Raw genomic sequence first — 115,343 nt, forward strand, 5'->3', positions numbered from 1 at the left:
CCCCTCCACCGTCATTGCGCTGAACGCTGCCCTCTTCAGAGGCATTCGCCTCCGGAGCGCCGAAGTCGGTGTCGAGCAGCCGACCGTGCTCAGCCCCTCCTTCGTCAGGGCCTCCGCGCGCTCGGCTGCTCGACACCGACGCGCTCCTGCGGCTCACGCCCCGGGCCAGCAGCCCGAGGAACTTCAGCTGGAAGGCCCGATTGCACGCCGCGCATTCCCACGCGCCGTGACCCTGCTCGTTCGGACGCAGGTCCTCGTCACCGCAGTAGGGGCAGAAGAAGGGGGCCGCACGCTCGCTCACGACAGCGACTCCTCGGACGCACGCGCGGTCCACGTGGCGAAGCGCTCGCCGTCCTCGCGCTCCGCCTGGAAGCGCTTGAGGACTCGCTCGACGTAGTCGGGGAGCTCGGCCGCGGTGACCTTCAGGCCACGGACCTTGCGGCCGAACCCGGCCTCCAGGCCGAGCGCGCCGCCCAGGTGGACCTGGTAGCCCTCGACCTGGTTGCCGTCCTTGTCCAGCATCAGCTGGCCCTTGAGACCGATGTCCGCGACCTGGATACGGGCGCAGGCGTTCGGGCAGCCGTTGATGTTGATGGTGAGCGGCTCGTCGAACTCCGGGACGCGGCGCTCCAGTTCGTCGATCAGCGAGGCGCCGCGCGCCTTGGTCTCGACGATGGCGAGCTTGCAGAACTCGATGCCCGTGCAGGCCATGGTGCCGCGCCGGAACGGGGAGGCGTTGACCTTCAGGTCCAGGGACTCAAGACCGGCGACCAGCGACTCGATCTGGTCCTCGGTGACGTCGAGCACGATCATCTTCTGCTCGGCGGTGGTGCGCAGACGGCCCGAGCCGTGCTCGCCCGCGAGCTCGGCGATCTTGGTGAGGGTCGTGCCGTCGACCCGGCCGACGCGGGGCGCGAAGCCCACGTAGAAGCGGCCGTCCTTCTGGCGGTGCACGCCGAGGTGGTCGCGCCAGGTGCCGGCGGGCTGCTCGGGCGCGGGGCCGTCGACCAGCTTCCGCTGGAGGTACTCGTCCTCAAGGATCTGCCGGAACTTCTCGGTGCCCCAGTCGGCGAGCAGGAACTTCAGACGGGCACGGGTGCGCAGGCGGCGGTAGCCGTAGTCGCGGAAGATGCCGATGACGCCGCCGTACACGTCCGGCACCTCGTCGAGCGGCACCCAGGCGCCGAGGCGCTGGCCGAGCTTGGGGTTGGTGGACAGGCCGCCGCCGACCCACAGGTCGAAGCCGGGGCCGTGCTCGGGGTGGTTCACGCCGACGAACGCGATGTCGTTGATCTCGTGCGCCACGTCGAGCTGCGGTGAACCGGAGATGGCGGTCTTGAACTTGCGGGGCAGGTTTGAGAACTCGGGGTTGCCGATGAAGCGGCGCTGGATCTCGTCGATGGCGGGCGTGCCGTCGATGATCTCGTCGGCCGCGACCCCGGCGACGGGCGAACCGAGGATGACGCGGGGCGTGTCACCGCAGGCCTCGGTCGTGGAGAGCCCGACCGCTTCGAGGCGCCGCCAGATCTCGGGCACGTCCTCGATACGGATCCAGTGGTACTGGATGTTCTGCCGGTCGGTGATGTCGGCGGTCCCGCGCGCGAACTCCTGCGAGATCTCGCCGATGACGCGCAGCTGCTCGGTGGTCAGCCGGCCGCCGTCGATGCGGACGCGGAGCATGAAGAACTCGTCGTCCAGCTCCTCCGGCTCCAGGATCGCGGTCTTGCCGCCGTCGATCCCGGGCTTGCGCTGGGTGTAGAGCCCCCACCAGCGCATCCGGCCACGGAGGTCATTGGGGTCGATGGAGTCGAAACCGCGCTTGGAGTAGATCGTCTCAATGCGTGTCCGCACATTGAGACCGTCGTCGTCCTTCTTGAACTGCTCGTTGCCGTTGAGCGGCGTGAAGTGACCCGCGGCCCACTGGCCCTCGCCGCGGTGACGGCTCACCTTGCGGCGCGGCGCGGCGGTCGTGGGCTTTTCAGGGGTGGCAGCCATGGGTTTACGTCCTTCAAAACGGGCTGAGGGCGGCTCTGACCTGCACACTCGCGCAGGGGCGCGGCGGTGCGCAGGGGGAGTTAAAGGAAAAGCGTGCGGCGGTGCTGGGTCCTTGAAGGACGCTTCAGCGCGCCGGACACATGGCGCTGGACATGCGGCCGAGGTCGACGTGCCGCCGACTCACCAAGGCAATTCCAGCTCGAGACATGACGGAAGCGTGGCACGCGCCTTTAGACTCAGTCCAGCACTGTCCACAAAGTGGACAAGAACGTCTCGCATCGTGGACGGATGTGTCGCGCGTCACTGGAGAGTACGGGAAAGGGGCGCCCCGGTGCCCGGGACGCCCCTCGTGATCTTGCCCGTCCTGCCCTGCCTACGCCCCCGGCCACGGCCCCGGAGTCGCCACCTCGGGCTCCTCCTCGACCTTGGTGTCGAAGAGGCGGAAACCGCGCCGCTCGTAGTTCGCCATCGCGTGCTCGCCGTCCTTGCTGCACGTGTGCAGCCACACCCGCTTCGTCGGCTCGCGGTCCGGCCACCGATCGGCCAGATCCCACGCGCGCGCCACACCGTACGACAGGAGGTGACCGCCGATGCGGCGCCCTCGGAAGGCGGGGATCAGGCCGAAGTAGACGACCTCGACGACACCGTCGTCCTGCGCCTCCAGCTCGACGTACCCGGCGGGCGTCCCCTTCTCGTACGCCACCCAGGTCTCCGTGCCCGGCCGTGCGAGGACGTCCTGCCACTGCGCGTACGTCCAGGCGAGGCGGTCCGTCCAGAGGATGTCGCCCCCGACGGACGCGTACAGGAAGCGGCTGAACTCCGGCGAGGGCACCTCGGCGCGGACGATCTCGACGTCCTTGCCCTCGGGCGCGGCGGCCGGCAGGAGGTCGGTCGGAGCGGTCTGCTCCAGGGACCAGGTGGTCACGACGATGTTGCTCATACGCGTCAGGCAATCACGGGCCCCGCACCCTGGCCAAAGCGGTCCGGAATACGGGAAGATCCGCCCGCGCCATGCCACCCCCCTCGCGTACGACGCACTCGGAGGAAGTTCATGTCCCGCAGGACAGCTCGCCGCACACCCCGCGGTCTCCTCGCCACGGCCATCGCCACCGTGGCCCTCGCGACCCTCGCCGCCCCGGCCTCCGCCGGGGTGGGCACGACGGGTGCGCAGACCGCCGCCCCGCAGGGCCGGATCTTCATGGTCAACCCCGTCCAGTCGTCCGGCGACCAGAACCTCACCGACGGCAAGGACTCCGCGACCGCGGTGCCCGCCTCCGCCTACACCCTCGCCGGCCTGCGCAATCTCGACGCGAGCGGCGGCCTCTCGGGCAGGTGGGCCACCGTGAGATCGAACACCGGCGCCGCCGCCAAGGTCGCCGACGCCGCCGGGTACGACCGCCACGACGACCAGTTCGAGCAGGTCATGGCGTACTTCTGGGTCAACGAGGCGCAGGAGTACCTGCAGAGCCTCGGCTTCGGCAGCGAGCTGCCCGGCGCCAACGACCGGGCGCAGCCGGTCCGCATCGACCAGTGGGGCGCCGACAACTCCTTCTTCACCGACAAGAAGGCCGAGATCCGCTACGGCAAGGGCGGCGTCGACGACGCCGAGGACGCCGAGGTCATCGTCCACGAGTACGGACACGCCGTGCACAACGCGCAGGTCCCCGGCTTCGGCACCTCCGAGGAGGCCGGGTCGATCGGTGAGGCCTGGGGCGACTACCTGGCCGTGTCCGTCGGCGCCTACGCGGACGCCAAGTACGGCTGGCCCCGCAGGACCGACCTCGCCTGCGTCGCCGACTGGGACTCCGTCTCCTACACGGCCACCGTCCCGCACTGCCTGCGCCGCCTCGACACCGACAAGACGTACGCCGACAAGGTCGGGGAGGTGCACGCGGACGGCGAGATCTGGTCCCGGGCGCTCTTCGACATCAGGAACGCGCTCGGCGCCCGCACCGCCGACCGCGTCATCGTCGACGCGCAGTTCGGCTTCGCGCCCGACACCAGTTTCAAGGACGCGGCGCTCACGACCGTCGCGACGGCCCAGAAGCTGTACGGCAAGAGCGCGGCGGACACCGTGCGCAAGGCCTTCCAGGCCCGGGGCATCCCGGGCGTCTGAGCCACCCCCTCGGGCCCGAGCGGCCCAGGGAAGTCCAGCAATCCCCCTCCGTAAGTCCATGGAGTCGGGGCCGGAGTCCATGGAACGGGGCCCGGCGAGGGCGGCACGCTCTGTGCCACCCCGCCGGACCCGTTCCTCACCGGCACCCGCCACCACTTACGGAGGTAGTCATGAGACGCAGCGCAAGCACGGCGCTCGCCGTCCTGTGCGCCGCGGCCACGGCCGCCGTCACGGCCCTCGCGGCCGCCCCCGCCGCCACCGCGGCCGCCCCGCTCCGGGCCCGCGCCCACTACGTCGACTGCCAGGCGAAACCGGGCCCGGAGAGGGGCACCCTCAAGGCGCCGTGGCGCACCCTCGCCGCCGTGAACGCCCAACACCTGGGCCCCGGCGACCAGATACTCATCGAGCGCGGCACCCACTGCACGGGCACCCTGGCCCCGAACGGCGCGGGCGCCCCCGGCAGCCCGGTTCGCATAGCCCCGTACGGCACCGGGGCGAAGCCGGTGATCGACGGCGCGGGCGCCCCCGACGCCGTGCTCCTGCGCAACACGCAGTGGATAGAGGTCTCCGACCTGGAGATCACGAACGCGGCGAACCCGGGCACCAAGCGCCGCGGTGTGCGCGTCGTCCTCGACGACTACGGAACCGGCACCCACTACCGCCTCACCGGCCTCGACATCCACGACGTCCGAGGCGACGACACCAAGGACAACAACGGCTCCGCGGGCATCCTCTTCTCCGTCACCGGGTCGGCGAAGGAGACGCACTACGACGACGTGCTCGTCGAGAACAACACCCTCAAGACCATCGACCGCGAGGGCATCTTCTTCGCGTCCAGCTGGAACCAGCGGCCCGTCATCAGCGGCTACGACCCGAACGGCCCGCACTGGGTCCCGTCCACCGGCGTCGTCGTGCGCGGCAACGACCTCGGTGACCTCGGCGGCGACGGCATCGTCATGACGGCCACCAAGGGCGCCCTCGTCGAGCACAACAGGCTGAACGGGTTCCAGCGGCGCTCCGCCGGCTACAACGCGGGCATGTGGCCGTGGAACGCGGACGGCACCGTCTTCCAGTACAACGAGACCTCGGGCGGCGAGACGACCCGCGACGGCATGGCGTACGACGTCGACGAGGGCTCCTTCGGCACCGTCTTCCAGTACAACTACAGCCACGACAACGCGGGCGGTTTCTTCCTCGTCTGCACCGCCGACGGCAGCCTCGGCGACGCGGTGATCCGCTTCAACATCAGCCAGAACGACCACTTCCGTGGCATCGAGACCTGCCGCGGCTCGTTCTCCGGGGTCCGCTTCCTGCACAACACGGTCTATGTGGGCGACGGCGTCAGCCAGACCGTCGTCAACGAGAACACCACGAACCGGCACGAGATCGCCTTCGACAACAACATCGTCGTGAAGGAGGGCGCGGGCACGGCCGCCTTCAACCTGCGCTCCGGCGGCGTGACATCGAGCCACAACGACCTGTACGGCGTCGGTTCCGTGCCCGTGAACCCGGGCGGCACGACCGCCGACCCGCTCCTGGCCGGCGCGGGCACGGCCACCGGTCGCGCGGACGCCGGGGCCGCCTACGCCCTGCGTTCCGGTTCACCCGCCCTCGGTGCGGGCGCGCCCCTGGCCGACGCGGGCGACCGCGACTTCGCGGGCAACCCGGTGACACCCGGGACGGCGCCCGACATGGGCGCGTGGAACGGGGTTCCGGCGGGTCGGTAGGGCTCTGGGCGCTGCGGTGACCGTGCTCGCAGTCTGCACGTTCCGTGCGCGAAGCTGCAAGAACTAAATAATTACCGATCAAGTCTTGTCATCGATTGGCGGGCTGGCGCAAGATTCCGGTACCTCGCGCGCCGGGCCCGGCCCCCGCGAGGTCACCGCAGAAACCCAACCCCGCTCGCCACTCCACGCAGGAGGTGAATGTGTCGGCCGCTGCGTCCGCATCGCCCATGTCCGCATCGCACAACCCGCCCGACCCACAGCACGAGGACCCCGGGACGTCGGGCAGGAAGGGACGAAAGCGCGCCGGCAAGCGGCCCCTGCGGGAGCGCCTTCGGCAGGACCGCACCCTGCTCCTGCTGTGCGTGCCGGGCATCCTCTACTTCGCGGTCTTCTTCTACCTGCCGCTCGCGGGCAACAGCGTCGCCTTCCAGGACTACCAGCCCTACCTCGGCTTCAAGGGAAGCCCCCTGGTCGGCTGGGACAACTTCAAGGCCCTGTTCGAACAGCCCGAGTTCTGGACCGCCGTCTGGAACACACTGAAGATCAGCGCCGTCCAGCTGATCCTCTACTTCCCCGCGCCGATCGCCCTCGCGCTGTTCCTCAACTCGCTGATCAGCAACAAGACCCGCCGCCTCATGCAGACCGTGGTCTACCTGCCGCACTTCCTGTCCTGGGTCGTGGTCGTCGGCATGTTCCAGCAGGTCTTCGGCGGCGCGGGCACGGTCAGCAGCTACCTGAACGACCACGGCGTGCACGTCGGCAACATCATGAACAACCCCGACACGTTCATGTACCTCGTCACCTCGCAGAGCGTCTGGAAGGACGCCGGCTGGGGCGCGATCATCTTCCTCGCCGCGATGGCCTCCATCGACACCTCGCTCTACGAGTCGGCGGCGATGGACGGGGCGGGCTGGCTGCGCCGCATCTGGCACATCACGCTGCCCGGCATCCGGCCCGTCGTGATCATGCTGCTCATCCTGCGCCTCGGCGACATCCTCTCCGTCGGCTTCGAGCAGATCCTCCTCCAGCGAGACAACGTCGGCCGGGGCGCCTCCGAAGTCCTCGACACCTACGTCTACTTCCACGGCGTCGTCGACGGCGACTGGGGCATGTCCACCGCCGCAGGCCTCATGAAGGGCGTCATCGGCTTCGTCATGATCGTCCTCGCCAACAAGTTCGCGCACCGCCTCGGCGAGCAGGGGGTCTACCAGTGAGCACCGCGCCCATCTCCACCACCCTGCGCCGCGAGACCCGCGCCCGTACGGGAGCCAGGAAACGCCGCGGCTCCGCCGAGCGCCCGGCCTGGATGGAACAGCCCAACCCGGCGGCCCAGACACTGAAGTTCCTCGTCATCGTCGCGATGATCGTGGCGGTCGGCTATCCGTTCCTGCTGGCCATCGGCACCAGCCTCTCCTCCAAGGCCGAACTCGCCGCGAACGGCGGCTACGTGCTGTTCCCGTCGCACCCCACGCTCGAGTCGTACCGCGTGGTCATGTCCGGCGGCGTCATCACGCGCGCCGCGATAGTGAGCGTCGGCGTCACCGTCGTCGGCACGGCCCTGAGCCTGCTCTGCACGATCGCGCTCGCCTACGGCCTCTCCCGGCCGCGCACCTTCGCGGGCAAGCCGCTGCTCCTGATCGTCGTCGGCACGTTCCTGTTCACCCCGGGCATCATCCCGAACTACCTGGTGGTGCAGCAGCTCGGCCTGATCGACTCCTACGGGGCGATGATCGCGCCGATCCTGCTCAACGCGTTCAACATCATCGTGGTGCGCTCGTTCTTCCAGGGCATCCCCGACGAACTGCACGAGGCCGCCCGCCTCGACGGCGCCGGTGAACTCACCATCCTGTGCCGGATCGTGCTGCCTCTGTCCAAGGCCGTCGTCGCCGTGGTCGGCATGTTCTACGCGGTGACGTACTGGAACAGCTTCTTCAACGCGATGCTCTACATCAACGACCCGGACAAGCTGCCCCTCCAGGTGATCCTGCGCAGCTACGTCCTCCAGGGCGACACGTTCAACGCGAAGGCTCTGGGCGTGAGTGTGGTGCCCGCCACCACTTCCTTGTCGATGGCCGTGCTCATCCTCGCGGTCCTGCCGATCATCGCGGTCTACCCCTTCCTGCAGAAGTACTTCGTCAAGGGCGTCCTCACCGGCGCCATCAAGGCCTGAGCCACCTCCCCTCTGAGCCACCACCCTCAACCGCTCCTCGCCCCTTAGGAGAGTCATGTCCTCCAGAGACTTCAACCGCCGCGGATTCCTCGGTGCCGCGACCGTCGCCGGCCTCACCCTCGCCGGCGCGGGCTCGCTCACCGCCTGCGGCGGCGGCGCGGCCACGGGCGGTGGTGGCGCCAAGGCGTCGGCCAAGCTGAAGCTGCCGACGTACGTCCCCGCGAACGTCCCCGCGCCCGACCTGCCGGGCAACGCGGCGGGCCTGGACCCGGCGTACCTGCGCTACCCCAAGAACCTGACCCGCAGCGTCGCCAAGAAGCCGGGCGACGGCAAGCCGGTCACCGCGCTGACGGAGACGTTCACCACCGCGGCACCGGCCATGAACCGGAACGCGTACTGGCAGGAGCTCAACAAGCGTCTGGGCTCCGACCTGAAGATGACGATCGTCAACGGCCTCGGCGCCGACGACGTCTACCGCGCGAAGTTCAACGCCACCGTCGCGGGCGGCGACATGCCCGACCTCATGTGGTTCCCGCCGAACCAGGGCCTCAAGAACGTCCCGGCCCTCCTGGAGGCCAAGTTCCACGACCTCACCGAGTATCTGTCGGGCGACGCGGTCAAGAAGTACCCGAACCTCGCCAACATCCCCGAGTTCGCTTGGAAGACGGCCGTCATCAACGGCAAGATCTGGGGCCTCGCCGTCCCGTACGGCCGCATGGGCCAGGTCTATGTCGCCAACGAGGACTTCTGGAAGCCGGTCGGCGGCGTCCAGTTCGACAGCGCCCAGGACTTCTTCGACAAGGCGAAAGAACTCCTCGACGTCAAGCGCAAGAAGTACGTCCTGGAACCGCAGTACGTGAACCACATCCTGCAGTTCGCGTACTGGCACGGCGCGCCCAACAAGTGGCGCATGGACGGCGGCAAGCTCACCCACTACTTCGAGACCGACGAGTTCCACGCCGGTCTCGAGTTCGCCCTCAAGTGCCAGAAGGCGCAGCTGTTCTGGCCGGACCCGAACCTGCCGACGACGCTGGAGAAGATGGAGGGCGGGTTCCTCGGACTGCACGTCCAGTCGTTCCCCGGCTTCCTCAACGACAGCAACATGTACGACTGGCCGGAGAAGGTCCTCGTTCCGTTCGCCGCGGAGAAGGGCGTGACCCCCACCTGGGGCTTCGGCTACGGCTCGGTCGGCTTCACCGCGATCAACAACAAGGTGAGCAAGGACCGTATCGAGACCCTGCTCCAGGTCATGAACTACCTCAGCGCCCCCATGGGCAGCGAGGAGCGGCTGTTCCTGGACAACGGCATCGAGGGCACGCACCACACCCGTTCCAAGGACGGCGACGTGCTCCTGAACAAGAAGGGCAACGCCGAGGTCCTCACCACCCGGCAGGCCATCAACTTCTTCGGCAACGCCCCGGAGACCCTGTACCTCCCCGGCAAGCCCGACATCACCCGCGGTATCCACGAGGCACAGGTCGAGCTGATGAAGATCGGCAAGACCGACCCGACCGCGGGCTTCTTCTCGGACACCTACGCCAACAAGGGCGCGTCCTCGTCCGACACCGTGTACCAGGCGATCAAGGACATCGTCGCGGGCCGCGCCCCGCTCTCCTCCTTCAAGAAGGACGTCCTGCCCGCGTGGCAGAGCGAGGCGGGCGACGCGATGCGCAAGGAGTACGAGCAGGCCATCGCCGACAGCAAGTAGTACCTCTCCTACACGCTCAGTACACGCAGAACAGGACACCGCACGTGGAAGACCTGCGCATCGGAGTCATCGGGCTCGGACTGCGACGCAACCTGGCGACCGCCGCGCACCGCCCCGGCAAGGGGTCGGTCGTGGCGGCGGTCGCCGACGTCGATCCTCAAGTCCGGGCTCAGGTCCCGGAGTTGTACGAGGGCGCCGTCGCCGTCGACGACTACAAGCGGCTCCTCGACGACCCGTCGATCGACGCCGTCATCGTCGCCACCCCCGACGACACCCACGAAGCCATCGCCTGCGAGGTACTCGAAGCGGGCAAGCCGGCCTACGTCGAGAAGCCGCTCGGCATCACGGTCGAGCAGTGCGACACGATCCTGCGCACCGCCTACAAGACCGGCACCCGTCTCTACGTCGGCCACAACATGCGCCACATGGGCGTCGTGCGCCTGATGCGCGACATCATCGCGCGCGGCGACATCGGCGAGGTGAAGACCGTGTGGGTACGGCACTTCGTCTCGTACGGCGGCGACTACTACTTCAAGGACTGGCACGCCGACCGCACCCGTACCACCGGCCTCCTCCTCCAGAAGGCCGCGCACGACCTCGACGTCGTGCACTGGCTGGCCGGCGGCTACACCCGGCGCGTCAACGCCCTCGGCGACCTCATGGTCTACGGGGACCTGCCGCGCCGCGAGCCGGAAACCCCGCGCCCCGACGGCTGGCTCAAGGAGTTCGACTGGCCGCCGACCGCGCGCCACGACCTGCACCACGTCGTGGACGTCGAGGACGTGTCGGTGATGAACATGCAGCTGGACAACGGCGTCATCGCCGCCTATCAGCAGTGCCACTTCAGCCCCGACTACTTCCGCAACTACACGGTCATCGGCACCGAGGGCCGCCTGGAGAACTTCGGGGACAGCCCCGGCGACGAGGTGCGGGTCTGGAACACCGGACCGAGCGGCTACCGCAAGGACGCCGACGTCGTGTACCGGGTGCCCGAGGCGCAGGGCTCGCACGGCGGCGCCGACCAGCGCATCATCGAGGAGTTCTGCCGCTTCGCGCGGGAGGGCGGCGTCACCGACACGTCCCCCGTCGCGGCCCGGATGAGCGTGGCCGCCGGCGCGCTCGCCACCCGCTCGCTGCGCGAGGGAGGCATGCCGTACGACGTCCCCGAGCTCGAGCCGGAGCTGCTCGCGTACTTCGACGGAGGACAACTGCCGCGCACGGCCGTCGAGTAGCCGGAGCGGCAGCCGCAGCCCAGGCGTGGGCGGGCCCGTCGGAGGGGGCGGGCCCGCCCACACCTGTGCGCGCACAAGACCATCAGGAGAGGGGGAAGCATGGGTGCACCCGCCCGATGGACCCGGCTGCTGGACATCCTCGGCGACGAGGGGCGCGTCGAGGTCACCGACGCCGCCGAGCGACTGGGCTGCTCCTCCGCCACGGTCCGGCGCGACATGGACGAACTGGCCCGCCAGAGGCTGCTGACCCGCACGCGGGGAGGGGCCGTGGCGGGTTCCGTCGCCTGCGATCTGCCGCTGCGCCACAGGACGGCCCGCAGGGCGGACGAGAAGCGGCGCATCGCGAAGGCGGTGGCCGAACTCGTCCCGCCGGGCTCCGTCGTCGGCATCAACGGCGGGACGACGACCTCCGAGGTGGCCAGGGAGCTGGCCGTGCGCAGCGACCCGGGCGGCACGTCCGGCGGGGTCGCGCTCACCGTCGTCACCAACGCGATCAACATCGCGGGCGAGCTGGCGATCCGCCCGCACGTGAAGATCGTCGTCACGGGTGGCGTGGCCCGGCCCAGCTCCTGCGAACTGGTCGGCCCGCTCGTCACGTCCGTCCTGCAGAACCTCGCCCTCGACTACGCGATCCTCGGGGTCGACGCGGTCCACCCGCGCCTCGGCGCGGCCACGCACGACGCGTCGGAGGCCCGCGCGAACCGCTCCCTCGCAGAACGCGCGGTCACCGTGATCCTGGTGGCCGACTCCTCGAAACTCGGCCGGCGGGCGTTCGCCCAGGTGTGCGCGCTGAACGCGGTGTCGGTCCTGGTGACGGACACGGACGCCCCCGAGACGCTGGTCGGGGAGATCGCGGCGCTCGGCGTCGAGGTCCTGTGCGTGTGAGCATATGAGCGCGCGGGCGGCCGGGCACCCGCCGGTGCCCGGCCGCCCTGCGCGGGATCAACTGGGCGTGGTCCAGCGCTGGTTGGTGCCACCGGTACAGGTGTAGGCGATCAGCCTGGTGCCGTCGGCGCTGCTGCCGCCCTCGGCGTCCAGGCACTTGCCCTGGTTGACGAGCGTGCTCCCGGAGTGCTGCCACTGCTGGGCGGCGGAGCCGTTGCAGGTCGACAGCTGGATCGAACTCCCGCTCACCGTCACGCACTTGTACAGGGCGCGTACGGTTCCGTCGTGCGAGAGGACCCAGTTCTGGTTGTTGCCGCCGGTGCAGGTCCACAGCTCCAGCGGGGTGCCGTCGGCGCTGCTTCCGCCCGTGATGTCGGCGCACTTGCCGCCGATGCCGGTGATGTCACCGGAGGCGGAGTTGCCGGTCGCGTCGTCGTGCACGCTGCCGCCGGGGACCTGCGTGACCTTGGCGTACTGGGTGCAGGTGCTGCTGGTGGACGTGGAGCCGACCGAGGCGGTGACGGTGGAGCCGGATGCCGTCGTGCCCGTCGGCAGGTCGAAGCGGGCCCGTGAGTAGGGCTCGTCCTCGCACGTCGCGGAGTTGCTGTTCCAGTCGAAGTACTCGACCCAGTCGACCATGCCGCCGGCGCTGATCCGCGCGCCCGTGCCGACCTGGAGGCTGCCGAGGACGAAGGACGTACCGGCCGTGGTGTCGGTGATGGTCGCCTTGTACCAGCCGGCCGTCGTGTCGGGGGCGATCCGGTACGTGTAGTGGTGCCCCGCCGTGAACCGCTGGTTGTAGCGGCAGGTGTAGCCCGTGCCGGACTCGTCGAAGGTCTGGCAGTACGTCCCGGACGAGCCCGCCTTCGCCGCCGTGGAACCCCACAGCGAGAAGAGGAACATGCCGGTGCCGGTGCGCCAGCGCTGCTGGCCGATGTATCCGCCGACGCTGTTGTCGAAGCCGAACTGGTGGGACCAGAAGACGTTCCCGCGGCCGGGGTCCGCCTCGACGGTCGTACCCCAGGTGGCGTCGGTGAGGGTCGAAGTGCCGGACGGGAAGCCGTAGTTGGTGTACGTGCCGGGGGTCTGTCCGGTGGCCTGGGCGGGCGCGGCCAGGCCCAGACAGGCGGCGACCGCGACGACGGCGGTCACGCACACGGATCTGAACGAGCGGAAGCGGTGCACGAGTTCCTCCTGAACGGTGGGGGAGGGAGGTGACTGCTGGCATGTGCTCGACAAGAGGGTGGAGCGTGGTGGGCTCGCTTGGGCATGGACTTCTGGTGCGTGCCCATGGACTCTCGGTGCGATGGGGCCGACCTGAGTGATCTCACATGCTCGAAAGCGCGCTATAACTTGCATAACCAAGCATGCGCTGGGATGTGAGGGTGCGCCATGAGTCATATCGAGAACGAGCTGCAGAGCCAGCCCGAGTGCTGGAGCCGCGCGGCAGAACTGGCCGCCGACCGGGCGTCGCTGCTCCCCGAACCGGGCGAGCGGGTCGCGATCGTCGGCTGCGGCACGTCCCTGTACATGGCCCAGGCCGCGGCCGCCCTCCGCGAGGACGCGGGCCACGGCGAGACGCACGCCCACGCGGCCTCCGAGTTCCCCGCCGGACGCCACTACGACCGGGTCGTCGCGCTCACCCGCTCCGGCGCCACCACCGAGGTGCTGCGCCTGCTCGCGGGCCTGCGCGGGCGGGTCAGGACCACGGTGATCACGACCGACGCGGCGACGCCCGTCGCCTCGGCGGCCGACGATGTCGTCGTACTCGACTTCGCCGACGAGAAGTCCGTCGTCCAGACCCGCTTCCCGACCTCCGCCCTCACCCTCCTGCGCGCCCACTTCGGCCTGCACTCCGAGGCCGTCGAGGAGGACGCGCGCGACGCGCTCGCCGAGCCGCTGCCCCACTGGCTCGTCGGCTGCCCGCAGTTCACCTTCCTCGGCCGGGGCTGGACGATCGGCCTCGCGGGCGAGGCCGCCCACAAGCTGCGCGAGAGCCAACTCCCCTGGGCGAGCGCCCACCCGGCCCTGGAGTACCGGCACGGCCCCATCAGCGTCTCGACCCGCGGCACGGTGACCTGGATGCTCGGCGACGCGCCCGCCGGCCTCGCCGACGAGGTGCACGCGACCGGCGGCATGTGGGTCGCCGGCGGCCTCGACCCGCTCGCGGAACTCGTCCGCACACAGCGGCTCGCGGTGGCGGTCGCCCTCGCCCACGGCCGCAACCCGGACCGCCCCCGGCACCTCACCCGCTCGGTGATACTCGCCCGCGTGTGAGCGTCAGTCCGGCGGCGCCAGTTCCCCCGACCCGCGCTCGATCACCCGTACCGGCACCATCACGGTCCGCGCCGCCGACCGGTCCCCGCCGAGCCGGGCGAGGACCCGTTCGGCGGCGGCGCGGCCGATCGCGGCCGGGTCCTGCGCGACGACGGTCAGGCCCGGTTCGAGGACCGCCGCGAGCGGCAGGTCGTCGAAGCAGACCAGGGCCACGTCCCGGCGCCCGGCCTCCGCGAGCGCGGGCACGACGCCCAGGGACGCGAAGTTGTTGCCGCAGAACACGGCCGTGGGCGGCGAGGGGGAGTCGAGCAGCCGCCGCACCGCGACGCCCGCCGTGTACGGGTCGTGCGCCGACGCCACGAGTGTCGGGTCGTACGGGATGCCCGCGGCGCTCAGAGCCGCGCGGTAGCCGCGCTGGCGCATCTTGCGGGTGTAGAGGGTGGCGGGCCGGTCGCCGACGAAGGCGACGCGCCGGTGGCCGTGCGCGATCAGATGGGCGACGCCCGCCCGCGCCCCCTCCTCGTTCTCGCTGACCACCGCGTCCGCCGCGAGCCCGGCGGCGGGCCGGTCGAGGAAGACCACCGGAAGGCCGCCGTCCCGCTCCCGGCGCAGATAGCGGTGGTGCGCGCCCGTGGCGGGGACGACGAGCAGGCCGCTGATGCGGCGCGCCAGGAACGCCGTGATCAGCGAGAGTTCGCTCTGCTCGTCCTCGGCGGACGAGCCCATGAGCAGGGTCAGGCCCCGGTCGCGTACGACGTCCTCGACGCCGCCCGCGACCGTGCCGAAGAACGGGTTGCCCATCTCGGGGACGACGAGCGCGACCGTCGAGTCCCGGGCGCCCACCCGCATGTTGCGGGCCATGAGGTTGGGCCGGAAGCCCAGCTCGTCGACGGCGGCGAGCACCTTCGCGCGGGTGGCGTCGGAGACCGGCCCGTCCTCGTTCAGGACGCGTGACACGGTCTTCGCGCTGACCCCGACGCGCGACGCGACGTCGGCCAGGGTCGGCCGTCTGCTCTGCGCCATCGTCCCCGCCCGCCTCCCCGTTCTCCGTGCAGGATCTACTCCTGCACGCCGACCGCCTTGGCCGCGGCCTCGTCCGCGACGACCGTACCCCCGTCCGCGTCCCGGACCTCAAGAGCCCCTGTCATGATCGCCACGACCTCCGGCATGGAGTGGTCGGACGGCTTGAGCTGCGCGACCCTGCGGCCGAGGCGCTGCACGTGGATGCGGTCGGCGATCTCGAAGACGTGCGGCATGTTGTGGCTGATCAGGACGACCGGCAGGCCCCGGTCGCGGACCCGCCGGATCATGTCGAGGACCTGGCCCGACTCCTTGACGCCGAGCGCCGCCGTCGGCTCGTCCATCACCACCACGTGCCGCGCCCAGGCCACCGCCCGCGCCACCGCGACCCCCTGCCGCTGCCCGCCCGACAAGGTCTCCACCGCCTGTGTCAGGGACCTGAGGCCGATCTTCAACTCGGCCATGTGGGCGGCCGACTCGTCCCGCATCCGCTTCTTGTCGAGCATCCTGAACACGGATCCGAGCGGGCCGCGGCGGCGCAGCTCACGGCCGAGGAACATGTTCGACGCGATGTCGAGGGAAGCGGCCACGGCGAGGTCCTGGTAGACCGTCTCGATGCCGAGGCGGCGCGCGTCGAGCGGCCCGCGGAAGCGGACCGGCGCGCCGTCGAGCTCGATGGTCCCCTCGTCCGGCTGCAGCGCGCCGGTGAGCGCCTTGACGAGCGAGGACTTGCCCGCGCCGTTGTCGCCGATCACGGCGAGGACCTCGCCCGGCAGCAGATCGAAGTCGGCGCCGTCCAGGGCGGTGACCTGCCCGTAGCGCTTCACGAGCCCGCGGGCCCTCAGGACAGGGGTACTCATCGGCGGGCCCTCCTGCGGGAGATCTGGTCGACGGTCACGGCGAGGATGACGAGCACGCCGGTGATCAGGGTCTGGTAGATGGAGCCGACGCCCATGAGCTGGAGCCCGTTGCGGAACACGCCGACGATCAGCGCGCCGACGAGCGTCCCGAGGACGGCACCCCGGCCGCCGAACAGCGACGTGCCGCCGAGGACGACCGCCGTGATGGCGTCGAGGTTGTCGGTCTGCCCGGCCTTCGGGTCACCGACTCCCGTACGGGACACGAGAAGCAGCGCCGCGATCCCGTAGACGACACCGGCGAGCGTGTAGACGCCCAGCTGGAGGCGGGTGGTGCGGATGCCGGTGAGCCGCGCGACATCGGGGCTGTTGCCGAGCGCGTACGTGTGCTTGCCCCAGGCCGTCTGGCTGAGCGCGTACGCGAAGAGGAGGAACAGGCCGATCGTCAGGACCGAGCCGTACGTGATGTCGGTGCGGCCCAGCGGAAACGTGCCGCCGAGCGCGGTCAGCGTGCCCGGCAGGTTCGTGATGGTCTGCTCGTCGGAGTAGATGTGGGTGAGCGCGAACGCGACGTTGAGCATGCCGAGCGTCACGATGAACGGCGGCAGCTTGACGTACGTGACGAGGGCGCCGTTGGCGAGACCGAACAGGGCACAGACGCCGATGCCCGTGACGACGGCGAGCAGCGGTGGCAGGCCGCCCTCCGTGGCCAGCTTGGCCATGACGATCGTGCCGAACGCCATCACCGCGCCGCAGGACAGGTCGATGCCGGCGGTGAGGATGATCAGGGTCTGACCGAGGGCCAGCGTGCCGACGACCATCACCTGCTGGACGACGAGGGAGAGGTTGCCGCCGGAGAGGAACTGCTCGCTCTGCGAGGAGAAGAAGACGCAGGCCACGAGCAGGGCCACAAGCGGGCCGGCGGTGGGATGGGTGGTGAGCCGGCGCCAGTCGAACGTGGCGGCACGTGGGGCGGTGGCGGTGGTCATGGATGCTCCTGGGTAGTGACCGCTGCGGACGGGCGGGGCTCAGCCCCAGCAGTGGTCGAGGCCGTACGCCGAGCCCTTCGCCGTGACCCCGGTGGCCGGCTTGTCGGTGATGAGCTGGACGCCCGTGTCGACATATCCCTTCGGCTTGTTCTTCGGGTCCTTGGCGAACGCCACCACGGCCTGCACGCCCTTCGACGCCATCAGGAGGGGGTACTGCTGTGAAGTCGCCGCGATCCGACCGGACTTGACGGCCTCCGTACCGGTGCAGCCGCCGTCCACCGAGACGATCAGGACGTCCTTCTCGCGACCCTTGGCCTTCAGCGCGGTGTACGCGCCGAGAGCTGCCGGCTCGTTGATCGTGTAGACGACGTTGATGCCGGGGGCCTTCTGGAGGCAGTTCTCCATCGCGGTCTGGCCCTTGGACTGGTCGCCGCCCGTGTCCTGGGAGCAGACGACGGACGGGTCGCCCTTCGCGAGGCCGTAGCCCTTGAGGAATCCGTCGTGACGCAACTGGCCCACGGCGACGCCCGGCGCCAGGTCCAGCGTGGCGATCTTCGCCTTCCTGCCCTTCATCGCTGCCTTCGCGTACTGGCCGATCAGCTCGCCCGCCCTGAGGTTGTCCGTGGCGAACAGCGCGTCGACCGCCGACTGCGGCTCGGTGGGGGAGTCGAGGGCGATAACGAGGACGCCCTTGGCGCGGGCCGCCTCGATGGCGGGGACGATCGCCTTGGAGTCGTTCGGAGTGATCAGGATGCCCTTGACGCCGGCGGCGACCATGTTCTCGATCGCGGTGACCTGGCCTTCGTTGTCGCCGTCGAACTTTCCTGCGGCCGTGGTGAGTCGGGCTCCGCTCTTCTTCGCGGCCTGCTCGGCGCCCTGCCGCATCTTGACGAAGAACGGGTTCGTGTCGGTCTTGGTGATGAGGCCGACCTTGGGCCTGCCGCCGCCGGAACTCCCGGCCCCGGACGAGCCCTTGGCGCCCTCACCGCATCCGGTGAGCGCCAGCGACGCAGCCAGGGTGCAGGCGGCGAGGGACAGGGTGGAGCGGCTCGTGCTGCGCTTCATCGCGCTTCTCCCTAAAACGTCGAAAGCCACAGAAGCGATGTCAGCGTTGACTTATGTCAACGTTGACATCGACAGGCCAGGATGATGGACTCCGCGGCGCACACCGTCAATGCCCCTTGTCCATCACGAGTTGGCAACGGAGGTCATCCAGATGAGCCGCTGGAGAACCTGGAACGCACCACTGCGCACGCCCTGCCTGATCACCGCCGCGGCCCTGTTCGCCGTGGTCACCGGCCCCGTCGGGGCCCACGCGGCGCCCCGCGAAAGCGGCCCCGTCAACCCCGGATTCGAGACCGGGGACCTGACGGGATGGACCGCCACCGGAGACGCGTTCGGCCCGGGAGCCGTCAGCGCCGCCGACACCTACTGGGACCAGAAGCTGCCCTTCCACCAGAAGGGCGACTACCACCTCTGGGGCTACGCCGCCGCCGGCGACGACGCGACCGGCACCCTCAAGTCGTCCTCGTTCGCGGCGACTTCACGCATCAGTTTCCTCGTCGGCGGAGGCTGGGACCCCGAGAAGCTGTACGTCGCCCTCGTACGGGACAGCGACGGCAAGGAACTGCTCAGGCAGACCGGACCCGACGACGAGGCGTACCTGCGCATCGTCTGGGACACGGCCCGCTGGCAGGGGCAGCGCGTCCACCTCGAGGTCGTCGACCGCAAGAGCGGCGGCTGGGGCCACATCGACGTCGATGACGTCCGCACCGGCGCCGCCGCCACCCGCGACGACAACGGCCTCACCTTCCGCACGCTCGGCCAGGCCGGCCGGCCCACCACGGTGGACCGTTCGGCCGACTCGCTGCGCCCGCAGTTCCACTACACGCCCTACCAGGGCTGGATCAACGACCCGAACGGCCTCGTCCAGTTCAAGGGCCGCCACCAGCTCTTCAGCCAGTTCTACCCCGAGGCGCCCAAGTGGGGTCCGATGCACTGGGCGCACGCCGACAGCGCCGACGCCGTGCACTGGCGGGACCTGCCGGTTGCCCTGACCCCGCCGCCCCGTGCGACCCCCACCGACAACTCTGGTATTTTCAGCGGCAGTTCGGTCGTCGACGACAACGGCAACCTCACCGTGGCCTACACCCGCTTCACCGACACCGCCGCGCACCCCGGCGCCACCCCGGAGACCGTCGAGACGGCGACCTCCACGGACGGCGTCCACTTCGGCGCGCCCACCGAGGTCATCTCGCAACCCCCCGCCGGATCGTCCGCGGGCTTCCGTGACCCCAAGATCTTCCGCGACCCGACGGACAACCGCTGGAAAATGGTGGTCGGTTCGGGCGACGGCGGCCGCGGCAAGGTCCACCTCTACGCCTCCGGCGATCTCAGGTCATGGACGTACGAGGGCGTCCTCGCGACCGGCGACGCCGGCGACGGTGCCATGTGGGAGTGCCCCAACTTCTTCCCGCTCGGCGACGACGGCAAGTGGGTCCTGCTCACCTCGGTCAACGCGGGCGGCGCCTCCGTGCAGCACTACGCCGTGGGGACGTACGACGGGAAGACGTTCACCGCCGAGAAGAAGGGCGTGCTCGACGGCGGCGGCGACACCTATGCCGCGCAGACCTACCGCGACGACCGGGACCGCGAGCTGCTCGTCGCCTGGATGAGCGACTGGAACGCCAAGGAACCCACCCGCGTCAACGGCTGGGCCGGCGCCCAGAGTGTGACCCGGGAGCTGTTCCTGCGCGCCGACGGCACCCTCGGCCAGCGCCCCGTCGCGGAAGCGGACTCGCTCACGACCGGCACCATCGCCTCCGTCGAGGACAAGACGGTGGCGGGGAGCCGGCGGATCGGGCGCGGGGACACGGCGCGCCTGAAGGCCGACGTCGACCTGGCCGCCACCACCGCCGACACGGTCACCGTCCGCCTCAGGTCGTCCTCGGCGGAGGGCGCGGAGCTGCGCTACGAGAAGTCGACCGGGACGCTGACGCTCGACACCAGGAACGCGGGCTACGGCACCGCGGGCACCTGGTCGGCGCACGTCGAACCGAAGGACGGAGTGCTGTCCCTGGACGTCCTGATCGACCGGTCGTCCATCGAGGCCTTCACCGCCGACGGCGCTTCGCTCACCGCCCGCGTCTACCCGCGCTACACCGAGTCGGACGGCATCGAGTTCACGGCAGGGGACGGCGGTCGACTGCGCCTGAAGAAGGCGGTGCTGACCAGGCTCGGATCCGCCTGGGAGTGACCCCGCGAAGGTGACCCCGCGAAGGTGACCCCGCGAGGGTGACCGTGCGTACGGGGTGCTCAGGGCGACGCCGAACGCGCCCCGAGCACCCCGGGCGCCACCGAGTGCGGCAGCAGGTCCGACGGGCTCTGCGGGAGCACCACCTCCACCTCCGCGTCCTCACGGAAGCGGTACGGGCGGTGCCCGAGCAGGCAGCCGAGATAGCGCCGCACCCGCGACATCTCCGCGCGGACCGTGACCGTGCGCGTCGGGTCGCCGAACATGTCCTGCGCGAGCGCCGACGCGCTGCGCCCGCCCCGGTGCAGGGCGAGCAGATACAGGAGTTCGGCGTGGCGCGGGCTCAGCTCGTGCGACCAGGACCGCGCGCCGTCCGTCACCGTGACCGACCAGCGCCGGGGTCTGCTCACGTCCAGGACGACCCGGGTGCCGCCGGCCGGCCCGGCCTCCCCGTCCGGACCGTCGGGCCGCAGCAGCCAGCCGCCCGGCAGCGGCGTCACCGCGCACATCCCGAGCGTCGGCAGCCACGCCCGCCCCTCCGCAGGCTCCGGCTGCTCCGCCAGCGACCTGGGCAGCGCGATCCGGTCCACCGGCGGCATCCCGGTCACCGCCGCCGTCCAGCCCCGCACGTCCACCGCGATCGCCCGGCCGCCGATCCGGGCGAGAACCGGCGCCGCGACCGCCCGCAGCCGTTCGAGAGCGCTCACATGACGCTCCCGCAGCCGCGCCTCCGCGAGCTGCGCCACCGCCCCGACGAGCGCGAGCGTCGCCGGGTGCATCGTCTCCAGCGGGCCGCTCACGTCGACGACGCCGAGCAGCCGCCCGTCCCGCGGATCCGTGATCGGCGCGCCCGTGCACGTCCACGTGTGCTGCGACGCCACGAAGTGCTCGGCCGAGAACACCTGCACCGGGCGCCGCGCCACCAGCGGCGTACCCACCCCGTTCGTGCCGACCGTCTCCTCGGCCCAGTCCGCGCCCAGTTCGAAGCCGAGCCGGTCGGCCTTGCGCAGCACCGCCGCGTTCCCCTCGCGCCACAGAATGCGCCCGTCCGCGTCGGACACGACCATGATGTGGTGCGCCGCGTCCGCGACGCCGACCAGCGCCTCGCGCAGCACCGGCAGGATCTCCAGGAGCGGGGACGCCTGCCGGCGCTCCTCTATCTCCTCGATGTTCAGGAGCCCCGAGCGCACGTCACGGTCCGGGTCGACGCCGCTGCGGAGCATGCGGCCCCAGGACTCGCCGATCACCGGGCGCGGCAGCATCCGGGGCCGCTGCCCCGACAGGGTCGCGGTGCGGACCCCTTGCAGGAGCCGCGCGGCATGGGAGCAGTCCATGACGGACAGCTTGCCGAGATCGACGGTCGAGTTCTTCTCCGTCACAGGTCCTCCTGGAAACAGACCGGTGCGTGGGGGCATGTGCACATCGTGCCGCCTCTCGGGCCTCCGTGGGGCCGAAAGGGGCGGCCCGCGAACGTTGCAACCCCTTGCAACTCTGGCGAACAGCCGTACGGCGGTCGAAGCTGAAGTCGTGCCGCTCCGGTGGCACGCGAGCTCCTCAACGGGGCATGAAGTGCGGGGGTGGTGCCGTGTCGGCGCAGCATCACCCCCGTGACCTCGGGTCCTGCGCTCCGCTCAGCTCACCGGCCGGGCCCGCTCCACGATCGCCCGCAGGTCCAGGGGGTGCGGCAGGGTGCCGAACGCCGAGCCCCAGTCCCCGCCGAGGCGCGACGCGCAGAACGCGTCCGCGACCTCCGGCGGCGCGTGCCGCACGAGCAGCGCACCCTGGAGCACGAGCGCGAGCCGCTCCACCACCCGCCGCGCCCGCGCCTCCGCGCCCTCCAGATCGGCCAGTTCGGTCAGCAGCCCCTTGATCGCCGCGTCCAGACGGTGATCGGCGCCGCGCGCCTTCCCGACCTCCTGAAGGAACGCGTTCAGCGCCATCGGCTCGCGCTGCAGCGCCCGCAGCGCGTCCAGGGCCTGCACATTGCCCGACCCCTCCCAGATCGAGTTGAGCGGCGACTCGCGCAGCAGCCGCGGCATCCCGGACTCCTCCACGTACCCGTTGCCGCCCAGGCATTCCAGGGCCTCCGCGGCCACCGGCGTACACCGCTTCGTCACCCAGTACTTGGCGGCCGGCACGGCCAGGCGCAGGAACGCGCGCTCCTGCTCGCCGCCGTCGTCGTACGCCGCCGCGAGCCGCAGCGCCAGCGTCGTCGCCGCCTCCGACTCGATCGCCAGATCGGCGAGCACGTTCCGCATCAGCGGCTTGTCGAGCAGCCGGCCGCCGAATGCCTCGCGGTACGTGCAGTGGTGGACCGCCTGCGCGACGGCCTGCCGCATGATCGCCGCCGAGCCGAGGACGCAGTCGAGGCGGGTCGCCGCCACCATCTCGATGATGGTGCGCACCCCGCGCCCCTCGTCCCCGACGCGGCGCGCCCACGTCCCGTCGAACTCGACCTCCGCCGACGCGTTCGACCGGTTGCCCAGCTTGTCCTTGAGCCGCTGGATCGCGAACGCGTTGCGCGTACCGTCCTCCAGGACGCGCGGCAGCAGAAAGCACGTGAGCCCCCCGGGCGCCTGCGCGAGGACGAGGAACCCGTCCGACATGGGCGCCGAACAGAACCACTTGTGCCCGGTCAGCTCGTACGTCCCGGCCTCGGCGAGCGGCGTCGCCCGCGTCGTGTTCGCGCGGACGTCGCTGCCGCCCTGCTTCTCCGTCATGCCCATCCCGAACACGACGCCCGCCTTCGCGGCGGCGGGCCGCAGCCCCGCGTCGTACACCGTCGACGTCAGCCGGGGCTCCCACTCGGCGGCGAGCGCCGGATCGGCCCGTAGCGCGGGCACCGCCGCGTGCGTCATCGACAGCGGACAGGTGTGCCCCGCCTCGACCTGGCTCCACACCAGGAACGCGGCCGCCCGCCGCAGATGGCCCGACGGCCGCGACCAGGCCGACGTGAGCCCGGCCCCCACCCCCTTGCCCATGAGCCGGTGCCACGCCGGATGGAAGTCGACCTCGTCGACACGGTTCCCGTACCGGTCGTGGGTGCGCAGCACCGGCGGGTTCTCGTTCGCGAGCCTTCCCCAATCCTGCGCGTGCGCGGAACCGGCGGCGCGGCCGAGGATGCCGAGCTCCTCACGGACCCCGGCGAGAAGCGCGGGCTCCAGATGCCGTTCGACCCCCTCGGAGAGGACCTTGTCCGCGGCAAAAACGTCATATCCCACCAGGGGCGGAGCCTGGTTGGTCACTGCGTGGGTGGTGGCTGCCATGACAGATACGGTAAGGAGGTGCACCAGGCAAAAGAAACACCCGACCGGCCACGCAGAGGCCGTCTCCACCGGGCCCGCGCCCTCTATCGCAACGTGTCGAAGCGCAGGACCGCCTGGCTGCTGCTCAAGGACACCGTCAACTCGTGCATGGAGTACCGCATCCTGGGGCTCGCGGCCGAGGCGGCGTTCTTCACCCTTCTGTCCGTGCCCCCGCTGCTCCTCTCCCTCATCGGGCTGCTCGCCTACGTCGACACCTGGACCGGCGCCCACACGATCGCCGGCGTGCGCGACCACATCCTGGAGGCCTCGCAGACCGTCCTGACCGACCAGGGCGTGAAGGAGATCGCCCGGCCGATCCTCGAGGACGCGATGAAGGGCCGCCCCGACGTCATCTCCATCGGCTTCCTGTTCTCCCTGTGGTCGGGCTCGCGCGCGGTGTCCACGTTCGTCGACACGGTGACCGTCATGTACGGGCTCGACGGCGTGCGCGGCATCGTCAAGACCCGGCTGCTCGCCTTCCTGCTCTTCCTCGTCGCGCTGGTCGTCGGCTCGGTGGCGCTGCCCCTGATGATCGCGGGCCCCGACGCGGTCATCGCCCTCGTCCCGTGGTCGGAGACCGTCGTCCAGGTCCTGTACTGGCCCGTGGTCCTCATGCTGTCCGTGGTCTTCCTGACGACGCTCTACCACGTGTCCGTACCGGTGCGTTCGCCGTGGATCGAGGACGTCCCCGGCGCCCTCGTGGCCCTCGCGATGTGGGTGCCGGGCAGCTTCCTGCTCCGCATCTACATCACCAGCACCATCGAGGGCCCGACCATCTACGGGTCCCTGGCCGCGCCCGTCGCCGTGCTCCTGTGGATCGGCGTCTCGGCGTTCGCGGTCCTCGTCGGCGCCGCCGTGAACGCGGCCATCGACCGGGTCTGGCCGTCGGTCCAGACCCAGGCCGCCCGCGCCGCCAACGAACGCTGGCGCACCGCGCAGGCCGCGGAGCTCGTCGCGCGCTCCGCGTACCGCGAGGCGCACCACGGGGCCGAAGACGCCGACGACGCCGAGGGCGCGGACATGCCGTCCGAGTTCCCCGAGCGCTGGTCGAAGTTCCTGCCCCCCGACGACGTCACGTCACGGCTGCGCGCGCACGTCCGCAAGAACGGCGACCACCCGCACGACGAGCACGGCCACGACAAGCACGGCCACCGCAACCACAACTGACGGCCCCGGCGTAGCCTCGAAGACGTGGCGGACGTGTACCGGGAGCGGGCGGCGCGGGGTGTGGCCGGCGCCGTCCTGTGGACCCGCACCGTGACGCCCGGCGGCGACGGATCCCGCGCCGTCCCGGACGCTGTCCCGGATGTCCTGCCGGACGGCTGCATGGACCTGCTGTGGACCGAGGGCCGCCTCTTCGTCGCCGGACCCGACACGCACGGCCACCGCCCCGACACCGCGGGCGCCACCCGGTTCGCCGGCATCCGCTTCTTCCCCGGCACCGCCCCCGCCGTCCTCGGCGTCCCCGCCCACGAGCTGCGCGACCGGCGCGTAGATCTCGCCGACCTGTGGCCGTCGGACCGGGTGCGGTGCCTGACCGAACGGGTCGACGCGGCACCCGACCCGGCGGCCGCCCTCGAAACCGTCGCCCTGGAACAGGGCGCCGCGCCGCCCGATCCCGTCGTGGCCCACATCGTGGCGTCGCTCGGCGCGGGACGCACCGTCGCCGAGACGGCCGAGAGCGCGGGGCTCGGCGCCCGCCGCCTGCACCGGCGCTCCCTCGCCGTGTTCGGCTACGGCCCCAAGACCCTGGCCCGCGTCCTGCGGCTGCAGCGCGCGCTCGCGCTGGCCCGCGCGGGAGTGCCCCTCGCCGAGACGGCCGCGCGGGCGGGCTACGCCGACCAGGCCCATCTGGCACGCGACGTACGGGAGCTCGCGGGCCTTCCGCTGACCCGACTCGTCTGATCGCTCGACCCGGCCCGTCCGATCGCCGCGCCCTGGCGTAGTCATCCGCCCATGGGCCGGTAGTGATTCCTCCCCGGCGCGGTCAAGTCGGCGTCCCTGTCTGCCAAGGGATGGGAAAGTCCGCCTTCCCTCCATTGACCGTGACACGTCAGCACTGCTTGGCTTCCGCCCAGCGATCGGCGCACCACCCGCATGACGCAGCATCAGGGTCACAAGCCGTGTCACACGTCACGGTCCGTCCCACCCTTCCCGCCGACGCGGGTTCGGGAGGACGCGCACACGCTCCACAGCCCGGTACGCCCCAACAGGTGTGCCCTGCCGTGGGGTTCACCGCCGCGCGTGCACCCCTCTCCTTCCCGCAGTGCGATCCCGGCACCCCGTACGAGCACTGAAGAACGGCTCCGCCGTTGCGCCTCGCTGCCCGAATTCAGGAGCGGATCGCCCGCCGACCGGCGCCACGCGATCCGCTGAAGAGAGGATCCCCCCAACACATGGGTACCCCCTACATACGCGGTACGGCACGAAGAGTCCTGACCGGACTCGCGTCGCTGTCACTCGTCACCGGCGCCATGGTCGCCGCCGCATCCCAGGCGGACGCCGCCCCTGCCCCGGTCTCGACGAAGAGCCACTCGGTCACCAACCCGTACAGCCCGGCCTACCAGCACGCCTACCGGCACGGTGTCCTGCCGACCAGGCAGCAGCAGGCCAAGATGAAGTCCTGGCAGTCCACCCACCCCTCCCCGAACGTGGCGACCGGCCCCGAGACGCTTTCCTACGGCGGCGGCATCGACGGCATCGGCGTCCAGAGCGGGCACTCGAAGGTCTACCTGGTCTTCTACGGAAACCAGTGGGGCACGCAGAGCACGGACGCCAACGGGAACGCCAAGTTCTCCGGCGACTCGGCAGGCGCCGCGGGCGCCGCCCAGCAGATGTTCAAGGGCATCGGCACGGGCAACGAACTGTGGTCCGCCGACCTGACCCAGTGGTGCGACGGCCCCAACGTGTCGGCGGGCGCGACCAGTTGCCCGTCGAACGCCGCCTTCATCCCGTACCAGAGCGGTGGCGTGCTGTCCGGCGTGTGGTACGACAACGCGGCCGCGTCACCCAGCGCCGCGTCCGGGCACCAGCTCGGCCAGGAAGCCGTCAACGCGGCCGCCCACTTCGGCAACACCACGGCCGCCTCGAACCGCGACGCCTACTACGTCGTCCTGTCGCCGCACGGCACCAACCCGGACAGCTACCAGAACCAGTACTGCGCCTGGCACGACTACAACGGTGACTCCACCCTGACCGGCGGCGCCGTGAACTCGCCCTACGGCGACATCGCGTTCAGCAACCAGCCGTACAACATCGACTCGGGCGCGGGCTGCGGCGTCGGCTTCGTCAACTCGCCCGGAACCCTCGACGGCTGGACCATGACGCTCGGCCACGAGTGGCACGAGATGATGTCGGACCAGAACCCGGCGGGCGGCTGGACCAACCAGACCGGCAGCTCCTACAACGGCCAGGAGAACTCCGACGAATGCGCCTGGCTGAACCCCGGTACCGCGGGGGGAGCGGCCAACATCACCATGGGCACCGGCACCTTCGCCGAACAGGCCAGCTGGTCCAACGACACCAACAACTGCGCCATCTCGCACCCGATCGTCGGCGGATCGACCGGCAACACCGTGACGGTCACCAACCCCGGCAGCCAGACCACCACGGTCAACACGGCCGTCTCGCTGAAGGTCAGCGCGTCCGACTCGGCGAGCGGACAGACCCTGACGTACTCGGCCACCGGCCTGCCGGCCGGCCTGTCGATCAACTCCTCCACCGGAGTGATCAGCGGAACGGTCACCACCGTCGGTAACTCGACGGTGAACGTGACAGCCACGGACTCCACCGGCGCCTCCGGCAGCACGTCGTTCGGCTGGACCGTCTCCGCCGCCGGCGGAGGGGGCGTCACCAACGGCGGCTTCGAAGCCGGCAGCCTGTCCGGCTGGACCGCCGCCGGCAGCGCCACGGCCGCTGCCGGCGCCGCCCACACCGGCAGCTACGGCGCGACGGTCGGCTCGGCCTCTCCGAGCAACACGTCCTCGGTCGCCCAGACCTTCACCGCACCGAGCGGCACCACCAAGGTGTCCTTCTCGTACGACGTCACCTGCCCCGACTCGGTGACGTACGACTGGGCGACGGCCACCCTCAAGGACAACACCACGGGCACGACCGCCACCGTCCTCGGCAAGACCTGCACCCTGGGCGCGGGCTGGAAGCAGGCCACCGGGTCCCTGACCGCAGGCCACAGCTACACGCTCACCCTCACCAACACGGACGACAACTACACCGGTGACGCCACCTACACGTACTACGACGACGTGACCGTCTCCTGACACACCACCACCGCGGGGGCGAGCCGGACGGCCCGCCCCCGCACTCCTTCGACCGCGTCGCCGCCGCGCCGCGCCGCGCACCTCGCGTCGCGGCGCTCGCGTTCCCCGCACCAGGCCCGCTCACCAGGGCGAGATCGGCCGGACGCCGATGCGGCGTCCCTCCTCGTCGAGCAGATGCCCCATGCGCTTGACCGTGTGCAGGCCCACGATGCGGTCCGTCACCGTCAGCGTGGGCAGCCGGGCGCACAGGGCGGTCTCCCGGCGCTGGATGTCACCCAGGTCGTGCACCCACAGCGTGGCGAAGACGTTCGCGGGACCCGTGACGGCCGCCACCACTCGGCACTCGGGGAGCGCGGCCAGCGTGCGGTGGACGGCGCCGATGTCGCGGGCCGGCACCCGGCCCAGCAGGGACACCGGGACGGGATGCCCGGCGAGCGCGTCGGCGATGTCGCAGCGGAACGTCAGGACCGCGGAGTCCGTGAGCCGGCGCAGCCTGCGGCGCACCGTCGCCGGGCTGGTGTCGGTCCGCTCGGCGAGTTCGGCGAGGCCGAGACGCCCGTCCCGCACCAGTTCGCCGAGCAGCGCCCGGTCCACCGGGTCGAGCCCGAGCCCGCTCACCGGCTCCTGCGCCGCCGTCTGACTGCCGAGCGCCGTGAGCTGCGAGGGGTCGAGGGAACGCAGCCGCCAGCGGCTCCCCTCCACGTACAGCGAGGTCGCGAGCAGGGCGCTCACCGACTCGATGCCCGGCAGCCGCTCCAGGCCCTGCGTGAGGAAGCGGCTGAGCGAGGGCAGGTCGGGGGCCAGCACGTCGAGCAGCAGGTCCGCGCTGCCGGGCGCCGTCACCTCGACCGTCACCGCCTCCGGGAGCAGCGTCAGCTCCGCGAGGAGCCGCTCCCGTTCCTGCGGACGGCAGCGCACCAGCACGAAGGCCGTGCAGCGGTTGCCGGAGAACTCACGGCCCGGCGCCGCGTACACCCACGCGAGCCCGGCGCCGGTCAGCCGCTCCCAGCGCCGCGCCAGGGTGCCCGCGGTCACGCCGAGCAGCGGCGAGAGCTCCGACCAGGACGCCCGGGGCCGCAGCTGGAGGGCGTTCACCAGGGCGAGGTCGAGCTCGCTGGCGGTGACCGTTTCTCGCATCACAAGCACTCCGTACGTACGAATCCATGAATATTCGGGGCCGTCCGCGCCTCGGCCCGCACAGTAGCGACCACATTCGGTTCCGGCCACCAGAACATCCAGAGGTGAAGCTGTGCCCACACGCATAACGGGAACGGGAACAGGAACGCGGCCAGGACGCGCGGGAGCGGTGAGCTCCGGCCCCGGCCTGCTCGCGACCATGGCCGTCGTCATCCTGTTCAGCGGCATCGTCCAGGGCTATCTGACCCCGCTCCTGCCCGAGGTCGGCAAGCGCCTGCACCTCGGTTCGGTCGGCCAGAACAACATCTACCTGCTGTTCCAGGTCGCCGCCACGGTGCTCACCCCGCTCCTGTCGCGCCTCGGCGACCAGCACGGACACCGCAGGCTCCTGCGGATCTCCCTCGCGATGGTGGCGGGCGGATCCCTCCTCATCGCCGTGTGGCCGTCCGCGACGGCCCTCGCCGTCGGCGTCTCGCTCCAGGGCGCCGTGGTCGGGTTCTTCCCGCTGCTCGTGGGCATCCTGCGGTCCCGCGCGCCCGAGCAGAACCGCAGGGGCATCTCCCTCCTCGTCGGCGTCCTGCTCATCGCGATCGGCGTGGGTGGCCTGGTGGCCGGCGCGCTCAGCGAGCGGCACGCGGTCGCCGGCCTGTGGACCGCCGTGCCCGTCGCGGCCCTCGCCGTCCTCGCGGGACTGCTCCTGCCCGACAGCGACACACCGCGCGGCGGCAGCTTCCACTACGGCGCCGCGGCCCTCCTCACCGCCGGTCTCGTCGCGCTCGTCCTCGTGCTCGCCCAGGGCGGCGCCTGGGGCTGGACGTCGCCCCTCACCCTTGGCCTGGCCGTCGTCGCCGTCGTCGTCCTCGTGGCCTGGGTCATGGTCGAACGCGCGGCGGCCGAACCCCTGGTCAGCGTGCGCATGCTCAGCAACCCGCGGCTCGCGGTCGTCAGCGCCCACACCTTCTGCGCCGCCTTCGGCACGATCGGCTTCCTCGGCGCCAACGCCTTCTTCCTCGGCTCCTCACGGGCCGAGACCGGCTACGGCATGGACCTGGGGCCGCAGGCCATCGCGACCGTCTCGCTGGCCATGGTCGTCGCCGGCTTCGCGGGCTCCACCCTGACCCCGCGCCTGGCCGCGCGCGCCGGGGACCGCGCCGTCCTCGCCCTCGGCGGAGCGCTGATCGCACTCGGCTTCCTCGGCATGATCCTCTTCCACGACACGCTCCCGCAGTACGTCACCTGCGCCCTCGTCGTCGGCCTCGCCACCGGCGTCTTCGAGTCGATCACCCGGTCCGTGTCGGCCGAGGTCGTCGCCGAGCACGAGACCGCCCTCGCCGTCGGCCTCAACGAACTGGCCCTCTCCCTCGGCGCGGCCATCGGCGCCGCCGTGATCGGCATGTTCTTCGCCGCCCACGTCCAGCGCGGCACCACGCACATCGCCGAGTCCGGCTACCTGTGGGGCTGGGGCGCGTGCGCCGCCGTGGCGCTCGCCGGCGCAGGCCTCGCGCTGCGCTACCGCACCCCGCGCGCCGAGGGCGCGACCCCCGTACGACAGCCCGAGACGAGCGGAGAACTCGCATGACGGACACCACCACGACCGCCCGCGAGACGGTCGCGGCAGCGGTACAGGCCGGGCGCCGGCAGCTCGTCGGGCTCAGCCACGGCCTGCACGCCGAACCCGAGACGGCCCTGGAGGAACACCGCGCCGCGGCACGGATCGCCGCCCTCATGGAGAGCGCCGGATTCACCGTCACCACCGGGGCGGGCGGCCTGCCCACCGCCCTGGTCGCCACCTACGGCACCGGCGACCTCGTCATCGCGTTCTGCGCCGAGTACGACGCCCTGCCGGGCATCGGCCACGCCTGCGGCCACAACGTCAACGGCGCGGCGGCCGTCGGCGCCGCGCTCGGACTCGCCGCCGTCGCCGGCGAACTCGGCGTCACCGTCAAACTGATCGGCACCCCCGCGGAGGAGGACTTCGGCGGCAAGGCGATTCTCCTCGACGCCGGTGTCTTCGACGACGTGGCCGCCGCGATGATGGTGCACGCCGACGCCCACGACAGCGTCGGCGCCTCCTCCCTGGCCATCGGCGCCTGGGACATCACGTACGACGGACAGCCCGCGCACGCCGCGATCGCCCCCTGGGAGGGAGTCAACGCGCTCGACGCGATGACCCTCGCCCACATGGCGATCGGCCTGCTGCGCCAGCAGCTCCCGCCCGGCGTCGTCGCGCACGGCATCGTCACGGACGGCGGCCAGGCCGTGAACGTCATCCCGGCCCGTACCGCCGCCCGTTACGAAGTGCGGGCCCGCACCCTCGAACAGCTCGAAGAGGCCTGGCGGCGGATCCGGGCCTGCTTCGAGGCCGGGGCCCTCGCGACCGGCGCGACGCTCGAAGTGCGCGCCCACGGACGGGACTTCGCCGACCTGCGGCAGGACCCGTTCATGTCGGACGCGTACGAGGCGGCGGCCCGCGGGCTCGGGCGTACCGTGCTGTCGCGACACGGCGAGAGCATGGCGTCGACGGACATGGGCAACGTGTCGCACCTGGTCCCCACCATCCACCCCACCGTCGGCTACGACACCGGGGGCGCGAAACAGCACACCCCGGAGTTCACGGCCTACGGCACCACCCCGGGCGCCGACCTCGCGGTCCTCGACGGCGCGACGGCCCTCGCCCTCGTCGGCGTCGACCTCGCCACGTCCGGGGCGCAGCGCGACCGCCTGCTCGACGGCGTACGCAAGCGCCGGGCGAACCGCGATTAAGGGGTGTCGCCCTGGTCGGCGGCCAGCGGTGCGAACAGGTCGACCCCGTTTCCGTCCGGGTCGAGCACGGTGGCGTACCGCTGGCCCCAGAACGCGTCCCACGGCTTGAGCTCCCCGTCGTACCCGGCGGCGAGCAGCTCCTCGTAGACGGCGTCCACCCCGGCCGCGTCGCCGCAGTCGAAGGCGAGGCCGTGCCGGGAGGCGCCGCGGGCGGGTGCCCGCCAGGACGGGTGGAAGGACCTGACGGTCTCCTCGGTGTCGAGCAGGACGCGCAGGCCCCCGGGCAGGACGGCCTCGGCGTGCGGCTGCTCCTCGGACCCCGCGGGGAACGCGAGGCCGAGGCGGCGGTAGAAGGTGACGGCGGCGGCCATGTCGGAGACGACGATGCCCACGGCGTCGAAGCGTGCGGTGATCTCGGTCATGGCCCCACCGTAGGGACGCGAACGCGCCCGGGTCTTGAACGAATCGGACACCGCCGCCGCGCCGTACCCGGAGGTCAGCGGCGGAGCGCCGCCGCGAGCGTCGCGATCCGGTCGGGGCCCACCCGGCAGCAGCCCCCGATCAGGCGCGCCCCGGCCCGCTGCCAGCCGCTCACGCGGTCGGCGGTGAACGTCGCCTCGCCCCGCCAGCCGCGCGCCCCCGCGTCCCAGGACTCGCCGCTGTTCGGATAGGCCACGGCCGGCTTCCCGGTCACGCGCGTGGCCAGCGCCACCGCGGGTTCCACGTCCTCGGGGGCGCAGCAGTTGACGCCCACCGCGACGACCTCGTCCGCGTCGGCGGCCAGTGCGAAGGCCTCCTCCAGCGGCTGCCCGGCCCGCGTCCGGCCCCCGGCGACGCTGTACGACAGCCACGCCGGGACGCCGAGCCCCCGCACGGCCCGCAGCAGGGCCCGCGCCTCGTCGGTGTCCGGCACGGTCTCCAGGGCGAGGATGTCGGGCCCGGCCGCGGCGAGGGCCTCCAGGCGCGGCCGGTGGAAGACTTCGAGCTCGTCCACCGTCAGGCCGTAGCGGCCCCGGTACTCCGAACCGTCGGCCAGCATCGCCCCGTACGGCCCCACCGACGCGGCCACCCACAGCGGCCCGTGAACCCCCTTCGCCGTCGCGAGCCGGGCCGCCTCACGGGCCAACTCGACGCTCTGCGCGAGGAGTTCGGCTGCCCGATCGCGTGGGACACCGCGCCGGGCGAACCCCTCGAACGTCGCCTGGTAGCTCGACGTGATCGCGACCTCCGCCCCCGCCTCGTAGTACGCGAGGTGCGCGGCCACGATCGCCTCGGGCCGCTCGGCGAGCAGCCGCGCCGACCACAGCTCGTCGCTCAGGTCGTACCCGGCGGACTCCAGCTGGTTGGAGAGCCCGCCGTCCAGGACGACCGGGCCGGCGGCGAGGGCTTCCGTGAGTGAGCGAGGCGTCATACGACGACGCTAGCCGACCCGTGGACTCCTGGACCCTCGTCCTCCGGTCAGCGCTTGAAGGCGACCGCCGCGTACACGTTGATGTCGTCGTCGGTGACGTCGTTGATGTCGCGGTACATGGTCTGCTCGATCGGGTCGAGGCTCTCCACGTACGCCGCGTCGTGGACCTTGTCCGCTTCGCGGTCGGACACGTGGTCGGGCCGCCAGTGGTGGGCGGGCACGATGCCCGGCTCGACGATCTCCAGGCCGTTCTCCGTGAAGAACCGGCGCACCTCGTCCGCCGAACGCAGCACGAACGTGAAACCGCGCTCGTGGTACGTCCGCGCCACCTTGGCGATGTTCTCCGCGTTCAGGTCGGAGGTCAGATGGCTCAGGAACAGCGCGCTGCCCACCGGCAGCGCGTCCACCAGGCTGCGCACGATGTCGTACGCCTCCGCGTCCTCGATGAAGTGCAGGATCGCCACGAGGCCGAGCGCGACGGGCACGTCCAGGTCGATGGTCCGGGCGGCCTCCTGGAGGATCTTCGCCGGGTCGCGCAGGTCCGCGTCGATGTACGCGGTCGCGCCCTGGGGGCCGCTGGCGAGAAGGGCGCGGGCGTGCGCGAGGACCACCGGGTCGTTGTCGACGTAGACGATCCGCGACTCGGGCGCGACGCGCTGGGCGACCTGGTGGACGTTCTCCTGCGTCGGCAGGCCCGTGCCGATGTCCAGGAACTGGCGCAGGCCCGCCTCGCGCGTCAGGTAGTTCACCGAGCGCCGCATGAAGTCGCGGTTGTGCCGCACGTCGAGGTAGCCGCGCGGGTTCGCCGCGAGGGCGGCGGCCGCCGCGTCCCGGTCGGCCGCGTAGTTGTCCTTGCCGCCGAGGAACACGTCGTACACCCGCGCCGGATGCGCCTTCGAGCTGTCGATCCGCTGGTGCAGCCGCTCGGCGGAGTCGTGCGTGGGAGCGTCGTCACCCATGAAGGCCATCCCCTTGTAGCTGGTTCGGTGGTGGGTCGTTGTTCGGGTTGTTGCAGGGACAACAACCTAGTCCCTACGGGCATGTATTCGTGATCAACTCCCGTGCGGTCGTGCTCACTCCACCGCCGAGAACGTGAAGGCGAACGTCGCCGGGGCCACGTCGAGCACGTGCCGCGGCAGCGGGCCCGGGCCGCAGGACTGGGAGCCGATGCCGTGCAGGGCGTGGTCGAGGTTCACCCAGAGCGTGTCCCCGGCCACCAGGTCCGTGCGGTGCCCGGCCGCGTCAAGGCGCTCCGTCGTCCAGCGGCGGGCCGTGAACCAGAACTCCGGTTCGCCGTCCACCCGCAGGCCGCCGATCTCCACCCGGCGCACATCCGCCCGCGCACCGTTCTCCTGCGGACGCACGTACGGCGTCTGGAGGTTGTCGACGGACGCCTCCCACCGGCCGAGCAGCGACGCCGCCCGCGTGTCCGGATAGGCCTCGCCTGGCCCGCCCCCGAACCAGCGCGCGTGCGTCGCCCCGGACGGGAGGCCGAGCCGCACGCCCAGGCGCGGCAGCGGCACCCGCCAGTCGCCCTCGGGCGTCACCGAGACCGTGAGCGTGAGGCGGCCCGCGTCGTCCGCCGTCCAGCGGTACTCCGCGCCGAGCCCGAACTGCCCGGCGGCGGGCGCCACCCGGGTTCGCACGGTCAACGCATCGGATTCCAGGGCGACTTGGTCCCGCCGGTGCCGCATCCGGTGCAGGCCTGCCGCGCGCCACTGCGGGCCGAACCGCCGGCCCGCCTGCCAGTCGGCGCCGTTGTCGTTGTCCGTCGGCGCCCGCCATATGTCCAGGCGCAACCCCGCGACGGGCACCGGGCCGACCGCCCGCAGGTCGCCCGTGCGCGCGTCGAAGACGGCCGGGCCGAGCGTGATCACGTCCGCGCCCCGCACCGGCGCGGCGCCGCTCGCGGAAACGACCGACTGCCGCCCGGACACGGGCAGTTGACCCCACGCGACCAGGTGGCCCCGGTCCGCCCACGCCGTGTCCTCGGCCAGCACCGCCCGCACCGTCCACCCCGTCTCGGCGCCCCGCGGCGCGTCCGGCGGCGCGGGCAGCTTGACGTCCGCGCTCCGGCCGGGCGCGAGCGGCGGCACGGCGAGCCGACCCGACTCCACCGGCTCGCCGTCCGCCTCGAACGACCAGGAGAACGAGAGATGCCCCAGGTCCGCGAAGTCGTGCCGGTTCGTGACGCGGACCGTGCCGGCCGGCCCGTCGCCCTCGATCAGGACCGGCTCGACGACCTTCTTGTACTCGGCGAGCCCGGGGGACGGCGTGCGGTCGGGGAAGAGGAGACCGTCGCAGACGAAGTTGCCGTCGTGCAGCTCCTCCCCGAAGTCGCCGCCGTACGCGTACCCGTACCGCGCGTCCCTGATCCCGTGGTCGATCCACTCCCAGACGAAGCCGCCCTGGAGGCGTTCGTACGTCTCGAAGAGGCGCTGGTACTCGGAGAGCCCGCCGGGTCCGTTACCCATGGCGTGGCCGTATTCGCAGAGGATGAACGGGAGTTGGCGGCGCGTCGCGGGGCCGTCGTCGTCCTCGTGCCTGCCGATGCGCTCGACCTCGGCGTGGTCCGCGTACATCCGTGAGTAGACGTCGGTGTCGGCGCACGACGGGTCGCCCTCGTAGTGCAGCGGGCGCGACGGGTCGCGGTCGCGGATCCACCTGGCCATCGCGCTAAGCCCCGCGCCGGTTCCGCACTCGTTGCCGAGCGACCACATGACCACCGAGGCGTGGTTCTTGTCGCGCTCCACCATGCGTGCCGCGCGGTCCAGGAGCGCCGGGGTCCAGCGCTCGTCGTCGACGGGGTTCCCGCGCCATCCGTCGTGTGTGAAGCCGTGGGTCTCCAGGTCGCACTCGTCGATCACCCAGAGCCCCAACTCGTCGCACAGGTCGAGGAAGGCGGGGTGCGGCGGGTAGTGCGAGGTCCGCACGGCGTTGATGTTGTGCCGCTTCATGAGGAGGACGTCGTGGCGCATCGTCGCCTCGTCCACGGCCCGGCCGCGCTCCGGGTGGAACTCGTGCCGGTTCACCCCGCGGAAAAGGATCCGCCGCCCGTTCACCTTGAGGACGCCGTCCTCCACGGCGACGGTGCGGAATCCGGCGCGGAAGGGGACGGTCTCGCCGCCCGGCGTGGCCAGTTCACCCGCGTACAGGCGTGGCGTCTCCGCCGTCCACGGCTCCACGGGCACCGTCACCGCTTCCCCGGCCGGCACGTCCACACCCAGCTCGGGCACGGTGACGCGCCCGCCCGCCCCCGCCTCGACCCGCAGCGTGCCCAGGCCGGTGCGGTGGTCGTACGCGGTGTGCACGAAGAAGTCGTACGCCGGGCCGTCCGGCCGGTGCCGCAGCGTGACCGCACGGAAGACACCGGGCAGCCACCACTGGTCCTGGTCCTCCAGGTACGAGCCGGACGACCACTGGTGGACGCGCACGGCGAGGACGTTGCCCGCCGGCCGCAGCAGCCCTTCCACCGCGAACTCGTGGGGGAGCCGGGAGCCCTTGAACTCCCCGAGCTCCTCGCCGTTCAGCCAGACCCGCGCGCACGACTCGACGCCCTCGAAGCGCAGCACGGACGCCCCCGACGCCGGCCAGTCGTCCGGCAGGCCGAAGACGCGCAGATGATCGCCGGTCGGGTTCTCCGTCGGGACGCGCGGCGGGTCGACGGGGAACGGATAGCCGGTGTTCGTGTACGCCGGTGCCCCGTACGCCCCCTCGCCCTGGAGCACCCAGTGCCCCGGCACCGTCAACTCCGGCCAGCCCGACGCGTCGTAGCCGGGGAGCGCGAAGGAGTCGTCGTGGGCGTCCGCCGTCGCCGAGAGCCGGAAACGCCACCGGCCGTCAAGGGACAGTGACGCGGCGTCGGAGGCGGCGTACCAGGAACGCGGCGCGACACCGCCGGTCCCGGGGGACACCTGCTCGTAGTAGGGGAGTGCCTCGTAGTAGGGGAGTGCGGAGTCCTCGGGGCGGGACGGCGCGGAGCGGTTCACCTGGGAGCGGGACACCTCGACGACGCTAGGGCCGCCCGCCCGCTTCCGACAAGGGTTCCGGCAAGGGGTGGGGGAAAGCGGCGCGCGGAGGCGTCCCCGCCCGCGAGGCGGTGATCGTCACGGAGTAGCGTCCGACCGCATGACCCAGACCGAGACCCCCGCGACGACGCTGTCGCGCACGCTCCCGCAGACCGACCGCACCCGGCACAGCCGGCTCCGCGAGCAGGGCAGCCTGGAGCGCTCCGACCTCGAGGCGATCCTCGACGCCGGATTCGTCTGCCACCTCGGCGTCCTCGTCGACGGCCGCCCCGTCGTCGTCCCCACCGTCTACGGCCGCGACGACACCAGGCTCTACCTGCACGGATCGGTCGCGAGCCGCAGCCTGGCCGCCGACCCCGACGCCCCCGTCTGCGTGACCGTCACCCACGTCGACGGCCTGGTCCTCGCCCGCTCCGTCTTCGAGCACGGCGTGAACTACCGCAGCGCCATGATCCACGGCGTACCCCGCGCGATCACCGACACGGACGAGAAACTGGCCGGCCTGCGCCGTCTCACGGAGCACGCGACCCCGGGCCAGTGGACGTACGCCCGGCAGCCCAGCCGCAAGGAGCTCGCCGCCACCACCCTCCTGGAGCTGTCTCTCGACGAGGCCTCCGTCAAGATCCGTACCGGCGCCCCCGACGACGGCGACGGGCCCGACGCCGCCCTCGGCCTCTGGGCCGGCACCCTGCCCCTGACCTCCCGCTGGGGCGCGCCGACCGCCGACCCGCTGCTGCCCCACGGCATCAAGGCGCCCGCACACATCGTGGCGCGCGCGGGGACCCGGCACGCCTGACCGGCCACCGGGGGCATACCGTGAGTTCTCGAGCAGTGAAGTTCCGGGAGCTGAGGAGAACGGGATGCAGAGCCGCACGGCGCTGGTCGAGGACCTGATGGAGCGCTTCCCGCACGTGCCGCGGGAAGCGGTGTTCAAGGAGGACCTGCTGCGCGGCGGCGTCGCGTTCGACAAGTCCGCGCTCAGCGACAACGAGTCGGGCGACGTCAAGCCGAAGTCGTACTTCATCTTCTCCTTCGACCACGGCACGCTCCCCGAGCTCGGCGAGGCCGCCCTGCGCCGCCCGCCGGAGGAGATCATCCTCACCGGCGGCCCCTACGACCTGCGCCGCACCGTCGTCTCGGTCCGCGTGAACCCGTCGTCGCCGTACCGCGTCGCGGCCGACGAGGACGGCATGCTCGGGCTCTACCTCGACGGGAAGCGGATCTCCGACGTCGGCGTCCCGCCGATGCCCGAGTACTACCGGCACAAGTTGTCCAACGGGAAGTCGGTCATGGAGGTGGCCCCCACCATCCAGTGGGGCTACCTGATCTATCTGACCGTCTTCCGGGTCTGCCAGTACTTCGGCGCCAAGGAGGAGTGCCAGTACTGCGACATCAACCACAACTGGCGCCAGCACAAGGCGGCCGGCCGCCCCTACACGGGGGTCAAGGACGTCGACGAGGTCCTGGAAGCCCTGGAGATCATCGACCGCTACGACACGGCGAAGACGTCCACCGCCTACACCCTCACCGGCGGCGCCATCACGTCCAAGCTCCAGGGCCGCGACGAGGCCGACTTCTACGGCCTGTACGCCAAGGCCATCGAGGAGCACTTCCCCGGCCGCTGGATCGGCAAGGTCGTCGCGCAGGCGCTGCCCAAGGACGACGTGCAGCGCTTCAAGGACTACGGCGTCCAGATCTACCACCCCAACTACGAGGTGTGGGACCGCCGCCTGTTCGAGCTCTACTGCCCCGGCAAGGAGCGCTACGTCGGCCGCGACGAGTGGCACAAGCGGATCCTCGACTCGGCGGAGATCTTCGGCGCGCGCAACGTCATCCCGAACTTCGTCGCGGGCGTCGAGATGGCCGCACCCTCCGGGTTCACCACGGTCGACGAGGCCATCGCCTCCACCACCGAGGGCCTGCGCTTCTTCATGTCGCACGGCATCACGCCCCGCTTCACCACCTGGTGCCCCGAGCCCACCACGCCGCTCGGCAAGGCCAACCCGCAGGGCGCGCCGCTGGAGTACCACATCAGGCTGCTCCAGGCGTACCGGCAGACGATGGAGGACTTCGGTCTCTCCTCGCCTCCCGGCTACGGTCCGGCGGGCGCGGGCCGCGCGGTGTTCTCCGTCAGCTCGTTCATGGACAGCCTGGCGCCGGAGCCGGCGCAGGCCGGCTGACCCCGGCGCACCGGACGGACGCTCAGGCCGTGCGCTCGCCAAGCACCGCGAGCGCACGGTCGGCGTGGGCGCTCATCCGGAACTCGCTCCGGACCACTTCGAGGACGGCGCGGTCCTGCCCGATGACGAACGTGGCCCGCTTCGTCGGCGCGAGCGAGAAGCCGCGCGTGACGCCGAACCGCCCGCGCACCTCGCCCTCCGGGTCCGAGAGCAGCGGATACCCGAGCGTGTGCTTCCCCGCGAACTCGGCCTGCCGCTCCACCGGATCCCCGCTGACGCCCACGAGCCGCGCGCCCACGGCCGCGAACTCGGCGGCGAGATCCCGGAAGTGGCAGGCCTCGGCGGTGCAGCCGGGCGTCATGGCGGCCGGGTAGAAGAACAGGACGACGGGCCCCTCGCTCAGCAGCCCGGACAGCGAGGTCGGGGTCCCGCTCTCGTCGGGCAGGGTGAAGTCCTCGACGGTGTCGCCCACTTCGACGCGCTTGCTCATGACCGGCCTCCGGAGTCTCGGCGACCCAGGAAGGGTCGGGGTTCCGAGGCGCGACCTTACTGGACGGTAAATATCTCCGGGAAGCGCCCCGGCCACGACAGTCTCCGGGGCTCCGCTATCCGTCGACCCGCTGCGGCACCCCCCCAAGGGTTGTCGTCGCGCAGCGGTGGCGGCAGGAGGTGCGGGGGCCACGACTGGTAGGCCACCGGGCGGAGGAACCGCTCGATCGCGGCCGTGCCGACGGAGGTCGTGGTGGGCGCGGTGGTGGCGGGGAAGGGGCCGCCGTGCTGCATCGCGTGGGTGACGGAGACCCCGGTGGGCCACTCGTTCCACAGCACCCGGCCGCTGCGCTCGGCCAGCGCCGCCGTCAGATCGGTGAGTTCGCCGCCCTCGTGGGGCTCGCCGTGCAGGGAGGTGGTGAGCTGCCCCGGCAGAGACGCGATCACGGCGGCGACGTCCTCGAGGCGGTCGTACGTCACGACCAGACCGAGCGGCCCGAAGCACTCCGTGGCCGCCGCCCCGATGTCACCGGCGAACGTGTCCAGGTCCATGGCGAGCAGCCTCGGGCCCGCCGCTGCCTCGTCATCGGGCCAGACCAGCTTGCGTGTCGACGGAAGCGACGCGAGCCGGCGCGCTCCGTCCACATAGGCGGCGCTGATCCAGTCGCCGAGCATCGGCGCGGCCGGGGCCGCCCGCAGTCGCCGTACGATCTCGTCCACCGGCCCGTCGGCGGGCGTGAACAGCAGGCCCGGGTTGGTGCAGAACTGTCCCGCGCCCAGGGTGAGCGAACCGACGTAGCCCTCGGCGATCTCCGCACCACGGGCGCGGGCCGCTTCCGGGGTCACCACGACAGGGTTGACGCTGCCCAACTCGCCGTAGAACGGGATGGGTTCGGGGCGATCGGCGGCGATCCGGGCGAGCGCCAGGCCGCCGCGCTCGGAGCCGGTGAACGCGGCGGCGCGCAGCAGCGGGTGGCGCAGCGCGTCCACCCCGGCCTGCTCGCCCTCGATCAGCCCGGACACGCCCTCCGGAGCGCCGGCCCGGGCCAGCGCCTTCTGGACGATGTCGGCGGTGCGGCGGGACAGTTCGAGGTGGCCCGGATGCGCCTTGACGATCACGGGGCAGCCCGCCGCCAGAGCCGACGCGGTGTCGCCGCCGGCCACGCTGAAGGCGAACGGGAAGTTGCTGGCCCCGAACACCAGGACCGGGCCGAGCGCGGTGCGGTAGCGGCGCAGCTCGGACCGTGGCCCGGTGGGCCACTGCGGGTCGGCGCGGTCGATACGGACGTCGAGGAACGTGCCGGCCCGCAACTCCTTGGCGAAGAAACGCAGTTGGAACGCGGTGCGCTTCAGTTCGCCCGTGAGGCGGGGCGTGCCGAGGTGCGTCTCGGCCCCGGCGAGCGCGACCAGCTCCGCCTGCTCCGCCTCCAGGGCGTCGGCCGCGGCGTCCAGGGCGTGGGCGCGGGCCGTCGGCGCCGCCCCGGCCCACTCCCTGGCAGCGGCGGCGGCCGCGGTCACGGCCAGGTCGGGGTCGCGCGCGACGGTGTTCATGGTGCTTCCTCTTCTCGTCGATTCCCTTGAAAACAGGGCGAGTTGCTATGCGTCGTCGGGGAGCTCGTCCCGCGCCGGGGCGTGGGGCTTGTTCTCCTCCGAGTGGCGGACGCCGAAGGAGAAGTAGACGATCAGCCCGAGCACCATCCAGACGGCGAAGCGCACCCAGGTCACCCAGTCGAGGTTGGCGATCAGCCAGAGGGAGAAGGCCACGCCGATCGCCGGGACCAGCGGCACCAGCGGGGTGCGGAAGGAGCGCGGCAGATCGGGGCGCGTGCGGCGCAGCACCACGATGGCGATGGCGACGACGGTGAAGGCAGCCAGGATGCCGATGTTGGTGAGGTCGGCGGCCTCCCGGATCGGCAGGAACCCGGCGATGACCGCCGAGCTGACGCCCACCGGCCAGATCACCCGGGTCGGTACGTGCCGCGTGGCGTGGTTCTTCGCGAAGTAGCGCGGCAGCAGCCCGTCGCGGCTCATGGAGAACCAGACCCGGGAGACCGCCAGCATGTTGGCGAACGCGGACGTGGTGATGCCGATGATCGCGCCGACCGCGACGACGATGCCGAGACCGCCGAGGCCGACGGAGCCCAGCGCACTGGAGAACGGGCTCTTGGTGTCGATGTCGCGGTAGTTCTGCATGCCGAGCAGCACGACACAGACCAGCAGATAGATGACGGCCGCGATGGCCAGGGAGATCACGATCGCCTTCGGCAGCACCTTCTTGGCCTCGGCGCTCTCCTCGGCGGCGGCGCTCATCGCGTCGTAGCCGTAGACGGCGAAGAACGCGGTCGCGGCGCCGGTGAACGCGCCGCCGATCCCGAAGGGCAGGAACGGCGAGTAGTTGCCCGCGGAGATGTGGAAGGCGCCGGCCACGACGACGAGGGCGACGATGCCGAGCTTGATGACCACGAGGATCGTCTCGAAGCGCGCCGACTCCTTGGTGCCGCGCGAGAGCACGAAGGCGAGCAGCAGGCAGAGCACGGCGGCGAACAGGTCGACCTTGTGGCCGGACCCGGTACCGGGCGCGCCGAGCATCCAGGACGGCAGATCGATCCCGATCCGCTCCAGGATGTACGAGAAGTAGCCGGACACCGCGATCGCCACCACGGCGACGATGGCCGTGTACTCCAGGAGCAGGTCCCAGCCGATGAGCCACCCGACGATCTCGCCGAGCGCGGCGTACGAGTACGTATAGGCGGATCCGGCCTTGGGGACGATGCCGGCGAATTCGGCGTAGCACAGTGCGGCGGCGGTGCTCGCGATGATGGCGACGAGGAACGAGATCAGTACGCCGGGACCGGCGTCCTCGTGGGCGACGACGCCGGCGAGCGAGAACACTCCCGCGCCGACGAGACCGCCGAGGCTCAGGGCGACGAGCTGCCACAGTCCCATGGTCCGGCGGAGCCCGCCCGTGCTCTCCTCCTCGGAGGAGGAGACGGGCTTGAGGCGGAAGATTCCTTGCCGGGAGAACAGTCCGCCACTGGAGGCCGTTCTTTCCGGGCGTATTACTGGAGTCGAGCGGGACAATTGGGGGTCCCTCCGTGAATACGTAGCGGGCGCGGGGACGGACGGGCGCGCCCCTGGAGACGGGGCACGCCCGTGGGGGCGCTTTTACGGGGTTCTCAGCGCACGAACACGGAGTTCTCAGAGCACGAAACCGTGCGGGAACGGGTCGCTCGGGTCGAGCAGATAGTTCGCGGTGGCGGTGATCCACGCCCGGCCGGAGAACTCGGGGACCACGGCCGGGAGTCCGCCGACCTCGGCGGTCTTCAGGAGCCGGCCGGTGAACCGCGTGCCGATGAACGACTCGTTGACGAACTCGGTGTCGAGCGGCAGTTCGCCGCGCGCGTGCAGCTGGGCCATGCGAGCGGAGGTACCGGTGCCGCACGGGGAACGGTCGAACCAGCCGGGATGGATCGCCATCGCGTTGCGGGAGTGCCGCGCGTCCGACCCCGGGGCGATGAACTGCACGTGCTTGCAGCCGCCGATGAGCGGGTCGGCCGGGTGCACCGGACGGTTCTGCTCGTTGATCGTCTTCATGATCGAAAGGCCGGCGGCGAGGATCTCGTCCTTGCGCGCCCGGTCGAACGGCAGCCCCAGCGGGTCGAGTTGGGTGATGGCGTAGAAGTTCCCGCCGTACGCCATGTCGTAGCGGATCTCGCCGAGGCCGGGGACCTTGACCGTCGCGTCGAGTTCGAGCGCGAACGACTCGACGTTGCGCAGGGTGACCTTCTCGGCGCGGCCGTCGGTGACCGTCACCCGTGCCTCGACGAGCCCGGCGGGCGTGTCCAGACGGACCACGGTCTCCGGCTCGGTGACCTCGACCATCCCCGTCTCCACGAGGACCGTGGCCACGCCGATGGTGCCGTGGCCGCACATCGGGAGGAAGCCGCTGACCTCGATGTAGAGCACGCCCCAGTCGGCGTCCGGGCGGGTGGGCGGCTGGAGGATCGCCCCGCTCATCGCCGAGTGCCCGCGCGGCTCGTCGACCAGGAACCGGCGCAGCCCGTCCAGGTGCTCCATGGCGTGACGGCGGCGCTCGGCCATCGTGTCGCCGGGGATGCGGCCCACCCCGCCGGTCACGACGCGGGTGGGCATGCCCTCCGTGTGCGAGTCGACCGCACTGATCGTACGGACCGACCTCATCGCGCGGACTGCGCTTCGAGCGCGGAGACGGCGCGGGCCATGTCGGCCTCGACCTGCTCGCGCATCCGCGCGGTGAGCGGGCCGCGCGGCGGGCGGCAGGGGCCGCCGAACCGGCCGACCTGCTCCATGCCGAGCTTGATGGCCTGCACGAACTCGGTGCGCGAGTCCCAGCGGAACGCGGCGACCAGCGGCTCGTACAGGGCGCGGGCCTCCTCCAGCTTGCCGGCGGTGGCCAGTTCGTACAGGCGGGCCGACTCGGCGGGGAAGACGTTCGGGAAGCCGGCGAACCAGCCGGTGGCGCCCATGAGCAGGCTCTCCAGGACGACGTCGTCGGCGCCGCTGATGATCTCCAGGCCGGGGGCCCGCTCCTTGATCTCCAGGACGCGGCGGACGTCGCCGGAGAACTCCTTGACGGCGACGACGTTCTCGATCTGCGCGATCTCGCCGACCAGGTCCGGGGTCAGGTCGACCTTGGTGTCGATCGGGTTGTTGTAGACCATGACCGGCAGGCCGACGGAGGCCACGGCCTCGAAGTGGGCGAGGACCTCGCCGCGGTTGGCGCGGTACATGGTCGGCGGCAGGCACAGCACCCCGTCGGCGCCGTCCTCGGCGGCGATCTCGGTCCAGTGCCTGGCCTGGTGCGAGCCGACGCCGTGCACGCCGACGACCACGACGCCCGAGTCACCGACCGCTTCCTTCGCGGTCTGCGCGACCTTGCGGCGCTCGTCGTCGGTCAGCGAGGAGTACTCGCCGAGCGAGCCGTTCGGGCCGACGCCGCGGCAGCCGTTCTCCACCAGCCAGCGGCAGTGGTCGGCGTACTTGTCGTAGTCCACGGCAAGGCCGGCCGGGGCGGACGCGTCCTCGTAGTAGGGGAGGGCGGTGGCCACGACCACGCCGCCGAGGGACGGCGACTGCTTCGTGTTCTTGTTGTCGCTCATGAACTCTGCTCCTGAGTCAGGGAATTGGCAGTTCAGAAGAGATCGAAAGGTCAGAAGAGATCGAAAGGTCAGAAGAGATCTAAAGGTCAGAGGTGACGAGGGGCCGAGCCGTCGGCGGCCGGTTCGGAAGGTGCGGCCAGTTCGCCGAGCCGGATGGGCTGGGCGATCGGACGCCGGTGCGGTACGGGCGCCGGCAGTCCCTCGGCCGGCGGCTCCACGGGCGCGCCGGAGAGCCGGGTGTTCAGCTCGGCGACCGTCGGGCCGCAGATCCGGGCCTGGCAGGGGCCGAGCCCGGCGCGGGTCTCCAGCTTGGCGACCCGCGCCGAGGCGCTCTCCGGGCGCGTGGCGGCCCGGCAGAGGGAGGCGTAATCGGCCTCCTCGCAGCGGCAGATGACGGTCTCGGGGCGCAGCCAGCCGGACCAGGCCGCGCCGATCGGGTGTGCGCGGGCCAGACGCGCGGCGAACGCGCGGCCCTGGTCCCGGCCGCGTCGCAGCGGCCGCAGCGCGGACGCCCGCGGGTCGCCACCGGCGGCGAGCCACCCGGCGAGCGCGCCCTCGGCCCGCGCGGCCGGGGCGCCCGCGATGCCGGTGATCTCACCGGCCGAATAGACGCCGGGGACACTCGTGGCCTGGTCGGCGTCGACCTCCACGAACTCGCCGCCGGGACTGGTGCGCAGCGCGCATCCGGCGGCCACGGGCAGCTCCAGTTGCGGGCTGAAGCCGTGCGTCACGCACACCGCGTCGACCGCGACCGTGCGCTCGCTGCCCGGTACGGCCGACCAGTCCGCGCGCAGCCGTGCGGTCACGACCTCCTCGACCCGGCCGTCGCCGCGCGCCTCGATCACGGTGCGGCCGGTGCGGCAGGGCACCCGGTGACGGATCAACAGGGCGGCGTACTCGGCGAGTTCGCCGCTCTTGCCGGCCTGGGCGGCGAGCTGCCAGGGGCGCCGCGACCAGCCGCGGGCGACGGTGCCCCGCGTGTTGGCCTCCAGGACTTCCAGGACCCGGGAGCCCGCTTCGAGGAGCGAGGCGGCCACGGGCAGGAGGAACGGCCCGGTGCCCGCGACGACGACACGGTCGCCGACCACGACCCGCTCGCCCTTCGCGAGGGCCTGCGCGGCGCCGGCGGTGAAGACTCCGGGCAACTCCCAGCCGGGGAACGGCAGTACGCGGTCGTGGGCACCGACCGCGAGGACCAGCGCGTCGGGGTCGAGGGTCAGGCGGCGCCGGCCCCCGCCGTCCACGGGGCCGTGCAGGACGTGGACGCGCGGCGGGCCGGGCCGCTCGGGGTCCGGGCGTTCGAGCGCCCACACCGAGGTGTCGGACCACCAGGCGCACCGGGGGCGGGTGAGCACCCGGCGGCGGCGCCGGTCGAAGGCCCGCCATCCGTGGTGCAGCACCTCCGGACGGGCGGCGTCGTACGCCTCGGGCAGCATCCGGTGGTACTGGCCGCCGGGCCGGTCCGACGCGTCGATCAGCGTCACCCGGGCACCGGCGCTCAGAGCGGCCTCGGCGGCGGCGAGACCCGCGGGGCCCGCGCCGACGACCACGACATGACGGTGCGTCATCGCTCCTCCGTTCCGGGGGCCGGCTCGGCGTCCTGCCTGCTCTGGGTCGTCACGACGTCGCCGTCCAGGGCGCGGCGGCGGCAGGCACGTACGTCGCGCTCCTCGCCGACCGTCACGAGACAGTCGAAGCAGACGCCGATCCCGCAGAACACCCCCCGGGGCGCGCCGGATCGGCCCCGGCGCCAGGCGAGCCGGTCGTCGGCGAGCAGGACGCCCGCGATGGTCTGGCCCGCGATCCCGTCGACCGGCTCGCCGTCGACGGTGATCCGCAGGGGCCGGTCCTGCCGCCCGACGGCGTCGGACCCGGCACGGACACGTCGGGGGCTCATGGCGACTCCTCACTCACAGAACGTGCGGTGGTGCCCAGCACGGCCGGGCGGTCCACGCGGAACGGGTTCGCGTCCAGGTCCGTCGGCTCGCCCAGCATCAGATTCCGCAGCAGCCGCCCCGTGCCCACGGACAGACCGATCCCGGCGCCCTCGTGACCGCCCGCGTGCCACAGGCCGTCGAGGCGCGGGTCGGCGCCGATGACGGGGAGATGGTCGGGGACGTACGGTCGGAAGCCGCCGTAGGCGCGCATCACCGCAGCCCCGGCCAGCGTCGGGAACAGGCGCAGGGCCTTCGCGGCGACGGCCGAGAGGACCTCGGGGCGCAGCCGGTCGTCGAAGCCGACCCGGCGGCGCGACGAGCCGATGAGCACGCTGCCGCCACGCGTGGACTCCACGACCGCGGAGGTCTGCAGATCCCCGGCGCTGCTGCCGACCGCGCCCACGTAGTCGGCGTCGTAGACCTTGTGGAAGACCATCGGCGGCAGCGGGGCCGTCACGAGGACGTCGCCGCGGCGGGGTCGCACGTCGACCGGTGCGCCGAGTCGGGCCGACAGTTCGCCGGACCAGGGGCCGGCGGCGTTGACGAACCAGTCGGCCTCCAGCGGACCGGCCGAGGTGCGGACGCCGGTGATCCGGCCGCTCCGGGTGACCGCGCCGAGCACCTCGCAGCCCGTGCGCAGCGTGGCTCCCGCGGCCAGCGCGTCGCCGAGCAGGGCGGCGGCTGCTCCGGCGGGCTGCACCTGCGCGTCCTCGGGGTAGTGCAGGGCCGCCGTGTGCTCGCGGGTGGCGTACGGCTCGGCCTCGGCGAGCGCTTCGGCGTCGAGGACGTCGGCGCGTACGCCCACCGCACGCTGGTCGGCGGCGAAGCGGGTCAGCCCGTCGGCGCCGGCGTCGGTGGTCGCGACGACGATGCCGCCCTTGGGCTCCCACTCCACGGCGTGCGCCGCGGCCACGGAGCGTTCGGCGACGCCGGCGAGCACCTGCGGCCACAACGTCCTTGACAGCTGGGCCAGTTCCAGCTCCGGCCCCGGTCCCTTGTCGGAGACCAGTACGTTGCCCTCGCCGTGCGAGGTGGTCGCGGACGCCGCGCCGCCGCGGTCGACGACGGTGACCTCGAGTCCGGCCAGAGCCAGCTCGCGAGCGCAGGCGGCACCGACGATCCCGGCACCCAGCACCGCCACTCGTGTTCCGTTCATCGAACCCTCCGTGTTCGGTAAAGCGAACACCTGGAACGTACGGCGGGGGTTCAGAACGTGTCAACGGTCACGTCGGATCGATTTTCTCGGGCCGCCCCGACCGTGTGGTCAAGTGTGGTCACTCCGCCGCGGAAGCGGGTACGGGTGCGGAGGTGTCCAGGGTCGGATCCGACAGGTGGAGCCGCTGATCGGCCCGGTACTGCAGCAGGAGGACCGAGTGCACGTCGCCGTCGAGCGCTGTGTAGCTGTGCGGGGCCGCGGCGTCGAAGCCGACGTAGTCGCCCGGGCCCAGCTCCACCTCGTGCCCCTCGACCTGCACCCCGAGCCGGCCGGTCTGCACGATGGTGTGCTCGGTCCCGACATGGCCGAGCGACTCCTGCCGGCACTTCGCCCGTACCCGCTGGTCGAAGACCTCGAAGACGGCGTCTCCGGTCTCGATCCGCCGTAGTGGACGCAGATCGACGCCCTCGCCGCTGAGCACCTCCACCTCCTCGGCGCGGACCACGGTCAGGTCGCCGGGAGGGCGGGCGTCCAGGAGGTCGGAGACCGCCACCTCCAGGACGCGAGACAGGCTGAACACCGTCTCGATGGTGGGGTTCCCCGTGCCGGACTCCAGCTGCGACAGCGTCGCCTTGCCGATCTTCGAACGCCGGGACAGCTCGGAGATCGACAGCCCCCGCTCGGTCCTGGCCCGTCTCAGATTGGTGGCCAGCATGCCCCGGATCGACTTCGCGGAGTCGCTCACGTCTCTCCCCTTCTCTTCGGTCTGCGTTCGATATAACGTACGGGCGCATCGTGTAGCCGTTCGCTATGCAGATCAGCATCGGGCTTGCCTCACAGGTCCGCAAGGACGTCGTCCGAGTGGGGCAGGCGGTGGTGGACGGCTGCTCGGGCACGTGAGCACGGACGTGCAGAAAAAAAGGGTTGGCGTCGCGGCATGCCGGGCTCGTATGGTCGCCACGCCGTCGAGTGAGCATGACCGCTCGCACACACAGGAGGTGAGGACCGTGATGACTGTCGTTGAGCTGGGCGTTGCCCGGATCCAGAAGTTCGTCCATCCCACCCCTGTGGTCTCCGGCTGATCCGTTCTCTTTCGTGTGCGCCGACGCGCACCCGGTCGGGGCCACCCTGTGAAGGGTTCCCCTTGAATTCCTCTTCTTCTCCGTTCTCTTCTGCTTCGTTCTCTTCTGCTTCGCCGCACCCGCTCGCCGCGTACGGCTGGGACGCGGAACGCGAGTCGGAGTTCGTTCCGTACGCCGGGCAGGGCCTCCTGCCCGGACGTGTCGTCCGGGTCGACCGCGGGCAGTGCGACGTCGTCACCGCCGACGGCGTCGTCCGCGCCGACACAGAGTTCGTCGTCCCCCGCGACCCGATGAAGGTCGTGTGCACGGGCGACTGGGTCGCGCTCGACCCCGAAGGCGCCGATCCGCGCTATGTGCGGACGCTCCTGCCGCGCCGTACGGCGTTCGTGCGGTCCACGTCGTCGAAGCGGTCGGAGGGCCAGATCCTCGCGGCCAACGTCGACCACGCGGTGATCGCCGTCTCGCTCGCCGCGGCACTCGACCTCGGACGCATCGAACGGTTCCTGGCCCTCGCCTGGGAGTCCGGCGCCCAGCCCGTCGTCGTCCTCACCAAGGCCGACCTCGTCCCGGACGCCGTGACCACCGCGTATCTCGTGGCCGATGCGGAGGCGGCGGCGCCCGGCGTCCAGGTCCTCGCGGTCAGCGCCGAGCGGGGCGAAGGCATGGACGTCCTCGCCGCGCTCCTCGGCGGCGGCACGTCCGTACTCCTCGGCCAGTCCGGAGCGGGCAAGTCGACGCTCGCGAACGCGCTGGCCGGCGCCGACGTCATGGACGTGCACGCGGTCCGTGACGTCGACGGCAAGGGCCGCCACACCACGACCACCCGCAACCTCCTGGTCCTGCCCGCCGGCGGCGTCCTGATCGACACCCCCGGTCTGCGCGGCGTCGGCCTCTACGACGCCGAGGCCGGGGTCGGGCAGGTCTTCGCCGAGATCGAGGCCCTGGCCGAGGGGTGCAGGTTCCATGACTGCGCCCACGACGCCGAGCCGGGCTGCGCCGTGCTCGCTGCGCTCGGGGACGGGACCCTTGCGCAACGCCGACTCGACAGTTACCGGAAGCTTCTGCGTGAGAATCGGCGGCTGGCCGCGCGCACGGATGCGCGGCTGCGGGATGAGATGCGGCGGGTTTGGAAGATGCGGGGTGCGCAGGGACGCGCCGCTATGGAGGCGAAGCGGGGCGGGTGGCCTCTGTAGGGTGCGGCTTTCGTCGTGGCTGATCGCGCAGTTCCCCGCGCCCCTGAAGGCGAGCGGCTTCGCCGCTCGGCCTTCATCGGGGAAATGCGGCACGCAGTGCCTGCATTTCAGGGGCGCGGGGCCGTGTCCATCAGCGGCTCCGCCGCGGGGCGCGACCAGCCCCCACCGACCCGCAGTCGACGCCGCACCCAACGCCCTGTCCGATTTCCGCCAGCCGAGCGCCCCCGTACGCGTTCACACTGGTACACATGAGCGCAGAAGAAGACACCCGCTATGAAGCCGTCCGCAGTCGTGACGCGCGCTTCGACGGGGAGTTCTTCTTCGCCGTCGAGACGACCGGGATCTACTGCCGCCCCAGCTGCCCCGCCGTGACGCCCAAACGCAAGAACGTCCGCTACTACGCCACCGCCGCGGCGGCGCAGGGCTCCGGGTTCCGGGCCTGCCGCCGCTGCCGGCCCGACGCCGTGCCGGGTTCGGCCGACTGGAACGTGCGCGCCGACGTCGTGGGGCGCGCCATGCGCATGATCGGCGACGGAGTCGTCGACCGCGAGGGCGTCGCCGGGCTCGCCGTGCGCCTCGGGTACAGCGCCCGCCAGGTGCAGCGCCAGCTGACCACCGAGCTGGGTGCCGGCCCCGTCGCCCTGGCCCGCGCCCAGCGCGCCCACACCGCGCGCGTCCTGCTCCAGACGACCGGCCTGCCGATCACGGAGATCGCGTTCGCCGCGGGCTTCGCGAGCGTGCGGCAGTTCAATGACACGATCCGCGCGGTGTACGCCCGTACGCCCACGGAGCTGCGCGGCGAGGCCCCCGCGAGCCGGGCCACCGCCACCGCGGCCGGGATCCCCCTGCGCCTCGCCCACCGCGGCCCGTACCAGGCCCGCCCCCTCTTCGACATGCTCGCCCGCGAGGCCCTGGACGGCGTCGAGGAGATGACCGGCACCCCGGGCACCCGCACCTACCGCCGGACCCTGCGCCTGCCCTACGGCACCGGCGTCGTCTCCGTCGACGAGCGGACCCGTGCCACGCCCGCGAGCCGCGCCGCCCACCACGGCGGCTGGCTCGACGCCCGCATCCACCTCACCGACCTGCGCGACCTCACGACGGCGGTGGGGCGCCTGCGCCGCCTCTTCGACCTGGACAGCGACCCGTACGCGATCGACGAGCGCCTCGGCGCCGACCCGGCGCTCGCCCCGCTCGTCGCCGCCCGGCCCGGCCTGCGCTCGCCGGGCGCCGCCGACCCCGACGAACTCGCCGTACGGCTCCTCGTCGGACCCGCGGCGGCGGCACGGCTCGTCGAGCGGTACGCGAAAGCCCTCGACGCACCCTGCGGCGCGCTCACCCATGTCTTTCCCGCGCCGGACGACCTCGCGGGCGAACCGGGACCCCTCGGCGCGCTCGCCACCGCCCTCGCCGACGGCGCCCTGCGCCTCGACCCGGGCGCCGACCGCGACGACGCCGAGAGCGCCCTGCGCGCCCTGCCCGGCGTCGACGCCCGCACCGCCGCCCTCATCCGCATGCGGTCCCTCGCCGACCCGGACGTGGCCCTCCCCGGCGAGGACCAGGACCAGGACCCGGTGCCGGACACCTGGCGCCCCTGGCGCACGTACGCACAGCAACACCTCTGGACACAGCGACAGTTGGAGAAGACGACATCATGACCACGTACTACACCGTCATCGAGAGCCCCGTCGGTGAACTCCTGCTCACCGGCGACGAGTCGGGCGCCCTCACCTCCCTGTCCGTGCCCGGCCAGAAGGGCGGCCGCACGGTGCAGCCCGGGTGGCGCCGCGCGCCCGAACGGTTCACGGACGCCGAGGAACAGCTCGCCGCCTACTTCGCGGGTGAACTCAAGGAGTTCCACCTGGAGTTCAGCACGGAGGGCACCGAGTTCCGCGAGAAGGTGTGGGCCGCACTCGACGCCGTGCCGTACGGCGCGACCACCACGTACGGGGCCGTCGCCGCGAGCATCGGCGCCTCCCGCGCCGCCGTCCGTGCCATCGGCGGCGCGATCGGCGCCAACCCGCTCCTCATCGTCCGCCCCTGCCACCGCGTGATCGGGGCCGACGGCTCCCTCACCGGCTACGCGGGCGGCCTGGAGCGCAAGCAGCACCTCCTCGCCCTGGAGACGGGCCGGGCGTCATGACTCAGGCCGGCAGCCCCCACCTCGCCGCCGCCGCGTTCGGCTTCACCGGTTCGATCGTCAGCTCGGGCCGGTCGCCGCGCGCCGTGACCAGCGCCGACTCGCCCTCGCCCAGGGTGATGCGGATCGCGCCGTCGCCCGCGTCCTCGTAGGGGAGCGGCTTGCCGCGTCCGTCGCGTACGTCGACCGCGCCCGCGATGCCGTGCCGCACCACGCACGGCGCGCCCGCCTCGCTCACGAGCCGCACCCACCGCGTCACACCGCCCTCGCGCACCGCGCTCAGCAGGAACGCGCCCTGCGTACGGAAGTCGTGCACGGAGAGATCCGCCCAGGCGGCCGGGAGCGCGGGGAAGACGCGGATGACGCCGCCCCACGACTGGCACACCATGTCGTGCAGCGACTGCGCCGCCGACAGGGGTGTCTCGATGACCGGGCCCGACTCCTTGTACATGGTGTTGGCCTGGATGAAACGGGACATCAGCTGGCCCAGGTACTTCAGCGCGTCGTCGCCCTTGCCGAGCAGCGCCGACATCGAGGCCGCGCCCGTGAACGTATAGCCCTGCAGTGCGCCCTCGAAGCCGACCCAGTGCGCCAACGACTTCTCGATCAGGGCGAGTTCCTCGGGTGTGCGGCCGGTCAGCTCGTACAGGGGGTAGACGGCCAGCATGTGTGAGTAGTGGCGGTGGGACTTCGCGAAGGGGATGTCCGCGCCGATCATGAACCCGTCGGCGTTGGTCGGGTACGCGACACGCCTGGCCAGGACCTCACGCCAGCGCGGCGCCAACTCGTCGTCGATGCCGAGGAGTTCGCAGGATTCGAGCAGGGTCCGGCAGCCCCAGGTCAGGAGCATCAGGTCGTAGTTGCAGTCGCGGGTGTTGCCGCCGTACTCGGGCGAGAAGGTGGCCGGGAGGTGCAGCTTGCCGTCGGCGCCGGGCTCCAGGAAGTGCAGGTAGTAGTTGATCGCCTTGCGCAGCAGCGGGTACAGGACGTCGCGCAGGATCTTCTCGTCCATGGTGTGGCGGTAGCTCAGCCATACGTTGTGCAGCGCCCAGGTGAGGTTGCCGACCTCGGGGGTCGGGGTGCTCTGCCCGGGGATGCCGACGCCGTAGCCCTGCGCGTTGCTCGTCGCGCCGCCGTTCACGAGGTGGATGTCGGTGGTGCGCGGGATGCCGAGCGAGTCGGCGCGGTAGGGGGCGGCCATCTCGGCGCCGAGGTTGTCCCGGAACTCGCCGAGCGCCCGTGTCACGGCGTCGAGTTCGAGGTGGTTGGAGCCGTGGATCAGCCAGTACTCCAGCTGCACGTTGAGGTTCCACCAGGTCGCGGGCCACGGCGTCGGCTCCAGCCAGGGGCCGCTGGTCGCCATCACGGGCGCGTCCCGGCGGGCCGCCGACGCCGTCTTGTAGAGCTGGATCCAGTAGAACCGCTGGATACGGGCGTCGGGCACGGACAGGAAACTCTTCCGGTAGTACGCGTGCCACCAGGCGCGATGGGGGACCGCCAGGGCGTCGTACGGGAGTCTGGCCGCGGCCCGCACCGCCGCGAGCGCCCGGTCGAGGGCGGTGGACTTCGGGAAGGAGTGCGCCACGTTCACGTAGAGCGTCCGCCGGTCGCCGCGTGTGCGTTCCTGCCAGGCGGTGACGTGCTGGCCGCCGGACAGGAGCGGCTGGACGGCGGCCGGGATCCCGTCGTACTCGGCGAGTTGCGCGGGCGGGTTGGCCTCGTAACCGGCCGGGATCGGCTGGAACCCGGCGCGCGGGCTGATCGCCTTCGCGGGGTGGAAGACCCAGGCGAAGCCGCGCTCGCCCTCGGACGGGGTGACCTCGACGGCGAGGACGGAGAGCGCGTCGGTGACCTGCGCACGGATCGTCAGGGTGCCCCGGTCGGTGGTGAGGGTGCCGGTCAGTTCCGCGTCGCGCAGGCGCAGGCGCCAGTCGAGGGCGGTGATCGTGCCGACGGGTTCGAGCGTGAAGTAGCCGATGGGCAGCCGCGCCAGACCGAACAGGGAGCCGAACTCGGGGCGGTGGTCCTGGACCTCGGAGTGCTGGACGTTGAAGCGGATCGCGTTCTTCCCGGGCTCCTGGTAGATCCCGGAGCCGAGCAGGCCGTTGCCCAGGTACGGGCCCTCGTACCAGGTCTTCGGCATCTTCTGCCAGACGAGGTCGGCGTCGTCGAGGACGGTGCGCCAGGCGTCCTCGGAGGGAGTGCTCAGGGGTGCTGCGGGGGGCGTGGGCGCCGCGGCGGGGGTGGCGGCGGTGGCCTGTGCCGGAATTCCGCCGACGAGTGCGGTCCCGCCGAGCGCGGATCCCGTGGCGAGCAGGGTTCTTCTGGACGGTCCTGACATGACGCGGCCTCCAGGGCGGCGATTCACCAATTCATCGGATTCAACAGATTCATCGGAGCTATTCCCTGCGGAAAGCTAGAGATGAGACGAGGGCGCGTCAATATGGCGAGAGAGATCCGATGTGGCGCGGGCTATGTGGATGCCGTACGTGTATGTGAACCGGGTGGCCGGCGGTGCCTGGCCGGTCGTGCCCGGCCGGCGGTGCCTAGCCCCAGATCACGGCCCCCAGCCAGGCGCCGAAGATCAGCAGGCAGGCGAAGAGTTCGGCGAGGACGCTGGAGCCGCCGGCCCGCATGGCCGTGCGCGTGGAGGCCACGGCGTCGCCGTGCCCGCCCAGGCGCAGCCGCTCGCAGAGGTAGATCCCCACGACGAACCCCGGGATCGATCCGATCACCGGGATCACGCAGAACCCCACGAGGGCTCCGGCGCCCGCCCATATCGCGGTCCGGCGCGTGGCGCCGCTCTCGCGCAGGCGGCGCGGCGGCAGCTGCAGGCGCAGCACCTGGGAGGCGAGCAGGACGGCCGTGGCGCCGACCAGGACGCCCCAGGCCAGACCGTTCGGGTCCTGGAGCGACCACACGAGGACCGCGGCCCACACGAGCCACGACCCGGGCACGCCGGGCACGAGCACACCGCACAGGCCGAGCAGCATCACCACTCCTGTCACCAGGAGTTCCCACACGCCCATCTGCCAAGAGTGCAGGACAACGGCCGGACCCGCAGATCGCAGAGCTTCACGCTCCGCGACGCCCGACACATTCCAGCCGCGCGCGGCCGCTCTCCCGGCGCGGACCCGCTCCCGGGCCTCGTCCCCGGCCTGTGCGGCCCCGTCCCGGGCCCGCCGGACGGCGAGGACGTTCCCCGCCGCTCGACGGGCGGCCCGGGCCTGCCCCTTGGCCCGTCAGGCGCCAGCGCTTCCGCCCGCCAGGCGGCGAGGCACGTTCGCCGCCCGCTCGGCGTGCGGTAGCCCGGGGCGCTCCCGACCTATCAGGCGGCAGCGCCCCGGCCCGCCGGGCGGCGAGCGACATTCCCCGCCCGCTCGATGGGCGGAGTTCAGCCCCCACCCCCGGCCCGTCAGGCGCCGCCGTCCCCGCCCGGCGCGGCGCCCCCGGCACCCGCAACAACCCCTCATTCCCCCGCCGCCGGTGCCCCCCGCGACACCCAGCCCCGCTCGTACGCGTGCCAGCCCAGTTGGAGGCGGGTCGTCACGCTTGCCAGTTCCATCAGGCGTTTCACGCGGCGCTGGACCGTACGCAGGCCCAGGTCGAGTTGTTTGGCGACGCTCGCGTCCGTGAGGCCGGCCAGGAGCAGGGAGAGGATCTCCAGGTCCGTGCCGTCGGGGCCGTCCGGTTCCTCGGCCGTGATGTCATGGCCGCTCTCACCGAGCCGCAGCGGCAGCGCCTCGCGCCACACCGCCTCGAACAGGCCCGACAGCGACTCAAGAAGCCCGCTCGCGTGCACCACGAGCGCCGCGGGCTCCGCCTTGCGCGAGGTCAGCGGCACCATCGCGAGCGTCCCGTCCGCGATCACCAGCTTCGTCGGCACCCGGTCCACGACCCGCACCTGCTCGTCCCGCCCGATCGCGGCCGACAGCTGCGTGATCCCCGTAGGCATCGAAAGGACCATGCGCTCCACCACGACCCGGTACGCGACACCCCGGCCGGCGGCCTGCTCCTCCGCATCGTTGTCCATGCCCGACACGGCGATCGGGTTGTCCGTCACGAGCGCGCACACCTCGTCCGCCGCACCCAGCTGGAGCTGGAGGAAACGCTGCGCGACCGCCGCCGCGCCCGTGACCACCTCGACCAGATCGTGCACCGCCGGCTCCGCGGCCTGCGCCCGGTACTCCTCCGCCAGCAGCGCCGCCGCCAGTTCCGCCTTCTCCAGCTCGTGCCGCTGCTGCGTCAGGAGGGCGCCGAGCGCGACACCCGGCGGCGCGGCCACCCAGCGCCCCGGCCGCGCCGAGGACTGCGCCGCGAGCCCGTGCCGTTCGAGCCGGCGCAGCGCGTGCTCCGTCTCGTACTCGGCGAGAGCCAGCCGCCCCGCGAGGTCCGGCACGTCCGCCGCCCCCAGTGACACGAGCGCGCGGTACGCGCTCTCGTGCACCTCGTCCAGACCTATCGCACCCAGCATGCCGCGATGCCCCTCCCCGAGCTTCGGTTCCGGCGCAGCCGTGGCGGGAAACGGCCACGGCACAAACCCGCCGCGTCCCATCTTCCCCGCACGACCCGTGTGTCTGCCAATGTGGCGCCACCGCAGCACCAACTTCAGCCGGGTTTACGTCCTTTGCGCCGTATTCACCTGCGCTTTCACCTGGGGAGAGGGAGAGCGATGCGCGCGATATCGCGTACGGCCTCGGCGGCGGCGACAGCCGTCGTCCTGGCCGTCACCGCGGCTGTGCCGACCGTGGCGGGGACACGGACGGACACCGGGAGGCCACTGGTCGGCAGTGAGGCAGCAGCGAAGAAGGACGCGGGCTCCGTCGTCACGCTCGTCACCGGCGACAGGGTCCTGGTGACCAAGGACGGCTCGGGCCACAGCGCGGCGACCGTGCTCCCCGGCGAGGACGGCACCGCCCCGCTCGTGCAGACGAGGACGTCGGGCAAGGATCTGTACGTCTACCCGGCGGGCGCGGTCCGGGCGATCGCCGACGGCCGCGTGGACGACGAGCTCTTCAACGTCACCGGGCTGATCCGGCAGGGCTACGACGACGCGCACAGCACGTCGCTGCCGCTCATCGCCACCTACGACAAGTCCGTGGACGTGGCCCGCAGCGCGCCCGCCGCACCCCGCGGCGCCGAGCGGGGCCTGGCCCTCGAACCCGTCGACGGCGTCGCCCTGAAGGCCGACAAGAAGAAGGCGGCCGAGTTCTGGGCCGACCTCACGAACCCGAAGTCCCGCGCCGCAGGCGACCTCAAGAAGCTGTGGCTGGACGCCAAGGTCAAGGCACTTCTCGACAAGTCGACCAAGCAGGTGCACGCCCCCGAGGCCTGGGCCGCCGGCTACGACGGCAAGGGCACCAAGGTCGCCGTCCTCGACACCGGCGTCGACACCGACCACCCCGACCTCAAGGGCCGCGTCGCCGAGTCGAAGAACTTCACCGACTCCGACACCACGGGCGACCACCAGGGCCACGGCACCCACACCACGTCCACGGTCGGCGGCACCGGCGCGGCCAGCGGCGGCAAGAAGCGCGGCGTCGCCCCCGGGACCACGCTCCTCAACGGCAAGGTCCTCAACGACTCGGGCTCCGGCGCCACTTCGTGGATCATCGCCGGCATGCAGTGGGCCGTCGACCAGAAGGCCGACGTCGTCTCCATGAGCCTCGGCAACCCGTCCGAGCTCGACTGCTCCGACCCCATGTCGCAGGCCACCCAGGAGCTCGCGCGGTCCGCGAAGGACACCCTCTTCGTCATCGCCGCGGGCAACTCGGGCCCCAGCAACAACACGGTGTCCGCGCCGGGTTGTGTCCCTGAGGTCCTCACCGTCGGCGCCGTCGACCGCGACGACTCCACGGCGTACTTCTCCAGCCGCAGCCCCGTCCAGCGCACCCACACCCTCAAGCCGGAGATCGCCGCCCCCGGCGTCGCCATCTCCGCCGCCGCCGCGGGCGGCCGCGGCGTCTACGCGTACCAGTCCATGAGCGGTACGTCGATGGCCACCCCGCACGTCGCGGGCGCCGCCGCCATCGTCAAGCAGCGCCACCCCGACTGGAACGCGCAGCAGATCAAGTCGGCCCTCGTGTCCTCCGCCGACGCCGCCATCCCCGGAGACGTACGCGAGACCGGCGGCGGCCGGCTCGACGTGAAGGCCGCGATCGACGAGACCGTGCTCGGCGCGAGCGCCGTCCAGGGCGGCAGCTTCAACTGGCCGCAGAGCGGCGCCGACCGCACCACCGTCGACGTGCCCTACACCAACACCACTGGTGAGCCGGTGCAGTTGAAGCTCGCCGTCGACCGCGTCACCGGCAACGACGGTTCCACGGTGACGACCCCGGTCGCCAAGCTCGGCGAGCGCACCGTCACCGTCCCGGCGGGCGCCACCGTCAAGGTCCCGCTGGCCCTCGACCCGAGCGCGCAGCTCAAGGCCGCCCAGTACGGCGACGTCACCGGCCGCGTCCTCGCCACCGGTCCGGGCGGCGTGCACATCAGCACGCCGTTCTCCCTGTACGTGCAGCCCGAGACCGTCACCCTGAAGGTCAAGGTCGTCGACCGGCAGGGCGAGCCCGCCGCCGGCAGCAGCTCGATCGACGTCATCGGCACCGACGACGCCTCCGGCGAACGCCGCTACAACGACGGCGCCGCCGAGCAGACGTACCACATCAGGCCCGGCGCCTACTTCCTCGCCGGCTTCGTGGAGACGCCCACCGCCGACGGCAGCGGTGCCGACTCGGCGACCTTCCTGGGCCGCCCGCAGGTGGACATCGCCAAGGACACCACCGTCGTCCTCGACGCCCGCGAGGCGCACCGGCTCGACATCCGCACCGACCGGCCCACCGAAGTGCGCGGCGCCACCCTCGGGTTCGCCCGCACCTGGGACGACACCTGGCTGCACGCGGCCACCGTGCAGGGCGGACGCGGCCTCAACGGCTACTACGCCGACGTCCGGGGCACCGCCCGCGACGGCGACTTCGAGTTCGACAGCTTCTGGCGCGCCGCGGCGCCGCAGATCTCCGAGCTCGCCGTCGAGGGCGGCCCCGTGCTGCACCCGACGACCGGCTCCACCAGCTCCGTCAACCTCGACGGCACCGGCTCCGCCCGGATCGTCGACGGCAAGTCGGGCACGGCCGACGAACTGGCCGCCGCCAAGGACAAGCTGGCCCTCGTCAAGCTGCCCCAGGGCGGCTCGGTGAGCACCCTCGCGCGGACCGCAGCCAAGGCGGGCGTCAAGGGTCTCGTCCTCTACCGCGAGGCCGCCGGCCGCTGGTTCCCGAGCGTCGGCTTCGTCGGCGGACCGCTGCCGGTCCTCGCCGTCGAGACCGCCGAGGGCACCGACCTCGCCGCGCGCATCGCCGCCGGGGAGACCACCCTGCGCTGGAAGGCGACGGCCAAGAGCCCGTACGTCTACACCCTGGCCTTCCCCGAGACCGGGCAGGTCCGCTCCGAGCGCACCTACCGCGTCGACGACCAGGACCTCGCCACGAACAAGGCGACCTTCCGCGGCATGGGCGTGAAGGCCGACTACGTCGACCTGCCCTCGATGGCCCGCCCGAACGGACTGTCCGCCGGCTTCGGTGAGTTCGCCACCGTCCCCGCTCCGTTCACCCGCACCGAGCTGTACTCGGCCGGCACGACCGCGTTCGGCCACATGGTGTCCAGCAGCTTCCCCTGGGGCGAGTTCATGCTCGACCCGGCACGCACGTACAAGAAGGGCGAGCAGCGCACCGAGGAGTGGTACGGCGGGGTGGTCGCCCCGACGACGCCCCTCGGCGACGACGGCAAGCCGGTGCTCGCGGCGGAGCGCCAGGGCGACCTGATCGGTGTCGCGCCCGGATTCTGGGGCGACGGCGAACACCTGGGCATCCAGGGTGGGTTCGGCGACCTGGGCAGCATGCAGCTCAAGGCGGACGGCAAGGTCATCGGCAGCAGCTCCTGGCCGTCCGGGGTCTTCGAGGTGCCGTCCGGCGACGCCGCGTACGACCTGACCCTGAACACCATGAAGCTGGACAACAGCGGGGTCTGGAAGCGCTCCGCGCAGACCACGACCACCTGGTCCTTCCGTTCGCACCTCGACGAGAACGTCTACTCGCAGGGCATCCCGCTCCTCTTCCCGCACCTCACGCTCCCGGAGGACGGCCTGAAGACGCTTCCGGCCGCGGGCGGCCAGGAGATCGGCCTGACGGTCACCGGCCACACCGGCTACACGCCGGGCGAGCTCACCAAGGTCGCCCTGTCGTACTCGTACGACGGCGGCCAGACCTGGACCGAGGCGAAGACGGCGCGGCAGGGCGGCGCCTGGACCGCGACCGTGGACCACACCGGCGCCACCGGCAAGCAGGTCACGGTCAGGGTCGCCATGACCGACTCGAAGGGCAACGCGGTCACCCAGACCGTGAGCCGCGCGTACGACGTGCGCTAGTTCGACACGTCACCTGAACCGGTCCGCCGGGTGTCCTTCCCGTGGGGGGTGGGGTCGCCCGGCGGACCTTTTCGCGCGCGGGAATTTCCGGATGTGCCGTTTTCGTACGCCCCGTGCGGTGGACAATAAGGGCATGAGTCAGCAGGGGGAGAGGCACTCGGCGGGCCGACGGGGTCAGGACGGTCAGGGCGGTCAAGGAGACGACTGGTGGGGGCAGTTGTACGACGACGCCTCCGGCGACACGGGCCCGGCACCGGCCCCGGACACACTCGACGACCGCTTCGCCTCGGCGTCGGGAACGGTGGCGGCGAAGCCGGAGGGAGGGGAGGGAGAGGGGGAGGGGGAGCGGGAACAGGACGCGGTCCCGGAGCCGCCGCCGACCGTCCCGGAGGCGCCCGTGGTCCCCGAGCCGCCCGTGGTCCCCGAGCAGCGGAGGACGCAACCACCGCCTCCGCCTCCGCCCGCCCCGCGTGCCCCCTGGGAACCCCCGGTCCACGCCCCGGGGCGCCCCCAGAATTTCCCCTCGGGGTCATCCCCGGCCGCCCCCGAATCGCAGCCCCCGTCCCCGCCCCCCGCCACCGCGCCGGACGAGCGCACCGCGGACGCCCAGGCCGCGGCCGAGATCGCGCCCGAGACCGTGACCGACTCCGACCTCGACGCCCCGGCCCCGACCCCCGCCCCCGACAGCCCCCAGGCTCCTCCAGCTCCTCCCACCCCACCCGCAGTCCCCTACGTGGGCGACCGCCCGCCCACCTACGACGCCGAACCCGGCGCGCTCCCGCCCGCCGATCCCGACACCCTCGACGACCTCGTCGCCGACACCGTCCTGGACGGCGCCCGATACGGGACCTCCACGCTGCGCGCCGTCTCCGTGCGCGGCGACTCCGCGCGCTACCGGGGCGAGCCCCGGCGCGACAGTCTCCTCACCGCCCGGTTCGGCACGGGACCCGGCGCCCTGATCCTGGTCGCCATGGCCACCGGCGCCCGCGCCGTACCCGGGGCGCACCGCGCCGCCGCCGAGGCCTGCGACTGGATCGGCCGCGCCGTCGGCCGCAGCCACGCCCGCCTGTCCGAGGACATCCGCGCCGCCCACCGGGGCGACCTCAAGTCGGGCCTGCACCGCCTGACCGACCGCAGCCTCGGCAGACTCCGGGCCAGCGCCGCCGAGCAGGGACTCGAACCCGAGGAGTACACGGCGAGCCTGCGCTGTCTGCTGCTGCCCGCCGACCCGGACTGCCGCACCCGGGTGTTCTTCGGGGTCGGCCGAGGCGGCCTGTTCCGGCTGCGGGACGGCGAGTGGCAGGACATCGAACCGCAGACCTCGGAGGCCTCCGGCGCCCCCGTGGTCGGTTACGGCTCCCTGCCCTCGGAGACCCCCGACGGCGACCGGCTCACCATGGACCTCGGCATCACCACACCCCCGAGCCCCTACGAGCCGGCCCTCAGGGCACCCCGGGACCCGTTCCGCTTCCGGGCCTCCGTCGCCCGCCCGGGTGACACGCTCCTGCTGTGCACGGCGGGCCTCGCCGAGCCGCTGCGCGGCGAGCCCGAGCTGTCCGGACACCTCACGCGCCGCTGGGCCGACGGCGTCCCGCCCGGTCTCACGGCGTTCCTCGCGGACACCCAGGTGCGCGTGAAGGGGTACGCGGACGACCGCACGGCCGCCGCCGTCTGGGAGGCGTAACCGCGCCCGCTGTGAATTCATGGGGAGACAACTGTCAGGAGTGTCGCAGGTACCCGATTCGTGAAGGGGCGCGTGAGTCATGGCCAAGCAGAACGTCGCCGAGCAGTTCGTCGACATCCTCGTCCGCGCGGGGGTCAAGCGCATGTACGGCGTCGTCGGCGACAGCCTGAACCCGGTCGTCGACGCGATCCGCCGCAACGCGGCCATCGACTGGATCCATGTCCGGCACGAGGAGACCGCCGCGTTCGCCGCCGGCGCCGAGGCGCAGATCACCGGCAGGATGACGTCGTGCGCGGGCTCCTGCGGCCCCGGCAACCTGCACCTCGTCAACGGGCTCTACGACGCCCACCGCTCCATGGCCCCGGTCCTCGCCCTCGCCTCGCACATCCCGTCGAGCGAGATCGGCCTCGGCTACTTCCAGGAGACCCACCCCGACCGGCTCTTCCAGGAGTGCTCGCACTACAGCGAGATGATCTCCGACGCACGGCAGATGCCGCGCGTCCTGCAGACCGCGATCCAGCACGCGGTCGGCCGGTCGGGCGTCAGCGTCGTCACGCTGCCCGGCGACGTCGCGGACCGGCCCGCGCCCGACAGGGCGGTGGAGACCGCACTGGTCACGTCCCGCCCGACGATCCGCCCCGGCGACACCGAGATCGACCGGCTCGTCGAGATGATCGACGAGGCCGACAAGGTCACCCTGTTCTGCGGCAGCGGCACCGCGGGCGCGCACGCCGAGGTCATGGAGTTCGCCCAGAAGATCAAGTCACCGGTCGGGCACGCCCTGCGCGGCAAGGAGTGGATCCAGTACGACAATCCGTTCGACGTGGGGATGAGCGGGCTCCTCGGGTACGGGGCCGCGTACGAGGCGACGCACGAGTGCGATCTGCTCATCCTGCTCGGCACCGACTTCCCGTACAACGCGTTCCTGCCGCAGAAGGACGTGCGGATCGTCCAGGTCGACGTCAGGCCGGAACACCTCGGCCGGCGCTCCAAGCTGGACCTGGCCGTGTGGGGCGACGTGCGCGAGACGCTGCGCTGTCTGACGCCGCGCGTGCGGCCGAAGGAGAACCGGCGCTTCCTCGACAAGATGCTGAAGAAGCACGCCGACGCCCTCGAAGGCGTCGTGAAGGCGTACACGCGCAAGGTCGAGAAGCACGTCCCGATCCACCCCGAGTACGTGGCATCGGTCGTGGACGAACTCGCCGCCGAGGACGCCGTGTTCACGGTCGACACCGGCATGTGCAACGTGTGGGCGGCGCGCTACATCTCACCGAACGGGCGCCGCCGCGTCATCGGTTCCTTCTCGCACGGCTCCATGGCCAACGCCCTGCCGATGGCCATCGGCGCCCAGTTCACCGACCGGAACCGGCAGGTCGTCTCGATGTCGGGCGACGGCGGGTTCTCCATGCTGATGGGTGACTTCCTGACGCTCGTGCAGTACGACCTGCCCGTAAAGGTCATCCTCTTCAACAACTCGTCCCTGGGCATGGTCGAGTTGGAGATGCTCGTCGCCGGACTGCCTTCGTACGGGACGTCGACCAAGAACCCCGATTTCGCTGCGGTCGCGCGCGCGTGCGGCGCGTACGGGGTGCGCGTGGAGAAGCCGAAGCAGCTGGCGGGGGCCCTCAAGGACGCCTTCAAGCACAAGGGCCCGGCCCTCGTGGACATCGTCACCGACCCCAACGCCCTGTCGATCCCGCCCCGGATCAGCGCCGACATGGTCACCGGCTTCGCGCTCTCCGCCTCGAAGATCGTCCTGGACGGCGGCGTCGGCCGCATGGTGCAGATGGCCCGCTCCAACATCCGCAACGTGCCGCGCCCGTAGCCCTGCCGCGTCAAGAGTTCGTTGGTGGATGAATCCACAGGAGTGCTGACATGCGTGCGGGGCATGCATTCCCGTGTACGCGTTCGAGCGTGGTCGCAGGAGAAGGGTCAGGGGCATCGGCGTGCGGGCGGGGGACATGAAACGGCAGGCACGAGGGAGCGTTCCCACCACGGTGGCGAGACGCTTTCCGACGCAGCAGGCGAGAGACGACGACGAGGCGACGGACGGCAAAGCGACGGACGACAAAGCGACGGACGACAGCGCGGACGGCGGTGGCCGCGCGCTGCTGAGGCGCACGCTGGGGCGGTCCGATCTGCGGGCAGTGCCCGAGGCGCGGCGCGCGGTGCGTGAACTCGTGGGCCGGTGGGGCCCGCCGGAACGCTCCGAGACGGCGGAGCTGCTCACCAGCGAACTGGTCACGAACGCCCTGGTGCACACCGACCACGACGCCGTCCTGACGGCCACCGCCGGGCCCGGGCGGCTGCGGGTGGAGGTCAGGGACTTCGTGGGGCGCAGGCCCAAGGTGCGCGTACCGATCGCCGACGACGGTACGAACGGCCGGGGACTCGTCCTGGTGCAGTCCCTCGCGGACGCGTGGGGCGTACGGGCGCTCGGGGTCGGCAAGGTGGTGTGGTTCGAACTGGACGGTGGCCCCGCCTGACACCGCGGGACCACCGCCGACGGCCCGCCCGCAGGGCCGGGCTCCCCTAGGGCCTGTCGTCAAATTCCCGCCTGCCCTGCGGGCGGACGACGGGAATTTGACGACAGGCCCTGGGACGACAGACCCGTGGGAGTACGTGCCACTACCCGAACTGCTGCTCGAGATCCTTGAGCTTCTGCTCCAGGGAGTCGAGCCGGGGCAGGGCCTGGGTGTCGTCCTCCGCCGTGAGGTCGACCGTGACGGGCTTGCCGGGTTCAGGGCCGCCTCTGACGGCCTGGAGGGAGGGACGCGCGCGCAGCGGCAGCTGTTCCTGGGGCGAGGGCGGCGGGTCCTCCGATATGGCGGGCTCCGCGCCGGCCTGCCCCGTGCCGGCGCCCGCGGAGACGGCGGCCTGCACCTCCAACTGGCGCCCGCCGCGCCCGGCGAGCGCGTGGTGGCCCCGGCTGATCGCCTTGAGCTGGGCCCGCTCCAGCTTCTCGTGCTCGCGCCTGCGCAGCCGGTTCTGCTCCTTCTCGCGCTTGTCCTCGCGCACCTCGTCGACGGCCTCGTCCAGGGTGCGCACCCCCTCGAGCAGCATCAGCGACCAGGCGCTGTACGTCTCGCGGGGCGCGCGCAGCCACCGCACGATCCTGATCTGCGGCAACGGCCGTGGTACGAGGCCCTGTTCACGCAGGGCCGCGCGGCGCGTCTGCTTCAGCGCGCGGTCGAAGAGGACCGCGGCCGACAGCGACATGCCGGCGAAGAAGTGCGGGGCGCCCGCGTGGCTGATGCCGCGCGGCGCGTGCACCCAGTTGAACCAGGCGGCGGCGCCCGCGAAGGTCCACACGAGTATCCGGGAGCCGAGCGCCGCGTCGCCGTGGCTCGCCTCGCGCACCGCGAGTACGGAGCAGAACATGGCCGCGCCGTCGAGGCCGAAGGGGACCAGGTACTCCCAGCCCCCCGACAGGTTCAGGTTCTGCTGGCCGAAGCCGACAAGCCCGTGGAAGGAGAGCGCGGCGGCCACGGCGGCGCAGCAGAACAGCAGCAGGTAGGACGCGGTGCCGTAGACGGCCTCCTTGCGCCTGCGGCGCTCCTCGCTGCGCTCCCACGAGTCGTCGGACGATGCGGCCGCCTTCTCCCCGGCGCGCTTGCCGCGCGCGAGGACCGCAACCGCCGCCAGCAGGCCCAGGAGCAGCACGGTGCCCGGAAGCAGCCAGTCCAGCGATATGTCGGTCAGTCTCATCTGGGGTCCCTTGCGTCGCGGTAGGGCTTTTCGGCCGCCATATTGGCTCAAGGCCAGTGGCCCGCAGGGAGTTTCGGGACAAGAGAACGCCATTGGAGTGCGAGGGGGCGTACGAAGGGGGCATGCGCTCGAACTCGCGCTGGAGCAAGGGCAGTTGAGTTCGAATCCAGTCACCCGAAAGGGTGGTTCACCGGGGAGGGGCCGCCCTCGGCGGGCTCAGACGGTTGCGCTCAGCCTCGCCACGCGGTCCGCGTCGCAGGTGCGGGGGCAGGTCACGCAGGTGTCCTCGGGGCGCAGTGTGTAGAAGAGGCAGCAGCTCGCCCGGTCGCGCGTCGGCAGTGACTGCCCCTCGGGCCCGGTGAGTTCACGGAACGCGGCCTTGCCGACGTAGGGCGCCGTCGTGCCGGGCAGCAGCAGTTCGAGCTCGGCCATCGCCCGGCGCTCCTCGCCGAGCAGATGGGCGACGTACCACAGGCCCTCGACGATCTCGTCGGTCGCCATGCCCCACAAGGCGCGCGGGCCGCGTCGCATGCGCGGTCCGAACCCCGCCAGGACCGGGCCGAGATGGTCGGCGACGGCCGCACGGACCTCGGCCCGCAGCGCCTCCTCGTCCGGCACGACGTGGGCGCCGGGCAGGGCCGCGGCCGGGTCGCCGGGGAGGCAGGCGAAGTCGGTGACGCGTACGGCCATCCGGCCCAGCGTGCGCTGGAAGGCGACGTGCGCCGTGGGGAAGCGGGGGACGCGGCGGTCCAGGAACCACGGCACCGTGACCAGGAGGCAGGCGGGCCAGGCGTAGCGGTGGAGGCCGAAACTGGCGACGACGTCCGGGCGGGCCTGCTGCCCGTAGTCCTTGAGCACCTGCGCGTTGTCCCACGCGAGGAACGCGTCGAGAGCGGCGCCGCCCTCCGCGAGCCGGGACGCGGCGACCCAGCCGCCGCCCTCGGGGGCCGGCTCGGTGTCGCCGAGCTCCGTGACGCGCAGGCCGGGGAACACCTCGGTGAGGCGGGCGTACGCGGACGTCAGCGCGCCGGTGGCCACGGGAGCCGATGCGGGGAAGGGCATGCAGGGGACCACCGAATCGCGATCGTTTGCAGGTAAGCCTTACCTTACCCGAATGGTCGGGGGTTTGAACTGCGGGCGCGGCCGCCTAAGGTTCTGCGTTGGACGAATGCCACGGAACACCGACGACCTGGGAGGACCGGCGTGGAGCAGGTCAGAACGCACGCCGACAGCGGTCCCTTAGGGCTTCCCGCCGGCGTCCCCGAACAGCGGGGCGTTCCCGAACAGCGCGGCGCCGCCGCATGGCGCCACGTACCCGAGCAGACCCGGGGTGAGCACACCCACGGCGAGGCGCCGCTGCCGCGCCCGCGCGTCGAGCGGACCTCCGTACGCGGACAGGTCCTCGACGCCCTGCGCACCGCGCTCGTCGACGGCGATCTCGCGCCCGGCGAGGTGTACTCCGCGCCCGTCCTCGGTGATCGCCTCGGCGTCTCGGCGACCCCCGTCCGCGAGGCCATGCAGCAGCTGGCCCGCGAAGGCGCCGTCGAGGTCGTCCCGAACCGCGGCTTCCGCGTCACCGAGCGCACCTCCCGCGAGCTCGCCGAGCTGGCCGAGGTGCGGGCGCTGATCGAGGTGCCCGTGATGCTCCGCCTCGCCCGTACGGTGCCCGCGGCGCGCTGGGCCGAGCTGCGGCCCCTCGCGGAGGCGACCGTCGTCGCGGCCGCCCGCGGCGACCGGGCGCACTACGCGGAGGCGGACCGTGCCTTCCACCGGGCGCTGCTCGCCCTGAGCGGCAACGACGAGCTCGTACGGGTCGCCGACGACCTGCACCGCCGCGCGCAGTGGCCCCTGCCGGGCGGCGGCCCGCTGACCCGCCGCGCCTGCCTGGTGGCCGACGCCGCGGAACACATGGCGCTCCTGGAGGCCCTGGAGACCCAGGACCTCCCGGTGGTCCAGGAACTCGTACGGGAGCACTTCACGGGGGCTGTCGACTAGGGCGTGCCCGGCGGGTCATGGCCGGGGTCGCTACTACCCCGGCTACCGCTGGGAGGCGCCCCCATTCGCACGGCACCTCGCCGCGTTGCCGAAACGCCCGGACACCTCCGCCGTCAGGACGCTCCGGCGCCTTGCGATGCACCGCACCGGACGCCGCGACCTGTCCGACCCTGATCCGCCGGACACGCCCTAGGCCCCCTTCTCGGGGGTGCGCGGCTACGCCGCCGTGGCCAGGTGGTCCGCGAGCCAGGTCGGGACGCCGCCGAGGAGGCGGAACAGACGGCCCGCCTCCGCGCGCAGACGGGCCGCCGTGTCGGGGTCGGGTTCCGCCTCCGCGAGGGAGGCGAGGGCGGGGGCCGTGCCCACCAGGTAGCCCAGTTCCTCGCGGATGCGCAGCGACTCGGCGAAGCCGTGCCGGGCCTCCGTCAACTCGCCCTCGCGCAGCGCGAGTCCGGCCAGATGACGCCAGGTGAAGGAGAGCAGCAGCGGGTCCGCGTGGGCGGTGGCGCCCGCGTGGGCCCTGCGGTACGCGGCCCTGGCGGCCTGCGGCGAGTCGGCCAGGTTCTCCGCCATCAGGCCGCGCCGGAAGTCGAGCAGGGCGCGGCCCGGCGCGCCCGGCGCGAGCAGCGCGGCGGCCCTGCCGAGCGCGGAACGCGCCTCGTCGGCCCGGTCACGTACCCCCAACAGCGTTGAGGCGTAGGCGAGTTGGCCGCGTTCGCAGGCCGCGGCGCCGCGTTCGCCGTCGTCGTGGGCGAGGGCCTCGGCGGAGCGCAGCGCGTCCTCGGCGGCGGCCCACCCGCGCTCGGTGTAGAGACAGCGCTCCACGAGGAGCGTGGCTCTCTGGAGCGCGGCGTCCGCGTCCGTCGCCGCGAGCCGTTCGAGCAGCGCCGCCGCATCGGTCCAGCAGGCGCGCGAGCGCAGCCGCCATACCGCGGTCCGGAGCGGATCGTCCCCAGCAGTCGTTCCGGATCCAGACATGGCGGAATGCGCCACGTTGCCCTCCCCGAGCACACCATTGAGCCGAGCTGTCGTGCGCGCATCTCAGCACGGATCGGCACGGTCGGCCAAGGGGGTGGGTGAAAGATTTCACAAACGCATGGGGTGGCGGACGGGGTGCGAAACCCCGCCCGGGCGGGCCGAGTTCAGCTCATACGCAGGGCCAGGAAGAAGTCCAGCTTGTCCTCGAGCCGGGAGAGATCGCGGTTGGTGAGCTGTTCGATCCGCCCGACGCGGTAGCGCAGCGTGTTGACGTGGAGGTGCAGACGGCTCGCGCAGCGGGTCCAGGAGCCGTCGCAGTCGAGGAACGCCTCCAGGGTCGGGATGAGCTCGGCGCGGTGCTTGCGGTCGTAGTCGCGCAGCGGGTCCAGGAGGCGGGCCGTGAAGGCGCGGCGCACGTCGTCCGGGACGAACGGCAGCAGCAGCACGTGCGAGGCCAGCTCCTGGTGTCCGGCGGCGCAGACCCGGCCCGTGCGGGCCGCGGCGACGCGCCGGGCGTGCCGGGCCTCCTCCAGTGCACCGCGCAGCCCCTCCGCCGAGTGCACGGCGGCGCTGACGCCCAGCGTGAGCCGGCCGTCGTCCGCGAGGCCCGCCGTCAGCGGGTCGCGCACGGAGTCCAGGAGCGCGTCGGCGTGCAGCCCGGCCTCGGTGCCGTCGTGCTCGGCCGACACGGCGGGCAGCGGTACGAGCGCGATGGCCTCGTCGCCGGTGTGGGCGACGGCGATGCGGTCGGACGGCTCGGGCCCGGCCGACAGGGGGACGCCCTGGGCGTCCGTCCGGGCGCCGGGCGTGGGGTCGACGAGGATCTCCTCCAGGAGCGACTGGGCGACCGGGCCGCCCTCGATGGCGCCCCCGTCCCACTCCACCTTCGCCACGACGACCTGCCAGTGCGGGGCCGCGCCGAGGCCGGGCAGCAGCACCGGCGCCGCGACCCGCAGACGGGCGGCGATCTCGGCCGGGGCGGCGCCCGTCTGGACCAGTTCGAGGACCTCCTGCGCGAGGCGGCGGCGCACCGTGCGCGCGGCGTCGCGGCGGTCGCGCTCGACGGCGATCAGCTGCGTCACGCCCTGGAGCAGGTCGATGCGCTCCTCGGGCCAGTCGCCCGCGTCGGCCTCGACGGCGAGCAGCCAGTCGGACAGGACCGTCTCGCGTATGTCACGCGACGCGGGCGCCGCACCGCGGGCCGCGCTGCGGATGGGGAACAGCGAGTACATGGTGCCGTACAGGGTGACCCGGTACGGGCCGCGCCGGCCGGTGCGGGTCGCCGCCAGGTGTTCGGCCGCGAGCCGGGAGCAGACGGCGGCCGGCAGCTCGGGTCCGGCCGCGCCGGATCCGGCGATGGGCCGGCCGGCGGGGGAGAGCACCCAGGCCCGCAGGTCGAGGTCGGTGCCGAGCAGGTCGAGGACGACGTCGGGGCCGCCGCCCGTGGGGCCGGACGTCATCAGGCGCCGGTGCCGGTCGACGACGGCGGCCAGGTCACCGGCCCGCTCGCCCGAGACCTGGCGCACGACGTGCTCGGTGATCGTCGCGAAGGCGACGGACTCGTTGACCGCGAACAGGGGCAGCCGGTGACGTGCGCACGCCTCGACGATGTCGTCGGGAACGGCCCCGAGCTCCGCCTCGCCCGCCGCGAGCGCCGTCACGCCGGCCGACGCCAGGATGCGGACGAACGGCTCGGAGTCCGCCGCGTCGCGGCGCCAGGCCAGGCCGGTCAGGACCAGCTCGCCGCCGGAGAGGTAGCGGCTGGGGTCCCGCAGGTCCGTGGTCATCACACCGCGCACGGTCCGGTCGAGTTCGTCCTCGCCGCCGAGCAGCCTGAGGCCCAGCGCGTCTGTATCAAGGAGGGCGCGCAGCCGCATCTCGTCGCCGCCGATCTGTCTCGAAGAATGTGCTTGTTCCGGGCGGGCCCACCCCGCCGTCTCCCACGGGTGACGTGGTGAGTCCCGCGTTTCCAGGGGAACCGGTGAGGTGACTGGGACCCGCCGTTTATATGAATCTACAAGACGTCCCGGCTGGCCAGCCAACTCCTTCATGGTTTCCGTGACTGACCAGGGCGGAGCGCCGCGCTGTGTACTGAGCCCACTCCGGTAAACAGCACATGAACGAGCCTTCGAGGTCCGCACATCCCGTGGCTCGATCCGTTCGAACGACCGACCCACGAGATCAACGAAGAAGAGAGCCGCTCATGGACTTCCTTCGCCCCGCCAGCTGGGAGGAGGCGCTCGCCGCCAAGGCCGAGCACCCCACAGCTGTGCCGATTGCGGGTGGCACCGATGTGATGGTCGAGATCAACTTCGACCACCGGCGCCCCGAATACCTCCTCGACCTGAACCGCATCGGCGAGCTCGGCGAGTGGGAGGTCGGACAGGACACGGTCCGCCTCGGCGCCTCCGTGCCGTACACCAAGATCATGGAGAACCTGCGCACCGAGCTGCCGGGCCTCGCCCTGGCCTCGCACACGGTGGCCTCGCCGCAGATCCGCAACCGCGGCGGCGTCGGCGGCAACCTCGGTACCGCCTCGCCGGCCGGTGACGCCCACCCCGCGCTCCTCGCCGCCGACTGCGAGGTCGAGGTGGAGTCCGTACGCGGCTCGCGCCGGATCCCGATCGACGACTTCTACACCGGCGTGAAGCGCAATGCGCTCGCCCCCGACGAGCTCATCCGGGCCGTCCACATCAAGAAGGCCGACGGCCCGCAGCAGTACTCCAAGGTCGGCACCCGCAACGCGATGGTCATCGCCGTGTGCGCCTTCGGCCTGGCGCTGCACCCCGAGACCCGCACGGTCCGTACCGGCATCGGGTCGGCCGCGCCGACCCCGGTCCGGGCCACGGCCGCCGAGGAGTTCCTGAACGCGGCGCTCGAAGAGGGCGGCTTCTGGGACAACGGCAAGATCATCACCCCGTCGGTCGCCAAGCAGTTCGCGGACCTCTGCTCGGCCGCCTGCAACCCGATCGACGACGTCCGGGGCACGGCGAGCTACCGCCGTCACGCGGTCGGCATCATGGCCCGCCGCACGCTGACCTGGACCTGGGAGTCGTACCGCGGCGGCGCCGCCAGCACGAAGGGGAGTGTCGCGTAATGCGCGTCAATTTCACGGTCAACGGCCGCAAGCAGGAAGCCGACGACGTGTGGGAGGGCGAGAGCCTTCTGTACGTCCTGCGTGAGCGCATGGGACTGCCCGGCTCCAAGAACGCCTGCGAGCAGGGTGAGTGCGGATCGTGCACCGTCCGGCTCGACGGCGTGCCCGTTTGTAGCTGTCTTGTCGCCGCGGGGCAGGCCGAAGGCCGCGCAGTCGTGACCGTCGAGGGCCTCGCCGAGTTCGCCAAGCAGCGCGCGGAGCACGGCGGTTGCGCCTCCGGTGCCTGCGGCGACACCAAGGGCACCTCCCTCCAGGACGCCCAGCAGTGGCAGTCCAAGCCGACCGACTCGCAGACCGGCGAGGGAGTCGAACTGTCCCCGATCCAGCAGGCGTTCATCGACGCCGGCGCCGTCCAGTGCGGCTTCTGCACCCCCGGTCTGCTCGTGGCGGCCGACGAGATGCTGGAGCACAACCCGAGCCCCACCGACGCGGACATCCGCGAGGCGCTCTCCGGCAACCTCTGCCGCTGCACGGGCTACGAGAAGATCCTCGACGCGGTGCGCCTCGCGGCCGCTCGCCAGGAGCGTCAGGGAGAGGCGGTCTGACGATGGCTCAGAACACACGTACCGTTCCGGCGGGCACGCCCACCGAGGTCACCCAGAACCACGTCAAGGGCGGCGTCGGCGAGTCCACGCTGCGCCCGGACGGCACCCTGAAGGTCACCGGCGAGTTCGCCTACTCCTCGGACATGTGGCACGAGGACATGCTGTGGGGCCAGATCCTGCGGTCCACCGTCGCGCACGCCGAGATCGTGTCCATCGACACCTCCGAGGCCCTCGCCATGGACGGCGTCTACGCGGTCCTCACCCACGAGGACCTGCCGGCCGCGAAGAACTACGGCATGGAGTTCCAGGACACCCCGGTCCTCGCCTACGGCAAGGTCCGCCACCACGGTGAGCCGGTCGCCCTCGTGGCCGCCGACCACCCGGAGACCGCGCGCCGCGCCGCCGCGAAGATCGTCGTCGAGTACCGGGAACTTCCCCTCATCACCGACGAGGCCTCGGCGACCGCTCCCGACGCCGTACTCGTCCACGAGAACCGCGACGACCACCACTCCGGCCACGTCCCGCACCCGAACATCGTGCACCGCCAGCCGATCATCCGCGGCGACGCCGCCGAGGCGGCCAAGCGCGCCGATGTCATCGTCAAGGGCGAGTACACCTTCGGCATGCAGGACCAGGCCTTCCTCGGCCCCGAGTCCGGCCTCGCCGTACCGGCCGAGGACGGCGGCGTCGACCTGTACGTCGCCACCCAGTGGCTGCACTCGGACCTCAAGCAGATCGCCCCCTGCCTCGGCCTGCCCGAGGACAAGGTCCGCATGACGATGGCCGGTGTCGGCGGCGCGTTCGGCGGCCGCGAGGACATCTCCATGCAGATCCTCGCCTCCATCCTCGCGCTGCGCACCGGCAAGCCGGTCAAGATGGTCTACAACCGCTACGAGTCCTTCTTCGGCCACGTCCACCGGCACCCCGCGAAGCTCTACTACGAGCACGGCGCGACCAGGGACGGCAAGCTCACGCACATGAAGTGCAAGATCGTGCTCGACGGCGGCGCGTACGCGTCGTCCACGGCCTCGGTCGTCGGCAACGCCGCCTCCCTCTCGGTCGGCCCGTACGTCATCGACGACGTCGAGATCGAGGCGATCGGCCTCTACAGCAACAACCCGCCCTGCGGCGCCATGCGCGGCTTCGGCGCCGTCCAGGCCTGCTTCGCGTACGAGGCCCAGATGGACAAGCTCGCGGCGAAGCTGGGCATGGACCCGGTCGAGCTGCGCCAGCTCAACGCCATGGAGCAGGGCACCATCATGCCGACGGGGCAGCTCGTCGACTCGCCCGCGCCGGTCGCGGAACTGCTGCGCCGCGTCAAGGCCCGCCCGATGCCGCCGGAGCGCCAGTGGGAGAGCTCGGAGGGCTCGGACGTCCGCGCGCTGCCCGGCGGTCTGTCCAACACCACGCACGGCGAGGGCGTCGTCCGCGGTGTCGGCTACGCGGTCGGCATCAAGAACGTCGGCTTCTCCGAGGGCTTCGACGACTACTCCACCGCGAAGATCCGCATGGAGGTCATCAACGGCGAGCCCGTCGCCACGGTCCACACCGCCGCGGCGGAGGTCGGCCAGGGCGGTGTCACGATCCACGCGCAGATCGCCCGCACCGAGCTCGGCGTCCAGCAGGTCACCATCCACCCCGCCGACACCCAGGTGGGCTCGGCCGGTTCGACCTCCGCGGGCCGCCAGACGTACATGACCGGCGGTGCCATCAAGAACTCCTGCGAGATCGTCCGCGAGAAGGTCCTGGAGATCGGCCGGCGCAAGTTCGGCTCGTACCACCCGGCGTGGGCCACCGCCGAACTCCTCCTGGAGGGCGGCAAGGTCGTCACCGACGGCGGCGAGGCCCTCGCCACCATCGCGGACGTCCTGGAGGACGAGGCCGTGGAGACCGAGGAGGTGTGGCGCCACCGCCCCACCCAGGCCTTCGACCTCGTCACCGGCCAGGGCAACGGCCACGTCCAGTACGCCTTCGCCGCGCACCGCGCGGTCGTTGAGGTGGACACCGAACTCGGCCTGGTCAAGGTCATCGAGCTCGCGGTCGCCCAGGACGTCGGCAAGGCGGTCAACCCGCTGTCCGTCATCGGCCAGATCCAGGGTGGCACCACCCAGGGCCTGGGCGTCGCGGTCATGGAAGAGATCATCGTGGACCCGAAGACCGCGAAGGTGCGCAACCCCTCCTTCACGGACTACCTGATCCCGACCATCCTCGACACGCCGACCATCCCGGTCGACTACCTCGAACTCGCCGACCCGAACGCGCCGTACGGCGTGCGCGGCATCGGCGAGGCCCCGACCCTCTCGTCGACTCCGGCCGTCCTCGCGGCGATCCGGGCCGCGACGGGTCTTGAGCTCAACCGGACGCCGGTACGCCCCGAGCACCTGACGGGCACCGGCCCCGCGTAACAGCGAGCCCACTCAGATTTCCGGACGGTGCGTGCCTCCCAGGAACGTCACACTTCCCAGCCCGCACCGTCCGGATCTTCCCAGCACCATCCCGTTCGTCTCGGGCCGTCCCCCGGGTCGTGCAGCCCACGCACCATCCCAAATCCCGCAATCTTCACCAGTTTTGCGCGGGTGCCCCTGTGAACCTTGGGAGTAGGCACCATGACCCAGCAGTCTGTGGAGCCGAAGACGGTCGCGGAGGACGCGGGCTCCGGCTCGCGCGTCCCCGCCGGACGGTCTTGGCTCGACCGGTACTTTCACATATCCGAACGAGGATCCACCATCCCGCGCGAATTGCGGGGCGGCGTCACGACCTTCATGGCCATGGCGTACATCCTTCTGCTCAACCCCCTGATCCTGTCCGGCAAGGACGCCGCGGGCGACATGATGGGCCAGAAGGCCCTCATCACCGCCACGGCCTTCGCCGCCGCCTTCACCACGCTCCTGATGGGCTTCGTCGGCAAGGTGCCGCTCGCGCTCGCCGCGGGGCTCTCGGTGTCCGGCGTGATCTCCTCGCAGGTCGCCCCGCAGATGACCTGGCCGCAGGCCATGGGCATGTGCGTGATGTACGGCGTCGTGATCATGCTCCTGGTCGTCACGGGCCTCCGTGAAATGATCATGAACGCGATCCCGCTCGCCCTCAAGCACGGCATCACGATGGGCATCGGCCTCTTCATCGCGCTGATCGGCCTCTACAAGGCCGGCTTCGTACAGGTCGGCAAGGCCACCCCGCTCACCCTCGGCGCCACCGGCGAACTCTCCGGCTGGCCCGTCCTCCTCTTCGCGGGCACCCTGCTCCTGATCTTCATGCTCCAGGCCCGCAACACCCCCGGCGCGATCCTGATCGGCATCGTCACCGGCACCATCGTCGCCGTGATCCTCAACGCGCTCGGCGTGATCGACCCCAAGCAGTGGGCCAACGGCGCCCCCGAACTGCACGGCAGCGCGGTCTCCACCCCCGACTTCTCGCTCTTCGGGCACGTCGAGTTCGGAGGCTGGGGCAAGGTCGGCGCGATGACCGTCGGCATGATCGTCTTCACCCTGGTGCTCGCCGGCTTCTTCGACGCGATGGCCACCATCATCGGCGTCGGCACCGAGGCGGAACTCGCCGACGACAAGGGCCGTATGCCGGGCCTGTCCAAGGCCCTGTTCATCGACGGCGCCGGCGGCGCCATCGGCGGCATCGCGGGCGGCTCCGGCCAGACCGTGTTCGTCGAGTCGGCCACCGGCGTCGGCGAGGGAGCCCGTACCGGACTCGCGTCCGCCGTCACCGGACTGTTCTTCGCCGCCTGTCTGTTCTTCACCCCGCTCACCGCGATCGTCCCGCAGGAAGTCGCCTCCGCGGCACTCGTCGTCATCGGCGCCATGATGATGATGAACGCCCGCCACGTCGACTGGGCCGACCGCGCCACCGCGATCCCGGTCTTCCTGACCGTCGTCCTGATGCCGTTCACGTACACCATCACCACCGGTGTGGCCGCGGGCGTCGTCTCGTGGGTCGCCATCAAGATCGCCCAGGGCAGGGCGCGGGAGATCGGGGCCTTCATGTGGGGCCTGACCGTCATCTTCCTCGTGTACTTCGCCCTCAACCCGATCGAGGGCTGGCTCGGCGTCCACTGAGGACCCGCCGCTCGCCCCTCTCCACGCCTCGCTCAAGGAGACCGAACATGCTGGACATCGCCGAGGAGCTCGACCAATGGGCCCGGCAGGGACGCGAGTTCGCCGTGGCCACCGTCGTGGCCGTCGGCGGCAGCGCGCCCCGGCAGCCGGGCGCAGCCCTCGCCGTCGACAGCGAAGGCACCGCGATCGGTTCGGTCTCCGGCGGCTGTGTGGAGGGCGCGGTCTACGCCCTGTGCCAGCAGGCGCTCGAGGACGGCGAGACCGTGCTCGAACGCTTCGGGTACAGCGATGAGGACGCCTTCGCCGTGGGGCTCACCTGCGGCGGGGTCATCGACATCCTCGTCACCCCGGTTCGTGCGGACACCCCGGGACGGGAGGTGTTCGCGGCGGCGCTGTCCGCCGCCGCCCGAGGCAGGGCGGCGGCGGTCGCGCGCGTCACCGAGGGACCCGCCGAACTCCTGGGCCGAGCGATCCTCGTCCAGGACGGCCCCGACGGCGAGGGCGGATACGAGGGGACCCTCGGAGGCCACCCCGAACTGGACCGCACCGCCGCCGGCGAGGCCCGCGCCCTCCTCGACGCCGGACGCACCGCCACCGTCGAGATAGGCGAGAGCGGCTCGCGCTGCGGACAGCCCCTCACGATCCTCGTCGAGTCGTCCGTCCCGCCGCCCCGCATGATCGTCTTCGGCGCCATCGACTTCGCGTCGGCGCTCGTCAGGATCGGCAAGTTCCTCGGCTACCACGTGACGGTGTGCGACGCGCGCCCCGTCTTCGCGACGCCGGCCCGCTTCCCCGACGCCGACGACATCGTCGTGGAATGGCCGCACAGGTACCTGGAGCGTACGGAGACCGACGCGCGCACCGTCCTGTGCGTCCTCACCCATGACGCCAAGTTCGACATCCCCCTCCTCGAACTCGCGCTGCGCCTGCCCGTCGCCTACGTCGGCGCGATGGGCTCCCGCCGTACCCACCTCGACCGCAACGAACGCCTGCGGGACGTCGGCGTCACCGAACTCGAACTGGCGCGCCTGCGCTCACCGATCGGCCTCGACCTGGGCGCCCGCACCCCCGAGGAGACGGCCCTGTCCATCGCCTCGGAGATCGTCGCCAACCGGCGCGGCGGCAGCGGCGTCTCGCTGACCGGCGCCCACACGCCGATTCACCCCGACGCGGCGGCGCCGTCCGGGCGGCTCGGATCGGTGGCCTGACCGAACTCTCCGTTCAGCAGGGCCTCGTTCAGGGTTTCCAGGAGCTGACTCAGTGTCATGGCAAGGGAACGGTGGGCCAAATCCCGCTGGAACACGGGCTGTTCTTCCCTCAGCTTCGGCTCGATCACCGCTTCGGTGACACGGCTGAGCTGTCCGAGCACCGCGTCGAGCAGGCCCCGGGTCTCCTGGCTCACGGGGCTCGGCACGGAGCCGACGAGCGCCGCGAGGTCCTTGCGCCCCTGAGCCGCCGCCCACGCGACAGGCGCGAGGATCTCGGCGGTGAGCGTGCCGGTCGTCTGCTGCCTGACCGCCTCCAGATGGCCGCCGAACGTCTCACGGAGCGCGACGAGCAGCGCGGGCAGCGGCCCTTCGGTACGGGGGCCGGACGCCACGGGCTCATCGGATGCGGGGGCGTGCGCGGGGGTGGGGTCAGGGGGCGCCGTCATCTGGGAGGGCACCCTGCCCCAAGCCGTCGGAGCCGTCGCCATTGCCGCCGCCACCACGGTTTCCAGGGCCGGCGGAGCCTCCCGCGGACCCGCCACGAACACCGACTCACCCGGCTCGTACGCGTCGACCGACCGGAGGTACTCGCCACCCGCCTCCGCCGCGAGCCGGAAGAACCACCACCGGTCCCGCGCGTCGTAGCGGGCGCGGGCCGTGAACATGAGGGCGCACGCCTGGAGCGAGAGCAGCCACTGGCCGTGCCACTCGCTCGAAACGGTGCGCATGCGCAGCCAGCTCTCCGGCGCCGCGCGCACCCTGTCCACCGTCCGGGCAAGCCCCTGCGGGATCAACAGCCCCGGGGTGTCCCGGCCGACGAGCAGGTCGAGTACGTCGGCGCGGGCGTCTTCCGACAGGTGCGGCAGGAAGTCCGCCACCAGGCACAGCAGCAGATGCGCGGGGTCCCGGGCGAGCAGCGCCCCCTCGTCGAAGCGCGACAGGTCGATCAGGACGTACTCGTCGACGTTCGCCTCGGGGCTCCTGGGCACCATGACGTTGCCCGGGTGCAGGTCGCCGTGTGCGCGGCCGCGCATCGGATAGGCGACCGTGTGCTCCGAGAGCGGACAACCGTCGTGTACATGAACCGGGTTGGGGACAGGAGCGGCACCCGGCCGCCCGGTCCGGATCCAGGGTGTGGCGAGGTCGAGGCCCAGCTCGTCGCGGACCCACACGGGCAGCGGCTCGTCCGGTTCCAGGCGCCGGTCGAGGAGTTCGGCGACGAAGGCCGCCGCCGTCATCTCGCCGTGCGTCCTCTCGTCCGGGTTCCAGTCGGCCAGCAGTGACCGTGTGATCTCCGCGGCGACGCCGGGCAGCCGCCGCTGTCGCAGGATCGTGCTGAGGGTGACCATGGTCGCGTCGTTGCCCGCGAAGCCCTGGAACATCAGCCACGAGCCGCCCGCCTCGATCGGATCGTAGAGCTGCTCCACGAGATGGTCGCGGGGGAACGAGTCATCGCCGTTCGGGACGGACCGTCGCGCCGAGATGAGCCGCCCCGGCTCCATCGAGGCGCCGCCGTCGGGGGAGCAGAGCTTGATGATCATCCGTCGGTTGGTGTGCTGCGGATCGCTGTCCCGGATGAACACCGAGGCCAGGAGCGCGCCGCTGCCGCCGGTGTCGAGCCATTTCAGGGCGGACAGGGGGCGTTGGTTGATCTGCTGCCACTTGTCGAGCGCGTCGGCGGCCTGCGCGCCGAACCTGGTGAAGTGGGGAGAGCGGTCCATCAACTCAGTATCCCTACAAGGTCCGCGCGCATGTTCGCCCTCGCGTGATATCTCCTGGGAGGAGCAGGAAAAGGGGTGGGCGAACATGGCACGTCTCAGGGGGAGTCGGCGCCCGAGGTGGCGTCCGGTCGCGGGCGACACCGTCGACGCGGCCCGGCTGCGCGAGGAGATCACCGGACACGAGGCGGCGGCCGGGGGTGTGCTCAGGTTCGAGGGGCTGCGCGTGCGCGGCCCGCTCGACCTCAGCCGCTGCCGCGTCGACGCCGGGCTCGAACTCGTCGACTGCGTCTTCGAAGAGCCCGTACGGTGCGCCGAACTGACCGTCGCCTCACTGGACCTGACGGGATCGATCCTGCCCGCGCTGCACGCGGCCCGGCTCGCCGTCGACGGTGACCTGCGGCTTTCCGGCGCGCGGCTCGGCGGCGGAACGCCCGTGCCCCGTCCGCTGGCCGGCCCGCCCGCCGCCGGCGACGGGCCCCGTGTGCCGCGCCGCCTGCCGGAGGACGCCACGTCGGCCGCACTCGAACTGGCCGACGCGGCGATAGACGGCAACCTCTTCGCCGAACAGCTCACCGTCGCCGACGCGGCCCCCTGGTCCGTGCTCGCGCCCCGCCTGAACGTGTCCGGCTCGGTCCACGCCCGCGGCCTCACCGCCTCCGGCGCCCTCTATCTGAGGGACGCCCGGATCACCCACGCCCTCAACCTGAACGGCGCGGACGTCGGCGGCCTCGACGGCACCGGCCTCGCCTGCGGGCGCGGCCTGTACGCGGACTGGGGCTTCCGCAGCGCCGGGCAGGTGCTCCTGAGGGCCGCCGTGATCGACGGCGTCGTGACGTTCCACGACAGTGTCATCGGCGCACCCGCGGGCGCGCTGCTCCTGAGCCGGCTCCGGGTGCCCCGGCTCCGCCTCGACCTGCGCGAGGCCCCGGCGGGCGACGTGGTGCTCCAGGACGCCGCCGTCGACGTACTCGTCGACTCCGCCGCCACCTGGCCCGCCCCGGGCCGTCTCAACCTCCAGGGCTTCACGTACAAGCGCCTCGAAACCGCCGGCCCCGCCACCGGCGCCGACGTCCGCGCCCGCGTCGACTGGCTGACCCGCGACCCGAACGCGGGCGCCGGCTCCTTCGAGCAGCTGGCGACGTCGTACGAGGGCGCGGGCGACGAGCGGTCGGCCCGGACCGTGCGGCACGCCAGGGAGCGCCATGTGCGCCGTCTCGACCGGCTGTCGGGCCGGGCCTGGGGCCTGCTCCAGGACCTGCTGTTCGGCTACGGCTACGCCCCGCGCCGGGCCCTCGTCTGGCTGCTCTGCCTGGCCGCCGCCGGATCCCTGTGGTTCGCGAACCACGAGCCGCGCGCAGTTGGCGGCTCGGGGCAGCGGGCCTGGGACCCGGTGCTGTACAGCGTCGACCTGCTCATCCCCGTCGCGAGCCTCGGCTATCGCGGGTCCTGGGATCCGCAGGGCGTGGGCAAGGCCGTCGCCGTCTTCCTCGTCGTCTCCGGGTGGACCCTGGCGACGGCGGTCCTCGCGGGGGCCCGGCGCGTCATCGGCCGGGGCTGAGCCCTCAACTTCCGTAGGTGAGCAGCCCGTTGACCGCGCGGGCGAACATCAGGCGCCCGGCCCGCGCGAGGAGCGGGTCGCAGCGCTCCGGCAGCGGGCGCACACGGATCTCCTCCTGCCACACGATCCGGGACCCCGGGCCGTGCGGTGCCACCGCGATCTCGGCCCAGCCGGTGACGAACGTGCCGCGCTTCTCCAGGCGGCACCGGCCCGCCGTGGCGCCGTGCGGAGGCTCCCAGGCGACGACCTCCATCGGGTCGTCGAAGGCGAACCGTCCGACGCCGGTACGCGGCACGAAGACCGTGCCCTCGCCGGTCGGGGGCGGGGTGGCGAGTCTGACGCGGGTGAGCGGTACGACGTCCCCGTGCCGCTCCCAGTCCGTCAGACGGCGCCAGGCCTCGGCCGGGGAAAGCGGCGATTCACGGGTGATTCGGAACAGGGCCACGGCTGGATCCTAGGGCCTCTCGTTTGGATCATGCCGGGCTCGCGGGGCCTGGCACCGCACCTCGCGGCGTTGTCGTCAGTCGCCTACTCCCCCAGCTACCGCTGGGAGGTGCCCCCACCGCGTGGGCTCCTTCCTCCGCCTTGCGATGCACGGCACCAGGCCCCGCTCCCCCCGCGGCGGCAGCCGCACATGACGCCGTCGGCCTGATCCAAACGAGAGGCCCTAGGCGCGCCTTCGGTGCGGGGCCTGCCACGCGACGCCGTGTCCTGTACGTGTCACACGTACGTGCGTCCGAACTCCCCAGCCCCTACGCTCTGTTGTGCTGATTTGATCATGGAACCCCCATGAACCCCCACACTTCTGGAGCATCACATGGCACACGCCCCCCACGTCATCGACCCCGCGGGACGCGGCCTGCACGCGGAGGCCGACCTGCTGCGCCCGCGCGGCACAGCGGCACTCGTCGAACTCCCCGGTGGCATACCGGCCTGGGCCCCCACCCAGTACACCGTCCTCAAGCAGCTCCTCGCCGACGACCGCGTCTCCAAGGACCCCAACCAGCACTGGCCCGCCTGGATCGACGGCGAGTTCCGCGAGTCCTGGGTCAACTCCTGGGTCGGCGTGACCAACATGTTCACTGCCTACGGCGCCAACCACCGCCGGCTGCGCAAGCTCGTCTCGCCCGCGTTCACCAAGCGCCGCACCGACGCCCTCCGCCCCCGCATCGAGGAGTTGGCCCACGGCCTGCTCGACCGGATGGCCGAGGTGCCCGACGGCCGCGTCGACCTGCGCACGGCGTACGCGCACCCGCTGCCGATGCAGGTCATCTGCGAGCTGTTCGGGGTGCCCGAGGACCGGCAGGCCGACGCCGCGCGGCTCATCGCGGGCATCATGGACACCACCGTCACGCCCGAACAGGCCATGGCCATCTGGCAGGAGGTGCACGAACTCCTCGGCGGCCTGGTCGCCCTCAAGCGCGCCACACCCGCCGACGACCTCACCAGCGTCCTGATCGCCACCCGTGACGAGGACGGCTCCGGCCTCACCGAGCAGGAACTCGTCGACACGCTGCTCCTCGTCATCGGCGCCGGACACGAGACGACCGTCAACCTCATCGGCAACGCCGTGCACGCCCTGCTCGGCCACCCCGGCCAGCTCGCCCGCGTCCTCGCGGGCGAGATCCCCTGGAGCGACGTGATCGAGGAGACCCTGCGCTGGGCCCCCTCGATCGCCAACCTGCCGCTGCGGTACGCCGTCGAGGACATCGAGCTGCCCGACGGCGTCAAGATCCCGCAGGGCGACGCGATCCTCGCCACGTACGCCTCGGCCGGACGCGACCCCCTGCGGCACGGGGCGGACGCCGGCGCCTTCGACCTCACGCGCGTCGACAAGGAACACCTCGCCTTCGGGCATGGCGTCCACTACTGCGTCGGCGCGCCCCTGGCCCGGCTCGAAGCGGAGATCGCGCTCCCGGCCCTGTTCGCACGCTTCCCCGGCCTCGCGCTCGACCCGGACGCGGGCGAGGCCCCGCACGTGGAGTCGTTCATCGCCTACGGATACAGCGAGTTGAGGGTCACGCTGTAGGGACGCGCGATTCCTATCGTTCGTGCGGCACCGGGCAGCCGCCCCGGCCCGGTGTCGGGAACGTGCCGAGTTCGGCGACCCGGTAGCCGTTCGGGTAGCCCTTGATCTCCCGGTTCTGCCGGGCGTGGTGCGGCTCGCGGCGCGGCGGCAGCAGCCGGACCGCGCGGCCGCGCAGCCGGACGGCGCCCCGGACGAGCCTACGTACGGCGGGAGTCGGCGGCTCGTAGTCGAAGGCGTGCAGCAGCGGTTCGTCGAGCAGCGCCACCGTCGCCTTCTTCAGCGCCGGGGCGAGGAAGCCCGGGTACCAGGACGCCATGAGCGCGATCGTGGCGTCCGACACCCGGCGCGCCCCCGCGTCCCGGCCGAAGTGCTCGGCCTCGTACGCGTCGAGAAAGCTCTCGAACTCCTCGTAGGAGCCGGGGATGTCCTGGATGCCCATGTGCCGGCCCAGGGTGCGGTAGTAGTGCGCCGCGGCCGTCGTCTCATGGCGGGAGAGCCGGCGCCAGCCGTACGTGTCGATCCAGCGCTTGGGCATCACGACGAACGTGCACAGGACGTACCGCATGTCGTCGTTGCTGATGTCGTAGCTGCGGTGCATCTGGTTGATCCGGCGGATCGCCGTGCGGCCCTGGACGCTGTCGAAGCCGTGCTCGACGACGGTGTCCAGGAGCAGCGCGGTGTCGTCGTACCGCTTCTGCGGACGCTCCGTCAGTTCGGCGGTCCGGTCGAGCAGGGCGCCGATGCTCGGGACGGCGTACGTGCGGTAGAGCGCGAGCTCCAGGGCCCGGGTGTAGTCCCACGGGAACTCGTACGCGCTGGTCAGGCGGTAGATCGTGAGCCAGTCCTGGTCCGGGTCGAGCCGCCGGATCTGCCGGAGCCGTTCGTAGCGCTGCATGCCATCCCCCATCTGTGGCCGGGAGATCAACTCTACGGCTCCGGCGCCACAGATGGGGGTGTGCGGCCGGGTCGGTCAGGCCTTCGCCGGTACGCGCTCGGGCAGTTCAGATTTTGGGCGCAGGCCCAGCTCCTCCGCGGGCACGTCGTGCGTCTCGCGCGCGGTGAGGGCCGCGATGGCCGGCGGCACGCAGAGCGCCGCGGTGAACAGGGCCACGGCCGACCAGTCGTCACCGTTCGGACCCGCGATCTGTGCGGCGAACGCCACCGCGAACCCGGCGACCGCGAAGCCGATCTGGGTACCGATCGCCATGCCGGAGAGCCGGACGCGGGTCGGGAACATCTCGCCGTAGAAGGCGGGCCAGACGCCGTTGGCCGCGCTGTACACGAAGCCGAACGTGAGGATGCCGAGGGCGAGGACCAGCGGGTACGAACCCGTGGAGATCGCCCACAGATAGCAGGCCATCAGCACGGCGCTGCCGACGGCGCCGACCAGGTAGACCGGCCTGCGGCCGATGCGGTCCGAGAGCTTCGCCCAGAGGGGGATCGCGCCGAGGGCCGCCAGGTTCGCGAGGGCGCCCACCCACAGCATCCCGCTCCGGTCCATGCCCACCGCCGGGCTCGTCGCGTACGACAGGGCCCATACGGTGAAGATCGTGCTCACGGAGGCGATCAGGGCGCCGGCGACGACGCGCAGGACGTCGGCCCAGTGGTCGCGCAGGAGGACGGCCAGGGGAAGTTTCACGACGCCCTCGGTCGCCGCCTGCTGGGCGAAGGCGGGGGTCTCCTCCAGGGAGCGGCGGATGACGTACCCGACGACGGCGACCGCGACGCTCAGCCAGAACGGGACGCGCCAGCCCCACGAGAGCAGCTGGTCCTCGGGCAGGGCGGCGACCGGGATGAAGACGAGGGTGGCGATGAGCTGGCCCGCCTGGGTGCCGCTGAGGGTGAAACTGGTGAAGAAGCCGCGGCGGCCCGGTGGCGCGTGTTCCAGCGTCATGGAGCTGGCGCTCGCCTGCTCGCCGGCGGCGGAGACACCCTGGAGCACGCGGCACAGGACCAGCAGGACCGGGGCGAGGGAGCCGACCTGGGCCCGGCTGGGCAGACAGCCGATGAGGAACGTCGACAGGCCCATCAGGATCAGCGTGAAGACCATGATCTTCTTGCGGCCGAGGCGGTCGCCGAGGTGCCCGAGGACGAGCGCGCCGACCGGGCGGGCGGCGTAGGCGACGCCGAAGGTGGCGAGCGAGAGCAGCGTCGCGTTCGCGGGGTCGGACTCGTCGAAGAACACCTTCGGGAAGATCAGCGCGGCGGCGCTGCCGTAGATGAAGAAGTCGTAGTACTCCAGGGCGCTGCCGGTCCAGGCCGCGAGCGCTGCCTTGCGCGGCTGGCCCTCGGGGGGCTGTTGCGGCGCTGCGGCGCCGGGGGAGGGGACGGTCACGGCGTACTCCTAGGGGGACACTTCGGCGGTGAAGTGAGCGGAGGGGTGCGGGGTGGTGCCTGGGCCCTGGGTGTGGGGCGCTGCGGCGCTGCCCGGCTCTTCGGCCATGTCCGGCCGGGCGGTCCAGCTAATTAACCCACTGGGTAGTTAGTAGCGGATGGCTACGGATGTTGCGCTGGCATTGCCCGCATGTCAAGAGGTGGAGTCGCGGACATGTCCGTTCCGGTACCCGCCGGTGCCCCGCTCAGGCCTCGGAGCGATCCGCCGTCAGATAGGCGATGACCATGTCGCCCAGCATCGTCCGGTAGTGCTCACGCTGCTCCGCCGCCACCAGGTCACGGCCGAAGAGCGCGCCGAACGTGTGCCGGTTCGACACCCGGAAGAAACAGAACGAGCTGATCATCGCGTGCAGGTCCACGGCGTCGATGTCGGCCGAGAACAGGCCCGACGCCCGCCCCGCGTCGAGGATGCGCCGGATCACCTCGATCGCGGGCGAGTTGAGCGCGCCGAGCTGCTCGGAGGCGGCCATGTGCTCCGCCTCGTGGATGTTCTCGATCGCGACGAGGCGGATGAAGTCGGGGTGCGCCTCGTGGTGGTCGAAGGTCAGCTCGGCGAGCCGGCGGATGGCGGCGACCGGGTCCAGATGGTCGACGTCGACCTCCTGCTCGGCCTGCCGGATCTGCGAGTACGCGCGCTCCAGAACCGCCGTGAACAGCTGTTCCTTGCCGCCGAAGTAGTAATAGATCATCCGCTTCGTGGTGCGGGTGCGGGCCGCGATCTCGTCGACGCGGGCGCCCGTGTACCCGGCGCGGGCGAACTCCTGGGTGGCGACATCGAGGATCTCGGCCCGGGTGCGCGCGGCGTCGCGGGTCCGGACCGCCGGTCGCGTCGGCTCTTCGACTGTGGCCATGCGTTCCTCCGGGTCCGTTCGGTGCTGGTGATTGTAGAAGCTGCGGCCGTCCGGGTGACGGGCTGCCCTTTCCAGGATGCCGCGTTCCTGGTATTACTAACGAACCAGTTCGTACATTAGGAGAAACGGTGCCTCAGGACTCCTGCCTCGTCGGTCTGATCGGTTCGGGCATCGGCCCCTCGCTGAGCCCCGCGCTCCACGAGCGCGAGGCCGACCGCCAGGGACTGCGCTACCTCTACCGGCTGATCGACATCGACCCCCTCGGTTTCGCCCCCGAACAGGTCGGCGACCTGCTGCGCGCGGCCAGGGCCGTGGGCTACGGCGGCCTCAACATCACCCACCCCTGCAAGCAGCTCGTCATCCCGCACCTCGACGAGCTCGCCCCGCAGGCGGAGGCGCTCGGCGCGGTCAACACCGTCGTGTTCGAGGACGGGCGCGCCGTCGGCCACAACACCGACGTCACCGGATTCGCCGCCTCGTTCGCCCGGGGCCTGCCCGACGCCCCGCTCGACCGCGTCGTACAGCTCGGCGCGGGCGGCGCGGGCGCGGCCGTCGCGCACGCCGTGCTCACCCTGGGCTGCGGACATCTGACCGTCGTCGACGCCCTGCCCGAGCGCGCCGCAGGCCTGGCCGCCGCGCTGAACCGGCACTTCGGCGAGGGCCGCGCGAGCGCCGGCACGCCCGAGCGCGCCGAGGAGTACCTCGCCCGCGCGGACGGCCTCGTCCACGCCACGCCCACCGGCATGGCCGCCCACCCCGGACTGCCCCTCCCGGCCACGCTGCTGCGCCCGTCCCTGTGGGTCGCCGAGGTGGTCTACCGCCCCCTGGACACCGAACTCCTGCGTACCGCCCGGGAGTTGGGGTGCGCCACCCTCGACGGCGGCGGCATGGCCGTCTTCCAGGCCTCGGACGCGTTCCGGCTCTTCACGGGCCGGGAGCCGGACACGGCGCGGATGCTCGCCGACATCGCCGAACTCGCCGCCCCCGCGCCCGCCCGCAGCTGACCCCGCCCAGCCTGAGCCTCTCTCCCCTCCCCCTCCGCGAAGGAGCCCCGCCGTGCGCACCTCGATCGCCACCGTCTCGCTCAGCGGATCCCTGACCGAGAAACTCACCGCCGCGTCCTCGGCCGGATTCGACGGAGTGGAGATCTTCGAGAACGATCTCCTCGCGAGCCCCCTCACCCCCGAGGAGATCAGGGCCCGCGCCGCCGACCTCGGCCTCACCATCGACCTCTACCAGCCGATGCGTGACATCGAGGCCGTGCCGCCACAGGAGTTCGAGCGCAACCTGCGCCGCGCGGAGCACAAGTTCCGGCTGATGAACCGGCTCGGCACGGACACCGTCCTGGTGTGCTCCAGCGTCTCGCCGCTCGCCGCCGACGACGACGCGCTCGCCGCCGAGCAGCTGCACCGGCTCGCCGCGCTCGCCCAGGAACACGGCGTCCGCGTCGCCTACGAAGCGCTCGCGTGGGGCCGCCACGTCAGCACGTACGACCACGCCTGGCGCATCGTCGAGGCGGCGGGGCACCCGGCGCTCGGCACCTGCCTGGACAGCTTCCACATCCTGGCCCGGGGCTCCGACCCCAAGGGCATCGAGGACATCCCCGGCGAGAAGATCTTCTTCCTCCAGCTCGCCGACGCCCCTCTGATGGCGATGGACGTCCTCCAGTGGAGCCGCCACTACCGCTGCTTCCCCGGGCAGGGCGGCCTCGACGTGACCGGACTCGTCCGGCACGTGATCAACGCCGGCTACACCGGGCCGCTCTCCCTGGAGGTGTTCAACGACGTGTTCCGGCAGGCCGACGCGGGACCCACCGCCGTCGACGCCCAGCGCTCCCTCGTGCTGCTCCAGGAGGCCGCCGGGATCGCGGCGCCGCCCGCGTCCGTCGAGCCCACCGGCGTCGCCTTCGCGGAACTCACCACCCCGGACGCCGGCGCGGTGTCGGACCTGCTCGGCGCGCTCGGTCTGCGCCGGACCGCCCGGCACCGCAGCAAGCCCGTGGAGCTGTGGCAGGCCGGTGCGGCGCGCGTCCTGGTCACGACCGACCCGGTCCGGCACCGCGACGGGCTCGCGCTCGCCGCGCTCGGCCTGGAATCCCCGGACCCGGCCGCCGCGGCCGCCCGCGCCGAGTCGCTCCTCGCGCCCGTACTGCCCAGGCGCCGGGCACCCGAGGACGCCCCGCTCGACGCGGTGGCGGCGCCCGACGGCGTGGAGATCTTCTTCTGCGCGACGGACCGGGAGGGCCTGCCGAACTGGCGGGAGGACTTCGCACCGCTTCCCGAGGCGCCCCTCCCCGACGCACCCCTGCCCGCCGGCCGATGCGGTGAGCCCGGTCCCGCCGCCCCCCTGCGCATCGACCACCTCGCCCTGACCCAGCCCTGGCACCAGTTCGACGAGGCCGCGCTCTTCCACCGCACGGTCCTCGGGCTCAGGCCCCAGGAGAGCGTCGACGTCGCCGACCCCTACGGCCTGCTCCGCAGCCGCGCCGTCACGAACGGCGACGGCAGCGTGCGGATCGCCCTCGGCATCGGCGCGGGCCCCGCCGACGACGCCGGCCGCGCCCAGCACATCGCCCTCGCCACGGACGACGTGGTCGCCGCGGCCCGCGCCTTCCGGAAGGCGGGCGGACGAGCACTGCCCGTACCGCCCAACTACTACGACGACCTCGCCGCCCGCTTCGAGTTCGCTCCCGGCGAGGCCGAGACGTACCGCGAACTCGGCATCCTCTACGACCGCGACGAGCACGGCGTCTTCCGCCACTTCTACACGGAGACCGTCGGCCGGGTCTTCTTCGAACTGGTCCAGCGCGACGGCGGATACCGCGGTTACGGCGCCCAGAACGCACCCGTCCGCCTCGCCGCCCAGCACGCGCTCAGGCCCGGACGACGGTAGCCCCGGCGCGGACGGTTTACCTCCCGCGCACCTGGTGACCCGATGGGTACGTCAGTGCAGGCCTGCGGGATGACGTAGGCGCCGGCGGGTTGGGAAAGCAGCAGCCGGTGCCGCCTTCCCCGTATGAGCGACCAGTCACGGGAGGGCTTCAGAGCCAGTCGCGGCGCTTGAAGATCACGTACAGGCTGACGCAGACGACCCCCATCAGGCCGATCGCGATGGGGTAGCCGAACCGCCAGGCCAGTTCCGGCATGTTCACGAAGTTCATGCCGTAGATGGTCCCCACGAGTGTGGGCGCGAAGAGGATCGCCGCCCAGGACGAGATGCGCTTGATCTCCTCGTTCTGCTCGAAGCCCGCTTCCGCCAGGGCCCGCATCTCCGCGTTCTGCTGCTGGGTCACCTGGGTCGCGTTCACCGTCAGGATGTCCGCGAGGGCCTGGCGGAAGCCGTCCACGCGCTCGCTGGTGTGCGTGACGTGGTCGGCGACGTCGCGCAGGTAGCGCTGGAGTTCCTCGTCCGTGCCGTACTTGGCGAAGCCCGCCATCAGGCCGTGCAGCATGCCGACGAGGGGGCGGGTGGCGCGCTGGAACTCGACCATCTCGCGCGAGAGTTCGTAGATGCGCCGGGACACCTCGGGGGCGCCGCTGAAGACCTCCGTCTCGATCTCGTCGATGTCGGTCTGTACGCCGGCCACGACCGGGGCGTAGCCGTCGACCACCGCGTCGAGGATCGCGTAGAGCACCGCCTCCGGGCCCAGTCTCAGCAGTTCCGGGGTGTCCTCCATGCGGCGGCGCACCACGGAGAGGTCGGGGGCGGCGCCGTGCCGGACCGTGATGACGAAGTCCGCGCCGACGAAGACGTGCAGCTCACCGAACTCCACCTCCTCGGGCGCGTCCAGATAGCGGGCGGCGCGCAGGACGACGAACAGCGTGTCTCCGTACCGCTCCAGCTTCGGGCGCTGGTGTGCTTCGAGGGCGTCCTCCACCGCCAATGGGTGAAGGTCGAACTCGCCTGCCAGGGAGAGGAGTTCGGCCTCGGTGGGGCGGGCGAGGCCGATCCAGGCCATGCCGTCCGGCTGTTCGCGGCGCAGCTCGCGGAACGTCTCGGCGAGCGTCGCGGGTGACGCCACCCGCACACCGTCCCGGTACAGGGCCGCCTGCACCACGCTCGCCGTCTCCGGGGCGGGGTCCGCGGACGCGTCGGGGGCCGGTGGCGCGGCCTCGGGCGTGGGCGGTTCCGCCGGCGGCTGCCCGTTGGCGCGGCGCCATGTGAACTTCTTCGGTGCCGCTCCCGGGCGGGCCCGCCGCTCTGCCATGTCTCCGCCTTGCGTGTCGATAACGGCTGTCCTGCGTGTCGATACGGCTGTCACTTCGGCCTCTGTGCAGGATATATGGCTCAAATTCGGCGGCGTGGAGTGATCGCCGGGCCGGGAATCGGCAGGGATCGGCAGCGATCGGCGGCTTGCGGTCAGAAGATGTCCGCAAGCCCCGCTACCGTGCCGGGCATGACTGATCGGACCCTGTCGGCGCGGGCCCTGGGGCGCGCCACCCTCGACCGCCAGTTCCTGCTGCGCCGTTCACCCGTCACCGCCAAGGCCGCGGTGGAACATCTGGTGGGCCTCCAGGCGCAGAACGTGAAGCCGCCCTACGTCGCGCTCGCCGCCCGGCTCGACGGCTTCGACCCCGCCGAGCTGTCCGCGCTCCTGAACGACCGCGAGGTCGTCCGCATCGCCGCCATGCGCTCCACGGTCCACCTGCTCGGCGCCGACGACTGCGTGCGCCTGCGCCCGCTCGTCCAGCCCGCCCTCGAGCGGGAGTTGAAGATGTTCACGAAGCGCCTCGCGGGCGTCGACCTCGACCGTCTCACCGCGCTCACCAAGGCGTACGTCGAAGAGGAGCCGCGCACTCCGAAGCAGATCAGGGAGCTGCTGCTCGCGCGGTGGCCCGACGCGGACCCTCTCGTCCTCACGATCGCCGTCCGCTGCCGGCTCCCGCTCGTGCAGACCACCCCGCGCGGCCTGTGGAAGCGCAGCGGCCAGGTCACCCTGACGACCGCCGGTCACTGGCTCGACCGCGCCCAGGAACCCGGCGGCGCACCCGAGTCCGACCCCGACCCCGCCACCGCTCCCGCCCCGGACGGCACCGTCCTGCGCTATCTGGCCGCGTTCGGTCCCGCCTCCGTCAAGGACATGCAGCAGTGGTCGGGCCTGACGAGGATGAAGGAGGTGTTCGAGCGGCTGCGGCCCCGGCTCGTGACCTTCCGCGACCCGCACGGCGTCGAGCTCTTCGACCTGCCCGACGCCCCACGCCCCGACGAGGACACGCCCGCCCCGCCCCGGCTCCTCCCCGAGTTCGACAACGTGCTCCTGTCCCACGCCGACCGCACACGCCTCGTCCCGCTCGCCTACAAGGAGCGCACCTGGACGGGCAACGTCGTGTACCCGACCTTCCTCGTCGACGGCGTGCTCGCCGGACTCTGGAACCTCGACGAGGCCGCGGCGTCCCTCACCCTCCAGCCCTTCGGGAAACTCACCGCCGCACAGCGTGACGCGCTCGTCGCCGAGGCGGAGGCCACCGCGCGCACGCTGGGCGTCACGGGCCCGTGCGACATCCGCTTCGGAACGGTACGGACCTAGGGCGTGTTGCGAAAGTCCCGCCTGCCCCGCGGCGCCTGGCACGCACTCCCCCACTCTCGGCTTCGCTCGAGCGGGGGGACCCCCATGCGGCGTTGCCGAAACGTCCGAGTGGCTCCGCCACTAGGACGCTCCGGCGCCTTGCGATCGCACGCACCAGACGCCGCGGGGCCCGCCCTCCGGGCGGACGACGCTACTTTCGAAACACGCCCTAGTAGCGGCCCGCCCGGCACCGCGCGCGGCACGCATGAGGTTCACGGCAGAAGTCCCGCCCTGCGCGCCGCCACCGCCGCCTCGAGCCGCGTGTGTGCCCCCAATTTCCGCATCGCCGACCGCAGATAGCCCTTCACGGTCTCGGGGCGCAGCCCGAGCCGCTCGGCCGTGGCCGCGTTCGTCGCACCCGTCGCCACGCACGCGAGGACGTCGACCTCGCGCGGCGTGAGCCCCACGTCCCGAACGCGCGGCGGCGCCGTCGCCGAGGCGAGCCTGCCGCAGACCGCGAGCAGTTCCTCGCGCAGCGCGGGGTCGACGACGCGTGGCGCGAGCGCCCGCAGCGCGCCGTGCGCCTCGCGCACCTCCTCCCACGCGGCCGAACCGGCCGGGGGACCGCCGCCCGCGTCCGCCGGGCTCGCCGCCGCGAGCAGCGCCCGCGCCTCGTCCCGCACCACCAGCGCCTGCTCCACGTCGCGCGCGGCCGCCACCGCCTCGCTCAGCGTGCGGTCACCCAGCGGCTGGGCGGTGCGCAGGGCCCCGTACAGCACGCCCCGTACCCGGCGGCGTACGACGACGGGGACCGCGAGGACCGAGAGCAGGCCCTCGGCGGCGACCGCCGCGTCGTACTCGTGGCTGATGTGCCGCGAGACCGGGTAGTCCGTGACCGCGCACGGCCGGGACAGGGCGAGCGCCTTGCCGCCCAGGCCGTTGCCCGTCGCGATGGCGAGGCCGTGGAGCACGCCCGTCGCCGCGCCGCTCAGCTCGCCGATGCGTACCGAGCCGGTGCCGCCCGTCAGGGGTCCGGCCGTCACGAGGCCGCCGAACGCGACGGGCAGGCCCGTGCTCCGCCGCAGCCGCACCAGAGCGGCACGCATCTCCACCGCGTCGGTCCCGTCTGCGCTCACTCGCCGTGTCCCTCCAGTGAGTGGGGTCGTGCACCACCCCCGTCCGGGGGTGGTGAGATCTGCGTCACGGATTACACGATGGCACGCACGGTCCGCAATGAGGAGGACACATGACGACGGCGACCACGGGTACGGACCCGGGCCCCACCGAGCAGTTCCGCGCGGCGAGGGACTTCCTGCTCCGGAACGCGGACGACTACGCCACCGCGTACGAGGGCTTCGCCTGGCCCCGGCCCGAGCGCTTCAACTGGGCCCTCGACTGGTTCGACGCCATCGCCGACGGCAACGGGAAGACCGCCCTGCACATCGTCGAGGAGGACGGCCGCGAGGGCCTCTTCACCTTCGACGCGCTGCGCCGCCGCTCGAACCGCGTCGCGAACTGGCTGCGCGGTCAGGGCGTCGGTGCGGGCGACCGCATCCTCCTGATGCTCGGCAACCAGGTGGAGCTGTGGGAGATCATGCTCGCCGCGATGAAGCTGCGCGCCGTCGTCATCCCCGCGACGCCCCTCCTCGGCCCCGCCGACCTGCGCGACCGCGTCGACCGGGGCCGGGCGCGGCACGTCATCGTGCGGCCCGAGGACGTGGAGAAGTTCGCCGAGGTCCCCGGTGACTACACCCGCATCGTGGTCGGCTCGGGCGGCGCTCCTGCCGAGGGCTGGACCGCGTACGAGGAGGCGGACGTCGCCTCCGTGACGTTCGAGCCCGACGGGGTCACGCTCGCCCAGGACCCGCTCCTCCTGTACTTCACGTCCGGCACGACCGCCCGGCCCAAGCTCGTCGAGCACACCCATGTGTCGTATCCCGTAGGGCACTTGGCGACCATGTTCTGGATCGGCCTGCGCCCCGGGGACGTCCATCTGAACATCTCGTCGCCCGGCTGGGCCAAGCACGCCTGGTCGAACTTCTTCGCGCCGTGGAACGCGGAGGCGACCGTCTTCCTCTACAACTACACGCGCTTCGACGCGGGCCGGCTCATGGAGGTCATGGAGCGGGCCGGCGTCACGTCGTTCTGCGCGCCGCCCACCGTGTGGCGCATGCTCATCCAGGCCGACCTGACGCAGCTCGCGACGCCGCCGCGCGCGGTCGTCGCCGCGGGCGAGCCGCTGAACCCCGAGGTCATCGAGCAGGTGCGGCGCGCCTGGGGCGTCACCATCCGGGACGGGTTCGGGCAGACGGAGACCGCCGTGCAGGTCTCCAACAGCCCGGGCCAGGAGCTGAAGAGCGGCTCCATGGGGCGGCCAAGCCCCGGCTACAAGGTCGAACTGCTGGACCCGGTGACGGGGGAGCCCGGCGCGCGCGAGGGCGAGATCAGCCTCGACCTGTCCGCCCGGCCCGTCGGCCTCATGGCCGGCTACCACGGCGACCCGGAGAAGACCGCCGAGGCGATGGCCGGCGGCTACTACCGCACCGGCGACATCGGCTCCCGCGACGACGACGGCTATCTGACGTACGTCGGCCGCGCCGACGACGTCTTCAAGGCCTCCGACTACAAGATCAGCCCGTTCGAGCTGGAGAGCGCGCTCCTGGAGCACGAGGCGGTCGCCGAGGCGGCCGTCGTGCCCGCCCCCGACGAGCTGCGGCTCGCCGTCCCGAAGGCGTACGTCGTGCTCGCCGAGGGGTACGAACCCGGGCCCGACACCGCGAAGCTGCTGTTCGAGCATTCGCGCGGCGTCCTCGCCCCGTACAAGCGCGTCCGGCGCCTGGAGTTCGCCGAGCTGCCCAAGACCGTCTCCGGGAAGATCCGCCGCATCGAGCTGCGGGAGCGCACGGCCCAGGGCTCGGCCGCCGAATACCGCGAGGAGGACTTCCGATGACCACAGGGGTGACCGCAGAGCTTCTCTCGTACGCGCACGGGACGGCCCCCGCGCCGCTCCTCGGCGACACCATCGGCCGGAACCTCGACCGGGCCGTGGCCGCGTTCCCCGACCGGGACGCCCTGGTCGACGTGCCCTCCGGGCGGCGCTGGACCTACGCCCGATTCGGCGCGGACGTCGACGAGTTGGCGCGCGGCCTGATGGCCAGAGGTGTGGGCAAGGGGGACCGGGTCGGGATCTGGGCGGTCAACTGCCCCGAGTGGGTCCTCGTGCAGTACGCGACCGCGCGCATCGGCGCGATCATGGTGAACATCAACCCCGCGTACCGCGCCCACGAGCTGGAGTTCGTGCTGAGGCAGGCGGGCGTCTCGATCCTCGTCGCCTCCACCGAGCACAAGGGCAGCGACTACCGGGCCCTCGTGCGGCAGGTGCGGGAGCGGTGCCCCGAGCTGCGCGAGACGGTGTTCATCGGCGACCCCGGGTGGGACGCGCTCACGGCGGCCGCCGCGTCGGTGACGGTCGATCAACTCAAGGCCAGGCAGGCCGAGTTGAGTTGCGACGACGCGGTCAACATCCAGTACACGTCGGGCACGACCGGCTTCCCCAAGGGGGCCACGCTCTCCCACCACAACATCCTCAACAACGGCTACTGGGTGGGCGAGACCATCGGCTACACCGAGCAGGACCGGGTGTGCCTGCCCGTGCCCTTCTACCACTGCTTCGGCATGGTGATGGGAAACCTCGGCGCCACCTCGCACGGCGCCTGCATCGTGATCCCTGCCCCGTCCTTCGACCCCGTCGCCACACTGCACGCGGTCGAACGCGAGCGCTGCACGTCCCTGTACGGCGTCCCGACGATGTTCATCGCCGAGCTGAACCTCGCCGACTTCGCGACCTACGACCTGTCGTCCCTGCGCACCGGCATCATGGCGGGCTCCCCGTGTCCCGTCGAGGTCATGAAGCGGGTCGTCGCCGAGATGCACATGGCGGAGGTGTCCATCTGCTACGGCATGACCGAGACCTCGCCCGTCTCCACGCAGACGCGCCGCGACGACGACCTGGAGCGGCGCACCGGCACGGTCGGGCGCGTCCTGCCGCACATCGAGGTCAAGGTCGTCGACCCGGTCACCGGCGTGACGCTGCCGCGCGGCGAGGCCGGGGAGCTGTGCACGCGCGGCTACAGCGTGATGCTCGGCTACTGGGACGAGCCCGAGAAGACGGCCGAGGTCATCGACGCGGGCCGCTGGATGCACACCGGTGACCTCGCGGTCCTGCGCGAGGACGGCTACGCGCAGATCGTCGGCCGCATCAAGGACATGATCACCAGGGGCGGCGAGAACATCTACCCGCGCGAGATCGAGGAGTTCCTCTACGCCCACCCGAAGATCTCCGACGTCCAGGTCGTGGGCGTACCCGACGAGCGGTACGGGGAGGAGGTCCTGGCCTGCGTCATCCTCCGGGACCCCGAGGACACGCTCACGCTGCAGGAACTGCGCGCGTACTGCCACGACCGCCTCGCCCACTACAAGACGCCGACCCGGCTGCGCATCCTGGACGCGTTCCCGATGACGGTGAGCGGCAAGGTCCGCAAGGTGGAACTGCGGGAGGGGTACGGGGGCGCCTCCGGCTGAGGCGGGTTTCGCGAACGGAAGGTTTTTCGCGAACCGACAGTTTTTCGCGAACGGACCGGTTTTCGCGAACGGACCGGTTTTCGCGAACGGACCGCGGCCGGGGCCTACGCCCCGGCCGCTATCAGTTCGTCCGCCGGGCTGTTGACTGGCTGCGGCATGCCCGCCAGGTCAAGGACGAACAGGGGGACGTCGAGTTCGTCGGCGCGGGTGCGGGCGTCCTCCTCGTAGCCGGCGAGCGAGAAGTAGACGCAGACCGACGACTCCGTCATGCCGGTCAGCCACAGGCATTCCACGTCGCGCAGGGTGGCGGGCCGGACCGACGGCTCCACCTGGGCGACGACCCCGCGGGCCGCCAGGCCGATACCGGACGAGGGGCGCTGGTCGGCCCGGCGGATGTCCCGGTAGCCGAGCCAGCGCAGATAGAGGGCGACGGCGGTCACCGCGTCGCGCGCCGTGCGGATGGCCACCGGCTGGAAGGCGGGCCGGGGCGCGGGAGCGGTGGGCGGCAGCGGGATGTGGGCGGGGCCCGGCCGGTCGGCGGTGGCCGGGTCGGGGCCGGACGGGGGCGGGGGCCAGCTGACGTCCGCGCCGGGCGACGCGTCGTGGCTGGGCGCGGTGTCGCCCTCGACCGGGATCCGGAGCACCGTGCCGCACGCGCAGCCCAGCTCCGGGCGCGGCCACCGGTCCCGGCGCCCGCACGCCCCGCAGCGCACCGTCACCCAGTCGTCGAGCCAGGTGCGGTGCGTGACCGGCTGGGCGGGTGCGCCGTGGCGCAGGGGCGGCCCCACGGGCGCTCCGCACGCGCACGGATAGACGGGTGGCGCATACATCTGTTCGCGCCGGCAGGCCGGGCACCGCACCGGCACGCTCTGAGCCATGAACCACTCCCGGCATCCGCCCGGGGCTCCGCACCCGGGCTCACGTGATGGCTTCCCGCCCTCGCCGCCCATCGTCCTCCAAACTCCCCCGCCGCGGCAGGCAGTCGGGGAGAGATCCCTCTGAATCCCTCTGAATCCCTCCGGAACCCGCCCTCGGCCTGTCCTCGACCTGTCCTCCCTTGACGGTCAGGGGACCTCCGCCTACATTGCTTCCATATAGCAGAACCTATTTTCCGCAATGTGGAAATTAGCAGAAGCCAGACCACGAAGACGACACGGACTCACAGCTCGCCGCGGGGCGCGACGGGAGCGCGAATCCGACAGCCGAAGCAGGAGAACTCAATGGCTCGTATGACCGCTGCCGACGCGGCAGTTGAGATCCTCAAGCGCGAAGGCGTCACGAACGCGTTCGGCGTGCCGGGTGCCGCCATCAACCCCTTCTACAAGTCCCTCAGGGACGTGGGCGGCATCCGCCACACCCTCGCCCGCCACGTCGAGGGTGCCTCGCACATGGCCGAGGGCTACACCCGTACCAATCCGGGCAACATCGGTGTCTGCATCGGTACGTCGGGCCCGGCCGGCACCGACATGATCACCGGCCTCTACTCGGCCACGGGTGACTCGATCCCGATCCTGTGCATCACCGGCCAGGCGCCCAGCCACCTCCTGCACAAGGAGGACTTCCAGGCCGTCGACATCGCCTCGATCGCCAAGCCCGTCACCAAGATGGCCGTCACGGTCCTCGAGGCGGCCCAGGTGCCGGGCGTCTTCCAGCAGGCCTTCCACCTGATGCGCTCCGGCCGTCCGGGCCCGGTCCTCATCGACCTGCCGATCGACGTCCAGCAGACCGAGATCGAGTTCGACCCGGAGACGTACGAGCCGCTGCCCGTCTACAAGCCGGCCGCGACCCGCGCCCAGATCGAGAAGGCGATCTCCTTCCTCCTGGAGTCCGAGCGCCCGCTGATCGTCGCCGGCGGCGGCATCATCAACGCGGATGCCTCCGACCTCCTGGTCGAGTTCGCCGAGATCACCAACACCCCGGTCGTCCCGACCCTCATGGGCTGGGGCACCATCCCGGACGACCACGACCTGAACGCGGGCATGGTCGGCCAGCAGACCGGCCACCGCTACGGCAACGCCACGTTCCTGGAGTCGGACTTCGTCCTCGGCATCGGCAACCGCTGGGCCAACCGTCACACCGGCTACAAGCTGGACGTGTACCGCGAGGGCCGCAAGTTCGTCCACGTCGACATCGAGCCGACCCAGATCGGCAAGATCTTCGCCCCGGACTACGGGATCACCTCCGACGCCAAGGCCGCCCTCGAACTGTTCGTCGAGGTCGCGCGCGAGCTCAAGGCCGCGGGCAAGCTCCCCGACCGCTCCGCCTGGGTCGACTCCCACCTGGAGCGCAAGGGCACGCTGCACCGCCGCACGCACTTCGACAACGTGCCGATGAAGCCGCAGCGCGTCTACGAGGAGATGAACAAGGCGTTCGGGCCCGACACCCGCTACGTCACCACCATCGGCCTCTCCCAGATCGCCGGCGCGCAGATGCTGCACGTCTACAAGCCGCGCCACTGGATCAACTGCGGCCAGGCCGGCCCGCTCGGCTGGACCATCCCGGCCGCGCTCGGTGTCGCCACCGCCGACCCGGACACCCAGGTCGTCGCCCTGTCCGGTGACTACGACTTCCAGTTCATGATCGAGGAGCTGGCGGTCGGTGCGCAGCACCGCATCCCGTACGTCCACGTCCTGGTCAACAACGCCTACCTGGGCCTGATCCGCCAGGCGCAGATCGGTCTGGACATCAACTTCCAGGTCAACCTGGAGTTCGAGAACCAGAACAGCCCCGAGCTGGGCGTCTACGGCGTCGACCACGTCAAGGTCGCCGAGGGCCTCGGCTGCAAGGCGATCCGTGTCACCGAGCCCGACCAGCTCCTGCCGGCCTTCGAGGAGGCCAAGAAGCTGGCCGCCGAGTACCGCGTGCCGGTCGTCGTCGAGGCGATCCTGGAGCGCGTCACGAACATCTCGATGAGCCCGACGGCCGACATCAGCGCCGTCAAGGAGTTCGAGGAGCTCGCGACGGAGCCGGGCCACGCGCCCACGGCGATCCGTCCGCTGAAGGGCTGATCCGGCCTCTGCCGGCCAGCTGAGGGGCGGTCCACCCGACGGGGTGGGCCGCCCCTTCGGCGTGCGCCGGTATTGTCGAGGGCTTCCGTCAACACCCTCTGGGCAGGCCGGAGATGAGCTCCGGTCCCGTCGGGGTACCTCCCTCCGCCCAGACCGGAGAACGGCGCTCCACGGGCCGCTCAGGCGTGGCGCGATGCGGGCATGAGAAAGCCCCGACCCGATGGAAACGGGCTGGGGCTGGGGCCCTTCCGGAGTTGGGGCTACCGGGCCGGGGGCTACCGGGGCCGGGCCCCGCACGACACAAGAACGCCGAGTACGGGACCGTAAACCGTACTCGGCGTTCTTGTTTCCCCCGAGGGGAGTTGTTGCCGCCCGACGGCACGCGACTGGCGAAACATGCATGCGTGCTGCCGGGCGGATTCTGTGGTGTGGCCGGTACCGCGGCGGTCTGCGATGAACCCCGCGACACCCTTTCCCTCAGGTCGAGAAGGGGCCGCCAGGATCTTGACCACCGCACTGGCTCACAGAGCCGCCGCGGACCGTGCCTGTCCGCCTGGGGCGGACTGCCCGCGCCGCCGTGTGACCACCCCTCATCCGGGTCTGCACAGCGGCGCGGGCGTCGCGCCCGGAACCTGACCTCCCGTCAGGCCCCGGACGCAGCTCGGGTGTCAGTCCTCGCGCAGGGCGCGGACCGCTTCCTCCACGCGCTTGCCGTACTCGGCGTCCGCGGCGTGGAAGTGAGCCAGGTTCTTCTCGATCACGTCGTCGCGCGAGACCTGCGAGAGGCCGCCGGCGATGTTGGCGATCAGGCGGGACTTCTCGTCGTCCGACATCAGGCGGTACAGCTCACCGGCCTGGTAGAAGTCGTCGTCCTTGGTGTGGGCCGGCGCCTCGTGGGTGCCGGTGTAGCCGGCGACCGCGAGCGGGGCCGACAGGGCGCGGCCGGTCTCGGCGGGCCCGTCGTACGAGTTGGGCTCGTAGTTCTTGCGGTCGCGCGGGTAGGCGTTGGACGCCATCAGACCGTCGCGGCCGTAGTTGTTCGCCTCGGTCGCCTTGGGCGAGTTCACCGCGAGCTGGGTGTGGTTGACGCCCAGGCGGTAGCGGTGCGCGTCCGCGTAGGCGAACAGGCGGCCCTGGAGCATCTTGTCGGGCGACGGGCCGATGCCGGGCACGAAGTTGTTCGGCGAGAACGCGGCCTGCTCGACCTCGGCGAAGACGTTGTCCGGGTTGCGGTCGAGGACCAGACGGCCCACGCGCTGCAGCGGGTAGTCCTTGTGCGGCCACACCTTGGTGAGGTCGAACGGGTTGAAGCGGTACTCGTCCGCCTCGGCGGCCGGCATGAGCTGCACGTACAGCGTCCAGGACGGGTTGACACCGCGCTCGATGGCCTGGAGCAGGTCCGTCTGGTGCGAGTTCGGGTCCTTGCCCGCGAGCTCGGCGCCCTGCTCGGAGGAGAGCGAGCGGATGCCCTGGTTCGTCTTGAAGTGGTACTTGACGAAGAACGCCTCGCCCTGGGCGTTCGTCCACTGGTAGGTGTGCGAGCCGTAGCCGTTCATGTGACGGTACGAGGCGGGGATGCCGCGGTCACCCATCAGCCAGGTGATCTGGTGCGTGGCCTCGGGGGCGTGCGCCCAGAAGTCCCAGACGTTGTCCGCCTCCTGCTTGCCCGTGAAGGGGTCGCGCTTCTGGGAGTGGATGAAGTCGGGGAACTTGATCGGGTCCTTGATGAAGAACACCGGGGTGTTGTTGCCGACGAGGTCGTAGTTGCCCTCTTCGGTGTAGAACTTCAGCGCGAAGCCGCGCGGGTCACGGACCGCGTCCGCGCCGCCGAGGTTGTCCGCCACGGTGGAGAAGCGGATGAACGTCTCGGTGCGCTTGCCGACCTCGCTGAGGAAGTCCGCGTGGGTGAAGCCGGTGACGTCGTCGGTCACCTCGAAATAGCCGTACGCGCCGGAGCCGCGGGCGTGCACGACACGCTCCGGGATGCGCTCACGGTTGAAGCGGGCGAGCTTCTCGAGGAGGTGCTGATCCTGCAGCAGGATCGGGCCACCGACGCCGGCGGTGGCGGAATTCTGGTTGTCGGCGACAGGAGCGCCGGACTCGGTCGTGAGCACACGCTTCGACATGGTGGCGAGGGTGACCTTCCGTACGGAACTGCTGGAACTGCTGACGGTGAACCGGAGCGTAAGAGGCTCTGAACAGCCACGTCAACAGTTTGTTGAAGTTATGGTCAACAGTTTGTTGAATTGAACGCCATGAAGTTCCGGGCCGTGGCGACGCCTGGGCGCGACAGGACAGGTGTCAGCGCCGCCACGGCCCGGAAGACCGGGTGGATCAGACCTGCGAGCCGGACAGGCGCTCGACGGCGCGCAGCAGCGCCGAGTGGTCGAGGCCACCGTCGCCCTGGGCGCGCAGCGAGGCGACCAGCTGGGCGACGACCGCGCCGACGGGCAGGGCGGCGCCCACGTTGCGGGCGGCGTCGGTGACGATGCCCATGTCCTTGTGGTGCAGGTCGATCCGGAAGCCGGGCTTGAAGTCCCGGTTCAGGAAGTTGTCCTTCTTGCGGGTCAGGACGGTCGAGCCGGCCAGGCCGCCGTTGAGGACGTCGAGCGCGGCGGTGAGGTCCACGCCGGACTTCTCCAGGAAGACCACGGCCTCGGCGCACGCCTGGATGTTCACGGCGACGATGAGCTGGTTGGCGGCCTTCACGGTCTGGCCCGAGCCGTGCGGACCGCACAGCACGATGGTCTTGCCGAGGGTCTCGAGGAGCGGCTTGGCCTCGTCGAAGTCGGCCTGCTCACCGCCGACCATGATCGAGAGCACGGCCTCGATGGCGCCGGCCTCGCCACCGGAGACGGGCGCGTCGATGACGCGGATGCCCTTCTCCTTGGCGTTCTTCGCCAGGTCGACCGAGGTCTGCGGGGTGATCGACGACATGTCGACGATCAGCGCGCCGGACTTCGCGTTCTCGAGGATGCCCTCGGGGCCGTAGTTGATGGCCTCGACCTGCGGAGAGGCGGGCACCATCGTGACGATGACGTCGGCGTCCTTGACGGCCTCGGCGATCGAGCCGGCCGCGGTGCCACCGGCGGCGGCGAGCCGGTCCAGCTTGTCCTGCTCGAGGGTGAAGCCGGTCACCGAGTAACCAGCCTTGATCAGGTTCTCGGACATGGGGGAGCCCATGATGCCGAGGCCGATCCACGCGATCTTGGGAAGGTTGCTCATGAGGGTGCCTCTCTAACTGCGGTCGTACGTAAGTGAGTTGGCGCTGACGCGGGAGGTGATCAGCGCGCGGCGCGGGCGGCGGCGGGCAGCCACTCGAAGGCCTCGGCGCTCGGCTTGTCGCCGGGCTTGTACTCGAGGCCGACGTAGCCCTCGTAGCCGGTCTTCGCGAGCTGGTCGAGCAGGTCCTCGAGCGGCAGCGAACCGGTGCCGGGGGCGCCACGGCCCGGGTTGTCCGCGATCTGCACGTGGCCGGTCTTCGCGGCGTACTGCTCGATCACCGACGGCAGGTCCTCGCCGTTCATGGACAGGTGGTACAGGTCCATCAGGAACTTGGCGTTGCCGAGGCCGGTGGCCGCGTTCACCTTGTCCACGATCTCGATCGCCTTGGGGGCGCTCACGATCGGGCACAGCGGCGACTCGGGCTTGTTCAGCGCCTCGATCAGGAGGATCGCGCCGACACGGTGGGCCGCGCGGGCCGCGAGCGTCAGGTTCTCCAGGGCGAGCTCGTCCTGGACGGCCGGGTCGACGCCGTCGACGCGGTTGCCGTACAGGGCGTTCAGCGCCGTGCAGCCGAGGGACTGCGCGAAGTCCGCCGCGATGTCGATGTTCGCGCGGAACTTCTCGCTCTCCTCGCCGGGGATCGACAGGGCGCCGCGGTCGGGGCCCGGCAGCTGTCCGGCGTAGAAGTTGAGCCCGGTGAGCTGGACGCCCGCGTCCTCGATCGCCTTCTTCAGGGCGTCGAGCTCGGACTGCTCGGGGGTGGGGGCGTCGACCCAGGGCCACCACAGCTCGACCGCGGTGAAGCCCGCCGCGGCCGCGGCCGCGGGGCGCTCCAGGAGCGGGAGTTCCGTGAAGAGGATCGACAGGTTGACGTTGAAGCGCTGGTCTGCGAATCCCATGGGGGTCGGCGCTCCCTTCCGTGTCGTGGTGTTCCGTATTGCGGAAGTTCGTTTCTGCTTGATGGAAGACTGCCGAACGGAGCTCGCCCTTGTCAAGAGGGGCTGCCGGAAAAAGCGGTCGCGGCGTTAGGTTGTGCCCGTGCGATTGAGAGTGGAGTTCACGACCGAGCCGTTCGACCTCGACGAGGCGCCGCCCCACGCGGTCGTCGCCCGTGACGTCATCCAGAAGGCCGAACTGGACGCGGTGGACGTCGGCCCGTTCGGCAACACCGCCGAGGGAGAGGCCGCCGCCGTGCTCGGCGCGGTGGACGCGCTGCTGCGCCAGGCCCTGGAGGCCGGCGCCACCCGCGTCTCGCTCCAGGTCAATGTGATGGGGGAGGGCGATAAGTGACTGCTACCGGAGACGTCCCCTTCGTCAGCGCGGTGAAGCCGCTGGTGGACGCCATGGGGGGCGAGATGCTGCCGCCGCAGGAGGCGGGCAAGGACGATGTCGTCCTGCACTGGGAGGGTCGCGAGGTCATCGCCGTACGGCTGCCCCAGCTGGCCGACTCCCTGGATCACATCCTGCTGGCCATGGAGCGCGGGCGGGGCATGCCCCTCTCCTCCCTCGACCGCAAGGCCAAGCAGGAGGTCGTGCGGGCCCTCGAGGCGCGGGGCGCCTTCTCCGTGCGGCACGGTGTGGAGACCGTGGCCGGAGCGCTCGGCGTCTCCCGGTTCACCGTCTACAACTACCTGAACAGGGAAAACGCGGCGAAGAGTGAGTAAGGGGCCCCCTAGCACAGCAAGGTGTACAACCAGCCGCCGTCCGGTATCCGGGCGGCGGTTTTTGTAACTCCAAGTTTTCAACAAAGTGTTGACGTGGTGTTTCGGAGGGCGTTAGCTATCCGCAGCCCGTCCAGCACAAGGCCACGGAGGCTTCCCGTGACTTCACGTCCGATGCCGGGACTTTCCCGGTTCAACACCCTGGCGGAGACCGCGGCAGGCGCCGCGCTCCACGAGGTGTGTGCCAGCTCGGCGTGGGGGAGCAGGCTCCTCGCCCAGCGCCCCTTCACCACCACGGAAGAACTCTTCGCCGCGAGCGACGCCGCCATGGCCGAGCTCACCGACGAGGATCTCGCCGAGGCGATGGCGGGGCACCCCCCGATCGGCCGGCCCAAGCCGGGCGACCCGACCTCGTCCTGCGAGCAGCGGGGCATGGCCGGCGCCTCCGAGGAGCTCAAGGCCGAGATGCTCGAACTCAACCTGGCCTACCAGGAACGGTTCGGGCATGTCTTCCTGATCTGCGCCACCGGGGCGACCGGCGAGCAGATGCGCGACGCGCTGAAGGCCAGGATCGGTAACGACGCCAGGACGGAGCGCGAGATCGTGCGCGCCGAACTGGGGAAGATCAACCGAATCCGCCTGACCCGCCTCGCCGAAGCAGACTAGAAGCAGAAGAGGACGACTGATGAGCACCGCGACCACCGCGTCGGTGTCCACGCACATTCTCGACACCAGCATCGGACGCCCCGCCGAGGGCGTCGCCATCTCCCTCGCGGCCCGCACGGGCCGGGGCGGCGAGTGGGTGGCACTCGGCGGCTCCGCGACCGACGCGGACGGGCGCTGCAAGGACCTGCCGGCGCTGCCGGAAGGCACCACCCACGTACGACTCGACTTCGAGGTCGAGGAGTACTTCACGGGTTCGATCAAGACACAGAAGCAAGCCGAGGCGCAGCAGGACGCCCCCCGCGTAAGGGACAGCGGTGCGTTCTTCCCGGAGGTGGCGATCACGTTCGCCGTCACGCCGGGCGAGCACTACCACGTACCGCTGCTGCTCAACCCGTTCGGCTACTCCGTTTACCGAGGGAGCTAGCAGACATGCCCACGATTCTCGGCCAGAACCAGTACGGCAAAGCAGAGAACCGCGTCGTCAAGATCACGCGGGACGGCGACACCCACCACATCAAGGACCTGAACGTCTCCGTCGCCCTCTCCGGCGACCTCGACGACGTCCACTACAACGGCTCGAACGCCAACTGCCTCCCGACGGACACCACGAAGAACACCTGCTTCGCGTTCGCCAAGGAATACGGCATCGAGTCGGCCGAGCAGTACGGCATCCACCTCGCCCGGCACTTCGTGGACAGCCAGCCGTCGATCCACCGCGCCCGCATCCGCATCGAGGAGTACGCCTGGGAGCGCATCGCCGGCTCCGACGGCAACTCCAAGTTCATCGGCGCGGACGAGGTCAAGCACTCCTTCGTCCGCAAGGGCCAGGAGACGCGCCTCGCGCAGATCACGTACGACGGCGAGAAGTTCGAAGTCCTGTCCGGGCTCAAGGACCTGACCGTGATGAACTCCACGAACTCCGAGTTCTGGGGCTTCATCAAGGACAAGTACACGACGCTCCGCGAGGACTACGACCGCATCCTCGCCACGTCCCTGTCGACGTGGTGGCGGCACAACTGGACCTCCGACGAGCAGCGCATGCCGCAGTGGGAGAAGTCCTACGAGCAGTCCAAGAAGCACATCCTGCAGGCGTTCGTCGAGACCTACTCGCTGTCGCTCCAGCAGACGCTGTACCAGATGGGTTCGCGGGTCATCAACAACCGCAGCGAGATCGACGAGATCCGCTTCTCCGCGCCCAACAAGCACCACTTCCGGCAGGACCTCTCGGCCTTCGGGCTTGAGAACGAGGCCAAGGACGGCGCCGTGTACTGGGCCGCCGACCGCCCCTACGGCCTCATCGAGGCCACCATCCTGCGCGACGGCTGCGAGCCGCACATCCCGGTCGACATGACCAACCTCTGACGCGGGGCGCGCACCCCCCGTCCGCCCGCAGTCGGGCGGGGGGTGCGCCACACCGGAGGGAACATCAGCAATGGCAACGCCTGCAAAAGGGCCGGCAGTAGGCCCGTGTTCCACCCCACCGGCAGGACCCGAGGTCCACCCGGTGGACGAGAAGCTCCACCCCTCGCGGCTCGTCCCCGCCGCGCTCCAGCACATCGCCGCCATGTACGCGGGCGTGGTCACGCCCCCGCTCATCATCGGCCAGGCCGTCCACCTCGACACCGCGGGCCAGACCCGGCTCATCGCCGCGTCCCTGCTCATCGCGGGTGTGGCGACCCTCCTCCAGACCCTCGGCGTCAAGGGCTTCGTCGGCAACCGGCTGCCCTTCGTCAACGCCGCCTCCTCGGCCGGCATCGCGCCGATGCTCGCCATCGCCGAGACGAACGCCAGCGGCGACCAACTCCCGGCCATCTACGGCGCGGTGATGGTCGCGGGCGTCTTCTGTCTCGCGATCGGCCCGTTCTTCGGCAGGCTCCTGCGCTTCTTCCCGCCGCTCGTCACCGGCGTCGTCATCACCCTCATCGGGGTGACCCTGATGCCGGTCCCGGTCGCCTGGGCCCAGGGCGGCGACAGGACCGCCGCCGACTTCGGCGACATGAAGTACCTCGCGCTCGCCGCCTTCACGCTCGTCGTCATCCTGCTGATCCAGCGATTCGGCCGCGGCTTCGTGAAGCAAGTCGCCCTGCTCTTCGGCCTGTTGATCGGCACGCTGGTCGCCATCCCGTTCGGCATGGCAGACTTCGGCGCCCTGAGGTCGGCTCCCGTCGCCGCCCTTCCGACGCCGTTCGCGTTCGGCACCCCCGAGTTCCAGCCTGCCGCGATCATCTCGCTGTGCCTGGTGATGCTCGTCCTGATGACGGAGTCCAGCGCCGGCATGCTCGCCATCGGCGAGATCTGCGAGCGCGAGTGCACCGGCCGCACCATCACCCGCGGCCTGCGCACCGACGGACTAGCCACCCTGCTCGGCCCCGTCTTCGGCGGCTTCCCGACCTCGGCCTTCGCCCAGAACGTGGGCGTCGTCTCACTCACCAAGGTGCGCAGCCGGTACGTCGTCGCCGTGGCCGGCGGAGCCCTCCTGATCCTCGGCGCGTTCCCGGTGCTCGGCGCGGTCGTCTCCATCGTGCCGATGCCGGTCCTCGGCGGCGCGGGCATCGTCCTCTTCGGCTCCATCGCCGTGAGCGGCATCCGTACGCTCTCGGAGGCGGGCCTCGACGACAGCTCGAACATCATCCTGGTGGCCGTCTCGCTCGGCGCGGGCATCATCCCGCTCGCCGCGCCCACCTTCTACGCCGACTTCCCGGCCTGGGCGCAGACCGTGCTCGGCTCCGGCATCAGCGCGGGCGCCCTGGTCGCCGTATCGCTGAACCTTTTCTTCCACCATCTCGGCACCCGCGGCCGCGCCACCGCCGCCGCGGCACTCAAATCCTCCTAGGGTCCTGCCGTGCCCACACCTCGCCACTCACCTCATGAAGGAAGCACCATGGCACCTTCGGCAGCCCCTTCCCGCATCGTCATCGAGAACGCGGCCATCGCGACCGTCGACGCCAACGACACCGAGTACGCCTCGGGTTACGTGGTCGTCGCCGACAACAAGATCGAGTCCATCGGCGCAGGCCAGGCCCCCGCGGGCCTGGAGAACGTCGTACGACGCGTCGACGGCACCGGCCACCTCGTCACCCCCGGTCTGATCAACACGCACCACCACTTCTACCAGTGGATCACCCGCGGCCTGGCCACGGACCACAACCTGTTCAACTGGCTGGTCGCGCTGTACCCGACATGGGCGCGCATCGACGAGCAGATGGCCCGCGTCGCCGCGCAGGGCTCCCTCGCGATGATGGCCCGCGGCGGTGTCACCACCGCCATGGACCACCACTACGTGTACCCGAAGGGCTCCGGCGACCTGTCCGGCGCCATCATCGGCGCCGCGTCCGAGATGGGGGTCCGCTTCACGCTGGCCCGTGGCTCCATGGACCGCAGCGAGAAGGACGGCGGCCTGCCGCCGGACTTCGCCGTCGAGACCCTCGAAGGCGCGCTCGCCGCCACCGAGGAGACCGTCCGCAAGCACCACGACGCCTCCTTCGGCGCGATGACGCAGGTAGCCGTCGCACCCTGCTCCCCGTTCTCCGTCTCCACCGAACTCATGAGGCAGGGCGCCGAGTTGGCGCGCCGCCTCGGGGTCCGGCTGCACACCCACGGCAGCGAGACGGTCGAGGAGGAGAAGTTCTGCCACGAGCTCTTCGGCATGGGCCCCACCGACTACTTCGAGTCGACCGGCTGGCTCGGTGAGGACGTGTGGATGGCGCACTGCGTCCACATGAACGACTCGGACATCGCCGCCTTCGCCCGTACGGGCACGGGCGTCGCGCACTGCCCGTCGTCCAACGCCCGCCTGGCCGCGGGCATCGCCCGGGTCCCGGACATGCTGAAGGCCGGTGTCCCCGTAGGCCTCGGTGTCGACGGCACCGCGTCCAACGAGTCCGGCGAGCTGCACACCGAGCTGCGCAACGCGCTGCTCATCAACCGGCTCGGCGTCCACCGTGAGGCCGCCCTGAACGCCCGCCAGGCGCTCCGGCTCGGCACCGCAGGCGGGGCCAGGGTCCTGGGGCGCGCCGCCGAGATCGGCTCCCTGGAACCGGGCAAGCTCGCCGACCTGGTCCTCTGGAAGATCGACGGCATCGGGCACTCCTCGATCGCCGACCCGGTCACCGCCATCGTCTTCGGCGCGGCCGCCCCGGTCACCCTCTCCCTCGTCAATGGAAAGCCGGTCGTCGAGGACGGACGCCTGCTGCACGCCGACGAGGACGCCATCGCCCGCGATGCGCGTCAGGAGGCCCAGCGCCTCGCGCGGATCGCCGCCGAGGCCTAGGGGGGTGGCCGCCGGATCTCCGCGGCGTCGCGGCGTCTGGCACGCACGCTCGCTGCGTTACCGAAAGGACCTAGTAGCTCCGCTACGAGGACCTTCCGGTGCCTTGCGATCGCACGCACCAGACGCCGCTCCTTCTCCCGCGGAGATCCGGCGGCCACCCCCGCCCAATGAACTCCGGTCGGGGGGGACGGCCCCCGACCGGACTTGAGCAGCCGAGCGGGCCGCTCAAGTGCCGCCCCGGATCGTGGCCCAAAGCTTCACGTTCCCGGGGCGGTCAGCACTACCTGGGCGCAGTACCCACAACCGAATACCGGCAAGTCCTTGCACGACGCACCACCTCCCAGAAGCGAGTGCCGCCCAGGCACTGGAAAACAACCGGAGGAGCCTCAGTGGCCAACCAGCCCAGGTTCACCAAGCAAGGCACCACCCCCGACGAAACCCCGGAGTCTCAGGAGTCACAGGGACATACCGAACACCCGGTAGGCAAGCATCCGGTGGACGAGAAGCTGCCGCCGCTGAAGATGGCGACGACCGGCCTCCAGCACGTCGCCGCCATGTACGCGGGCGTCGTCGCGCCGCCGCTGATCGTGGGCGCGGCCGTGGGCCTGACGCCCAAGGAACTCACGTTCCTGACCGGCGCCTGCCTCTTCACCGCGGGGCTCGCCACCTTCCTCCAGACGCTCGGCATCTGGAAGATCGGCGCCCGGCTGCCCTTCGTCAACGGCGTCACCTTCGCGGGCGTCGCCCCCATGATCGCGGTCGTCAACTCCACCGACGACAAGAAGAACGCGCTGCCCATCATCTTCGGGGCGGTGATGGTCGCCGGCGTCCTCGGGTTCATAGCCGCCCCCTTCTTCAGCAAGCTGGTGCGCTTCTTCCCGCCCGTCGTGACCGGCACGGTCATCACCCTCATCGGCGTCTCGCTGATGCCGGTCGCCTTCGGCTGGGCCCAGGGGCCCAACCCGGCGGCCAAGGACTACGGTTCGACGACCTACCTCACGCTCGCCGGCATCACGCTGCTCATCGTCCTGCTGCTGCGCCGGTTCACCACGGGCTTCGTCAAGCAGATCGCCGTACTCCTCGGCCTGATCATCGGCACCGTCATCGCGATCCCCTTCGGTGTCACGGACTTCAGCCCGATCGGCGACGCCGCCGTGATCGGCTTCCCCACGCCGTTCCACTTCGGTGCCCCGCAGTTCGCCGCCGCGGCGATCGTCTCGCTGTGCGTCGTCATGGTCGTCTCGATGACCGAGTCCACGGCCGACATGCTGGCGCTCGGTGAGATCGTGGAGCGCCCGGCCGACGAGAAGACCATCGCGGCCGGTCTGCGCGCCGACACGCTCGGCTCGGCGCTCAGCCCGCTCTTCAACGGCTTCATGTGCAGCGCGTTCGCCCAGAACATCGGCCTCGTCGCGATGACGAAGATCCGCAGCCGGTACGTCGTCGCGACGGGCGGCGGCTTCCTCGTCCTGATGGGCCTGTGCCCGATGGCCGCCTCGCTGATCGCGGTCGTGCCCCGGCCCGTCCTCGGCGGCGCGGGCGTCGTGCTCTTCGGCTCGGTCGCGGCGAGCGGCATCCAGACCCTCGTCAAGGCGAACCTGGAGAAGGACAACAACGTCCTGATCGTGGCCGTCTCCCTGGCCGTCGGACTCATCCCGATCGCGGCGCCGGAGTTCTACCACTCCTTCCCGGAGACGGCGAAGATCATCCTGGACTCCGGCATCTCGACCGGCTGTGTGGCGGCCGTGATCCTGAACCTCCTCTTCAACCACATCGGCCGCGGCCGGTGCGACGACGACGTGACGGCACCGATGGAGCCGGGCGGCGAGATCGCGCAGACCCGAACGGCCGCCGGGTCCTCCGCGGCGGGGGCGCACTGACGCCACCGACTCACTGATCCGGACGGCCGGTCCCGTGTGCGCGTCAGCGCCACCGGACCGGCCGTCCGGATGTACGGGTCTACGGGGACGTACGGGGGGGGGACTGTCAGCCGATGTGGTAGCTGTCCCCGTACACCTTCCAGTCCAGCGGCGGGTCCAGGTTCAGATTGCCCTTCCTCAGGAAGACCCGCTGCGCGGTGTCCACGCGGCTCGTGTCGCTGTGGGCCTCCTCCTGCTTCATGGCCCACACCCGCGCGTCGAGGAACGCGTTCAGGTACGCGACCTCGTCCCCGCCCCGCGCCGGCGGCTTCGCCTGGGCGAGCGCGCGCTTGCGGATGTTCCGGAAGCTCGTCGGGTCACCGCCGTCACCGTGCATCACGATGGCGTCGTAGTACGCGAACTGCCCGAGGGTGCCGATGCCGTCCGCCTTGCCCTGGGCGACCGCCGGGTCGAAGTACACGCGGTCGCGTTCGTCGTTCTGCGCCCGCTGGAACGCCGGGTCCCCGGCCGCCCGCTCCCAGTCGCGCTTGTACGTGGGGTCCAGGCCGTCGTGCGAGTCGGTGCCGTCCACCTCGCGCAGGGCGGGCAGGTACTTCGCGAGGACGTTGCCCGGCTCGCGCCGCGTGTACAGCTCGACGAGGTCGAGCATGTCGCCGGTGCCGGAGCAGAATCCGATGATCCCGGCGGTGTAGCCGCGGCCGTCGCCGATGTCCTCGATGTAGCGGTACTGCTTCTTCCACTCGAGCGAGGAGTTCTCCGCACTCGACACGAGCTTCATGGCGATCTCCTTCTTCGCCGGGTCGTCGAGCCCGGTCGCGGAGACCGGGGTGGCCGTAGCGAGCCCGGTCGCGAGGAGAGGGGCCGCGACGACCGTGCCGCCGATCAGGGCGAGCAGGGTGCGCCGGGACGGCCGGGACGTGCGTATGTGGGACGTGCGTATGTGGGGGGTGTGCACGGGGACCTCCATGGGGGAGTTCGTCGTTCCGCGAACTGTTAGGAAGGTTTCCTACCAGAGATTCTGAGTGACGTATACCCGTCAAGCGGAAGGGAGTTGGCGGGCCCTCGCGGGAAACGCTGACCGCGAGCCCTCCGGGGGCCTAGGGTTCTCGGCGCCACGCAGGAGTCGGGCGGACGGGGGAGCAGCGGCATGAGCGGGTCGGGGCGCAACGAGTCGGGGCGGGTGGAGGCGTTCAGCGACGGAGTGTTCGCCATCGCCATCACCCTGCTGATCCTGGAGATCAAGGTCCCCGAGGTCCAGGGCCACGAGAGCCTGTGGCACGCCCTCGGCCACCAGTGGCCCTCGTATGCCGCCTACGTCGTCAGCTTCCTCGTCATCGGGATCATGTGGGTCAACCACCACCAGGTCTTCAGCTACGTCGTGCGCGTCGACCGGACCCTGATGTTCCTCAACCTGGTGCTGCTGCTCGTGGTCGCCGCCGTGCCGTGGCCCACCGCGATGCTCGCGGCGTATCTGCGCGAGCCCGGCACGTCCCATGTGGCGGCGGCCGTCTACAGCATCGTCATGGTCGCGATGGCGCTGAGCTTCCAGGCACTGTGGTGGCACCTCACCCGCACGGGCCACCTCTTCGACGACCTCGTCGACAACGCGGCCGCACGCCGCACCCGGGCCCGCTTCGCCCTCGGCAGCCTCGCCTACCCCGCCGCGGTCGGCCTCTCGTTCGTCTCGGCCCCGCTGACGCTCGCCGCGCACGGTGTGATCGCCGTGTACTACGGGTTCAACCAGGTACCTGTGCCTACGCGGGAGCGCGCGGACGGGGACGGAGACGGGGACGAGACGGATACGGGGACGCTTTAGAAGGCGAACGTGCTTCAGGGGGCGAAGGTGCTTCAGAGGCCAAACGCGCGCGGGTCCGAGGCGAGGGCCCGGAAGTACTCGCGCGGATCCGCCACGAGCTTGCGTTCCTTCAGGTCCAACAGGCCGCCCACCGCCGTCACTTCGGCCGCGAGCGTGCCGTCCGTCCGCGTGATCGACTGCTCGACCCGGAACACCTTGCCCTCCTGCCACACGAACACACAGCTCACGTCCACCTCGTCACCCGCGCGCAGCTCGCGCCGGTAGCGGACGGTCGTCTCCAGGGTGACCGGTCCGACCCCCTTCTCCAGCAGGTCGGCCTGCCGTATGCCGCCGTGCTGGAGGAGCGACCAGCGGGCGTGCTCCGCGTACTGCAGATACACGCTCTGATTGAGGTGCCCCTGTGTGTCGGTCTCGTACCCGCGCACTCCGATGCGCACGGTGAACGGCTCTGCCACGATCTCCCCTTCGACGACGACGATGGTCGACTGCGCTCTTGACGGTCACGCTCTTCGTGGTGACGCCAGCAAGTACCGTCCCCCGGTGCGGGGTTGGGCGTGCTCGCTGACCTGCCATCCTGCCTGCTCCAACGCCGTGGCGCAGCCCGCGATCCCGTCCGGTCCCCGGCCTCGTACGGCGACGGCCTCCGGCTGGGGCGTCCCGGCCACAAGGTAACCGTCCCCGTCGTCGCCCTCCGCAGGCCGGCAGCCCGCCGCCTCCAGGGCGAGGGCCGCCGCCCGCACCAGATGCGTGCGCTCCCAGGCACACGGGCGGTCGGTCGCGCCGCCCTGGTTGGTCATCCGGCGCAACTCCACGAGCCCCTGCCAGGCGCTGCGCACCTCGCGCGCCCGCGCCCTGCCGTCCTGGACCGGCGCCTCTCCGCCCACCCGCGCCGCGAACGCCCCTTCCGCCGAAGCCACCGGTGGAGACGTGGGCATGGGCTGTGCGGCGTGTTCCTCCGGCGGTCCCGCCTCGCGTATCCGGTGGCCGGCCGGCGTCAGGAAGTGGTCGTGGGGCGGGCGCGGATGACGGAACGCGAGCTTCATGAGGACGAGGCGCGCGAGCTGCGCGTCACTGCCCCTCAGGCGGCCGGTGACCGGGTCCGCCTCCTCGACGATGCGCCGCTGCGCGGCGGTCAGTGGCCTGGTCAAGACGCCACCCCCTGAATCCGTCCTCCACCGGTATGTGCTTCGTACGTCCCGATGGTGCCGCACGGGTCTGACAACGGCGTCAGGGCCGCAGGTTCCACCCGGCGACGACCGGACGGCCGTGCTCCGTGCTCAGCCTGCTGACCGTGCCCGTCGCCAGCAGGAAGTGCGCTCCGTCCGCCGGGGTCAGGCCGAGCCTGCGCGCGGTGAGCACGCGCAGGAAGTGACCGTGCGCGACGAGGACGACGCTGCCCTCGTTCTCCGCGAGCGCGGCGTCCACCTTCGCGAGCATCCGGTCGGCGCGGGCCCCCACCTCGTCCGGGCTCTCCCCGGGATGCTCCGCAGGCCCCGGCGCGACCCCGTCCGTGAAGAGGAACCAGCCGGGCCTGGTGCGCTGGATCTCGACCGTCGTGACGCCCTCGTAGGCGCCGTAGTCCCACTCGCACAGATCGGCGTCGACCCGCACGTTCCCGAGCCCGGCGAGTTTCGCGGTCTCGTGCGCGCGGACCATCGGGCTCGAGAAGACGGCTCCGACGTGATAGCTGCCGACGAGCGGGGCGAGCCTGCGCGCCTGCTCACGGCCGTTGTCCGTGAGCGGGACGTCGGTCCAGCTCGTGTGCCGCCCGGACAGTGCCCATTCCGTCTCGCCGTGCCGGACCAGCAGCAGGTCACCCATGCGACCGTCCTGTTCTCTCCGAGGCTGCCGTGGGTCGGGCCCGGCGATCTTGCGCGAGCCGTTGTCCGAACCGTACACGCGGTGCGGGAGGGGCGCCCGGCCTTGGTTGTCAGACCCCGCCCGTAAGGTCGTA

The 115,343-nt window shown here is 71.5% G+C and carries 93 protein-coding genes (1 of these 93 only partly in view); 46 read left to right on the forward strand and 47 right to left on the reverse strand.

Annotated features, from left to right (window positions below):
* The 4 genes from EOT10_RS01440 to EOT10_RS01455 form a co-directional block, all read right to left on the reverse strand.
* Positions 1 to 301, reverse strand: partial view of a hypothetical protein gene (locus EOT10_RS01440; protein ID WP_127826160.1) — the 5' portion only. Its footprint begins 11 nt before the window's first position; the window shows 301 of its 312 coding nt (coding positions 1-301); it begins with the start codon at positions 299 to 301; the stop codon falls past the left edge of the window.
* A complete protein-coding gene (locus tag EOT10_RS01445) occupies positions 298 to 1,995 on the reverse strand; it encodes a nitrite/sulfite reductase (RefSeq protein WP_127826161.1) in 1,698 nt (565 codons plus the stop codon). Before EOT10_RS01445 ends, EOT10_RS01440 begins: the two co-directional genes overlap by 4 nt.
* A gap of 124 nt (positions 1,996 to 2,119) precedes the next feature.
* Positions 2,120 to 2,203 (reverse strand): putative leader peptide, encoded by an 84-nt coding sequence (locus EOT10_RS42800; protein ID WP_315877410.1) that lies wholly within the window; start codon positions 2,201 to 2,203, stop codon positions 2,120 to 2,122.
* Between the two features lie 165 nt (positions 2,204 to 2,368).
* Complete coding sequence (locus EOT10_RS01455) at positions 2,369 to 2,935, reverse strand: GNAT family N-acetyltransferase (RefSeq protein WP_127826163.1); 567 nt, start codon at positions 2,933 to 2,935, stop codon at positions 2,369 to 2,371.
* Between the two features lie 111 nt (positions 2,936 to 3,046).
* On the opposite strand from EOT10_RS01455, the gene EOT10_RS01460 reads away from it, so the two are divergent.
* The 7 genes from EOT10_RS01460 to EOT10_RS01490 all read left to right on the forward strand — a co-directional run bounded on the left by EOT10_RS01460 (position 3,047) and on the right by EOT10_RS01490 (position 11,833).
* Positions 3,047 to 4,111, forward strand: coding sequence for a M36 family metallopeptidase (locus tag EOT10_RS01460; RefSeq protein ID WP_127826164.1), 1,065 nt, complete (start codon positions 3,047 to 3,049; stop codon positions 4,109 to 4,111).
* A gap of 170 nt (positions 4,112 to 4,281) precedes the next feature.
* Complete coding sequence (locus EOT10_RS01465) at positions 4,282 to 5,838, forward strand: right-handed parallel beta-helix repeat-containing protein (protein ID WP_127826165.1); 1,557 nt, start codon at positions 4,282 to 4,284, stop codon at positions 5,836 to 5,838.
* A 227-nt stretch (positions 5,839 to 6,065) separates the two neighbouring features.
* Positions 6,066 to 7,052, forward strand: a complete 987-nt coding sequence (locus EOT10_RS01470; protein ID WP_127826166.1) for an ABC transporter permease — start codon at positions 6,066 to 6,068, stop codon at positions 7,050 to 7,052.
* 92 nt (positions 7,053 to 7,144) lie between these two features.
* On the forward strand, positions 7,145 to 8,008 hold the full coding sequence (locus EOT10_RS01475; RefSeq protein ID WP_189491134.1) for a carbohydrate ABC transporter permease: 864 nt from the start codon (positions 7,145 to 7,147) through the stop codon (positions 8,006 to 8,008).
* Between the two features lie 55 nt (positions 8,009 to 8,063).
* On the forward strand, positions 8,064 to 9,716 hold the full coding sequence (locus EOT10_RS01480) for a type 2 periplasmic-binding domain-containing protein (RefSeq protein WP_127826167.1): 1,653 nt from the start codon (positions 8,064 to 8,066) through the stop codon (positions 9,714 to 9,716).
* Between the two features lie 44 nt (positions 9,717 to 9,760).
* Positions 9,761 to 10,948 (forward strand): Gfo/Idh/MocA family protein, encoded by a 1,188-nt coding sequence (locus EOT10_RS01485; RefSeq protein WP_127826168.1) that lies wholly within the window; start codon positions 9,761 to 9,763, stop codon positions 10,946 to 10,948.
* A gap of 99 nt (positions 10,949 to 11,047) precedes the next feature.
* On the forward strand, positions 11,048 to 11,833 hold the full coding sequence (locus EOT10_RS01490; protein ID WP_127826169.1) for a DeoR/GlpR family DNA-binding transcription regulator: 786 nt from the start codon (positions 11,048 to 11,050) through the stop codon (positions 11,831 to 11,833).
* A 57-nt stretch (positions 11,834 to 11,890) separates the two neighbouring features.
* Here EOT10_RS01490 and EOT10_RS01495 read toward each other — a convergent pair whose 3' ends face one another.
* Positions 11,891 to 13,018 carry a ricin-type beta-trefoil lectin domain protein gene (locus EOT10_RS01495; protein ID WP_223280699.1) on the reverse strand — a complete coding sequence of 376 codons (1,128 nt, stop codon included), beginning with the start codon at positions 13,016 to 13,018 and terminating at the stop codon, positions 11,891 to 11,893.
* Positions 13,019 to 13,225: 207 nt separating this feature from the next.
* On the opposite strand from EOT10_RS01495, the gene EOT10_RS01500 reads away from it, so the two are divergent.
* Positions 13,226 to 14,110, forward strand: coding sequence for an SIS domain-containing protein (locus EOT10_RS01500; RefSeq protein ID WP_127826171.1), 885 nt, complete (start codon positions 13,226 to 13,228; stop codon positions 14,108 to 14,110).
* 3 nt (positions 14,111 to 14,113) lie between these two features.
* On the opposite strand, the gene EOT10_RS01505 is transcribed toward EOT10_RS01500, so the two are convergent.
* Genes EOT10_RS01505 through EOT10_RS01520 form a run of 4 tightly spaced genes read right to left on the reverse strand, consistent with a single transcriptional unit; the run spans position 14,114 to position 18,041 of the window.
* Positions 14,114 to 15,133 (reverse strand): LacI family DNA-binding transcriptional regulator, encoded by a 1,020-nt coding sequence (locus EOT10_RS01505; RefSeq protein WP_127826172.1) that lies wholly within the window; start codon positions 15,131 to 15,133, stop codon positions 14,114 to 14,116.
* A gap of 35 nt (positions 15,134 to 15,168) precedes the next feature.
* Complete coding sequence (locus EOT10_RS01510; protein ID WP_127826173.1) at positions 15,169 to 15,990, reverse strand: ATP-binding cassette domain-containing protein; 822 nt, start codon at positions 15,988 to 15,990, stop codon at positions 15,169 to 15,171.
* Complete coding sequence (locus EOT10_RS01515; protein ID WP_127826174.1) at positions 15,987 to 16,976, reverse strand: ABC transporter permease; 990 nt, start codon at positions 16,974 to 16,976, stop codon at positions 15,987 to 15,989. The genes EOT10_RS01510 and EOT10_RS01515 overlap by 4 nt, the downstream gene beginning before the upstream one ends.
* A gap of 39 nt (positions 16,977 to 17,015) precedes the next feature.
* The gene (locus tag EOT10_RS01520) at positions 17,016 to 18,041 is read right to left on the reverse strand and encodes a sugar ABC transporter substrate-binding protein (protein ID WP_127826175.1); all 1,026 of its coding nucleotides are present in this window, start codon (positions 18,039 to 18,041) and stop codon (positions 17,016 to 17,018) included.
* Positions 18,042 to 18,192: 151 nt separating this feature from the next.
* Between EOT10_RS01520 and EOT10_RS01525 the strand changes: the two genes are divergently transcribed.
* Positions 18,193 to 20,232, forward strand: a complete 2,040-nt coding sequence (locus tag EOT10_RS01525) for a glycoside hydrolase family 32 protein (RefSeq protein WP_127826176.1) — start codon at positions 18,193 to 18,195, stop codon at positions 20,230 to 20,232.
* A gap of 59 nt (positions 20,233 to 20,291) precedes the next feature.
* On the opposite strand, the gene EOT10_RS01530 is transcribed toward EOT10_RS01525, so the two are convergent.
* Positions 20,292 to 21,563 carry a helix-turn-helix domain-containing protein gene (locus EOT10_RS01530; protein WP_223280776.1) on the reverse strand — a complete coding sequence of 424 codons (1,272 nt, stop codon included), beginning with the start codon at positions 21,561 to 21,563 and terminating at the stop codon, positions 20,292 to 20,294.
* A 297-nt stretch (positions 21,564 to 21,860) separates the two neighbouring features.
* Positions 21,861 to 23,495 (reverse strand): acyl-CoA dehydrogenase family protein, encoded by a 1,635-nt coding sequence (locus tag EOT10_RS01535; RefSeq protein WP_127826178.1) that lies wholly within the window; start codon positions 23,493 to 23,495, stop codon positions 21,861 to 21,863.
* Positions 23,496 to 23,513: 18 nt separating this feature from the next.
* Between EOT10_RS01535 and EOT10_RS01540 the strand changes: the two genes are divergently transcribed.
* The 3 genes from EOT10_RS01540 to EOT10_RS41050 all read left to right on the forward strand — a co-directional run bounded on the left by EOT10_RS01540 (position 23,514) and on the right by EOT10_RS41050 (position 27,811).
* On the forward strand, positions 23,514 to 24,701 hold the full coding sequence (locus EOT10_RS01540) for a YihY/virulence factor BrkB family protein (RefSeq protein ID WP_127826179.1): 1,188 nt from the start codon (positions 23,514 to 23,516) through the stop codon (positions 24,699 to 24,701).
* A gap of 33 nt (positions 24,702 to 24,734) precedes the next feature.
* The gene (locus tag EOT10_RS01545; protein WP_127826705.1) at positions 24,735 to 25,439 is read left to right on the forward strand and encodes a helix-turn-helix domain-containing protein; all 705 of its coding nucleotides are present in this window, start codon (positions 24,735 to 24,737) and stop codon (positions 25,437 to 25,439) included.
* 491 nt (positions 25,440 to 25,930) lie between these two features.
* Entirely contained in the window at positions 25,931 to 27,811 is a 1,881-nt protein-coding gene (locus EOT10_RS41050; protein WP_189490966.1) for an Ig domain-containing protein, read from the forward strand.
* Between the two features lie 120 nt (positions 27,812 to 27,931).
* Here the strand turns inward: EOT10_RS41050 and EOT10_RS01555 are convergent, their stop codons facing one another.
* Complete coding sequence (locus EOT10_RS01555; RefSeq protein ID WP_189490969.1) at positions 27,932 to 28,948, reverse strand: Lrp/AsnC family transcriptional regulator; 1,017 nt, start codon at positions 28,946 to 28,948, stop codon at positions 27,932 to 27,934.
* 169 nt (positions 28,949 to 29,117) lie between these two features.
* Between EOT10_RS01555 and EOT10_RS01560 the strand changes: the two genes are divergently transcribed.
* Together EOT10_RS01560 and EOT10_RS01565 are read left to right on the forward strand one after the other, a co-directional pair.
* Positions 29,118 to 30,527 (forward strand): MFS transporter, encoded by a 1,410-nt coding sequence (locus EOT10_RS01560; RefSeq protein ID WP_223280700.1) that lies wholly within the window; start codon positions 29,118 to 29,120, stop codon positions 30,525 to 30,527.
* Positions 30,524 to 31,711, forward strand: coding sequence for a M20 family metallopeptidase (locus EOT10_RS01565; protein WP_127826181.1), 1,188 nt, complete (start codon positions 30,524 to 30,526; stop codon positions 31,709 to 31,711). Before EOT10_RS01560 ends, EOT10_RS01565 begins: the two co-directional genes overlap by 4 nt.
* Here EOT10_RS01565 and EOT10_RS01570 read toward each other — a convergent pair.
* From EOT10_RS01570 to EOT10_RS01585, 4 genes are all read right to left on the reverse strand, one after another.
* A complete protein-coding gene (locus EOT10_RS01570; protein WP_189490972.1) occupies positions 31,708 to 32,133 on the reverse strand; it encodes a VOC family protein in 426 nt (141 codons plus the stop codon). The genes EOT10_RS01565 and EOT10_RS01570 overlap by 4 nt on opposite strands.
* Positions 32,134 to 32,207: 74 nt before the next feature.
* Positions 32,208 to 33,122 (reverse strand): homocysteine S-methyltransferase, encoded by a 915-nt coding sequence (mmuM, locus tag EOT10_RS01575; protein WP_127826182.1) that lies wholly within the window; start codon positions 33,120 to 33,122, stop codon positions 32,208 to 32,210.
* A gap of 47 nt (positions 33,123 to 33,169) precedes the next feature.
* Positions 33,170 to 34,081, reverse strand: a complete 912-nt coding sequence (locus EOT10_RS01580; RefSeq protein ID WP_127826183.1) for an SAM-dependent methyltransferase — start codon at positions 34,079 to 34,081, stop codon at positions 33,170 to 33,172.
* Positions 34,082 to 34,195: 114 nt separating this feature from the next.
* The gene (locus EOT10_RS01585; protein ID WP_223280777.1) at positions 34,196 to 37,036 is read right to left on the reverse strand and encodes a glycoside hydrolase family 2 TIM barrel-domain containing protein; all 2,841 of its coding nucleotides are present in this window, start codon (positions 37,034 to 37,036) and stop codon (positions 34,196 to 34,198) included.
* A gap of 214 nt (positions 37,037 to 37,250) precedes the next feature.
* Between EOT10_RS01585 and EOT10_RS01590 the strand changes: the two genes are divergently transcribed.
* Together EOT10_RS01590 and EOT10_RS01595 are read left to right on the forward strand one after the other, a co-directional pair.
* The gene (locus tag EOT10_RS01590; RefSeq protein WP_127826184.1) at positions 37,251 to 37,946 is read left to right on the forward strand and encodes a pyridoxamine 5'-phosphate oxidase family protein; all 696 of its coding nucleotides are present in this window, start codon (positions 37,251 to 37,253) and stop codon (positions 37,944 to 37,946) included.
* A 64-nt stretch (positions 37,947 to 38,010) separates the two neighbouring features.
* Entirely contained in the window at positions 38,011 to 39,330 is a 1,320-nt protein-coding gene (locus EOT10_RS01595) for a radical SAM protein (protein ID WP_127826185.1), read from the forward strand.
* 22 nt (positions 39,331 to 39,352) lie between these two features.
* Here the strand turns inward: EOT10_RS01595 and EOT10_RS01600 are convergent, their stop codons facing one another.
* The 9 genes from EOT10_RS01600 to EOT10_RS01640 all read right to left on the reverse strand — a co-directional run bounded on the left by EOT10_RS01600 (position 39,353) and on the right by EOT10_RS01640 (position 48,795).
* Positions 39,353 to 39,820: a peroxiredoxin gene (locus EOT10_RS01600; RefSeq protein ID WP_127826186.1), complete on the reverse strand. Its 468-nt coding sequence runs from the start codon at positions 39,818 to 39,820 to the stop codon at positions 39,353 to 39,355.
* Between the two features lie 56 nt (positions 39,821 to 39,876).
* A complete protein-coding gene (locus EOT10_RS01605) occupies positions 39,877 to 41,370 on the reverse strand; it encodes an aldehyde dehydrogenase (NADP(+)) (protein WP_127826187.1) in 1,494 nt (497 codons plus the stop codon).
* 45 nt (positions 41,371 to 41,415) lie between these two features.
* Positions 41,416 to 42,765, reverse strand: a complete 1,350-nt coding sequence (locus EOT10_RS01610; RefSeq protein WP_431313245.1) for an amino acid permease — start codon at positions 42,763 to 42,765, stop codon at positions 41,416 to 41,418.
* Between the two features lie 252 nt (positions 42,766 to 43,017).
* On the reverse strand, positions 43,018 to 44,019 hold the full coding sequence (locus EOT10_RS01615; RefSeq protein ID WP_127826189.1) for a proline racemase family protein: 1,002 nt from the start codon (positions 44,017 to 44,019) through the stop codon (positions 43,018 to 43,020).
* Positions 44,016 to 44,957: a dihydrodipicolinate synthase family protein gene (locus tag EOT10_RS01620; RefSeq protein ID WP_127826190.1), complete on the reverse strand. Its 942-nt coding sequence runs from the start codon at positions 44,955 to 44,957 to the stop codon at positions 44,016 to 44,018. Before EOT10_RS01620 ends, EOT10_RS01615 begins: the two co-directional genes overlap by 4 nt.
* Before the next feature lie 86 nt (positions 44,958 to 45,043).
* Complete coding sequence (locus EOT10_RS01625) at positions 45,044 to 46,525, reverse strand: FAD-dependent oxidoreductase (protein ID WP_127826191.1); 1,482 nt, start codon at positions 46,523 to 46,525, stop codon at positions 45,044 to 45,046.
* On the reverse strand, positions 46,522 to 46,854 hold the full coding sequence (locus EOT10_RS01630) for a (2Fe-2S)-binding protein (protein WP_127826192.1): 333 nt from the start codon (positions 46,852 to 46,854) through the stop codon (positions 46,522 to 46,524). The genes EOT10_RS01625 and EOT10_RS01630 overlap by 4 nt, the downstream gene beginning before the upstream one ends.
* The gene (locus EOT10_RS01635) at positions 46,851 to 48,050 is read right to left on the reverse strand and encodes an NAD(P)/FAD-dependent oxidoreductase (RefSeq protein WP_127826193.1); all 1,200 of its coding nucleotides are present in this window, start codon (positions 48,048 to 48,050) and stop codon (positions 46,851 to 46,853) included. The genes EOT10_RS01630 and EOT10_RS01635 overlap by 4 nt, the downstream gene beginning before the upstream one ends.
* A gap of 118 nt (positions 48,051 to 48,168) precedes the next feature.
* Positions 48,169 to 48,795: a helix-turn-helix domain-containing protein gene (locus EOT10_RS01640; RefSeq protein ID WP_223280701.1), complete on the reverse strand. Its 627-nt coding sequence runs from the start codon at positions 48,793 to 48,795 to the stop codon at positions 48,169 to 48,171.
* A gap of 399 nt (positions 48,796 to 49,194) precedes the next feature.
* Between EOT10_RS01640 and rsgA the strand changes: the two genes are divergently transcribed.
* From rsgA to EOT10_RS01655, 3 genes are all read left to right on the forward strand, one after another.
* The gene (gene rsgA, locus EOT10_RS01645; RefSeq protein WP_127826194.1) at positions 49,195 to 50,325 is read left to right on the forward strand and encodes a ribosome small subunit-dependent GTPase A; all 1,131 of its coding nucleotides are present in this window, start codon (positions 49,195 to 49,197) and stop codon (positions 50,323 to 50,325) included.
* A gap of 248 nt (positions 50,326 to 50,573) precedes the next feature.
* The gene (locus tag EOT10_RS01650; RefSeq protein WP_127826195.1) at positions 50,574 to 51,983 is read left to right on the forward strand and encodes a DNA-3-methyladenine glycosylase 2 family protein; all 1,410 of its coding nucleotides are present in this window, start codon (positions 50,574 to 50,576) and stop codon (positions 51,981 to 51,983) included.
* Positions 51,980 to 52,468 carry a methylated-DNA--[protein]-cysteine S-methyltransferase gene (locus EOT10_RS01655; protein ID WP_127826196.1) on the forward strand — a complete coding sequence of 163 codons (489 nt, stop codon included), beginning with the start codon at positions 51,980 to 51,982 and terminating at the stop codon, positions 52,466 to 52,468. The genes EOT10_RS01650 and EOT10_RS01655 overlap by 4 nt, the downstream gene beginning before the upstream one ends.
* 1 nt (position 52,469) lies before the next feature.
* On the opposite strand, the gene EOT10_RS01660 is transcribed toward EOT10_RS01655, so the two are convergent.
* The 3 genes from EOT10_RS01660 to EOT10_RS01670 form a co-directional block, all read right to left on the reverse strand.
* Positions 52,470 to 54,806 (reverse strand): glycosyl hydrolase family 95 catalytic domain-containing protein, encoded by a 2,337-nt coding sequence (locus tag EOT10_RS01660; RefSeq protein WP_127826197.1) that lies wholly within the window; start codon positions 54,804 to 54,806, stop codon positions 52,470 to 52,472.
* A gap of 205 nt (positions 54,807 to 55,011) precedes the next feature.
* Positions 55,012 to 55,494: a DUF456 domain-containing protein gene (locus tag EOT10_RS01665; RefSeq protein ID WP_127826198.1), complete on the reverse strand. Its 483-nt coding sequence runs from the start codon at positions 55,492 to 55,494 to the stop codon at positions 55,012 to 55,014.
* 440 nt (positions 55,495 to 55,934) lie between these two features.
* On the reverse strand, positions 55,935 to 56,939 hold the full coding sequence (locus EOT10_RS01670) for a winged helix-turn-helix transcriptional regulator (protein ID WP_127826199.1): 1,005 nt from the start codon (positions 56,937 to 56,939) through the stop codon (positions 55,935 to 55,937).
* 198 nt (positions 56,940 to 57,137) lie between these two features.
* Here EOT10_RS01670 and EOT10_RS01675 point away from each other — a divergent pair, with 198 nt between their 5' ends.
* From EOT10_RS01675 to EOT10_RS01690, 4 genes are all read left to right on the forward strand, one after another.
* Entirely contained in the window at positions 57,138 to 60,884 is a 3,747-nt protein-coding gene (locus EOT10_RS01675; RefSeq protein WP_127826200.1) for a S8 family peptidase, read from the forward strand.
* Positions 60,885 to 61,017: 133 nt separating this feature from the next.
* The gene (locus tag EOT10_RS01680; RefSeq protein WP_223280702.1) at positions 61,018 to 62,568 is read left to right on the forward strand and encodes a protein phosphatase 2C domain-containing protein; all 1,551 of its coding nucleotides are present in this window, start codon (positions 61,018 to 61,020) and stop codon (positions 62,566 to 62,568) included.
* 79 nt (positions 62,569 to 62,647) lie between these two features.
* Positions 62,648 to 64,393, forward strand: a complete 1,746-nt coding sequence (locus EOT10_RS01685) for a pyruvate dehydrogenase (protein ID WP_127826202.1) — start codon at positions 62,648 to 62,650, stop codon at positions 64,391 to 64,393.
* Positions 64,394 to 64,676: 283 nt separating this feature from the next.
* The gene (locus EOT10_RS01690; RefSeq protein ID WP_389854044.1) at positions 64,677 to 65,054 is read left to right on the forward strand and encodes an ATP-binding protein; all 378 of its coding nucleotides are present in this window, start codon (positions 64,677 to 64,679) and stop codon (positions 65,052 to 65,054) included.
* Between the two features lie 142 nt (positions 65,055 to 65,196).
* Here the strand turns inward: EOT10_RS01690 and EOT10_RS01695 are convergent, their stop codons facing one another.
* The gene (locus tag EOT10_RS01695; protein ID WP_127826204.1) at positions 65,197 to 66,276 is read right to left on the reverse strand and encodes a DUF2637 domain-containing protein; all 1,080 of its coding nucleotides are present in this window, start codon (positions 66,274 to 66,276) and stop codon (positions 65,197 to 65,199) included.
* A gap of 216 nt (positions 66,277 to 66,492) precedes the next feature.
* On the reverse strand, positions 66,493 to 67,338 hold the full coding sequence (locus EOT10_RS01700) for a (2Fe-2S)-binding protein (protein WP_127826205.1): 846 nt from the start codon (positions 67,336 to 67,338) through the stop codon (positions 66,493 to 66,495).
* A 141-nt stretch (positions 67,339 to 67,479) separates the two neighbouring features.
* Between EOT10_RS01700 and EOT10_RS01705 the strand changes: the two genes are divergently transcribed.
* Complete coding sequence (locus EOT10_RS01705; protein WP_127826206.1) at positions 67,480 to 68,271, forward strand: GntR family transcriptional regulator; 792 nt, start codon at positions 67,480 to 67,482, stop codon at positions 68,269 to 68,271.
* 216 nt (positions 68,272 to 68,487) lie between these two features.
* Here the strand turns inward: EOT10_RS01705 and EOT10_RS01710 are convergent, their stop codons facing one another.
* Positions 68,488 to 69,264, reverse strand: coding sequence for a hypothetical protein (locus EOT10_RS01710; protein ID WP_127826207.1), 777 nt, complete (start codon positions 69,262 to 69,264; stop codon positions 68,488 to 68,490).
* Positions 69,265 to 69,413: 149 nt separating this feature from the next.
* A complete protein-coding gene (locus EOT10_RS01715) occupies positions 69,414 to 71,126 on the reverse strand; it encodes a PucR family transcriptional regulator (RefSeq protein WP_127826208.1) in 1,713 nt (570 codons plus the stop codon).
* 326 nt (positions 71,127 to 71,452) lie between these two features.
* Between EOT10_RS01715 and EOT10_RS01720 the strand changes: the two genes are divergently transcribed.
* The 5 genes from EOT10_RS01720 (at position 71,453) to EOT10_RS01740 (ending at position 78,223) form a co-directional block, all read left to right on the forward strand.
* Positions 71,453 to 72,346 carry an FAD binding domain-containing protein gene (locus EOT10_RS01720; RefSeq protein WP_127826209.1) on the forward strand — a complete coding sequence of 298 codons (894 nt, stop codon included), beginning with the start codon at positions 71,453 to 71,455 and terminating at the stop codon, positions 72,344 to 72,346.
* Complete coding sequence (locus EOT10_RS01725) at positions 72,346 to 72,951, forward strand: (2Fe-2S)-binding protein (RefSeq protein ID WP_127826210.1); 606 nt, start codon at positions 72,346 to 72,348, stop codon at positions 72,949 to 72,951. The genes EOT10_RS01720 and EOT10_RS01725 overlap by 1 nt, the downstream gene beginning before the upstream one ends.
* Before the next feature lie 2 nt (positions 72,952 to 72,953).
* Entirely contained in the window at positions 72,954 to 75,356 is a 2,403-nt protein-coding gene (locus EOT10_RS01730) for a xanthine dehydrogenase family protein molybdopterin-binding subunit (RefSeq protein ID WP_127826211.1), read from the forward strand.
* Between the two features lie 201 nt (positions 75,357 to 75,557).
* Positions 75,558 to 77,015 (forward strand): NCS2 family permease, encoded by a 1,458-nt coding sequence (locus tag EOT10_RS01735; protein ID WP_127826212.1) that lies wholly within the window; start codon positions 75,558 to 75,560, stop codon positions 77,013 to 77,015.
* Between the two features lie 47 nt (positions 77,016 to 77,062).
* Entirely contained in the window at positions 77,063 to 78,223 is a 1,161-nt protein-coding gene (locus tag EOT10_RS01740) for an XdhC family protein (protein ID WP_127826213.1), read from the forward strand.
* Here EOT10_RS01740 and EOT10_RS01745 read toward each other — a convergent pair.
* Entirely contained in the window at positions 78,175 to 79,944 is a 1,770-nt protein-coding gene (locus EOT10_RS01745) for a hypothetical protein (protein WP_127826214.1), read from the reverse strand. The two genes, EOT10_RS01740 and EOT10_RS01745, sit on opposite strands and share 49 nt — an antisense overlap.
* Positions 79,945 to 80,029: 85 nt before the next feature.
* On the opposite strand from EOT10_RS01745, the gene EOT10_RS01750 reads away from it, so the two are divergent.
* Complete coding sequence (locus EOT10_RS01750; protein ID WP_127826215.1) at positions 80,030 to 81,502, forward strand: hypothetical protein; 1,473 nt, start codon at positions 80,030 to 80,032, stop codon at positions 81,500 to 81,502.
* Positions 81,503 to 81,506: 4 nt separating this feature from the next.
* Here EOT10_RS01750 and EOT10_RS01755 read toward each other — a convergent pair whose 3' ends face one another.
* Positions 81,507 to 81,947 (reverse strand): SRPBCC family protein, encoded by a 441-nt coding sequence (locus EOT10_RS01755; protein ID WP_127826216.1) that lies wholly within the window; start codon positions 81,945 to 81,947, stop codon positions 81,507 to 81,509.
* A 372-nt stretch (positions 81,948 to 82,319) separates the two neighbouring features.
* Here EOT10_RS01755 and EOT10_RS01760 point away from each other — a divergent pair, with 372 nt between their 5' ends.
* Positions 82,320 to 83,531, forward strand: a complete 1,212-nt coding sequence (locus EOT10_RS01760; protein WP_127826217.1) for a cytochrome P450 family protein — start codon at positions 82,320 to 82,322, stop codon at positions 83,529 to 83,531.
* 13 nt (positions 83,532 to 83,544) lie between these two features.
* Here the strand turns inward: EOT10_RS01760 and EOT10_RS01765 are convergent, their stop codons facing one another.
* From EOT10_RS01765 to EOT10_RS01775, 3 genes are all read right to left on the reverse strand, one after another.
* Positions 83,545 to 84,426 (reverse strand): oxygenase MpaB family protein, encoded by an 882-nt coding sequence (locus EOT10_RS01765; protein WP_127826218.1) that lies wholly within the window; start codon positions 84,424 to 84,426, stop codon positions 83,545 to 83,547.
* Between the two features lie 75 nt (positions 84,427 to 84,501).
* The gene (locus EOT10_RS01770) at positions 84,502 to 85,866 is read right to left on the reverse strand and encodes an MFS transporter (RefSeq protein WP_127826219.1); all 1,365 of its coding nucleotides are present in this window, start codon (positions 85,864 to 85,866) and stop codon (positions 84,502 to 84,504) included.
* Between the two features lie 244 nt (positions 85,867 to 86,110).
* Positions 86,111 to 86,776 carry a TetR/AcrR family transcriptional regulator gene (locus EOT10_RS01775; protein ID WP_127826220.1) on the reverse strand — a complete coding sequence of 222 codons (666 nt, stop codon included), beginning with the start codon at positions 86,774 to 86,776 and terminating at the stop codon, positions 86,111 to 86,113.
* A gap of 128 nt (positions 86,777 to 86,904) precedes the next feature.
* On the opposite strand from EOT10_RS01775, the gene EOT10_RS01780 reads away from it, so the two are divergent.
* Entirely contained in the window at positions 86,905 to 87,780 is an 876-nt protein-coding gene (locus EOT10_RS01780; RefSeq protein WP_127826221.1) for a shikimate dehydrogenase, read from the forward strand.
* A gap of 52 nt (positions 87,781 to 87,832) precedes the next feature.
* Positions 87,833 to 89,668 (forward strand): bifunctional sugar phosphate isomerase/epimerase/4-hydroxyphenylpyruvate dioxygenase family protein, encoded by a 1,836-nt coding sequence (locus EOT10_RS01785; protein ID WP_127826222.1) that lies wholly within the window; start codon positions 87,833 to 87,835, stop codon positions 89,666 to 89,668.
* Between the two features lie 148 nt (positions 89,669 to 89,816).
* On the opposite strand, the gene EOT10_RS01790 is transcribed toward EOT10_RS01785, so the two are convergent.
* Complete coding sequence (locus EOT10_RS01790; RefSeq protein ID WP_127826223.1) at positions 89,817 to 90,983, reverse strand: magnesium and cobalt transport protein CorA; 1,167 nt, start codon at positions 90,981 to 90,983, stop codon at positions 89,817 to 89,819.
* A 189-nt stretch (positions 90,984 to 91,172) separates the two neighbouring features.
* Between EOT10_RS01790 and EOT10_RS01795 the strand changes: the two genes are divergently transcribed.
* Positions 91,173 to 92,303 carry a winged helix DNA-binding domain-containing protein gene (locus tag EOT10_RS01795; protein WP_223280704.1) on the forward strand — a complete coding sequence of 377 codons (1,131 nt, stop codon included), beginning with the start codon at positions 91,173 to 91,175 and terminating at the stop codon, positions 92,301 to 92,303.
* 251 nt (positions 92,304 to 92,554) lie between these two features.
* On the opposite strand, the gene EOT10_RS01805 is transcribed toward EOT10_RS01795, so the two are convergent.
* Positions 92,555 to 93,388, reverse strand: coding sequence for a helix-turn-helix transcriptional regulator (locus EOT10_RS01805; protein ID WP_431313254.1), 834 nt, complete (start codon positions 93,386 to 93,388; stop codon positions 92,555 to 92,557).
* 140 nt (positions 93,389 to 93,528) lie between these two features.
* Between EOT10_RS01805 and EOT10_RS01810 the strand changes: the two genes are divergently transcribed.
* Both EOT10_RS01810 and EOT10_RS01815 read left to right on the forward strand, forming a co-directional pair.
* Entirely contained in the window at positions 93,529 to 95,232 is a 1,704-nt protein-coding gene (locus tag EOT10_RS01810) for an AMP-binding protein (RefSeq protein WP_127826226.1), read from the forward strand.
* Positions 95,229 to 96,863: an AMP-binding protein gene (locus tag EOT10_RS01815; protein WP_127826227.1), complete on the forward strand. Its 1,635-nt coding sequence runs from the start codon at positions 95,229 to 95,231 to the stop codon at positions 96,861 to 96,863. The genes EOT10_RS01810 and EOT10_RS01815 overlap by 4 nt, the downstream gene beginning before the upstream one ends.
* 104 nt (positions 96,864 to 96,967) lie before the next feature.
* Here EOT10_RS01815 and EOT10_RS01820 read toward each other — a convergent pair whose 3' ends face one another.
* Positions 96,968 to 97,741 (reverse strand): hypothetical protein, encoded by a 774-nt coding sequence (locus EOT10_RS01820; protein ID WP_127826228.1) that lies wholly within the window; start codon positions 97,739 to 97,741, stop codon positions 96,968 to 96,970.
* Between the two features lie 342 nt (positions 97,742 to 98,083).
* Between EOT10_RS01820 and gcl the strand changes: the two genes are divergently transcribed.
* The gene (gcl, locus tag EOT10_RS01825) at positions 98,084 to 99,871 is read left to right on the forward strand and encodes a glyoxylate carboligase (RefSeq protein ID WP_127826229.1); all 1,788 of its coding nucleotides are present in this window, start codon (positions 98,084 to 98,086) and stop codon (positions 99,869 to 99,871) included.
* Between the two features lie 668 nt (positions 99,872 to 100,539).
* Here gcl and EOT10_RS01830 read toward each other — a convergent pair.
* From EOT10_RS01830 to EOT10_RS01840, 3 genes are all read right to left on the reverse strand, one after another.
* Positions 100,540 to 101,997, reverse strand: coding sequence for a catalase (locus EOT10_RS01830; protein WP_127826230.1), 1,458 nt, complete (start codon positions 101,995 to 101,997; stop codon positions 100,540 to 100,542).
* A gap of 208 nt (positions 101,998 to 102,205) precedes the next feature.
* Positions 102,206 to 103,096: a 2-hydroxy-3-oxopropionate reductase gene (locus tag EOT10_RS01835; protein WP_127826231.1), complete on the reverse strand. Its 891-nt coding sequence runs from the start codon at positions 103,094 to 103,096 to the stop codon at positions 102,206 to 102,208.
* 59 nt (positions 103,097 to 103,155) lie between these two features.
* Positions 103,156 to 103,995 carry a TIM barrel protein gene (locus tag EOT10_RS01840; RefSeq protein WP_127826232.1) on the reverse strand — a complete coding sequence of 280 codons (840 nt, stop codon included), beginning with the start codon at positions 103,993 to 103,995 and terminating at the stop codon, positions 103,156 to 103,158.
* A 139-nt stretch (positions 103,996 to 104,134) separates the two neighbouring features.
* On the opposite strand from EOT10_RS01840, the gene EOT10_RS01845 reads away from it, so the two are divergent.
* From EOT10_RS01845 to EOT10_RS01880, 8 genes are all read left to right on the forward strand, one after another.
* A complete protein-coding gene (locus EOT10_RS01845; protein WP_127826233.1) occupies positions 104,135 to 104,386 on the forward strand; it encodes a YkoF family thiamine-binding protein in 252 nt (83 codons plus the stop codon).
* A complete protein-coding gene (locus EOT10_RS01850; protein WP_127826234.1) occupies positions 104,383 to 104,760 on the forward strand; it encodes a helix-turn-helix domain-containing protein in 378 nt (125 codons plus the stop codon). The genes EOT10_RS01845 and EOT10_RS01850 overlap by 4 nt, the downstream gene beginning before the upstream one ends.
* 156 nt (positions 104,761 to 104,916) lie before the next feature.
* Positions 104,917 to 105,423, forward strand: a complete 507-nt coding sequence (gene uraD, locus EOT10_RS01855; RefSeq protein WP_189490975.1) for a 2-oxo-4-hydroxy-4-carboxy-5-ureidoimidazoline decarboxylase — start codon at positions 104,917 to 104,919, stop codon at positions 105,421 to 105,423.
* Positions 105,424 to 105,442: 19 nt separating this feature from the next.
* Positions 105,443 to 105,847, forward strand: a complete 405-nt coding sequence (gene uraH / locus EOT10_RS01860) for a hydroxyisourate hydrolase (protein WP_127826235.1) — start codon at positions 105,443 to 105,445, stop codon at positions 105,845 to 105,847.
* Positions 105,848 to 105,852: 5 nt separating this feature from the next.
* A complete protein-coding gene (gene pucL / locus EOT10_RS01865; protein ID WP_127826236.1) occupies positions 105,853 to 106,785 on the forward strand; it encodes a factor-independent urate hydroxylase in 933 nt (310 codons plus the stop codon).
* 70 nt (positions 106,786 to 106,855) lie between these two features.
* Positions 106,856 to 108,256, forward strand: a complete 1,401-nt coding sequence (locus tag EOT10_RS01870; RefSeq protein WP_127826237.1) for a nucleobase:cation symporter-2 family protein — start codon at positions 106,856 to 106,858, stop codon at positions 108,254 to 108,256.
* Positions 108,257 to 108,304: 48 nt separating this feature from the next.
* The gene (locus EOT10_RS01875; protein WP_127826238.1) at positions 108,305 to 109,693 is read left to right on the forward strand and encodes an 8-oxoguanine deaminase; all 1,389 of its coding nucleotides are present in this window, start codon (positions 108,305 to 108,307) and stop codon (positions 109,691 to 109,693) included.
* 521 nt (positions 109,694 to 110,214) lie between these two features.
* Positions 110,215 to 111,573, forward strand: coding sequence for a nucleobase:cation symporter-2 family protein (locus tag EOT10_RS01880; RefSeq protein WP_127826711.1), 1,359 nt, complete (start codon positions 110,215 to 110,217; stop codon positions 111,571 to 111,573).
* Between the two features lie 106 nt (positions 111,574 to 111,679).
* On the opposite strand, the gene EOT10_RS01885 is transcribed toward EOT10_RS01880, so the two are convergent.
* Positions 111,680 to 112,540 (reverse strand): chitosanase, encoded by an 861-nt coding sequence (locus EOT10_RS01885; RefSeq protein WP_127826239.1) that lies wholly within the window; start codon positions 112,538 to 112,540, stop codon positions 111,680 to 111,682.
* Positions 112,541 to 112,720: 180 nt separating this feature from the next.
* Here EOT10_RS01885 and EOT10_RS01890 point away from each other — a divergent pair, with 180 nt between their 5' ends.
* A complete protein-coding gene (locus tag EOT10_RS01890; RefSeq protein ID WP_127826240.1) occupies positions 112,721 to 113,389 on the forward strand; it encodes a TMEM175 family protein in 669 nt (222 codons plus the stop codon).
* Positions 113,390 to 113,421: 32 nt separating this feature from the next.
* On the opposite strand, the gene EOT10_RS01895 is transcribed toward EOT10_RS01890, so the two are convergent.
* From EOT10_RS01895 to EOT10_RS01905, 3 genes are all read right to left on the reverse strand, one after another.
* On the reverse strand, positions 113,422 to 113,844 hold the full coding sequence (locus EOT10_RS01895) for an acyl-CoA thioesterase (RefSeq protein ID WP_127826241.1): 423 nt from the start codon (positions 113,842 to 113,844) through the stop codon (positions 113,422 to 113,424).
* Positions 113,845 to 113,889: 45 nt separating this feature from the next.
* Complete coding sequence (locus EOT10_RS01900) at positions 113,890 to 114,537, reverse strand: hypothetical protein (protein WP_127826242.1); 648 nt, start codon at positions 114,535 to 114,537, stop codon at positions 113,890 to 113,892.
* 79 nt (positions 114,538 to 114,616) lie between these two features.
* Complete coding sequence (locus EOT10_RS01905; RefSeq protein WP_127826243.1) at positions 114,617 to 115,210, reverse strand: histidine phosphatase family protein; 594 nt, start codon at positions 115,208 to 115,210, stop codon at positions 114,617 to 114,619.
* Positions 115,211 to 115,343 lie beyond the last annotated feature (133 nt).

This window comes from Streptomyces antnestii, assembly GCF_004005495.1.
In the GTDB taxonomy this organism is placed as follows: domain Bacteria; phylum Actinomycetota; class Actinomycetes; order Streptomycetales; family Streptomycetaceae; genus Streptomyces; species Streptomyces antnestii.

Excerpts from the sequence above, each read along its gene's own strand:
- EOT10_RS01765 (WP_127826218.1), bottom strand. The coding sequence starts at position 84,426 with ATGCAGCGCTACGAACGGCTCCGGCAGATCCGGCGGCTCGACCCGGAC.
- EOT10_RS01760 (WP_127826217.1), top strand. The coding sequence starts at position 82,320 with ATGGCACACGCCCCCCACGTCATCGACCCCGCGGGACGCGGCCTGCAC.
- EOT10_RS01885 (WP_127826239.1), bottom strand. The coding sequence starts at position 112,540 with ATGGAGGTCCCCGTGCACACCCCCCACATACGCACGTCCCACATACGC.
- EOT10_RS01685 (WP_127826202.1), top strand. The coding sequence starts at position 62,648 with ATGGCCAAGCAGAACGTCGCCGAGCAGTTCGTCGACATCCTCGTCCGC.
- EOT10_RS01680 (WP_223280702.1), top strand. The coding sequence starts at position 61,018 with ATGAGTCAGCAGGGGGAGAGGCACTCGGCGGGCCGACGGGGTCAGGAC.
- EOT10_RS01620 (WP_127826190.1), bottom strand. The coding sequence starts at position 44,957 with ATGAGCGACAACAAGAACACGAAGCAGTCGCCGTCCCTCGGCGGCGTG.
- EOT10_RS01675 (WP_127826200.1), top strand. The coding sequence starts at position 57,138 with ATGCGCGCGATATCGCGTACGGCCTCGGCGGCGGCGACAGCCGTCGTC.
- EOT10_RS01535 (WP_127826178.1), bottom strand. The coding sequence starts at position 23,495 with ATGGCAGCCACCACCCACGCAGTGACCAACCAGGCTCCGCCCCTGGTG.
- EOT10_RS01610 (WP_431313245.1), bottom strand. The coding sequence starts at position 42,765 with ATGGGACTGTGGCAGCTCGTCGCCCTGAGCCTCGGCGGTCTCGTCGGC.
- EOT10_RS01700 (WP_127826205.1), bottom strand. The coding sequence starts at position 67,338 with ATGCCCTTCCCCGCATCGGCTCCCGTGGCCACCGGCGCGCTGACGTCC.
- EOT10_RS01715 (WP_127826208.1), bottom strand. The coding sequence starts at position 71,126 with ATGCGGCTGCGCGCCCTCCTTGATACAGACGCGCTGGGCCTCAGGCTG.
- EOT10_RS01565 (WP_127826181.1), top strand. The coding sequence starts at position 30,524 with ATGACGGACACCACCACGACCGCCCGCGAGACGGTCGCGGCAGCGGTA.
- uraH (WP_127826235.1), top strand. The coding sequence starts at position 105,443 with ATGAGCACCGCGACCACCGCGTCGGTGTCCACGCACATTCTCGACACC.
- EOT10_RS01820 (WP_127826228.1), bottom strand. The coding sequence starts at position 97,741 with ATGGCTCAGAGCGTGCCGGTGCGGTGCCCGGCCTGCCGGCGCGAACAG.
- EOT10_RS01465 (WP_127826165.1), top strand. The coding sequence starts at position 4,282 with ATGAGACGCAGCGCAAGCACGGCGCTCGCCGTCCTGTGCGCCGCGGCC.
- EOT10_RS01525 (WP_127826176.1), top strand. The coding sequence starts at position 18,193 with ATGAGCCGCTGGAGAACCTGGAACGCACCACTGCGCACGCCCTGCCTG.
- EOT10_RS01875 (WP_127826238.1), top strand. The coding sequence starts at position 108,305 with ATGGCACCTTCGGCAGCCCCTTCCCGCATCGTCATCGAGAACGCGGCC.
- EOT10_RS01665 (WP_127826198.1), bottom strand. The coding sequence starts at position 55,494 with ATGGGCGTGTGGGAACTCCTGGTGACAGGAGTGGTGATGCTGCTCGGC.
- EOT10_RS01775 (WP_127826220.1), bottom strand. The coding sequence starts at position 86,776 with ATGGCCACAGTCGAAGAGCCGACGCGACCGGCGGTCCGGACCCGCGAC.
- EOT10_RS01460 (WP_127826164.1), top strand. The coding sequence starts at position 3,047 with ATGTCCCGCAGGACAGCTCGCCGCACACCCCGCGGTCTCCTCGCCACG.
- mmuM (WP_127826182.1), bottom strand. The coding sequence starts at position 33,122 with ATGACGCCTCGCTCACTCACGGAAGCCCTCGCCGCCGGCCCGGTCGTC.
- EOT10_RS01500 (WP_127826171.1), top strand. The coding sequence starts at position 13,226 with ATGAGTCATATCGAGAACGAGCTGCAGAGCCAGCCCGAGTGCTGGAGC.
- EOT10_RS01695 (WP_127826204.1), bottom strand. The coding sequence starts at position 66,276 with ATGAGACTGACCGACATATCGCTGGACTGGCTGCTTCCGGGCACCGTG.
- EOT10_RS01475 (WP_189491134.1), top strand. The coding sequence starts at position 7,145 with ATGGAACAGCCCAACCCGGCGGCCCAGACACTGAAGTTCCTCGTCATC.
- EOT10_RS01605 (WP_127826187.1), bottom strand. The coding sequence starts at position 41,370 with ATGAACACCGTCGCGCGCGACCCCGACCTGGCCGTGACCGCGGCCGCC.
- EOT10_RS01590 (WP_127826184.1), top strand. The coding sequence starts at position 37,251 with ATGACCCAGACCGAGACCCCCGCGACGACGCTGTCGCGCACGCTCCCG.
- EOT10_RS01530 (WP_223280776.1), bottom strand. The coding sequence starts at position 21,563 with ATGGACTGCTCCCATGCCGCGCGGCTCCTGCAAGGGGTCCGCACCGCG.
- EOT10_RS01600 (WP_127826186.1), bottom strand. The coding sequence starts at position 39,820 with ATGAGCAAGCGCGTCGAAGTGGGCGACACCGTCGAGGACTTCACCCTG.
- EOT10_RS01890 (WP_127826240.1), top strand. The coding sequence starts at position 112,721 with ATGAGCGGGTCGGGGCGCAACGAGTCGGGGCGGGTGGAGGCGTTCAGC.
- EOT10_RS01725 (WP_127826210.1), top strand. The coding sequence starts at position 72,346 with ATGCGCGTCAATTTCACGGTCAACGGCCGCAAGCAGGAAGCCGACGAC.
- EOT10_RS01615 (WP_127826189.1), bottom strand. The coding sequence starts at position 44,019 with ATGAGGTCGGTCCGTACGATCAGTGCGGTCGACTCGCACACGGAGGGC.
- EOT10_RS01520 (WP_127826175.1), bottom strand. The coding sequence starts at position 18,041 with ATGAAGCGCAGCACGAGCCGCTCCACCCTGTCCCTCGCCGCCTGCACC.
- EOT10_RS01480 (WP_127826167.1), top strand. The coding sequence starts at position 8,064 with ATGTCCTCCAGAGACTTCAACCGCCGCGGATTCCTCGGTGCCGCGACC.
- EOT10_RS01630 (WP_127826192.1), bottom strand. The coding sequence starts at position 46,854 with ATGAGCCCCCGACGTGTCCGTGCCGGGTCCGACGCCGTCGGGCGGCAG.
- EOT10_RS01805 (WP_431313254.1), bottom strand. The coding sequence starts at position 93,388 with ATGCGTGCCGCTCTGGTGCGGCTGCGGCGGAGCACGGGCCTGCCCGTC.
- EOT10_RS01810 (WP_127826226.1), top strand. The coding sequence starts at position 93,529 with ATGACGACGGCGACCACGGGTACGGACCCGGGCCCCACCGAGCAGTTC.
- EOT10_RS01740 (WP_127826213.1), top strand. The coding sequence starts at position 77,063 with ATGCTGGACATCGCCGAGGAGCTCGACCAATGGGCCCGGCAGGGACGC.
- EOT10_RS01750 (WP_127826215.1), top strand. The coding sequence starts at position 80,030 with ATGGCACGTCTCAGGGGGAGTCGGCGCCCGAGGTGGCGTCCGGTCGCG.
- gcl (WP_127826229.1), top strand. The coding sequence starts at position 98,084 with ATGGCTCGTATGACCGCTGCCGACGCGGCAGTTGAGATCCTCAAGCGC.
- EOT10_RS01870 (WP_127826237.1), top strand. The coding sequence starts at position 106,856 with ATGGCAACGCCTGCAAAAGGGCCGGCAGTAGGCCCGTGTTCCACCCCA.
- pucL (WP_127826236.1), top strand. The coding sequence starts at position 105,853 with ATGCCCACGATTCTCGGCCAGAACCAGTACGGCAAAGCAGAGAACCGC.
- EOT10_RS01625 (WP_127826191.1), bottom strand. The coding sequence starts at position 46,525 with ATGACGCACCGTCATGTCGTGGTCGTCGGCGCGGGCCCCGCGGGTCTC.
- EOT10_RS01490 (WP_127826169.1), top strand. The coding sequence starts at position 11,048 with ATGGGTGCACCCGCCCGATGGACCCGGCTGCTGGACATCCTCGGCGAC.
- EOT10_RS01660 (WP_127826197.1), bottom strand. The coding sequence starts at position 54,806 with ATGTCAGGACCGTCCAGAAGAACCCTGCTCGCCACGGGATCCGCGCTC.
- EOT10_RS01840 (WP_127826232.1), bottom strand. The coding sequence starts at position 103,995 with ATGGGATTCGCAGACCAGCGCTTCAACGTCAACCTGTCGATCCTCTTC.
- EOT10_RS01790 (WP_127826223.1), bottom strand. The coding sequence starts at position 90,983 with ATGGCAGAGCGGCGGGCCCGCCCGGGAGCGGCACCGAAGAAGTTCACA.
- EOT10_RS01880 (WP_127826711.1), top strand. The coding sequence starts at position 110,215 with ATGGCGACGACCGGCCTCCAGCACGTCGCCGCCATGTACGCGGGCGTC.
- EOT10_RS01815 (WP_127826227.1), top strand. The coding sequence starts at position 95,229 with ATGACCACAGGGGTGACCGCAGAGCTTCTCTCGTACGCGCACGGGACG.
- EOT10_RS01505 (WP_127826172.1), bottom strand. The coding sequence starts at position 15,133 with ATGGCGCAGAGCAGACGGCCGACCCTGGCCGACGTCGCGTCGCGCGTC.
- EOT10_RS42800 (WP_315877410.1), bottom strand. The coding sequence starts at position 2,203 with ATGTCTCGAGCTGGAATTGCCTTGGTGAGTCGGCGGCACGTCGACCTC.
- EOT10_RS01635 (WP_127826193.1), bottom strand. The coding sequence starts at position 48,050 with ATGAACGGAACACGAGTGGCGGTGCTGGGTGCCGGGATCGTCGGTGCC.
- EOT10_RS01745 (WP_127826214.1), bottom strand. The coding sequence starts at position 79,944 with ATGGACCGCTCTCCCCACTTCACCAGGTTCGGCGCGCAGGCCGCCGAC.
- EOT10_RS01515 (WP_127826174.1), bottom strand. The coding sequence starts at position 16,976 with ATGACCACCGCCACCGCCCCACGTGCCGCCACGTTCGACTGGCGCCGG.
- EOT10_RS01580 (WP_127826183.1), bottom strand. The coding sequence starts at position 34,081 with ATGGGTGACGACGCTCCCACGCACGACTCCGCCGAGCGGCTGCACCAG.
- EOT10_RS01795 (WP_223280704.1), top strand. The coding sequence starts at position 91,173 with ATGACTGATCGGACCCTGTCGGCGCGGGCCCTGGGGCGCGCCACCCTC.
- EOT10_RS01555 (WP_189490969.1), bottom strand. The coding sequence starts at position 28,948 with ATGCGAGAAACGGTCACCGCCAGCGAGCTCGACCTCGCCCTGGTGAAC.
- EOT10_RS41050 (WP_189490966.1), top strand. The coding sequence starts at position 25,931 with ATGGGTACCCCCTACATACGCGGTACGGCACGAAGAGTCCTGACCGGA.
- EOT10_RS01570 (WP_189490972.1), bottom strand. The coding sequence starts at position 32,133 with ATGACCGAGATCACCGCACGCTTCGACGCCGTGGGCATCGTCGTCTCC.
- EOT10_RS01595 (WP_127826185.1), top strand. The coding sequence starts at position 38,011 with ATGCAGAGCCGCACGGCGCTGGTCGAGGACCTGATGGAGCGCTTCCCG.
- EOT10_RS01455 (WP_127826163.1), bottom strand. The coding sequence starts at position 2,935 with ATGAGCAACATCGTCGTGACCACCTGGTCCCTGGAGCAGACCGCTCCG.
- EOT10_RS01650 (WP_127826195.1), top strand. The coding sequence starts at position 50,574 with ATGAGCGCAGAAGAAGACACCCGCTATGAAGCCGTCCGCAGTCGTGAC.
- EOT10_RS01470 (WP_127826166.1), top strand. The coding sequence starts at position 6,066 with ATGTCCGCATCGCACAACCCGCCCGACCCACAGCACGAGGACCCCGGG.
- EOT10_RS01830 (WP_127826230.1), bottom strand. The coding sequence starts at position 101,997 with ATGTCGAAGCGTGTGCTCACGACCGAGTCCGGCGCTCCTGTCGCCGAC.
- EOT10_RS01510 (WP_127826173.1), bottom strand. The coding sequence starts at position 15,990 with ATGAGTACCCCTGTCCTGAGGGCCCGCGGGCTCGTGAAGCGCTACGGG.
- EOT10_RS01720 (WP_127826209.1), top strand. The coding sequence starts at position 71,453 with ATGGACTTCCTTCGCCCCGCCAGCTGGGAGGAGGCGCTCGCCGCCAAG.
- EOT10_RS01735 (WP_127826212.1), top strand. The coding sequence starts at position 75,558 with ATGACCCAGCAGTCTGTGGAGCCGAAGACGGTCGCGGAGGACGCGGGC.
- EOT10_RS01730 (WP_127826211.1), top strand. The coding sequence starts at position 72,954 with ATGGCTCAGAACACACGTACCGTTCCGGCGGGCACGCCCACCGAGGTC.
- EOT10_RS01655 (WP_127826196.1), top strand. The coding sequence starts at position 51,980 with ATGACCACGTACTACACCGTCATCGAGAGCCCCGTCGGTGAACTCCTG.
- EOT10_RS01905 (WP_127826243.1), bottom strand. The coding sequence starts at position 115,210 with ATGGGTGACCTGCTGCTGGTCCGGCACGGCGAGACGGAATGGGCACTG.
- EOT10_RS01670 (WP_127826199.1), bottom strand. The coding sequence starts at position 56,939 with ATGCTGGGTGCGATAGGTCTGGACGAGGTGCACGAGAGCGCGTACCGC.
- EOT10_RS01835 (WP_127826231.1), bottom strand. The coding sequence starts at position 103,096 with ATGAGCAACCTTCCCAAGATCGCGTGGATCGGCCTCGGCATCATGGGC.
- EOT10_RS01445 (WP_127826161.1), bottom strand. The coding sequence starts at position 1,995 with ATGGCTGCCACCCCTGAAAAGCCCACGACCGCCGCGCCGCGCCGCAAG.